Annotated in this window: 105 protein-coding genes (2 of these 105 cut by a window edge); 52 read left to right on the forward strand and 53 right to left on the reverse strand. The window is 71.8% G+C overall.

Features of this window, described 5'->3' with window-relative positions:
* A protein-coding gene (gene aroA, locus ACTXG6_RS13985; RefSeq protein WP_445188223.1) for a 3-phosphoshikimate 1-carboxyvinyltransferase crosses the window boundary here: on the reverse strand, positions 1 to 1,190 show its 5' portion. Its footprint begins 94 nt before the window's first position; the window shows 1,190 of its 1,284 coding nt (coding positions 1-1,190); it begins with the start codon at positions 1,188 to 1,190; its stop codon lies off the left edge, out of view.
* Between the two features lie 121 nt (positions 1,191 to 1,311).
* Between aroA and ACTXG6_RS13990 the strand changes: the two genes are divergently transcribed.
* Positions 1,312 to 2,223, forward strand: coding sequence for an SOS response-associated peptidase (locus tag ACTXG6_RS13990; RefSeq protein ID WP_445188224.1), 912 nt, complete (start codon positions 1,312 to 1,314; stop codon positions 2,221 to 2,223).
* A 2-nt stretch (positions 2,224 to 2,225) separates the two neighbouring features.
* Positions 2,226 to 2,831, forward strand: a complete 606-nt coding sequence (locus ACTXG6_RS13995; RefSeq protein ID WP_445188225.1) for an alpha/beta hydrolase family protein — start codon at positions 2,226 to 2,228, stop codon at positions 2,829 to 2,831.
* A 767-nt stretch (positions 2,832 to 3,598) separates the two neighbouring features.
* Here the strand turns inward: ACTXG6_RS13995 and ACTXG6_RS14000 are convergent.
* From ACTXG6_RS14000 to ybaK, 3 genes are all read right to left on the reverse strand, one after another.
* On the reverse strand, positions 3,599 to 4,111 hold the full coding sequence (locus ACTXG6_RS14000; RefSeq protein ID WP_445188226.1) for a hypothetical protein: 513 nt from the start codon (positions 4,109 to 4,111) through the stop codon (positions 3,599 to 3,601).
* A 63-nt stretch (positions 4,112 to 4,174) separates the two neighbouring features.
* Entirely contained in the window at positions 4,175 to 5,377 is a 1,203-nt protein-coding gene (locus tag ACTXG6_RS14005; RefSeq protein WP_445188227.1) for a hypothetical protein, read from the reverse strand.
* A gap of 100 nt (positions 5,378 to 5,477) precedes the next feature.
* Positions 5,478 to 5,948, reverse strand: coding sequence for a Cys-tRNA(Pro) deacylase (gene ybaK, locus ACTXG6_RS14010; protein WP_445188228.1), 471 nt, complete (start codon positions 5,946 to 5,948; stop codon positions 5,478 to 5,480).
* A 274-nt stretch (positions 5,949 to 6,222) separates the two neighbouring features.
* Between ybaK and ACTXG6_RS14015 the strand changes: the two genes are divergently transcribed.
* Both ACTXG6_RS14015 and rsrA read left to right on the forward strand, forming a co-directional pair.
* Positions 6,223 to 7,014 (forward strand): sigma-70 family RNA polymerase sigma factor, encoded by a 792-nt coding sequence (locus tag ACTXG6_RS14015; protein ID WP_445188229.1) that lies wholly within the window; start codon positions 6,223 to 6,225, stop codon positions 7,012 to 7,014.
* On the forward strand, positions 7,011 to 7,349 hold the full coding sequence (gene rsrA, locus ACTXG6_RS14020; protein ID WP_445188230.1) for a mycothiol system anti-sigma-R factor: 339 nt from the start codon (positions 7,011 to 7,013) through the stop codon (positions 7,347 to 7,349). Before ACTXG6_RS14015 ends, rsrA begins: the two co-directional genes overlap by 4 nt.
* 128 nt (positions 7,350 to 7,477) lie before the next feature.
* Here the strand turns inward: rsrA and ACTXG6_RS14025 are convergent, their stop codons facing one another.
* A complete protein-coding gene (locus ACTXG6_RS14025; RefSeq protein WP_414710562.1) occupies positions 7,478 to 7,552 on the reverse strand; it encodes a 50S ribosomal protein bL37 in 75 nt (24 codons plus the stop codon).
* Positions 7,553 to 7,671: 119 nt separating this feature from the next.
* Here ACTXG6_RS14025 and ACTXG6_RS14030 point away from each other — a divergent pair, with 119 nt between their 5' ends.
* A complete protein-coding gene (locus ACTXG6_RS14030; RefSeq protein ID WP_445188231.1) occupies positions 7,672 to 7,887 on the forward strand; it encodes a biotin/lipoyl-binding carrier protein in 216 nt (71 codons plus the stop codon).
* A gap of 361 nt (positions 7,888 to 8,248) precedes the next feature.
* Entirely contained in the window at positions 8,249 to 9,772 is a 1,524-nt protein-coding gene (locus tag ACTXG6_RS14035) for a sensor histidine kinase (protein WP_445188232.1), read from the forward strand.
* A 300-nt stretch (positions 9,773 to 10,072) separates the two neighbouring features.
* Here the strand turns inward: ACTXG6_RS14035 and ACTXG6_RS14040 are convergent, their stop codons facing one another.
* Together ACTXG6_RS14040 and ACTXG6_RS14045 are read right to left on the reverse strand one after the other, a co-directional pair.
* Positions 10,073 to 10,327, reverse strand: coding sequence for a WhiB family transcriptional regulator (locus ACTXG6_RS14040; RefSeq protein WP_185064401.1), 255 nt, complete (start codon positions 10,325 to 10,327; stop codon positions 10,073 to 10,075).
* A 428-nt stretch (positions 10,328 to 10,755) separates the two neighbouring features.
* Positions 10,756 to 11,694, reverse strand: coding sequence for a diacylglycerol/lipid kinase family protein (locus tag ACTXG6_RS14045; protein ID WP_445188233.1), 939 nt, complete (start codon positions 11,692 to 11,694; stop codon positions 10,756 to 10,758).
* 84 nt (positions 11,695 to 11,778) lie between these two features.
* On the opposite strand from ACTXG6_RS14045, the gene ACTXG6_RS14050 reads away from it, so the two are divergent.
* Positions 11,779 to 12,222 (forward strand): hypothetical protein, encoded by a 444-nt coding sequence (locus ACTXG6_RS14050; RefSeq protein ID WP_445188234.1) that lies wholly within the window; start codon positions 11,779 to 11,781, stop codon positions 12,220 to 12,222.
* Between the two features lie 15 nt (positions 12,223 to 12,237).
* On the opposite strand, the gene ACTXG6_RS14055 is transcribed toward ACTXG6_RS14050, so the two are convergent.
* The 3 genes from ACTXG6_RS14055 to ACTXG6_RS14065 form a co-directional block, all read right to left on the reverse strand.
* Positions 12,238 to 12,882: a histidine phosphatase family protein gene (locus ACTXG6_RS14055; protein ID WP_445188235.1), complete on the reverse strand. Its 645-nt coding sequence runs from the start codon at positions 12,880 to 12,882 to the stop codon at positions 12,238 to 12,240.
* A 91-nt stretch (positions 12,883 to 12,973) separates the two neighbouring features.
* Positions 12,974 to 13,528, reverse strand: a complete 555-nt coding sequence (locus ACTXG6_RS14060) for an NUDIX hydrolase (RefSeq protein WP_445188236.1) — start codon at positions 13,526 to 13,528, stop codon at positions 12,974 to 12,976.
* 8 nt (positions 13,529 to 13,536) lie between these two features.
* The gene (locus ACTXG6_RS14065) at positions 13,537 to 13,950 is read right to left on the reverse strand and encodes a CGNR zinc finger domain-containing protein (protein WP_445188237.1); all 414 of its coding nucleotides are present in this window, start codon (positions 13,948 to 13,950) and stop codon (positions 13,537 to 13,539) included.
* Between ACTXG6_RS14065 and ACTXG6_RS14070 the strand changes: the two genes are divergently transcribed.
* Both ACTXG6_RS14070 and ACTXG6_RS14075 read left to right on the forward strand, forming a co-directional pair.
* Positions 13,945 to 14,523, forward strand: a complete 579-nt coding sequence (locus ACTXG6_RS14070; RefSeq protein WP_445188238.1) for an MFS transporter — start codon at positions 13,945 to 13,947, stop codon at positions 14,521 to 14,523. The genes ACTXG6_RS14065 and ACTXG6_RS14070 overlap by 6 nt on opposite strands.
* Positions 14,524 to 14,818: 295 nt before the next feature.
* Positions 14,819 to 16,123: an MFS transporter gene (locus ACTXG6_RS14075; protein ID WP_445188239.1), complete on the forward strand. Its 1,305-nt coding sequence runs from the start codon at positions 14,819 to 14,821 to the stop codon at positions 16,121 to 16,123.
* 72 nt (positions 16,124 to 16,195) lie between these two features.
* Here the strand turns inward: ACTXG6_RS14075 and ACTXG6_RS14080 are convergent, their stop codons facing one another.
* Positions 16,196 to 16,582 (reverse strand): SCO5389 family protein, encoded by a 387-nt coding sequence (locus tag ACTXG6_RS14080; protein ID WP_445188240.1) that lies wholly within the window; start codon positions 16,580 to 16,582, stop codon positions 16,196 to 16,198.
* Between the two features lie 254 nt (positions 16,583 to 16,836).
* Between ACTXG6_RS14080 and ACTXG6_RS14085 the strand changes: the two genes are divergently transcribed.
* Positions 16,837 to 17,838, forward strand: coding sequence for an esterase/lipase family protein (locus tag ACTXG6_RS14085; protein ID WP_445188241.1), 1,002 nt, complete (start codon positions 16,837 to 16,839; stop codon positions 17,836 to 17,838).
* A 13-nt stretch (positions 17,839 to 17,851) separates the two neighbouring features.
* On the opposite strand, the gene ACTXG6_RS14090 is transcribed toward ACTXG6_RS14085, so the two are convergent.
* The 6 genes from ACTXG6_RS14090 to ACTXG6_RS14115 form a co-directional block, all read right to left on the reverse strand.
* Positions 17,852 to 18,484: a LysE family translocator gene (locus ACTXG6_RS14090; protein ID WP_445188242.1), complete on the reverse strand. Its 633-nt coding sequence runs from the start codon at positions 18,482 to 18,484 to the stop codon at positions 17,852 to 17,854.
* A 62-nt stretch (positions 18,485 to 18,546) separates the two neighbouring features.
* Positions 18,547 to 19,818, reverse strand: a complete 1,272-nt coding sequence (locus tag ACTXG6_RS14095) for a serine hydrolase domain-containing protein (RefSeq protein ID WP_445188243.1) — start codon at positions 19,816 to 19,818, stop codon at positions 18,547 to 18,549.
* Positions 19,819 to 19,931: 113 nt separating this feature from the next.
* Entirely contained in the window at positions 19,932 to 20,735 is an 804-nt protein-coding gene (locus ACTXG6_RS14100; protein WP_445188244.1) for a class I SAM-dependent methyltransferase, read from the reverse strand.
* A gap of 1,070 nt (positions 20,736 to 21,805) precedes the next feature.
* A complete protein-coding gene (locus tag ACTXG6_RS14105; RefSeq protein ID WP_445188245.1) occupies positions 21,806 to 22,300 on the reverse strand; it encodes a tyrosine-type recombinase/integrase in 495 nt (164 codons plus the stop codon).
* A 282-nt stretch (positions 22,301 to 22,582) separates the two neighbouring features.
* Entirely contained in the window at positions 22,583 to 23,449 is an 867-nt protein-coding gene (locus ACTXG6_RS14110) for an alpha/beta fold hydrolase (protein ID WP_445188246.1), read from the reverse strand.
* Between the two features lie 162 nt (positions 23,450 to 23,611).
* A complete protein-coding gene (locus ACTXG6_RS14115) occupies positions 23,612 to 24,199 on the reverse strand; it encodes a TetR/AcrR family transcriptional regulator (RefSeq protein ID WP_445188247.1) in 588 nt (195 codons plus the stop codon).
* 115 nt (positions 24,200 to 24,314) lie between these two features.
* Here ACTXG6_RS14115 and ACTXG6_RS14120 point away from each other — a divergent pair, with 115 nt between their 5' ends.
* Genes ACTXG6_RS14120 through ACTXG6_RS14135 form a run of 4 tightly spaced genes read left to right on the forward strand, consistent with a single transcriptional unit; the run spans position 24,315 to position 28,080 of the window.
* Positions 24,315 to 25,112, forward strand: a complete 798-nt coding sequence (locus ACTXG6_RS14120; protein WP_445188248.1) for an oxidoreductase — start codon at positions 24,315 to 24,317, stop codon at positions 25,110 to 25,112.
* A gap of 60 nt (positions 25,113 to 25,172) precedes the next feature.
* Positions 25,173 to 26,417 (forward strand): NADH:flavin oxidoreductase/NADH oxidase family protein, encoded by a 1,245-nt coding sequence (locus tag ACTXG6_RS14125; protein ID WP_445188249.1) that lies wholly within the window; start codon positions 25,173 to 25,175, stop codon positions 26,415 to 26,417.
* 12 nt (positions 26,418 to 26,429) lie between these two features.
* Positions 26,430 to 27,242, forward strand: coding sequence for a hypothetical protein (locus ACTXG6_RS14130; RefSeq protein WP_445188250.1), 813 nt, complete (start codon positions 26,430 to 26,432; stop codon positions 27,240 to 27,242).
* Position 27,243: 1 nt separating this feature from the next.
* Positions 27,244 to 28,080, forward strand: coding sequence for an SDR family NAD(P)-dependent oxidoreductase (locus tag ACTXG6_RS14135; RefSeq protein WP_445188251.1), 837 nt, complete (start codon positions 27,244 to 27,246; stop codon positions 28,078 to 28,080).
* Positions 28,081 to 28,502: 422 nt separating this feature from the next.
* Here the strand turns inward: ACTXG6_RS14135 and sodN are convergent, their stop codons facing one another.
* Positions 28,503 to 28,913 carry a superoxide dismutase, Ni gene (gene sodN, locus ACTXG6_RS14140; protein ID WP_445188252.1) on the reverse strand — a complete coding sequence of 137 codons (411 nt, stop codon included), beginning with the start codon at positions 28,911 to 28,913 and terminating at the stop codon, positions 28,503 to 28,505.
* 24 nt (positions 28,914 to 28,937) lie between these two features.
* On the opposite strand from sodN, the gene ACTXG6_RS14145 reads away from it, so the two are divergent.
* Positions 28,938 to 29,417 carry a S26 family signal peptidase gene (locus ACTXG6_RS14145; RefSeq protein WP_445188253.1) on the forward strand — a complete coding sequence of 160 codons (480 nt, stop codon included), beginning with the start codon at positions 28,938 to 28,940 and terminating at the stop codon, positions 29,415 to 29,417.
* Positions 29,418 to 29,419: 2 nt separating this feature from the next.
* On the opposite strand, the gene ACTXG6_RS14150 is transcribed toward ACTXG6_RS14145, so the two are convergent.
* Positions 29,420 to 29,989, reverse strand: a complete 570-nt coding sequence (locus ACTXG6_RS14150) for a dTDP-4-dehydrorhamnose 3,5-epimerase family protein (RefSeq protein WP_445188254.1) — start codon at positions 29,987 to 29,989, stop codon at positions 29,420 to 29,422.
* A gap of 310 nt (positions 29,990 to 30,299) precedes the next feature.
* On the opposite strand from ACTXG6_RS14150, the gene ACTXG6_RS14155 reads away from it, so the two are divergent.
* The 6 genes from ACTXG6_RS14155 (at position 30,300) to ACTXG6_RS14180 (ending at position 38,752) form a co-directional block, all read left to right on the forward strand.
* Positions 30,300 to 31,481 carry an NAD(P)-dependent malic enzyme gene (locus ACTXG6_RS14155; RefSeq protein ID WP_445190000.1) on the forward strand — a complete coding sequence of 394 codons (1,182 nt, stop codon included), beginning with the start codon at positions 30,300 to 30,302 and terminating at the stop codon, positions 31,479 to 31,481.
* A gap of 537 nt (positions 31,482 to 32,018) precedes the next feature.
* Positions 32,019 to 35,195: an EAL domain-containing protein gene (locus ACTXG6_RS14160; protein ID WP_445188255.1), complete on the forward strand. Its 3,177-nt coding sequence runs from the start codon at positions 32,019 to 32,021 to the stop codon at positions 35,193 to 35,195.
* A 119-nt stretch (positions 35,196 to 35,314) separates the two neighbouring features.
* Positions 35,315 to 36,430 carry an ABC transporter ATP-binding protein gene (locus ACTXG6_RS14165; RefSeq protein ID WP_445188256.1) on the forward strand — a complete coding sequence of 372 codons (1,116 nt, stop codon included), beginning with the start codon at positions 35,315 to 35,317 and terminating at the stop codon, positions 36,428 to 36,430.
* Positions 36,427 to 37,089 (forward strand): ABC transporter permease, encoded by a 663-nt coding sequence (locus ACTXG6_RS14170; protein ID WP_445188257.1) that lies wholly within the window; start codon positions 36,427 to 36,429, stop codon positions 37,087 to 37,089. The genes ACTXG6_RS14165 and ACTXG6_RS14170 overlap by 4 nt, the downstream gene beginning before the upstream one ends.
* A complete protein-coding gene (locus ACTXG6_RS14175; protein WP_445188258.1) occupies positions 37,086 to 37,832 on the forward strand; it encodes an ABC transporter permease in 747 nt (248 codons plus the stop codon). The genes ACTXG6_RS14170 and ACTXG6_RS14175 overlap by 4 nt, the downstream gene beginning before the upstream one ends.
* A complete protein-coding gene (locus tag ACTXG6_RS14180; protein ID WP_445188259.1) occupies positions 37,832 to 38,752 on the forward strand; it encodes an ABC transporter substrate-binding protein in 921 nt (306 codons plus the stop codon). Before ACTXG6_RS14175 ends, ACTXG6_RS14180 begins: the two co-directional genes overlap by 1 nt.
* 10 nt (positions 38,753 to 38,762) lie before the next feature.
* Here ACTXG6_RS14180 and hrpB read toward each other — a convergent pair whose 3' ends face one another.
* Both hrpB and ACTXG6_RS14190 read right to left on the reverse strand, forming a co-directional pair.
* Entirely contained in the window at positions 38,763 to 41,333 is a 2,571-nt protein-coding gene (hrpB, locus tag ACTXG6_RS14185) for an ATP-dependent helicase HrpB (protein ID WP_445188260.1), read from the reverse strand.
* Between the two features lie 47 nt (positions 41,334 to 41,380).
* Positions 41,381 to 42,094 carry an ArsR/SmtB family transcription factor gene (locus ACTXG6_RS14190; RefSeq protein ID WP_445188261.1) on the reverse strand — a complete coding sequence of 238 codons (714 nt, stop codon included), beginning with the start codon at positions 42,092 to 42,094 and terminating at the stop codon, positions 41,381 to 41,383.
* A 191-nt stretch (positions 42,095 to 42,285) separates the two neighbouring features.
* On the opposite strand from ACTXG6_RS14190, the gene ACTXG6_RS14195 reads away from it, so the two are divergent.
* From ACTXG6_RS14195 to hypF, 9 genes are all read left to right on the forward strand, one after another.
* Positions 42,286 to 42,675: a hypothetical protein gene (locus ACTXG6_RS14195; RefSeq protein WP_445188262.1), complete on the forward strand. Its 390-nt coding sequence runs from the start codon at positions 42,286 to 42,288 to the stop codon at positions 42,673 to 42,675.
* A gap of 103 nt (positions 42,676 to 42,778) precedes the next feature.
* Positions 42,779 to 43,900: a right-handed parallel beta-helix repeat-containing protein gene (locus ACTXG6_RS14200; protein WP_445188263.1), complete on the forward strand. Its 1,122-nt coding sequence runs from the start codon at positions 42,779 to 42,781 to the stop codon at positions 43,898 to 43,900.
* 75 nt (positions 43,901 to 43,975) lie between these two features.
* On the forward strand, positions 43,976 to 45,499 hold the full coding sequence (locus ACTXG6_RS14205) for an amidase (protein WP_445188264.1): 1,524 nt from the start codon (positions 43,976 to 43,978) through the stop codon (positions 45,497 to 45,499).
* Complete coding sequence (locus ACTXG6_RS14210; protein WP_445183406.1) at positions 45,457 to 46,485, forward strand: IS110 family transposase; 1,029 nt, start codon at positions 45,457 to 45,459, stop codon at positions 46,483 to 46,485. Before ACTXG6_RS14205 ends, ACTXG6_RS14210 begins: the two co-directional genes overlap by 43 nt.
* Positions 46,486 to 47,095: 610 nt before the next feature.
* Positions 47,096 to 47,626 carry a helix-turn-helix transcriptional regulator gene (locus ACTXG6_RS14215; protein ID WP_445188265.1) on the forward strand — a complete coding sequence of 177 codons (531 nt, stop codon included), beginning with the start codon at positions 47,096 to 47,098 and terminating at the stop codon, positions 47,624 to 47,626.
* Entirely contained in the window at positions 47,535 to 48,101 is a 567-nt protein-coding gene (locus tag ACTXG6_RS14220) for a phosphoheptose isomerase (protein ID WP_445188266.1), read from the forward strand. Before ACTXG6_RS14215 ends, ACTXG6_RS14220 begins: the two co-directional genes overlap by 92 nt.
* A gap of 128 nt (positions 48,102 to 48,229) precedes the next feature.
* The gene (locus tag ACTXG6_RS14225) at positions 48,230 to 48,517 is read left to right on the forward strand and encodes a HypC/HybG/HupF family hydrogenase formation chaperone (protein WP_445188267.1); all 288 of its coding nucleotides are present in this window, start codon (positions 48,230 to 48,232) and stop codon (positions 48,515 to 48,517) included.
* On the forward strand, positions 48,514 to 49,194 hold the full coding sequence (locus tag ACTXG6_RS14230; protein WP_445188268.1) for a D-sedoheptulose-7-phosphate isomerase: 681 nt from the start codon (positions 48,514 to 48,516) through the stop codon (positions 49,192 to 49,194). The genes ACTXG6_RS14225 and ACTXG6_RS14230 overlap by 4 nt, the downstream gene beginning before the upstream one ends.
* A gap of 8 nt (positions 49,195 to 49,202) precedes the next feature.
* Positions 49,203 to 51,707: a carbamoyltransferase HypF gene (hypF, locus tag ACTXG6_RS14235; protein WP_445188269.1), complete on the forward strand. Its 2,505-nt coding sequence runs from the start codon at positions 49,203 to 49,205 to the stop codon at positions 51,705 to 51,707.
* A 794-nt stretch (positions 51,708 to 52,501) separates the two neighbouring features.
* Here the strand turns inward: hypF and ACTXG6_RS14240 are convergent.
* Genes ACTXG6_RS14240 through ACTXG6_RS14255 form a run of 4 tightly spaced genes read right to left on the reverse strand, consistent with a single transcriptional unit; the run spans position 52,502 to position 57,816 of the window.
* Positions 52,502 to 54,172 carry a GntP family permease gene (locus tag ACTXG6_RS14240; RefSeq protein ID WP_445188270.1) on the reverse strand — a complete coding sequence of 557 codons (1,671 nt, stop codon included), beginning with the start codon at positions 54,170 to 54,172 and terminating at the stop codon, positions 52,502 to 52,504.
* Positions 54,172 to 54,843 (reverse strand): bifunctional 4-hydroxy-2-oxoglutarate aldolase/2-dehydro-3-deoxy-phosphogluconate aldolase, encoded by a 672-nt coding sequence (locus tag ACTXG6_RS14245; RefSeq protein ID WP_445188271.1) that lies wholly within the window; start codon positions 54,841 to 54,843, stop codon positions 54,172 to 54,174. Before ACTXG6_RS14245 ends, ACTXG6_RS14240 begins: the two co-directional genes overlap by 1 nt.
* Positions 54,840 to 56,468: an N-acyl-D-amino-acid deacylase family protein gene (locus ACTXG6_RS14250; protein ID WP_445188272.1), complete on the reverse strand. Its 1,629-nt coding sequence runs from the start codon at positions 56,466 to 56,468 to the stop codon at positions 54,840 to 54,842. Before ACTXG6_RS14250 ends, ACTXG6_RS14245 begins: the two co-directional genes overlap by 4 nt.
* A 10-nt stretch (positions 56,469 to 56,478) precedes the next feature.
* A complete protein-coding gene (locus ACTXG6_RS14255) occupies positions 56,479 to 57,816 on the reverse strand; it encodes an amino acid deaminase (protein ID WP_445188273.1) in 1,338 nt (445 codons plus the stop codon).
* 202 nt (positions 57,817 to 58,018) lie between these two features.
* On the opposite strand from ACTXG6_RS14255, the gene ACTXG6_RS14260 reads away from it, so the two are divergent.
* Both ACTXG6_RS14260 and ACTXG6_RS14265 read left to right on the forward strand, forming a co-directional pair.
* The gene (locus tag ACTXG6_RS14260; RefSeq protein WP_445188274.1) at positions 58,019 to 58,792 is read left to right on the forward strand and encodes an IclR family transcriptional regulator; all 774 of its coding nucleotides are present in this window, start codon (positions 58,019 to 58,021) and stop codon (positions 58,790 to 58,792) included.
* Positions 58,789 to 59,208: a RidA family protein gene (locus tag ACTXG6_RS14265; RefSeq protein WP_445188275.1), complete on the forward strand. Its 420-nt coding sequence runs from the start codon at positions 58,789 to 58,791 to the stop codon at positions 59,206 to 59,208. The genes ACTXG6_RS14260 and ACTXG6_RS14265 overlap by 4 nt, the downstream gene beginning before the upstream one ends.
* Here the strand turns inward: ACTXG6_RS14265 and ACTXG6_RS14270 are convergent.
* The 14 genes from ACTXG6_RS14270 to ACTXG6_RS14335 form a co-directional block, all read right to left on the reverse strand.
* A complete protein-coding gene (locus tag ACTXG6_RS14270) occupies positions 59,195 to 59,464 on the reverse strand; it encodes a hypothetical protein (protein ID WP_445188276.1) in 270 nt (89 codons plus the stop codon). The two genes, ACTXG6_RS14265 and ACTXG6_RS14270, sit on opposite strands and share 14 nt — an antisense overlap.
* A 123-nt stretch (positions 59,465 to 59,587) precedes the next feature.
* Complete coding sequence (locus ACTXG6_RS14275; RefSeq protein ID WP_445188277.1) at positions 59,588 to 60,109, reverse strand: YceI family protein; 522 nt, start codon at positions 60,107 to 60,109, stop codon at positions 59,588 to 59,590.
* A 29-nt stretch (positions 60,110 to 60,138) separates the two neighbouring features.
* A complete protein-coding gene (gene hypB, locus ACTXG6_RS14280; protein ID WP_445188278.1) occupies positions 60,139 to 60,978 on the reverse strand; it encodes a hydrogenase nickel incorporation protein HypB in 840 nt (279 codons plus the stop codon).
* 2 nt (positions 60,979 to 60,980) lie between these two features.
* A complete protein-coding gene (locus ACTXG6_RS14285) occupies positions 60,981 to 61,310 on the reverse strand; it encodes a hydrogenase maturation nickel metallochaperone HypA/HybF (protein WP_445188279.1) in 330 nt (109 codons plus the stop codon).
* 40 nt (positions 61,311 to 61,350) lie between these two features.
* On the reverse strand, positions 61,351 to 62,412 hold the full coding sequence (gene hypE, locus ACTXG6_RS14290; protein ID WP_445190001.1) for a hydrogenase expression/formation protein HypE: 1,062 nt from the start codon (positions 62,410 to 62,412) through the stop codon (positions 61,351 to 61,353).
* Between the two features lie 161 nt (positions 62,413 to 62,573).
* Positions 62,574 to 63,701, reverse strand: a complete 1,128-nt coding sequence (hypD, locus tag ACTXG6_RS14295) for a hydrogenase formation protein HypD (RefSeq protein WP_445188280.1) — start codon at positions 63,699 to 63,701, stop codon at positions 62,574 to 62,576.
* Positions 63,702 to 63,711: 10 nt separating this feature from the next.
* Entirely contained in the window at positions 63,712 to 63,987 is a 276-nt protein-coding gene (locus ACTXG6_RS14300; protein ID WP_445188281.1) for a HypC/HybG/HupF family hydrogenase formation chaperone, read from the reverse strand.
* A 125-nt stretch (positions 63,988 to 64,112) separates the two neighbouring features.
* Complete coding sequence (locus ACTXG6_RS14305) at positions 64,113 to 64,769, reverse strand: hydrogenase maturation protease (protein WP_445188282.1); 657 nt, start codon at positions 64,767 to 64,769, stop codon at positions 64,113 to 64,115.
* Positions 64,766 to 66,241 (reverse strand): hypothetical protein, encoded by a 1,476-nt coding sequence (locus ACTXG6_RS14310; RefSeq protein WP_445188283.1) that lies wholly within the window; start codon positions 66,239 to 66,241, stop codon positions 64,766 to 64,768. Before ACTXG6_RS14310 ends, ACTXG6_RS14305 begins: the two co-directional genes overlap by 4 nt.
* Complete coding sequence (locus ACTXG6_RS14315; RefSeq protein WP_445188284.1) at positions 66,238 to 66,879, reverse strand: DUF6084 family protein; 642 nt, start codon at positions 66,877 to 66,879, stop codon at positions 66,238 to 66,240. The genes ACTXG6_RS14310 and ACTXG6_RS14315 overlap by 4 nt, the downstream gene beginning before the upstream one ends.
* Before the next feature lies 1 nt (position 66,880).
* Entirely contained in the window at positions 66,881 to 67,534 is a 654-nt protein-coding gene (locus tag ACTXG6_RS14320; RefSeq protein WP_445188285.1) for a DUF5947 family protein, read from the reverse strand.
* Between the two features lie 46 nt (positions 67,535 to 67,580).
* Positions 67,581 to 68,594: a NifU family protein gene (locus ACTXG6_RS14325; RefSeq protein ID WP_445188286.1), complete on the reverse strand. Its 1,014-nt coding sequence runs from the start codon at positions 68,592 to 68,594 to the stop codon at positions 67,581 to 67,583.
* 3 nt (positions 68,595 to 68,597) lie between these two features.
* The gene (locus tag ACTXG6_RS14330) at positions 68,598 to 70,388 is read right to left on the reverse strand and encodes a nickel-dependent hydrogenase large subunit (protein ID WP_445188287.1); all 1,791 of its coding nucleotides are present in this window, start codon (positions 70,386 to 70,388) and stop codon (positions 68,598 to 68,600) included.
* A 102-nt stretch (positions 70,389 to 70,490) separates the two neighbouring features.
* On the reverse strand, positions 70,491 to 71,531 hold the full coding sequence (locus ACTXG6_RS14335) for a hydrogenase expression protein HypE (protein WP_445188288.1): 1,041 nt from the start codon (positions 71,529 to 71,531) through the stop codon (positions 70,491 to 70,493).
* Positions 71,532 to 71,786: 255 nt separating this feature from the next.
* Here ACTXG6_RS14335 and ACTXG6_RS14340 point away from each other — a divergent pair, with 255 nt between their 5' ends.
* From ACTXG6_RS14340 to ACTXG6_RS14355, 4 genes are read left to right on the forward strand one after another with little or no spacing between them, the layout of a single operon-like run.
* Positions 71,787 to 72,047 (forward strand): hypothetical protein, encoded by a 261-nt coding sequence (locus tag ACTXG6_RS14340; protein ID WP_445188289.1) that lies wholly within the window; start codon positions 71,787 to 71,789, stop codon positions 72,045 to 72,047.
* Positions 72,044 to 72,298, forward strand: a complete 255-nt coding sequence (locus ACTXG6_RS14345) for a hypothetical protein (RefSeq protein WP_445188290.1) — start codon at positions 72,044 to 72,046, stop codon at positions 72,296 to 72,298. The genes ACTXG6_RS14340 and ACTXG6_RS14345 overlap by 4 nt, the downstream gene beginning before the upstream one ends.
* Before the next feature lie 18 nt (positions 72,299 to 72,316).
* Positions 72,317 to 75,151 (forward strand): FtsK/SpoIIIE domain-containing protein, encoded by a 2,835-nt coding sequence (locus ACTXG6_RS14350; RefSeq protein WP_445188291.1) that lies wholly within the window; start codon positions 72,317 to 72,319, stop codon positions 75,149 to 75,151.
* The gene (locus tag ACTXG6_RS14355) at positions 75,148 to 75,519 is read left to right on the forward strand and encodes a hypothetical protein (RefSeq protein ID WP_445188292.1); all 372 of its coding nucleotides are present in this window, start codon (positions 75,148 to 75,150) and stop codon (positions 75,517 to 75,519) included. The genes ACTXG6_RS14350 and ACTXG6_RS14355 overlap by 4 nt, the downstream gene beginning before the upstream one ends.
* A 51-nt stretch (positions 75,520 to 75,570) precedes the next feature.
* On the opposite strand, the gene ACTXG6_RS14360 is transcribed toward ACTXG6_RS14355, so the two are convergent.
* Positions 75,571 to 75,756, reverse strand: coding sequence for a DUF6104 family protein (locus ACTXG6_RS14360; RefSeq protein ID WP_445188293.1), 186 nt, complete (start codon positions 75,754 to 75,756; stop codon positions 75,571 to 75,573).
* Between the two features lie 293 nt (positions 75,757 to 76,049).
* Here ACTXG6_RS14360 and ACTXG6_RS14365 point away from each other — a divergent pair, with 293 nt between their 5' ends.
* On the forward strand, positions 76,050 to 76,796 hold the full coding sequence (locus tag ACTXG6_RS14365; protein WP_445188294.1) for a LysM peptidoglycan-binding domain-containing protein: 747 nt from the start codon (positions 76,050 to 76,052) through the stop codon (positions 76,794 to 76,796).
* Positions 76,797 to 77,256: 460 nt separating this feature from the next.
* On the forward strand, positions 77,257 to 77,841 hold the full coding sequence (locus tag ACTXG6_RS14370; RefSeq protein ID WP_445188295.1) for a peptidase inhibitor family I36 protein: 585 nt from the start codon (positions 77,257 to 77,259) through the stop codon (positions 77,839 to 77,841).
* 88 nt (positions 77,842 to 77,929) lie between these two features.
* On the opposite strand, the gene ACTXG6_RS14375 is transcribed toward ACTXG6_RS14370, so the two are convergent.
* Positions 77,930 to 81,784: a multifunctional oxoglutarate decarboxylase/oxoglutarate dehydrogenase thiamine pyrophosphate-binding subunit/dihydrolipoyllysine-residue succinyltransferase subunit gene (locus ACTXG6_RS14375; RefSeq protein ID WP_445190002.1), complete on the reverse strand. Its 3,855-nt coding sequence runs from the start codon at positions 81,782 to 81,784 to the stop codon at positions 77,930 to 77,932.
* Between the two features lie 316 nt (positions 81,785 to 82,100).
* Between ACTXG6_RS14375 and ACTXG6_RS14380 the strand changes: the two genes are divergently transcribed.
* Entirely contained in the window at positions 82,101 to 83,516 is a 1,416-nt protein-coding gene (locus ACTXG6_RS14380; RefSeq protein WP_445188296.1) for an APC family permease, read from the forward strand.
* Between the two features lie 42 nt (positions 83,517 to 83,558).
* Here the strand turns inward: ACTXG6_RS14380 and ACTXG6_RS14385 are convergent, their stop codons facing one another.
* The 3 genes from ACTXG6_RS14385 to ACTXG6_RS14395 form a co-directional block, all read right to left on the reverse strand.
* On the reverse strand, positions 83,559 to 84,320 hold the full coding sequence (locus ACTXG6_RS14385; protein WP_445190003.1) for a DUF222 domain-containing protein: 762 nt from the start codon (positions 84,318 to 84,320) through the stop codon (positions 83,559 to 83,561).
* Positions 84,289 to 84,807: a DUF222 domain-containing protein gene (locus tag ACTXG6_RS14390; RefSeq protein WP_445188297.1), complete on the reverse strand. Its 519-nt coding sequence runs from the start codon at positions 84,805 to 84,807 to the stop codon at positions 84,289 to 84,291. Before ACTXG6_RS14390 ends, ACTXG6_RS14385 begins: the two co-directional genes overlap by 32 nt.
* Before the next feature lie 364 nt (positions 84,808 to 85,171).
* A complete protein-coding gene (locus ACTXG6_RS14395; RefSeq protein ID WP_445190004.1) occupies positions 85,172 to 88,930 on the reverse strand; it encodes an ABC transporter ATP-binding protein in 3,759 nt (1,252 codons plus the stop codon).
* Between the two features lie 260 nt (positions 88,931 to 89,190).
* Here ACTXG6_RS14395 and ACTXG6_RS14400 point away from each other — a divergent pair, with 260 nt between their 5' ends.
* Positions 89,191 to 89,499, forward strand: coding sequence for an adhesin (locus ACTXG6_RS14400; protein WP_445188298.1), 309 nt, complete (start codon positions 89,191 to 89,193; stop codon positions 89,497 to 89,499).
* A 455-nt stretch (positions 89,500 to 89,954) separates the two neighbouring features.
* Positions 89,955 to 91,613, forward strand: a complete 1,659-nt coding sequence (locus ACTXG6_RS14405) for an APC family permease (RefSeq protein WP_445188299.1) — start codon at positions 89,955 to 89,957, stop codon at positions 91,611 to 91,613.
* 90 nt (positions 91,614 to 91,703) lie between these two features.
* Here ACTXG6_RS14405 and ACTXG6_RS14410 read toward each other — a convergent pair whose 3' ends face one another.
* On the reverse strand, positions 91,704 to 92,507 hold the full coding sequence (locus ACTXG6_RS14410) for an IclR family transcriptional regulator (protein ID WP_445188300.1): 804 nt from the start codon (positions 92,505 to 92,507) through the stop codon (positions 91,704 to 91,706).
* Between the two features lie 159 nt (positions 92,508 to 92,666).
* Between ACTXG6_RS14410 and hutH the strand changes: the two genes are divergently transcribed.
* From hutH to ACTXG6_RS14445, 7 genes are all read left to right on the forward strand, one after another.
* On the forward strand, positions 92,667 to 94,172 hold the full coding sequence (gene hutH / locus ACTXG6_RS14415; RefSeq protein WP_445188301.1) for a histidine ammonia-lyase: 1,506 nt from the start codon (positions 92,667 to 92,669) through the stop codon (positions 94,170 to 94,172).
* Positions 94,172 to 95,833: a urocanate hydratase gene (gene hutU / locus ACTXG6_RS14420; protein ID WP_445188302.1), complete on the forward strand. Its 1,662-nt coding sequence runs from the start codon at positions 94,172 to 94,174 to the stop codon at positions 95,831 to 95,833. The genes hutH and hutU overlap by 1 nt, the downstream gene beginning before the upstream one ends.
* On the forward strand, positions 95,830 to 97,098 hold the full coding sequence (locus ACTXG6_RS14425; protein WP_445188303.1) for an allantoate amidohydrolase: 1,269 nt from the start codon (positions 95,830 to 95,832) through the stop codon (positions 97,096 to 97,098). The genes hutU and ACTXG6_RS14425 overlap by 4 nt, the downstream gene beginning before the upstream one ends.
* On the forward strand, positions 97,095 to 98,435 hold the full coding sequence (locus ACTXG6_RS14430) for a formimidoylglutamate deiminase (protein ID WP_445188304.1): 1,341 nt from the start codon (positions 97,095 to 97,097) through the stop codon (positions 98,433 to 98,435). The genes ACTXG6_RS14425 and ACTXG6_RS14430 overlap by 4 nt, the downstream gene beginning before the upstream one ends.
* Entirely contained in the window at positions 98,432 to 99,634 is a 1,203-nt protein-coding gene (hutI, locus tag ACTXG6_RS14435) for an imidazolonepropionase (protein ID WP_445188305.1), read from the forward strand. The genes ACTXG6_RS14430 and hutI overlap by 4 nt, the downstream gene beginning before the upstream one ends.
* Before the next feature lie 113 nt (positions 99,635 to 99,747).
* The gene (locus ACTXG6_RS14440; protein WP_445188306.1) at positions 99,748 to 100,989 is read left to right on the forward strand and encodes an aminoglycoside phosphotransferase family protein; all 1,242 of its coding nucleotides are present in this window, start codon (positions 99,748 to 99,750) and stop codon (positions 100,987 to 100,989) included.
* A gap of 30 nt (positions 100,990 to 101,019) precedes the next feature.
* Positions 101,020 to 101,799, forward strand: a complete 780-nt coding sequence (locus ACTXG6_RS14445; RefSeq protein ID WP_445188307.1) for an enoyl-CoA hydratase/isomerase family protein — start codon at positions 101,020 to 101,022, stop codon at positions 101,797 to 101,799.
* Positions 101,800 to 101,851: 52 nt separating this feature from the next.
* On the opposite strand, the gene malQ is transcribed toward ACTXG6_RS14445, so the two are convergent.
* The 7 genes from malQ to ACTXG6_RS14480 form a co-directional block, all read right to left on the reverse strand.
* Positions 101,852 to 103,936, reverse strand: a complete 2,085-nt coding sequence (gene malQ / locus ACTXG6_RS14450; protein ID WP_445188308.1) for a 4-alpha-glucanotransferase — start codon at positions 103,934 to 103,936, stop codon at positions 101,852 to 101,854.
* A gap of 16 nt (positions 103,937 to 103,952) precedes the next feature.
* On the reverse strand, positions 103,953 to 104,807 hold the full coding sequence (locus tag ACTXG6_RS14455) for a hypothetical protein (RefSeq protein ID WP_445188309.1): 855 nt from the start codon (positions 104,805 to 104,807) through the stop codon (positions 103,953 to 103,955).
* Positions 104,807 to 105,913: an ATP-binding cassette domain-containing protein gene (locus ACTXG6_RS14460; protein ID WP_445188310.1), complete on the reverse strand. Its 1,107-nt coding sequence runs from the start codon at positions 105,911 to 105,913 to the stop codon at positions 104,807 to 104,809. Before ACTXG6_RS14460 ends, ACTXG6_RS14455 begins: the two co-directional genes overlap by 1 nt.
* Before the next feature lie 76 nt (positions 105,914 to 105,989).
* On the reverse strand, positions 105,990 to 106,595 hold the full coding sequence (locus tag ACTXG6_RS14465; protein WP_445190005.1) for a response regulator transcription factor: 606 nt from the start codon (positions 106,593 to 106,595) through the stop codon (positions 105,990 to 105,992).
* A 1-nt stretch (position 106,596) separates the two neighbouring features.
* Positions 106,597 to 107,751, reverse strand: a complete 1,155-nt coding sequence (locus tag ACTXG6_RS14470; protein ID WP_445188311.1) for a sensor histidine kinase — start codon at positions 107,749 to 107,751, stop codon at positions 106,597 to 106,599.
* A 48-nt stretch (positions 107,752 to 107,799) separates the two neighbouring features.
* Complete coding sequence (locus ACTXG6_RS14475; RefSeq protein ID WP_445188312.1) at positions 107,800 to 108,525, reverse strand: VC0807 family protein; 726 nt, start codon at positions 108,523 to 108,525, stop codon at positions 107,800 to 107,802.
* 133 nt (positions 108,526 to 108,658) lie between these two features.
* Positions 108,659 to 109,636: an alpha/beta hydrolase fold domain-containing protein gene (locus tag ACTXG6_RS14480; protein ID WP_445188313.1), complete on the reverse strand. Its 978-nt coding sequence runs from the start codon at positions 109,634 to 109,636 to the stop codon at positions 108,659 to 108,661.
* Positions 109,637 to 109,957: 321 nt separating this feature from the next.
* On the opposite strand from ACTXG6_RS14480, the gene ACTXG6_RS14485 reads away from it, so the two are divergent.
* The 4 genes from ACTXG6_RS14485 (at position 109,958) to ACTXG6_RS14500 (ending at position 112,961) form a co-directional block, all read left to right on the forward strand.
* Entirely contained in the window at positions 109,958 to 110,467 is a 510-nt protein-coding gene (locus ACTXG6_RS14485) for a cysteine dioxygenase (protein WP_445188314.1), read from the forward strand.
* A complete protein-coding gene (locus tag ACTXG6_RS14490) occupies positions 110,464 to 110,850 on the forward strand; it encodes a rhodanese-like domain-containing protein (RefSeq protein WP_445188315.1) in 387 nt (128 codons plus the stop codon). Before ACTXG6_RS14485 ends, ACTXG6_RS14490 begins: the two co-directional genes overlap by 4 nt.
* Positions 110,851 to 110,931: 81 nt before the next feature.
* On the forward strand, positions 110,932 to 112,488 hold the full coding sequence (locus tag ACTXG6_RS14495) for a long-chain-fatty-acid--CoA ligase (RefSeq protein ID WP_445188316.1): 1,557 nt from the start codon (positions 110,932 to 110,934) through the stop codon (positions 112,486 to 112,488).
* Between the two features lie 143 nt (positions 112,489 to 112,631).
* On the forward strand, positions 112,632 to 112,961 hold the full coding sequence (locus ACTXG6_RS14500; RefSeq protein WP_445188317.1) for a VOC family protein: 330 nt from the start codon (positions 112,632 to 112,634) through the stop codon (positions 112,959 to 112,961).
* A 55-nt stretch (positions 112,962 to 113,016) separates the two neighbouring features.
* On the opposite strand, the gene ACTXG6_RS14505 is transcribed toward ACTXG6_RS14500, so the two are convergent.
* On the reverse strand, positions 113,017 to 113,601 hold the 3' portion of the coding sequence (locus ACTXG6_RS14505; RefSeq protein ID WP_445188318.1) for a methyltransferase. It continues 447 nt past the right edge of the window; the window shows 585 of its 1,032 coding nt (coding positions 448-1,032); its start codon lies beyond the right edge, outside the window; its stop codon occupies positions 113,017 to 113,019.

Genomic DNA, 113,601 nt, shown 5'->3' on the forward strand with positions numbered 1-113,601 from the left:
TCGTCCACCGTCACACCCGGGATGACCAGGCCGAGCAGCGCGCCGGCGGTGGCCATCCGGTGGTCCGCGTAGGCGCCCCACAGCCGGTCGGGCCGCCCGTGCAGCGGCCGGGGCCGGATCGCCAGCCCGTCCGGCGTCTCGGTGGCGTCCGCGCCGAGCGCGCTGAGCTCGGTGGCCAGCGCGGCCAGCCGGTCGGTCTCGTGGCCGCGCAGGTGGGCGATCCCGCGCAGCCGGGACGGGCCGTCGGCCAGCGCGGCCAGCGCGGCGATGGTGGGGGCCAGCTCGCCGACGTCGTGCAGGTCGACGTCCACGCCGCGCAGCCGGTCCGGCCCGGTGACCGTCATCCCGTCCGGGCCCGGTGTCACGGTGGCGCCGAACTGGTCCAGCACGCCGAGGATGGCCGCCCCCGGCTGGGTGGACGCGGTCGGCCAGCCGAGCACGGTGACCCGGCCGCCGGTGATCGCCGCCGCCGCCAGGTACACCGACGCGTTGGACAGGTCCGGCTCGACCGTCCAGTCCCGCGCGGCGATCGGGCCGGCGGACACCCGCCAGGTGTTCGGCTCGCCGTCATCCACCTCGACGCCGGCGGCGCGCAGCATCTCGACGGTCATCTCGATGTGCGGCAGCGAGGGCACCGGCCTGCCGTCGTGGTGGACCGTCAGTCCCTTGTCGTAGGCCGCCCCGGACAGCAGCAGCCCGGAGACGAACTGGGACGAGCCGGAGGCGTCCAGCACCACCTCCCCGCCGGGCAGCCCGCCGGTCCCGTGCAGGGTGAACGGCAGGTTGTCGCCGATGCCGTGCGTCTCGACCCGGGCGCCGAGCGCGCGCAGCCCGTCCAGCACCGGACCCATCGGGCGCTCCCGGGCGCGCGGGTCGCCGTCGAAGCGCACCGGCCCGGCGGCCAGCACCGCGGCCGGCGGGACGAACCGCATCACCGTGCCGGCCAGCCCGACGTCCACCTCGGTGCCGCCGCGCCAGCCGTCGTGCGCGCCGACCTCGATCAGCTCGCCGGCACCGCGGACCGGCACGCCGAGGGACCGCAGCGCGCCCACCATCAGCGCGGTGTCCCGGCTGGCCGGCGCGCCCGCGACCGTGCACTTGCCACCGGACAGCGCGGCGAGCAGCAACGCCCGGTTGGTCTGCGACTTCGAGCCCGGCGCGACGACGGCCCCGGTCACCGGAGCGGTCACGGTCGGTGCCGGCCACGGCTCCGGTCTCGGCTCCGGGCTCGACTGACTGGGCGGTGCTGGGTGCGGTGCTGACGCGTCGGGCATGTGCTCATGATTCCGCACTCGTGGGAGCATGGCGTACATGTGTGGTCGGTATGCCTCGACCAAGTCGGCGGCGGACATCGCGGACGAGTTCCGTGCGGTGGACGCCACCGGTGACGCCGCGCCCGATGCGGACTACAACGTGGCGCCCACGAAGCCGGTGCTCGCCGTGGTCCAACGCCATCCCCGCGACGCCGACGGCGCCCCGGACGGCAGCCGCACCGAGCGCAGTGTGCGGGTGCTGCGCTGGGGGTTGGTGCCGTCCTGGGCGAAGGATCCGTCGGTCGGCTCCCGCATGATCAACGCGCGCGCCGAGACGGCCGCGACGAAGCCGGCGTTCCGCAAAGCACTGGCTGCCCGCCGCTGCCTGCTGCCGGCCGACGGCTGGTACGAGTGGCGCCGGGCCGCCGCGTCCGGCGCCGCCACCAAGTCCGGCGCGGCCGGCAAGCAGCCGTTCTTCATCACCGGCTCGGCCAACGGCAAGCCGGGCGGCTCGCTGGCGCTGGCCGGGGTGTGGGAGTTCTGGCGCCCGGCGGACGGCGGCGAGCCACTGCTCACCGCCGCGGTGCTGACCACCGAGGCGGTCGGCCCGCTGGCCGAGATCCACGAGCGGATGCCACTGCTGCTCGCCCCGGCCGACTGGTCGGCCTGGCTGGACCCGGACGCCGCCCCGCCGATGGACCTGCTGGCGCCGCCGTCGGCCGAGCTGGTCGCCGGGTTGGAGCTGCGCCCGGTGTCCTCGCGGGTGAACAACGTGCGCAATGAGGGCCCGGAGCTGGTGGAACGCGTCGAAGTCGCCGAGCCCGCGCTGGCGCTGGACCTGGACACCCCCGGAAAACCCCCTGAGTCGCCCGCTGAGCCGCCAGCGGACCCGCACGCACCGTCAGCGCCAGCGGACCCGCACACACCGTCAGGGCAGCCCGCCGGCGCGCGATCCGCCGCACGCCGGTGAGCATGCTCGAGATCGAGACCCCGCACGGGCTGGCCAGGGTGGATCTGCACTGCGTCCCGGAGGGTCGGGCCGGGTTGCTGCTCGGGCACGGTGCCGGCGGCGGGATCGCGGCGCCGGACCTGGTGGCCGCGGCTCAGTCGGCGCGCCGGGCCGGGGTGCACGTCGCCCTGGTGGAGCAGCCGTACCGGGTGGCCGGGCGGCGCGCGCCGGCCCCGGCCAAGCAGCTCGACACCGCGTGGCTGGCCGTCGTGGAGTATCTCGGCGCGGGTGTGCTGGAGGGGTTGCCGCTGGTCTTCGGCGGGCGCTCCTCCGGCGCCAGGGTGGCCTGCCGTACCTCGGACGAGGGCGGCGCGGCCGCGGTGCTCTGCCTGGCGTTCCCGGTGCACCCGCCGGGCAAGCCGGAGAAGGACCGGCTGCCCGAGCTGGCCGGGGTGGACGTGCCGATCCTGGTGGTGCAGGGCGAGCGGGACCCGTTCGGCCAGCCCGCGCCGGCACCGCACCGCGACGTCGTGCTGCTGCCCGGCGACCATTCGCTGAAGGGCGACCTGGACGGCCTGTCCCGCGCCGTCGGCGAGTGGTTGGAACGGATACTCCGCCCGATCACGTAGCCCGATCACGTAGCCCGATCACGTAGCCCGATCACGTAGCCCGATCACGTAGCCCGATCACGTAGCCCGATCACGTAGCCCGATCACGTAGCCCGGCCCCCACAGGGCAGGGCCCGACCCGCACCGGGTAGCCGGGCCCGCACAGAGCAGGTGCGGCCCGCACAGACCGGCTGCAGCCCGCACAGACGTTGAACACTGTGTGCGAGGCGCACGCGGTCTGTGCGAGCGGGCTCGGTGCCGCCACCGCCCAGCGGCCGGCGCAACGCCATGGCCACGGCGCCAGCACCCTGTTACCGAGCCGCCCACGGCGCCTGCACCCTGTTACCGAGCTGCACACGGTGCAGGTCGGACGGCCGAATAACCTGCCTGGTGTGCAGCTCGGTAACGACAGGCCGGTGGCCGCACCGCGGTCGCGACGTGCTCCGAGGCATCAACCGGATCACGCTCGCGGCCGCCCACCGAGCCGAGCCCGAACTCGCACAGAGCGCGTAGGGCCCCGCGCCGTGACCACGTAGCCCGGCTCGCGTAGCCCGATCACATAGCCCGGCTCCCACAGCCCAGGTGCCGCCCGCACAGACGTTGCAGCCCCTGTGCCGCCCGCGGCCGGTCTGTGCGAGCCGGGCTCCGGCGTGCGCGGGCTCCGGCGTGCGCGGGCTCCGGCGTGCGCGGGCTCCGGCGTGCGCGGGCTCCGGCGTGCGCGGGCTCCGGCGTGCGCGGGCTCCGGCGTGCGCGGGCTCCGGCGTGCGAGCGGGCTCCCGGCGTGCGCGCTAGTGGCTTGCGGGCACCCCGGCGGTCACGGTGAACGACGAGATCATCTCGGTGAGGATGTGCTCGTCGACCTCGGCGCGCTCGGTCAGGCAGCTGCCGACCAGTGCGTACACACTGCGCACGCCGGTGGGGGACCGGTCCGGCCCCTCGGTGGTGACCGCGAGCTGGCGGACCATCCGGCCCTCCAGCATCAGGTCCGTCCGGCGAGCCGCGCTGGGCAGCTGCTCCTCGCTCTCGGCGCCGTCCATCCCGATCGCCACGATGTCGGTGGCGCCCGCGCCGAGCAGCGCCTCCTCGGCCAGCTCGCCGAGCTCCTTGTCCTCCGGAACCCGCTCACCGAAGACCACCAGGTTGACCCGGAAGTTGTCGCTCGGTGGGGCGAGGAAGGCAATCAGGCCGCCGGCTGGCTCGATCGCCGACCACTCAGCTGGCACATCGATCCGGAATGCGCCGATGCCAGGGGAGACCGAATTCGGCCACCCCACGTTCTGCATCGACCCGTTCGAACTCATCACGCTACCTTAACGTCGTCTTATTGATGATCTTAGCGGACCTGCTGATCCTGCCACAGAGCGTTATATTTTGTAATCTCCCCCGGTGACGCCTCCCCCGGGAGTGGACGGGTGCGGGCCCCCGCTGGGCGTCGGTCGAGCCTCGGTGGACCAGCGGGCAAAAGCCGGTCTACGCACGAGATGCGCCAGCCCGAGCCAGATCGCGGCGAGCCCGCCGGCCGCCCCGGCGACCGATCTGTAGTCCAGCGGCGGGGCCACCAGCAGCACGTCCTGCAACCACGCTCCGCCACTGATCGCGGCCGCCACCAGCATGGCACCGAGCAGCGGGCGGGCCGGCCAGCGCAGGCGCGCCAGCAACTCCGAGGACATCACCAGGTCCACCACCAGCGCACCGCCGAGCAGCAGGAACGGCACCGCGGAGCGGGGGAACCCGGTGCCGGCGAGCAGCACCCAGGTGACGCAGCGGTAGGTCAGGTAGGCGGCGGTGACCGCGGTCGCCGACCAGCGCCAGCCGATCATCCAGCGGGCCAGCACCAGCACCAGCACCGCGGCGGCGAGGATCCACGCCAGGTAGACCCAGGCCGGCACCGGCAGCGCGAAGTGGATCAGTGAGGCCCGGTCGACGGGGCGGCCGATCTGGTCGGCGGCGAACTGCAGCAGGCTCGGTTCGGCCTCCGGGCGGCCGGCGTCCCAGGCGGCGACCGCGTACACGCCGTACTCCTGCTGCCCGGCCACGAACATCGTGTTCTCCAGGAAGAACACCCACAGGGCACCGAGTGTCCAGGGCCGCCACCGGTCCGCCGGCCCGTACAGACCCCAACCCCGGATCACCCCGGCGAGCATCACCGCGGTGCCCAGGTAGAGCAGTCCGTGGGTGGGGCTCCAGGTGGTGATGTCCAGGCCGTTGACCCGGTGGTTGATCACGTCCAGTGGAATGGCCAGCAGGAAGACTCCCGCGCCGACCTGCATCAGGCGCAGCGCCCGGCGGTCCACCCCGTAGCCGGTGTAGCTGTGGAAGGCGACCAGCCCGACGGCCATCGCGGTGCCCGCCGAGTTCAGCAGGTGCGGCGGTGCCAGGTCGTCGCGCAACCAGCGGAAGTGCCAGGACACGTCCCAGCCGGCACCGAGCATCTTCAGCAGCAGGGCCGCCAGCCACAGTCGGTAGACCGTCACCAGTTCGGTCTCAGGTAGCGCCCTCGGCGCCGTCCCCGGGGTCACCCAGGCGTGCCACAGCTCCCGGGCACGGACCACCGAAACCTGCGACATCCGGTCATGATGGTGGCTCTGTGGCATGGGGAGAAGACTAAAGGGCCCAGAACGCGGCCTCAGATCGCCTGGATGAGTTACATCCGCGCCGGTCGGGTTCTCAGTATGAGGTAATGGCCGCGACTGTGGCTCCGGTCAGCCGGACCAGGTCGCCCGGGGCCAGTTCCACCTCGAGGCCACGCCGCCCACCGCTGCAGAAGACCGTGTCGTAGTCGGTCGCCGAGGCGTCCAGCACGATCCGCAGCCGCTTCTTCTGGCCCAGCGGGGAGATCCCGCCGGCCACGTAGCCGGTAGCCCGCTCCGCCGCCTTGATCTCGGCCATCTTGGCCCGTTTGCCGCCCACCGCCGAAGCCAGCGCCTTCAGGTCCAGGGTGCCGGTGACCGGCAGCACGCCGACCGTCAGGCCGCCGTCGACCTCGGCGACCAGGGTCTTGAAGACGCGGGCCGGGTCCAGCCCGAGTGCCCGGGCGGCCTCCGGACCGTAGGCCTCGCCGGCCCGGTGCGGATAGCTGTGTACCTGGTAGGCCACCCGCTGGGCGTCGAGCAGCGCGGTCGCCGGGGTTCCCGCCATGGCAGGGGAGAATACGGTGCCGTCCGGGCCGGGGTGGCTCGGCACACACCCGGGGGCGGGGAATGCGCGCCCGCTCCCCGGCGTTCCAGCCAACGTGCAACATGCCGTATTGACCCCTCTGACGGGAGAGCTCTTGCCTGGTCTCTTGCCGGGTCTCTCGCACGACTCAGATGTGCGCGTCCCCACGTCAGCACCCCCCGGCCGCCACCGGCCGCGGGGCGTATCCTCAGCTTCGGTCGATATCGATATCGACATTGATATCGACGCAGCCGCCATGTCGATGGCGAGCAAGCTGGGGACGCCGCGCAAGCGGCGCGGAGGGAGCTCGGTGCCACCTGAGGGCGAGCCGGCGGAGGTGCGGGCCGTCAACCAGGCCGGCGAGGTCGAGCGGCCGGCTGATGCGGAGCTGAGCGCTGTCCCGGCTGTCGCTGTGCCGGAGGTTGCTGTTCCGGAGGTCGCTGTCCCGGACGAGGAGGAGCCGGTGGAGACCGCCGAGCTGCTCGCGTCCCGGTTCGAGCGCGACGCGATGCCGTTGCTGGATCAGCTCTACGGCGCCGCGCTGCGGATGACGCGAAACCCGGCCGACGCGGAGGACCTGGTCCAGGAGACCTACCTGAAGGCGTACGCCGCGTTCGCTTCGTTCCGCGCCGGCACCAACCTGAAGGCGTGGCTCTATCGCATCCTGACCAACACCTACATCAACGGGTACCGCAAGCGGCAGCGCCAGCCCGCGCAGCACCCGACCGACGAGATCACCGACTGGCAGCTCGCCCAGGCCGGTGAGCACAGCTCGGTCGGACTGCGTTCGGCCGAGGTGGAAGCGCTGGACCTGTTGCCGGACAGCGCGGTCAAGGCCGCACTGCAGGAGCTGCCGGAGGACTTCCGGATGGCGGTCTACCTCGCCGACGTCGAGGGATTCGCCTACAAGGAGATCGCTGACATCATGGGCACCCCGATCGGTACCGTCATGTCCCGCCTGCACCGCGGTCGGCGTCAGCTGCGCGACCTGCTGACCGACACCGCCCGTGAGCGCGGGTTCTTGCGTGGGCAGGAGGTAGCCCAGTGAGCTGCGGAGACGAGCACGAGACGGACTGCAACGAGGTCCTCGCCGAGGTGTGGTTGTTCCTGGACCAGGAGTGCAACCAGAACCGCAGGGACCTGCTGCGCCAGCACCTCGACGAGTGCCACCCGTGCCTCGCGCAGTACGGCCTCGAGGAGAAGCTCAAGGAGCTGCTGGCCCGCAAGTGTGGTGGCGAGCAGGCGCCGAACACGCTGAAGGCGCGGCTGCGGGACCAGATCCGACTGGCGGTGCTCGAGCAGGCCCAGGTCACCGTGGAGAGCGGGCCGGGCGGCACCACCAGCATCGAGGTACGCAGTACCCGGATCGAGCGCCGCGTCTGACCAGGCGTCTGACTAGGCACGGCACGCTTGACGAAGACCATGGGAAAGGGCCGGAGTGGATGTTCCACCCCGGCCCTTTTCCGCGTCGGTCGGTGCGCGTCAGGGACGCGGCGCCCGGCCGGCGGCACTCAGGCGTTTGGCCGCTTGCCGTGGTTCGCGCCGCCCTTCTTGCGGTCGCGCCTCTTGCGGGCTCGTCGGGACATGTTCTCGCCTCCCTCAGTCTCGGGTGTGTTCTGCGGTCGAGTCTGTCACGCGTGGTTGGATGACTGGTGATCGCAGGTGGTTCGCCCCCGCGTGAGCAGGGGCGAGGGGGAGGGTGGGCGTGACAGAGGAGATCCGGGCCGAGATGGTGGCCAATGTGATGAGCGTGGTCGTGGCGCCTGGCGCGCAGGTCTCCGACGGCGACACGCTGGTCATCCTGGAGTCCATGAAGATGGAGATCCCGGTGATCACCGAGGTGCCCGGCACGGTGACCACCGTCGCGGTGGCCGAGGGCGACGTGGTGCAGAGCGGCGACCTGATCGCCATCGTGGAATGACCGGAGCGCGCAGCTCCGCGAGGAGCGCACTGAACAACTCGGGCCTACTGCGCGGCGCCCAGGCGGCGCCCTCGCGGCGTTGGACGAGCGGGCCGGTACAACCCCGGTATCGGCCCGCTCGTCGGCCTTGCGATGACACCACCTGGCCACCGCTCGCTACGGCCGGAGTTGTTCAGCACCCTCCGAGGAGCGCACAGAACAACTCGGGCCTACTGCGCGGCGCCCAGGCGGCGCCCTCGCGGCGTTGGACGAGCGGGCCGGTACAACCCCGGTATCGGCCCGCTCGTCGGCCTTGCGATGACACCACCTGGCCACCGCTCGCTACGGCCGGAGTTGTTCAGCACCCTCCTAGGATCCGCCCGTGTCGACGCTGACCGAGCTGGTCGCCGAACACACCCGGCTGTCCGGCCTGGCGGTGGACCACCTGCAGCGGGTGGTCGCCGAATGGCAACTGCTGGCGGACCTGTCGTTCGCCGACTTCATGATCTGGATACCGCTGCCGGATCCGCCCGTCGACGGGGTGCCGGGCGACGCCGGACCGGGGGACGGCAGGTCCGGCCGGTTCCTGTGTGTGGCGCAGGCCCGGCCCACCACCGCGCCGACCGCGCACCCGGAGGACGCGGTGGGCAGCGTCGTGGTCGAGCCGGAGCACGCTCCGCTGCGCCGGGCGATGATCGATGCGCGGATCTGCCGCGAGGAGGACCCGCGCTGGCACCACGGGGTACCGGTGCGCCGGGAGACCATCCCGGTGAGCCGCGACGGGGTGGTGCTCGCGGTGCTCTCCCGGGACACGAACCTGGCGGTGGCCAGGGTGCCCAGCCCGCTGGAGATCGCCTACCTCGGCGCCGCCGCCGACCTCTGCCAGATGATCGCCGACGGCACCTTCCCGGCGCCGGACCCCACCGTGGACACCCAGACCAACCCCAGGGTCGGCGACGGGCTGATCCGGCTGGACACCGGCGGGCGGGTGGTGTTCGCGAGCCCGAACGCGCTGTCCGCCTACCACCGGATGGGCCACGCCTCGGACCTGGTCGGCGCGGTGCTCAGCAACGTCACCCGGCCGCTGGTCCGGGACCCGTTCGACGGCGCCGAGGCCGTCAAGCGGATCCGGTCCGCGCTGGACGGCCGCCCCTCGCTGCGGATGGAGGTGGAGGCGGGCGGTGCCGCGCTGCTGCTGCGCGCCATGCCGCTGCGCCCCCGCGGCGCGCCGGCCGGCGCGTTGGTGCTGGTCCGCGACGTCACCGAGGTCAAGCGGCGGGACCGGGCGCTGCTGACCAAGGACGCCACCATCCGGGAGATCCATCACCGGGTGAAGAACAACCTGCAGACGGTCGCCGCGCTGCTGCGGCTGCAGTCCCGGCGCACGCCCAACCTCGAGGCCCGCAAGGTGCTGGACGAGTCGGTGCGGCGGGTCACCTCGATCGCGCTGGTGCACGAGACGCTGTCCATGTCGGTCGACGAGCGGCTGAACCTGGACGAGGTGGTGGACCGGGTCATCCCGATGATGACCGACGTCGCGATCGCCGAGTCCCGGGTGACGGTCCGCCGGGAGGGCAGCTTCGGTGTGGTGCCCAGTGCGTTGGCCACCCCGCTGGTCATGGTGCTCACCGAGCTGGTGCACAACGCGCTGGCGCACGCCTACGCCCCGGGTGCCCGGGGCGAGGTGGTGCTCTCGGTGCGCCGCTCGGCCGGCTGGCTGGACGTGGTGGTCAGCGACGACGGGCGGGGCCTGCCCAAGGGGTTCTCGCTGGAGCGTTCCCGTGGCCTCGGCCTGCAGATCGTGCGGACGCTGGTGGACTCCGAGCTGGACGCCTCGCTCAGCATGCGGCCGAGGGAGCCGAAGGGCACCGACGCGGTCCTGCGGGTCCCGCTGCTGCGCGTCTGAGCGGCCGTCGGCCGTCGAACCGGGGCGATGCGGGGTGCCGCGGCTGACCGTTGGCCCGGAGACGGCCCGGCTGAATGGCGGCTGAGGCTCACCTGATACCGTTCAACGGCTGGCGTTGACCGGCTGACCGCTCACCCTCTCTCTGACCCGTTCACCTGGCCGTTCACCCGCTCGACCGCTGAACTACCGGTCGAGTTGGTCCGTTGTGCACCAGCCCCGGACAGACCGCGAGCCCGGGGCCAATGTTCTGGCGCCGGGCTCGCGGATCGGGGAGCGCGTAAAAACAGGCTCAGTGGTTGCTCAGGCTCCAGTTCGGGCCCGAGTGCGAGCGTTGCGGCGCTTGAGTGCGCGTCGCTCGTCTTCGCTCATGCCGCCCCATACACCGGCGTCTTGGCCGCTTTCCAGTGCCCACGTCAGGCACTCGGTGTTCACGGGGCAGCGCCGACAGACGGTCTTAGCCTCGGCGACCTGCAACAGTGCGGGGCCGGAAGTCCCTACCGGGAAGAAAAGCTCCGGGTCCTCGTCACGGCAGCTCGCGCGGTGGCGCCAGTCCATGATTGCTCTGCTCCTTGCTCTGCGCGCTGTGGCGCGCACCTATCTCGTCAGTACGGGCGTGTCGCTTGTGAATTCTTTCACGAGCGACGGATCAGTTCAAGGATTCTTGGGCAGTAGGGTGAGAGCTTCCTCACCCGCTCATCGCAATCAAGGCTACGGCTACTTACACCGTGTGACCGACTACGCTGAACGACTGACCCGAACCCGCCGGCCTGTCCCCGTAGCTCCTGCGAGCTCCGAGTCCGGGCCGACCGTGCCGGAGGAGATTTCTCCTCAGCGGTCGTGCTGGCTTCGAGGACAACGTTGAACGATCACGGCCAAAGGCGCGAGTCCCAACGGGATCGACGGTTCAACTCGGTCGGTGAATGGCGGAAAACGGTCTGGACACGGTCACCCGACAGGTTGGTAACTGCGGCGAGCCGCGGTTCTCACACGACGACTCGCAACGCCCTGGGTACCGCGACGAACTCGACCTCGCTGCGTTCTCCCAGGTAGTCGCCATCCACCTGGAGGGCTACGGGGGCGTCACTACTCACTCGAATGAGTGGCAATTCGTCCCGACTCAGGATGTGCGGGCCGTTTGGATCTCCTTGTTTACGCAAAATCTCGCGTATTAACGGGAGCACAGTGGCCGGCCCGAGACTGCGCAACGCGAACAGCGCCAGCCCGTCCGTCTCCCCGCAGCCGGGGTTGGTGCGCACCGGGCGGGAACCCAGGTAGGTCCACGGGTCGGTGGCACAGACCATCGCCAGCCGGAGCCCGGACACCGGTTCCTCGCCGGGCAGCTCGATCGTCAGCGACCGGGGGTTCCGCAGCTGGCGGAGGTAATGGCGCAGCGCGGTGCGGGCGTAGCGGGTCGGGCTGGCCTCATGGCCGCGTGCCCTGGCGCGCTCCACCGAGGCCACCACTTCGGCGTCCCAGCCGAGGCCGGCGTTGAAGGTGAACCACCGGTCGTCCGCCCGGCCCAGCCCCACCGTCCTGGTACGCCGGTCGGCGAGCGCGTGCAGCACCGCCGAGGTGGCCTCCAGCGGGTCCTTGGGCAGCCCGAGCGCCCGGGCGAACACGTTGGCCGAGCCGCCGGGAACCACCGCGAACAGCGGCGCCTCCGCGTCGGCCGGGCCCTCGCCGGGCGGGCGGGCCTCCAGCAGCCCGTTCACCACCTCGTTGACCGTGCCGTCGCCGCCGTGCGCGATGACCAGCTCGGTGCCGCCCCGGACGGCGGCGGCGGTCGCCTCGGCGGCGTGCCCCCGGTACTGGGTCTGCAGCACGTCCAGCTTCAGCTCACTGGCCAGGGCATGCGCCAGCACTTCTCGGCCGGCGGCGGTCGTAGAGGTCGCCTGCGGGTTGACCACGAGCAGGGCGCGCACGATGGCAGGGTAACCGCAGTGCCGCACGTCGTGGGTTGCGGTGCAGTGGGGAATTGCCCCGACGCGGGCATTACTGTTGCCGGCGTGAGCGCAGGGCCGGACTCCCCCAGGGCGGACGCCCGCGGTGCGCGCCCGCCCGGCCCGGTCCGGGCGGCGGCCGCACTGGTCGGCCTGCAGGGTCTGGTCGCGGTCGGCTTCGCCGGTTACCTCGTGGTGCGCGCCGGCACGGGGTCGCAGAGGCTGGGCGGAGTGGTGGCCGAGAGCGGCATGTTCCTGCTGATCGGGGCGGCGCTGCTGCTGGTCGCCCTCGGGTTGGCCAAGGGCCGGTTCTGGGCGCGCACCCCGGCGGTCGTGGTGCAACTGCTGCTGTTGCCGCTGGCGTACTCGTTGCTGGTGCCGTCCCACCAGGTGCTGGCCGGCGCGGTCACCGGCGCGGTGGTGCTGGCCGCGCTGTTGCTGCTGCTCAGTGCGCCGGCCCGGGCGTGGGCGCTGGACCAGGACGACGCCCGCCGAGGCCAGTCGTCCTGACCGGGCCGGCCCCGCTCAGCTCAGCCGGGCGCCGCTCAGCTCATAGGCCTCGCTCAGCTCGACCAGGTTGGTGTGGTCCAGCCGGGGTTCGCCGCGCTCGTCGCCGAGCACGGTCAGCCCGCCCGCATCCAGCTTGAAGCCCACGCCGGCGCCCGCCGCCAGGCCCAGCCAGCGTGCGGTGAGCACCCGGCTGAAGTGCCCGTGCCCGATCAGCACCACGTCACCGCGGTCCAGCACGGCGCGACACCGGCTGAGCACCGTGTCGGCCCGGGCGGCCACCTCGGTCGCGGTCTCGCCGTTGAGGCTGGGATGCGTCCACACCGTCCAGCCGGGCACCGTCTCCCGGATCTGTGGGGTGGTCAGGCCCTCGTAGTCGCCGTAGTTCCACTCCACCAGCGAGTCGTCGACCTCCGGGGAGAGCTTGGCCAGCGCGGCGGTGTCGGCCGCCCGGCGCCGGGGACTGGTCAGTTCCAGGGCGAACGGCGGCGCGTCCGGGCCGCGGACGCCGGCCAGCACCCGCCCGGCGGCGGTGGCCAGCTCCCGGCCCCGCGCGGTGAGCGGGATGTCGGTATAGCTCGTGTGCCGCCCCGTGGCGGACCACTCGGTCTCGCCGTGGCGTAGCAGGTAGATCCGGCCGTGGGTCTGCTCCGTGTCGGACACCCGATCACCGTAACGGCGCGGCGGCCGCGGGTCACCCGTCAGAACCAGGTATTCGACGGTGAGTTGCGCGCGCCGCGGCGGGGCCGACCGGTCAGATCGGGTACTCGCCGGCCAGCGCACGGGGCAGTACCGGTTCCAGGATGCGCAGCGTGAGGCCCCATACGGTGTGCCCGGCGATCCGGCGGACCGGTACCCGCAGGCGGGTGTTCCAGGCCGGGAAGTCCATGTCCTCGGAACCTTCGGCGGCCGGGTCGGCAAGCTCGTCCACCCGCACGTCCAGCACCGACGCGACCTCCCGCTCCTGCGGCCGCCACTGCTCCGGCACCCGGAGCAGCCGGCCCACGAAGGCCCACACCTCAAAACCGGTGGACCTGGTCCGCACCGGATCCAGCTCGTGCAGCACCTCGAGGTCGTCCGGCCGCAGACCCAGCTCCTCGCAGGTCTCCCGGACGGCGGTGTCGCGCATCGTCTCGTCGGTGGGCTCGCGCTTGCCGCCGGGCAGGGCGATCTGCCCGCCGTGCCGGCCGAACTGGGTGCGCTCGATGAGCACCAGCCGCAGTGCGCCGGCGGGATCCCGGTAGAACGGGATGAACACCGCCGCCGGGGTCGGGTCAGAGTCCGACTCGGTGTCCGTCTCGGCTGTCACATCGCCCATCATCGGCCGTCGGCGCCGGGCCGACCAGCTGAACCGGCGGCCCGGCGCCGCGACCGGTAGGCGGCTACGTTGATCCGGTTGCCGCAGATGTCGGGTTCGCAGTAGCGGCGCCGCCCGCCCCGGCTGGTGTCGATGTACACCCCGGCGCAGGTCGGCGAGGCGCAGCGGCGGAACCGGCCGGGTCCCAGCGCGCGCAGCACGGCCAGCGCGGCGGTTGCGGTGAGCAGCGCGAGCTCGTCGGCCAGCGGGGCACCGGGCCGGCTGGGTACCTGCCACTGCCAGTCGCCGGTGCCGTCGGACCGCAGTACCGCGCCGGCGCCCACCTCGGCCGCGAGCGCACCGGCCGCTTCGGCGAGCTCGGCGGCGTCCGGTGCAGTGATCAGCTCGCGCAACACGGACCGCAGTGCGTGCACGGCGGCGAGGTCGGCGGCGCTCGGGGTGCGGCCGGAACCTCGCTGATCGTCTACGGCTGGCTGACCTGGCTGGCCCCGTACTACCAGAGCCTGGGTTGGGCGCCCGGTTCCGCCGGCCTGCTGGTAGCGGTGTGGAGTGTGGCCCAGGTGCCGGCCGCGCTGATCGTCCCGGCGTTGGCCGAGCGACGCCGGCGTCGGCGGTTCTGGGCTTCGCTGGCACTCGGCTGCGCGGTGGCCGGGACCGTGGGCGTGCTGTTGGTCCCGCTGCCGCCGGTGCTGGGCCCGTGGCTGTGGGTGGTGCTGATCGGGTTCGGTTCCGGTGCCGGCTTCCCGCTCGGCCTGGCGGTGATCGCCTGGCGCATACCGGACGGCGCGGCGAGCGCGGCCATCAGCGGGCTGGCGATGGGTGTGGGTTACACGGTCGCGGGCCTCGGACCGCTCGTGATGGGGCTGCTGATCGACGCCACCGGTGGCTACCCGCCGGCCATCTGGGTGCTGTTGGTCGGGGCCGCCGCGCAGGGCTGGGCGATCAGCAGGATCGGTGACCGGTGCCGGACCGGCGACCGGAGCTGAGCCGCGACCGGAGCTGACCCGCGACCGGAGCTGAGCGGCAACCGGTCCGGCCCGCCCACGCGATCGGTGTTAACCGGTCGCCAATCCGCTCGAAACACCGGCGTGGATTGATACTGCTGGGAAATCGTTACCGCGGCGGCGCCGGACCGCGGGAACCGAATCGGGGGGCTCAACTGTGTCGACTCCGCACGAACCACCAGCCTCCACCGTCGATGCCGGTACAGCTCCGACCGCTGACGCTGCCGCCGCTGACGCCGCCGCCCCTTCCGCGCCCGGTGCACAGCGGATCGGGAACGTGCGCTGGGGCATCGCGGTGCTGCTGTTCTTCGGCGTCCTGATCAACTACTTCGACCGCACCAACATCTCGGTGGCCGCGGGACCGATGGGCAAGGAGTTCGGGCTCACCCCGGGCGAGGTCGGGATCGTGCTGTCCAGCTTCCTCTGGTCCTACACGCTGGCCCAGATCCCGGCCGGGCTGCTGCTGGACAAGATCGGCATGAAACGGGTCATGCGCGTCACCACCTGGGTCTGGGCGGTGGCGTGCTTCCTGACCGCGATCGCCAGCGGGACCGGCCTGGTCATCCTCTCCCGGATCCTGCTCGGGCTGGGCGAGGCGGCGGTGTTCCCCGGTGCGATGAAGGTGACCGGCTACTGGTTCCCGAGGGCCGAGCGGGGCCTGTCCACGGCGGTGTTCGACTCCGGGCAGCGGCTGTCCAACGTGATCGGCACCCCGCTCGTCGCGATCGCCGTGGTGAGCCTGGGCTGGCGTGGCGCGTTCTGGACCACCGGCATCCTGAGCGTGGTGTTCGCCGTCGTGTTCTGGGTCGCCTACCGCAACCCCAAGGAGGCGCTGCGGTCCGGGCGGCTGAGCCAGGCCGAACACGACTACATCCGGACCGGCGGAGCCCAGGACGAGGACGTCGCGCACCCCAACCCGCTGGCCAACCTGGGCTACGTGCTGCGCCGCCGCAAGGTCTGGGGGCTGGCGCTCGGGCTGGCCTGCGCCGGCTACACCACCTGGCTGCTGCTCACCTGGCTCCCCGGCTACCTGCAGACCGCGATGCACCTGAGCGTGATCAAGAGCGGCCTGTTCACCGCGATCCCGTGGCTGGTCGCGGTGGTCGTGGAGTTCCTGATCCCCGGCTGGCTGGTGGATCACCTGATCAAGCGCGGCCGTGAGGAGACCGTGGTGCGCAAGTCGGTGCTGATCGCCGGCATGGTCATCGCGCTGGGCATCGTGGGCGCCGCCTTCACCACCAGCGTGGCCGTCGCGCTGTTCTGGATCACGGTCGGCACCGTCGGCATCACACTGGCCTACTGCGTCAGCAACAGCCTGCCCGCGCTGATCGCGCCGGAGGGCAGCGTCGGGGCGGTGGCCTCGGTGATGAACTTCGTGAACACCCTGTTCGGGCTGTCCGCGCCGATCGTCACCGGGTTCCTGGTGCAGGCCACCGGCAGTTTCGGCCCGGCATTCGTGGTCGCCGGGGTAATCATGGCCGCCGGGATCTTCTTCTACACCGTGGTGCTCGGCCCGATCGAGCAAATCCCCGCCCCCGAGGCGGTGCAAGCCGCCCAAACCGCCACGGCCACCGCCGAGTAACACACGCCGAGTCGCACACGTGCGGTCGCGGCGTGATATCCGAATATCGCGCCGCGACCGCCGTGATATGTCTCAGCAGTTAATCAGTTCGGGTTTCTGGTTGAGCACCTGAGCTCTCGGGGTGACGAATTCGGCGTGCTCCTCCGTCGCCGACGGGTCGAAGAAGCCGACCTTGCAGCAGTTCTGGAACGCCATCCGCACGCCGAAGTGCCGTTCCACCGCGCCACGCATCGCATCGCTGCCGACCAGCCGGAAGAGCTGGCCCCAGCTGGCCTCGTCGGGTGGCTCGCTGTCGTTGACCGCGACCCGCCCACCGGTGCACCGCAGGTCGCCGGCCAGTCCGCTCATCACCGACCAGGCGTACGGCAGGGAGTTCTGAATGCATTCGATGAAGTCGTCGTCGGAAATGTCCCCGCGCTGCGCCTGTTCAAGCAAGTTTGCCGGAACTGTGAGCGACACCGTAATCCTCCTGAGGTCGGTAACAGACCGGCTCAACGCTACGTAGTCCGGAGTTATCGCGAAAGCCCCCGGCTAGGCGATAAAAAGGCAAATAAACAAATTCGAATATTCGACTGTGCGCATGCGACGGCCGCGCCGGGCCGGCCCCGCTGCTCACCTCGCGTTAGACCGAATGGCGTAACCAGCGCGGGGTCTGTTCGTTCCTTCCAGCAGGGACTCGTCTTACAACGGCGCTGGGCGGGGTGTGGGCACGGATGAGATTTGCCGGTAGGGCCACCGCGGTTCTCGGCGCGGTTGCGGCCGCGCTCCTCGTGGCGACCGGTGGCCCGGCGTCCGCTTCGGAGGACGGCCCGGCTTTGCGGATCCCGGCGGACGCGCCGCGGCAGAGCCTGAGCTGCCACGGCGACCTCGCGGGCGGCGCCGTCGACCCGGTGTTGTTGATCGCGGGCACCACGCTGAACCCGAAGGTCAACTTCGACTGGAACTACGAACCGGCGTTCCGGGCCCGGCACCAGTCGTACTGCGCGGTCACGCTGCCGGACAACGAGATGGCCGACATCCAGGTGGCCGCCGAGTACGTCGTTTCGGCGCTGCGCACGATGCACCGACGGGCCGACCGGCCGATCCAGATCGTCGGGTTCAGCCAGGGCGGGATGATCGGCCGCTGGGCGCTGAAGTTCTGGCCGGACACCCGCGACCTGGTGGAGTCGGTGATCGGGCTGGACCCGTCCAACCACGGGACCCTGGACGCCGACGGGGTCTGTGCACTGGCCTGCGCGCCGTCGATCTGGCAGCAGCGGCCCCACTCGAAGTTCACCACCGCGCTCAATGCCGGGCAGGAGACCTACCCGGGGATCAGCTACACCCAGATCTACTCATACCTCGACGAGGTGGTGGTCCCGAACCTGCCGCCGGCGGCCAGCTCGGAGCTGCACACCGGACCCGGGGACATCACCAACATCGCGGTGCAGCAGATCTGTCCCGGGCACGTCGCCGACCACCTGACGATGGGCAGCACGGACCCGGTGGGCTACGCACTGGTCGTCGACGCGCTGACCCACGGCGGCCGGGCGCGGGCGGACCGGATCGACCGGGCGGTGTGCCTCGCGCCGGTCATGCCGGGGGTGGACCGGGCGACCATCGCGGTGCACGAGGCCCGCTACGGCAGCCACGTGGCGACGGTGCTGGCGACCTACCCGCCGACGCTCGCCGAACCGCCGCTGCGCTCCTACGCCCGCGACGCGGCCAGCGAGTAGAGCGCGCTCCGGGTCACCGCTGTGCGGCGAGCCGCACACCCAGGCCGATGAACAGGCCGCCGGTGGCGACGTCCACCCGGCGGCGGAAGCCGTGCCGGCGGTGCAGCCAGCCGCCGAACTGCCCGCCGAGCACGCCGACCGTGCCGTCGACGAGGAACTCGAACACGATCATGACGGCGCCGAGGATCGCGAACTGCAGCCAGACCTGACCCAGCCGTGGATCGATGAACTGGGGCAGGAAGGCGATCGTAAATGTGATCATCTTCGGGTTGAGCAGGTTGGTCAGCAGTCCCCGCAGGAACGCCTGCCGGCCCGAGATCCCGTCGCCACCGACCGACGTGTCGGCCTGCCGGTCGTTGCGCCGCCGAATGAGCTGTACCCCGAGGTAGATCAGGTACGCGGCCCCGGCGACCCGCACGACGGTGAAGGCGACCGGGACCGCGGCGAACAGGGCGGTCAGCCCGGCGGCCGCCACCGCGATGTGCACGGCCTCGCTGGTGGCCACCCCGGCCGTCGCGAGCAGCCCGGCACGCGGGCCGCCGCGCATCCCGCAGCCCAGGACGAACAGCATGTCCGGCCCCGGAGCCACCATGGCGATGATCGTCGTCACTACGAAGGCCACCAGCAGGTGGTGCTCGACCGGCATTTCCGGATCGTCGCACGGCAGAACGGTCGGGCCCCACGTCATATGCGCCGAAACCCACGCTTCTACGCGTAGAGCGTGCCGATCAGTTGTTGGGCGATCGTGGCGGCGGGCGCCCTTCCGTCCGGGGCGGCCTTCAGGTTCGTCCACACCGTCAGGGTGGTCATGCGGTCGGGGTCGTGGCCGGTGAACGACTGGAATCCGGGCAGCTCGCCGGTGTGGCCGTACATCGGGCCGAACTTGCCGATGGCCAGGCCGTAGCCGGCGGCCGAGGCGGAGCCGGGGTTCGTCGACCGGACGCTGTCGAGCCGCCTGCGCTGCCAGGTCGGGTTCAGCAGCGTCCCGTCGCTGAGCGCCCGGCCCCAGGTGGCGAGATCGCCGGCGGTGGAGATCGCGCCGCCGGCGGCCCAGGTCCACGACGGGCTCGCATCGGTGACGTCGTTGGGCTTGAGCGTGCCGGCCTTGGCGGCGGCCAGCTGGTCCGGCGGCAGCGTCTCGGTGTCCAACGTGGACACGTTGGTGCCGTACATGTAGCCGCGCGGGTGCGGTGCCGGGATGGCGGCGTCAGCCGGGAACGAGGTCTCGTGCATGGCGAGTGGGGTGAACAGCCGGGTCTGGTACGCCGACCCGAGCGGCTGCTTGCCGACCTGCTCGGCGATCAGGCCGAGCAGCACGTAGTTGGTGTTCGAGTAGTGGTAGGCGGTGCCGGGCGGGAAGTCGACCGGGTGCTCGAGCCCAAGTGCGAGCAGCTCCTCCGGCTTCCAGACCTTGCCCGGGTTCTCGTCGAGGGACCTGTTGAGCTCGAACGACTCGCTGTAGTTGTACAAGCCGCTGCGCATGTCGAGTAGCTGGGTGAGGGTGATGTTCCGCCCGTTCGGAACGTCCGGGCGGTACACCGACACCGGGGCGTCGATGTCCAGCTTGCCCTCCTGGGCGAGCTGCAGGACCACCGTGCCGGTGAACGTCTTGGTGATCGAGCCGATCCGGGCGTGGTCGGCCATCGTGATCGGGTCCGACGCGGAGTCGGTGCGTGAGCCGTACGTCGCGGACAGCTCACCGGCCGCGGTGCGCACGATCAGCGCCGCGCCTGGGGTCAGCAACTCCTTCGCGGCCTGCTGGAACTGAGTGCGCAGTGCGTCCGCCTGGGGTAGCGGCGCCGGACCGGCCGGCGACGGGGCGGCGGTCGGTGGCGCCGACGGGGACGGGGACGGCGAGCACGCCGCGGCCAGCGCGCCGAGGCCCGTCGCGGCCGCGCCCACCAACAGAGCACGGCGGCGGACCCCGACGCGGCGTGCCGGCCCCGCGTTCAGTGCCGATCCCTCTCGAGGTTGCTCCATTGCACACTCCGATCCGGCGCGGCACTGAACCCGGGGTTGCCCACGTTATGCCTGGTAGGACGCGGATGCATACTCACAATTAGCTAACGGTGCCCTCGCTCCGCCCGCCGATGTCACCCCGGCGGCCGGGCCTCGACGACGTGTGCGGTCATTCGCGCGGAGACGGGCCCGACGCCGAGTCGGGCTGTCATCTCGTCCGCCACGACGCCGGTGGTGGCGGCGAGATCGGCCCGGGCCTGGATGGCCGAACGCAGCGGGGTACCCGTGCAGAACCCGAGTGCGACGTCCGCCGCCGAGTCGGCGTGCCCTTCCAGGGTCACCCTCTCGGCCGAAACCAGGTCCAGACCCCCGGCGAGCAGGTCGGCGGAGACGAGCCGCAGGTCGGTGTAGCCGTGCGGGACGGCCGACATGAACGTGGGTGGGTCGTCGGGAAAGGCCCGCTCGAGACCGGCGACCAGCGCCCGGGCGAAGCCATGGGTCTCGACCGCGTCCCAGATGTTGAACAACAGGCGGCCGCCCGGCGTCAGCACCCGCCGCGCCTCGGCAAATCCGGCGGGCCGGTCCGGGAAGAACATCACCCCGAACTGGCAGACCAGGAGATCGAACTGTCCGTCCGGGAACGGCAGGTGGAGGGCGTCGGCCTGCTCCCAGGTCGCCGCCGGTACCTGGCTCGAGCCGAACTCGACCATCGCGGTGTTCAGGTCCGTCGCGGTCACCTCCGCCGCGGGGAGCGCCGCGGCCAACTCGCGGGTCAACGCCCCGGTACCGGCGGCGAGCTCCAGTACCCGACGGGGCTCGAGGCGGGCCGCCCGGCGGGCCAGGTCAACGGCGAACGGGCGGAACACGGCGGGGCCGAGCCACCGGTCGTACGCCGCCGGCATCGAGTCGACCCATGAGCGGTCCCCGTCATCGGACACCAGGGAAAGCTACCGGGCGGCTATGGCGGTCGTCACCCACGGAATTCTTGACTAGACGGTGCAGATCCGGCGGCTGCCGGAGCTGGACGCCACGGCTTGCCCCGCTCTGAGTCAGGGGGGATTCTCCAGCGGGGCACCGGCCCCGGGCTCGAAATTGAGAATCTCTTTACTTTGGATTGCTAACCTCTGCTCTTTTCCCGCTGATGAATTGTCAGAAACTCCCCGCGAAACTGACGGCACTCTCAGAAATAGTTGTCTGAACGGGCTCTCAGAAAAGGGTGTCGAGGAATTACCGAGAAGCGACATCACCGCTACGGTACGGGCGCGGGAGTGACCGAGATGCCCTCCCGCCCACATAAGGCATGACTGGAGGGGGTGCCTTCGTAGGGCCATTCGACGCTGGAAAGACCATGAGTCCGGTCGGTCGGCCGGGTGGCTACGGTCGGGTGAAATCGTGAAAGGAGCTACCGACAATGATTCGTCGCTTTACTGCCACTGCCGTGCTCGGGACCGCCGCCGCGGCGACGTTTATCGTCGCCAGCAGCGCAGGCGGACAACCGGCACTGACCAGCATGACTACCCCACTCGCTGCCTCGAGCTACTCCGCGCCACCCCCGGCACAGAAGTGCCCAGCCAACTTCACCTCCGGGGTGATCGGCGGGCAGTCCAAATGCCTTGCGCAGGGTCAGCAGTGTCAGCAACCGAATACCGGCGACTACACCCACTACGGGTTCGACTGCGTCAAGGCGGGTAACCGCTACCAGCTCAGGAGCAGAACGAAGCCCGCCCCCGCACGGCCCGCTGTCGCGAAGCCCGCCCCCGCGAAGCCGGCTCCCGCACGGCCCGCTGTCGCGAAGCCCGCTCCCGCGAAGCCCGCTCCCGCGAAGGCGCACAACTAGGGTCCCACCCCAGTGCGGAAGTGACCCGACAACGAGAAACGGCGCTGCCCAACGGAGGTTGTTCCCGCTGGTCAGCGCCGCTTCCGGGGCCTAGGTCAGGCAGCCTGCTTGGTCCCCCAGAAGATCTTGTCGATCTGGGCGAACAAGCGCGCTGACCTGCACCGATACGTCTCATTCCGCGGTCTGGGCCGTCGCTGGGCCGGCCGGGCCGCTGTGGGTGTCCCTTCGTCCGTAGAGCCCTTCGATCACAGTCTTGGTCCTCGCGGTGCCGTTGGGCATCAGGTGGGCGTAGGTCGCGAGCGTGAACGAGGGGTCGGTGTGCCCCAGCCATTCCGCGACCGCCTTGATCGACTCACCTTGGTCGATCAGCGTCGACGCGAAGAAGTGCCGCAGCTCGTGCATCCCGTTCTCGTATCGCCCGCGGGGCACCTTCCGGTGCTTAAGGGCGGTCTTCCAGTAGTTGCGATTGCAGTCGTTCGCCGCGATGGCGTGCCCCCACATCGAGGTCACTACGCGCCGCACGGTCGTCGGTTTCCCGGTCGGGACATCCCACGGAAGAGTGATGTCGACGGCCGGGAATCTCCTCAGGTGGGCAGCCAGTGCGAGCTTGACTGGCTCGGAGAGCGGGATCTCACGCGCTTTGTCGTACTTTGCCAGCGCGAACACTCGCTTGTGCCGGACGGTCTTGGATCTGTGCGGTGATGTTGATGTCGAGTTGGCGTGACAAGTCGTCGAGAGACAAGCCCTCCACTGGTCCGTTCACGATGATGCGCCGGTTACCAGTACAGACGGCATGTGTTCTCTTCTTTCCTCGCCGACAGGCCATGCGCCTGGCTCGATGATGTTCGTTTCCAGATTTCTTGGTTCCCGGCGGCCACGGCGTGGCGTCGGGGCCCGTCGGACCGCGAGTTCGTGCTCTCTGTTCGACGGGTGTCGCGGGCGGCGTGGTCAGCGCTTGAGGAACTCCAGGACTTTGGGCACGAACTGCTGGTGGTACTGGAAGACACCGCCGTGCCCGGAGTTCTCATAGATGACCAGCTCAGAGCCGGGGATGCGGCGGGCCAAGTCGTGTGAGTGCTCGCTGGCGACCATGAGGTCGTTGTCGCCGTTGGCCACCAGGACGGGCTGGTGGATCTTGCTGAGGTCGTGGGGCGCCTGGCGACCGGCGGCCTTGATCGCCTTCAGCTGCGCACGCCTGGCCTGGAGCGAGATGCCCTTGTCCCGGTCGTGGGTGCGTTCCTTCAGCCGCGCCATGTAGCCCGTGGCGGCTTGCTTGCCTTCGGTCGTGCGAGGGAAGAAGAGGAAGTGCCGGGGGTCACGCAGGGTCAGCGCTGCCTTGAGGTACGCACTCACCGCGATTCCCGTGATCTTGTCGATGCCGCCCCCGCCCGCGGGGCCGGTACCGGTGAAGATTGCGCGGCGGACCAGGTCGGGATTGGTGAGAGTGAGGATCTGTGCCACTCCGCCGCCGAGTGAGAAGCCGAGCAGGTCGACCTGTTCGTGGCCGAGCGCCCGGATGAATGTGACGGCGTCGGCGGCCATCTCGTCGATCGTGTGGGGCACCGATCCGCTCGAGGCGCCGACACCGCGGTTGTCGAAGGTGATCACGTGGCGCTGTGTGGCGATGCCGTCGATGACGCGGGGGTCCCAGTCGTCCAGGACAGCTGTCAGGTGGTGCAGGAAAACCAGCGGGACGCCGCCGCTGGGGCCAAGCTCGCGGTAGGCGAACCGGATGCCCCCGGCCTCGATCATGCGAGTCGGGGTGTGCTTCCACAACGTGTGGTTCGTGCGCTCGGGCTCGGTAGCTTTCGTCATGACCATCCTTTGTCGTACGATCATAATATTATGATCGTACGACGACCATCAATGGAGGTCAAGGCGGCGCGACGAGCACGCTTCAAGACTCGCCCCCACCAGCAGGCCCCGCGGGCTGAACCTGCTCAGCGAAGAACTCGGCGACAGGCTCGGAGATGCCTGTCAGGTCCGGGACTCGAGTCCGAGCAGTATCAGCGTGTTCTGGATGCCTTGGTTGAGGATGTCATCGGAGAGCCGCCGGTCGGTGACGGCGCGGGAGAGCTGCAACGTCCCGATCATGGAAGCGAAGAGGCCAAGCGTCCTCACTCGCACAGAATCCGGGTCGGTCGGCGCCAGTCGAGTGGCTATGTCGCCGGCGAGGGCCAGCACGCCGTCGGTGTAGGCTTGTTTCGCCGCGTCGGGGCAGCGGCCGATCTCGTCGAGCAGCGCCGCGGACGGGCAGCCGTCCCCGGGGTTGTCGCGGTGCTCGGCCGAGAAGTACTCGCGGACGATCCGTTCGAGTCCGGCGTGGTTGGGTGCCTGCGCCTCGAAGCCGGCTGCCTGTTCGCGAAGTTGTTCCGTGAGCACGGTGGCGACGAGGTCGTCCTTTGAGATGAAGTGGGCGTAGAAGGCGCCGTTGGTCAGGTCCGCGTCCTTCATGACCGTGGCGATTCCCGAGCCGTCGATGCCGTCCTGCTTGAACCGGCGTCCGGCCGCGTCGATGATCCGGCGCCTCGTCGCCTGCTTGTGCTCTGTGCCGTACCGCACCACACACTCCTCACTCGCCGCCGGACCGACTTGCCCTCGGGCGGCTTTCATCTTATGGTAATAATATTATGATCGTAATTTCAACAATCGGGAGGTAGCCATGGCGACGGACAGGCCGGTGGTGCTCGTAACGGGTGCGTCCTCGGGCATCGGGAAAGCCGCCGCGGTGGCGCTGGCCTCGGCGGGGTTCGAGGTCGTCGGCACGAGCCGGAAGACATCGGGGGTCCCCCCGATCGACGGCGTGACGTTCCTGGACCTCGACGTCGTCAGTGCCGAGTCGGTCAGCGACGTGGTCGGGCGGGTGATCGAGCGGTTCGGCCGCATCGACGTCCTGGTCAACAACGCCGGGATCGGCTCGGCGGGCGCCGACGAGGAACGCTCACTCGCCCAGGACCAGCGGGTCTTCGACATCAACTTCTTCGGCACGCTGCGTATGACGAAGGCCGTGCTGCCGCACATGCGCGCTCAGGGCGGTGGGCGCATCATCAACATCTCGTCCGTGCTCGGCATCATTCCGGCGCCGTACGGGGCCATCTACGCGGCGTCGAAGCACGCACTCGAGGGCTACTCCGAGTCGGTGGACCACGAGGTGCGCGAGCACGGCGTGCGGGTGCTGCTCGTCGAACCCTCCTACACCAGGACCGGGTTCGACACGAACGTCGCCCAACCCGACACCCCGGTGCGGGTCTACGCCGCGCAGCGGCGCACCGCTGACGACGTGCTGGCGGCGGGGATCAGGCAGGGTGACGATCCCGCCATCGTGGCCAGGGCGATCGTCGCGGCGGCCACCGACCCGAAGCCGAGGCCGCGCTACGCCGCCGGCCCCTCGGCCAGGCGCGTGAGCACGCTGCGCCGGCTAGCGCCCCGGCGGGCCTTCGACAAGCAGCTCCGCAAGCTCAACCGCCTGGCCGGCTGACGCTCCGTCGCCTTGTCAGGACCGCCGATCCCCGACCCACCGACGACAGGAGGAATCCCGATGACCGCGCTGCGTGACCCGCTGACCTTGCCCTGCGGCCAGGTGCTGCCCAACCGGATCATGAAGGCCGCAATGAGCGAGGCGCTCGGCGACCGACGTCATGCTCCGGACGCCCGCCTCGAGCGTCTCTACACGACGTGGAGCCAGGGCGGGTACGGGCTGCTGGTCACCGGAAATGTGATGGTCGATCGCGCGCAGCTCGGCGAGCCGGGCAACGTCGTCATCGAGGACGAGCGCGACCTCGACGGGCTGACCCGGTGGGCCAAGTCGGCGCAGGACGGGGGCGTCCCGATCTGGGTGCAGCTCAACCATCCGGGGCGCCAGTCGAACCCGCTCGCGCTCGGGCACACCCCGGTCGCACCGAGCGCGGTCCCGCTCGACCTGCCCGGCGCGGCCACGCCCCGAGAGCTGACGTCCGCCGAGATCGAGGACATCATTGAGCGGTTCGCGACCGCGGCGGCGGTGTGCGAGACGGCCGGGTTCGACGGCGTACAGGTGCACGGCGCGCACGGCTACCTCGTCGCGCAGTTCCTGTCACCGCGGTCGAACCGGCGCGACGACGAGTGGGGCGGTGACCCCGAGCGGCGGATGCGCTTCCTGCTGCAGGTGGTGCGCCGCATCCGGGCGCGGGTGTCGCCCGGGTTCGCTGTGGGGATCAAGCTCAACTCGGCCGACTTCCAGCGCGGCGGGTTCACCGAGGAGGAGTCGCGCGCCGTGGTGGGGGCGCTCGCGCGGGAGCGGCTCGACCTGATCGAGATCAGCGGCGGCAGCTACGAGCAGCCGGCCATGATGGGCACGGCCGCGGCCAGCACCCGGGCCCGAGAGGCCTACTTCCTGGAGTACGCCCGCACCGTGCGCGACCTGGCAGGCGAGATCCCACTGGCGGTCACCGGCGGCTTCCGCACCCGCAGCGCCATGCACACGGCGGTCGAGGCGGGCGAGTGCGACGTCGTGGGCATCGGCCGGCCGACGGCGACCACGACCGACGCCGCCGACGTAATCCTCTCCAGGCGCGCGGACGCGCTCACCGCCCACCAGCTGCGCTACGGGATGCGCCGCGTGCTGGGCAAGGTCACCGACCTCAAGACGCTCGACGGGTTGCTCGACCTCGGCTGGCACGCCGACCAACTGCACCGCATCGGCGCGGGTCTCGAACCCGACGTCGATCGGGGGCGCCTCGCCGCCACGCTCGCCCTGCTGCGCCGCAACGGCCGGGCGTCCTTCCGCTCCAAGCGCGGCGGCTGAGGAGGCGGAGCCATGACCCACACCGAGGACCGCAACCCCGACTTCGTGACCATCGACGCCTTCGAGCGCCCGGCGGGCGGCGTTATCCGGTGGAGACGTTCGGTCACCGCCGCACTGGCCGGCGGGGTCGAGGGACTTCGAGCGGCCAGTGTGAACCACGCCAACAACGGGACCCACGCGATCGTGCCCCGGCTGATTCCCGGCGGAGTCGCCCTCGTCGCGGCGTGGGAGTCACCCGAGGCCGCCGCCTCGGCCTGGGGCGGGCCGCTGCGTCCGGCCCTCGCCGGACGCGGCCACTTCAGCCTCGACGGCGAGGTCGTCCGGGTCCGGGTCAACAACGAGGGCGACAACTGGCACGGCTGGACACCGTGCGCCGCCGGAGCAGCCCCGCCTGCCCCTGACGAGCCCGTGGTAGTGGTCGTGCACGGCATCCTGCGGCCCCGCTACCTGGCCAACTTTGTACACAACAACATGCACGCCGCCAGCCGCGCCGCCCACCACCCCGGCCACCAGGGCAGCATCGACGTGTCGTCCAAGCTGCCGTTCGAACACACCTCGATCAGCCTCTGGAAAACCCTCACCCTGGCCCAGGACTACGCCTACGCGCCGGGCGGCCATGCCCACGCGATGAAGCACGCGCTGAAGACCGACACCCACAAGGTCGGGGTCTTCCTGCGGATACGACCGCTGGCCAGTACCGGGAACCTCGGAATCGGCGCTCCCGCCTTCCCCAACCTCCCGCCAGCCGACCGCGGCCACACACGACACGGCCACACACGACACGGCCACACACGACACGGCCACGCACAACGCGAGGACAGCTGAGATGCCGCGCTACTCGCTCACCGACAAGGTTGTCCTGATCACCGGCGCCGGGCGCGGGCTCGGTGCGGCCACCGCGGCGACACTGACCCGGCGCGGGGCACACGTGGTGCTGGCCGACATCGACCTGCCCTCGGCGGAACGCGGCGCGGCGAGCCTCCCGAACGGCCGAGGGCTGGCGCTGGCCTGCGACGTCACCCGGCTCGACTCCGTCGAGGGCGCGGTGCGGCGGACGCTGGACGAGTTCGGCCGACTCGACGTCGTCGTCGCCAACGCCGGTGTACTGGGCCGCAACACCACCTTCCGCGCGCTCACCCCCGACCAAGTGGGCAGCGTGCTCTCGGTCAACGTGGCCGGCGTCGTCAACACCGTCTCGGCCGCGCTGGAACCGGTACTCCGGAGCCGAGGCCAAATCGTGCTGATCAGCTCAGTGTTCGCCTACATCAACGGCGCGGGTGCCATCCCGTACGCAATGAGCAAGGCCGCCGTCGAACAGCTCGGCCGCGGCCTGCGCGTCGAGCTAGCCGGCCACGGCGCCTCAACCATGACGGCGTACTTCTCGATCATCGAGACCGACATGACCAGGCAGAGCCTGGACGCCGACCCGCACCTGCAGTCCCTGCTGTCCGCCTCGCCCGACTTCCTGCTCACCCGGATCCAGCCCGAGGCGGCGGCCTCCGCGATCGCGGACGGGCTGCAACGCCGACGGACCTCCATCACCGTGCCCGGACGATGGCGGCCCCTCGCCGCGCTGCGGGGAGTCGCCGGACCGCTCTTCGACCGAAAGCTCGCCCGCGACGCGGTAGTGCGCGACGCGCTCGCTCATCTCGAGAACCGATAGCGACCACAAGTCCGATCTAGGAGCTGGTGGACGGTACGTATTCAAACCCTGCGGGTCGTGTTCCGCCGGTCGACCAGCGGGGTCCCCGTATCCAGCGCCAGCCGCTCGAACTCGGTCTCCTCAGTCAACCCGTGAGATCCATAGTCCATCCTCTCACCGAGGACGGTTACGGTAAGTCACGGGGTCGGCGCGGACCTTAGAGGGCGTTGTCCAAGGGGAGTGTGCGCTCGAAGACGCCTGGTCAGCGCGATGACCCGACCTTGGCCCTGTGAGGATCGGCGGGACGGGTGGTGGACGCCCATCTGGGCCATCTCTGGGCCGGCTGGGCCGTTTCCAGGCCGTGAAAGGTCACCCAGCAACGAAAAACGACGCCAACCGACGGGAGGTGTTCCCGCTGGTCAGCGCCGCTTTCGGACCTTCGGTCAGGCAGCCTGCTTGGTCTCCCAGAAGATCTTGTCGATCTGGGCGATGTAGTCCAGCAGCTCCTGGCCGGTGGCCGGGTCGTTCGAGCCCTTGGTGCCACTCGCGCCGGCGGCCTTGGTGGCCTTGTTGAACAGCTCGTGCAGCTCCGGGTACTTCTCGAAGTGCGGCGGCTTGAAGTAGTCAGTCCACAACACCCAGAGGTGGTGCTTGACCAGGTCGGAGCGCTGCTCCTTGATCTCGATGGCGCGCGCGCGGAAAGCGGCGTCATCGTTGCCCTGGTACTTCTCCTGGATGGCCTTCACCGACTCGGCCTCGATCCGGGCCTGCGCGGGGTCGTACACGCCGCAGGGGAGGTCGCAGTGCGCGGTGGCCTCTAGCCGAGGACGGAGAACGCGAGACAGCAGTCCCATTGTTGCTCCCTAATGTTGTGCTTGGTGATCGTTCCGACTCCGGCGACACTACTCCGCGACCGCGCGGCCGGCAGGTTCGCGCGGGAGCTGTGGACGGGTGTGAGGCGGGTGTGGATGCGCTGGCGGCGAGTGGCGGTGCGGGGGCCCTCGATGTCGCCCGCGCTGACCGACGGTGATGTGGTGCTGGTCACCCTCGGGGTCCGGCCCCGGCCCGGTGACGTGGTGTTGGTGCGCTGGCCGGCCCGGCCCGGTCAGCTCTCGGTCAAGCGGGCGGGCCGCCCGGACGGCGGCGGGACCGCCGGTGCCGGGGACGGCCCGCACGGCGGCGGGACCGTCGGTGCGGGGGACGGCCCGTACTGGCGGGTGCGCGGGGACAACCCGTTCGGCAGCACCGACTCCCGCGAGCTCGGGCCGGCGGCGGTGCTCGGCGTGGTCCGGTTCCGGCTGTGGCCCCGGCCGGGGCGCCTAGCCCGCAAGCCGGTCGTGGACGGAGACGCGCTCTAGGTCTAGCCGGCGTACCGGGGGAGCAGGCCGGCCTCGGCGGCCTCGGCCAGGCTCGGCGCCGCCGCGTCCCGCTCGGACAGGATCGGGGTGATCTCGGCCGGCCAGGGCAGGCCGAGCGCGGGGTCCATCGCGGCCACGGTGCGCTCGATGGCCGGCGCGTACGCGGTGGAGCACAGATAGCTGGCCACCGTGTTGTCGGCCAGCGCGCAGAACGCGTGCCCGAGCCCCTCCGACAGGTACACCGCCCGGTACGACGTCGAGTCCAGCACGACCGCCTCGTGCGCGCCGAAGGTCGGCGAGCCGACCCGCAGGTCGACCACGACGTCGAGCAGTGCGCCGCTCGGGCAGTACACGTATTTGGCCTGGCCAGGTGGCACGTCGGCGAAGTGCACGCCGCGGATCACGCCGCGCCGCGACACGCTGTGGTTGGACTGCGCCACCCGCATCGGCGAGCCGACCGCCTCGGTGAACGCGGCCTCCTGGTACGGCGCCACGAACAGGCCGCGATCGTCGTCGAACCGGGACGGCTCGAACACCCAGGCGCCCGCGATGGACAATTCTTTGCTCTGCACGGTCGACACGCTACCGAGATCGGGCCCATCTGATCAGGGGTCGAGACGATCACCTCGTGTGATTTGCGTTGGGGGTGGGCAGACATCTGACGCCGGAGATGACACACTGGACATCTACCTGACACACGCGCCCCGCCGGTTGCCGCGCCATCCCGCGGTGTTCTCGGGGCGCTGTCGGGCACCGTGGCAGTAGCGACACCTCCGCGAACACCGGTGCACGGCTCGGGCCGGCGACCCTTCCCGGTCGACGCCCGAACTCACGAACGCACCGGTTCTTAAGGGGATAGTTGTGACCATCGTGCCTGAGCGCATGACGTTGACCAGGGCCGATTCGAGCGGGAACGCCGATCAGGAGCTCTGTCGGGACGAGATTCTGACCGCCCACCACGGCGGCAAGCTCAACATCACGCCGTCGGTTCCGCTGGGTGGCGCCCGCGACCTTTCCATCGCCTACAGCCCCGGGGTGGCCGAGGTCAGCCGGGTGATCGCCGCCGACTCGAAGCTCACCGCGAACTACACCTGGGCGGACCGGCTGGTCGCGGTGGTCAGCGACGGCACCGCCGTGCTGGGGCTCGGCGACATCGGCCCCCGCGCCGCGCTGCCGGTCATGGAGGGCAAGGCGGCGCTGTTCAAGACATTCGGCGGGCTGAACTCGATCCCGCTCGTGCTGGACACCACCGATGTCGACGAGATCGTGCAGACCCTCGTCCGGCTGCGGCCCAGCTTCGGCGCGGTCAACCTGGAGGACATCTCCGCGCCGCGCTGCTTCGAGCTGGAGCGACGGCTCATCGAGGCGCTGGACTGCCCGGTCATGCACGACGACCAGCACGGCACCGCGATCGTGGTGCTGGCCGCACTGCGCGGCGCCTGCGCCGTCCAGACCCGCCGGCTGGAGCCGCTCAAGGTGGTCATCACCGGCGCCGGCGCGGCCGGGGTGGCCTGCGCGGAGATCCTGATGGCGGCGGGCGTCGCCGACGTGACGGTGCTCGACTCGAAGGGCATCCTGGTGCCGGGGCGGGCCGGCATGAACCCGGTCAAGGCCGACCTGGCGGACCGCACCAACCCGCGCCGGCTGGCCGGCGACGTGACCGAGGCGCTGGCCGGGGCGGACGTGTTCATCGGGCTGTCCTGCGCCACCCTGCCGGAGCGGCTGCTGGCCACGATGGCACCGGAACCGATGGTCTTCGCGCTGTCCAACCCGGACCCGGAGGTGCACCCCGAGGTGGCCGCCCGGTACGCGCCGATCGTGGCCACCGGGCGCAGCGACTTCCCGAACCAGATCAACAACGTGCTGGCCTTCCCCGGAGTGTTCCGGGGCGCCCTGGACGCGGGCGCGACCCGGATCACCGAGCGGATGAAGCTCGCCGCCGCCGATGCGATCTTCGCGGTGGCCAGCGACGACCTCGCGGCGGACCGGATCGTGCCCAGCCCGTTCGACCCGAGGGTTGCCGCTACGGTGGCCAGCGCGGTGGCTCAGGCGGCCGGCGAGTAGGCGCCCCGCCGACCGGCGATCCCGAGGGCGGTGCCGCCTGATCGGACCAGTCGGTTAGGCCAACCGTCACTTGGGCGGACAACAGGACACAGACAGTCACCAGAGATGGCCCCGCCGCGACCCGTCGCCGGCGGGGCCATCATTTTTCTTGCCGGTGAGGCCCCTGATCGGCCACTCTGGGCGGTGCAGCGCAGCGGTGGGCTGGCATTCGGGTGGTGCCGATGTGACTGGTGAGAGTTGCCGATTATCACTTACGGTAGTTGCCCGAAAGCCTTCTACCTGGGCTTTTCCGAAGAGCCTCACAGAATGTGACCCTTCGTGTTGGAGGGTGACGGGATGCGGCTAATTGATAGTCCCCCACAAGGGTGACAATGCCGGATCGTCTTCGCGGATCGCTCGTTGGTCCGCATGACAACGCCCACGGCGGCGTGAATTCGGATCGTGAGGGGACTGCGGGTGACCGACCTCGGACAGTGGCTCGATCCCCGTCGGGGCGTCGGGCCGGCGGGACGGGGTAGCTCGGCGAGGCTGGCACCGATGGCCGGCCGCCGGTTCGAGGGAAGCCACTCCGGGCTGGTGCCGAGCCAGGTCGCCGACTCGCTGCCGAACGCGATCGCGGGCCCGTGGCGGTCCTCGGTGCCGGACTCGCCGGCGGGTCTGAGCGGGACCTTCGGATCGGTCGGAGTGGGCGGGACCGCCGGCACGCCCGGCGTCGGCTCGGGACTCGGCACTTCAGGACTCGGCACTTCAGGACTCGGCACTTCAGGACTCGGCACTTCAGGACTCGGCACTTCAGGACCCGGCGCTTCAGGACCCGGCGCTTCCGGACCGGCCTCGGGCGGTACCGGGCCGTCGGAGTCCGGTCCGGCGCGGCCGGGCAACCCCGCGGCCGGGATCGAGTCGCTGCCCCTGCCCTCCGCCCCCACGCTGCTGTGCGACGGCTCGGACCGGGTGCTGCGGGTCAACGCGGCCCTGCTGCGGATGGCCGGCCGGGACCCCCGCCAGCCGGCCGCCGCCGACGGAATCCTCGGGCGTCCGCTGGCCCAGCTGGTGGTCGGCCCGGACAATGACGCCCGCCTGGTCCGCCCGGACGGCGCGCTGGCCAGGGTCCGGGTGGTCCGCTGGGTGCTGCCGGAGCTCGGCGCGCTGGGTGGACTGCGCGCCGTCATGTTGGTGGACACCACCGACGCGGCGCCGCCGGTCACCAGCCGCGACGACCACGAGCGGCAGCTCGCCGAGCTGCGCAAGCTGGCCAGGGTCGGCAACTGGAGCTACGACCTGCGCACCGGTTCGCTGCACCGGGGGCCGGCGCTGCTCGACCTGTACCGCGAGGTCGGCATCGCACCGGACGCCCAGCCCAGCGGCCCGATCGAGCTGGAGCAGGTCGCGCTGCTGTGCGCCACGCTGCGGGACAAGACCCAGCGGGCCGCCGGCGAGGGCACCAAGGTGCCCCGCGGCGACACCCACCACGTCGAGCACCGCACCGCGCCGCCGGCCGAGCGGGTGCTCAGCTGCCGGGCCAGCGTGGAGCGCAATGCCGAGGGATCGCCGATCCGGCTGGTCGGCACCGTGCAGGACGTCACCGACCTGCGCGAGGCTGAGCAGCGGATGGGCCGGGCCACCCAGCGCTACCTGGACCTGGTGTCCATCTCGCCGGTCGGGGTCGGCGTGTTCAACCGCTCCGGTCTCCTGGTCGACGCCAACGGCGCGCTCTGCTCGCTGCTCGGCATCTCCGGGGAGAAGCTGCGCGGGGTGTCCGCCCGTGGCCTGTCGGTGGACCCGGCGGTAGGCCCGTCCGGCAGCCCCGAGCTGGCCTTCCTGCGGGTGGTCCGCCCCGGCGCCCAGAACGGCTACCGGGTGCCGCAGTACGCCATCCGGCGCGCCGACGGCACCTCGGTGTGGTGCGAGCTCTCGGTCACCGTGTCCATCGGTGACGACGGCCGGCCGTTCTGGCTGGTGATGTTCACCGACATCTCGGAACGGCGCCGGGCGGCGGACGTGCTGCGCATCGCCGGTACCCACGACGAGCTGACCCGACTGCCCAACCGGTCCTCGGTGACCGCGCGGATCGGGCGCCTGCTGGCCGGCCCGGACCGCAACAAGCTGGCCGTGCTGTGCTGCGACCTGGACGACTTCAAGCGGGTCAACACGGCGCTCGGGCACGCCGCCGGCGACCAGGTCCTGATCATGCTGGCGGCCCGGCTGCAGCGCGAGCTGCCCATCGGGTGCTCGCCGGCCCGGCTGTCCGGCGACGAGTTCGTGGTGGTCTGCGACGACGTGGCCGCGGTCGGCGGGGTGCCCAGGCTGGCCGAGTCGGTGGCCGCCGTGCTGCGCGGCCCGGTCGAGGTGGACGGCCAGCCGGTGCGGGTGTCCGCCGCGATCGGCGTGGCCACCCCGGCGGACGGCGACGGTCTCGGCGGGGTGAGCAGCGCGGAGGACCTGCTGCGGTTCGCCGACGCCGCGATGTACGACGCCAAGGAGCGCGGCTCCGGCCAGCTCGGCTTCGTCACCGCCGACACCGCGACCAAGGCGAACCACCAGCTGCGGCTGGAGGACGAGCTGCGTGAGGCGATCCTCAACGACCAGCTGGTGCTGCACTACCAGCCGGTGGTCGGCCCGGACGGCGCGGTCCGCTCGGCGGAGGCACTGGTCCGGTGGCCGCACCCGGAGCGCGGCATGCTCTTCCCCGGCGACTTCATCCCGGTGGCCGAGCGCGGCGGGTTGATGCGCGAGCTGGACCACTGGGTGCTGCGCACCGCCACCACGGAGGCGGCGACCTGGCCGGTGCACCAGCGCCGCCCGGTGGGTGTGGCGGTCAACCTGGCCGGCCTGCTGCCGGGTGACCCGGACTTCGTACCGACCGTGCGCGCCGCGCTGGCCAGCAGTGGCCTTGCCGGTGACCGGCTGGTGCTCGAGCTGGTGGAGACCAGCCTGGTCGCGCTGCCGCAACGCACCCTGGCCGCGATGAGCGAACTGGCCGGGCGGGGTGTCCGGTTCGCGGTGGACGACTTCGGCACCGGCTACTCCTCGCTGTCCCGGATCAAGGAACTGCCGGCGCAGATCGTCAAGGTGGACCGCACGTTCGTGCAGGGCATCAGCTCCGACCCGGCCGACTTCGCGGTGGCCAGGGCCGTCGTGCAGATGGCGGCCGCGATGGGCCGGTACTGCGTCGCCGAGGGTGTGGAGACCGCCGACCAGTTCCACGCGCTGCGCGGCCTCGGGGTGGACGCCTACCAGGGCTGGCTGTTCGCCAAGGCGATGGAGCCGACCGCGTTCCGCGCGATGCTGGTCGGGCCGCCGCTGCCGGTCCCGGCGGGCCAACCCACGCCGGCACCGGACGGTCTGGCCACCATGGCTCTGCCCACCGAGTCGGTCCGGGCCTCGCGGCTCGGCACGGCGGACTCGCCCCCGGTGAGCACGGCGCAGGCGCCGGCGTCCACGGGGCCCGGTTCGGCTGGGCCCGGTTCGATGGCGCCCGGTGCGGGCCCGGTCGGCTCCGCACCGGCGAGCCCGGGGCCGCTGGGCGGGTTCGACACGACCCCGGATGCCTTCGCCACGCCGATCGCCGACCTGCTGGCCAGCCTGCTGGCCCGGGTGGAGGCCGACGAGAGCGAGCGGCCGGAGCCGTCCGCGAACACCGATCCGGCCGATGGCCTGGGCTTCGGGATGGGTGCGGACCCGCTGGGCAGGCCGTCCGGCCGACCCGGTGAGTGATCAACCGATCGCGACCCAGGTGTGCCCCGCGCGGTACTCGCCCTGCTGACTCGATCGGGTTAGCCTGTGGCATCCCGGCGGCCGGCAAGGCGCTGTCGGCGAGCACTGGGGGCGTCCGGGTGATCGAGTTCCGGGGAGTGACCAAGCGCTTTCCTGACGGCACCGTCGCGGTCGACAACCTGGACCTGCAGGTGGAGTCGGGTGGCATCACGGTGTTCGTCGGCCCGTCCGGCTGCGGCAAGACGACCTCACTGCGGATGATCAACCGCATGATCGAGCCGACCTCGGGCACCATCCTGGTGCACGGCGACGACATCATGGCCGGCGACCCGGCGCAGCTGCGCCGGGGTATCGGCTACGTGATCCAGCAGGCCGGGCTCTTCCCGCACCGGACGATCCTGGACAACGTGGCCACCGTCCCGGTGCTGCTCGGCTGGGACAAGAAGCGGGCCAGGGACCGCGCCGCCGAGCTGATGGAGCTGGTCGGGCTCGCGCCGGAGATGGCCAAGCGCTACCCCTCGCAGCTCTCCGGCGGGCAGCAGCAGCGGGTCGGGGTGGCCCGTGCGCTGGCCGCCGACCCGCCGGTTCTGCTGATGGACGAGCCGTTCAGCGCGGTCGACCCGGTGGTCAGGGAGAGCCTGCAGGACGAGCTGCTGCGGCTGCAGGCCGAGCTGGGCAAGACGATCGTGTTCGTCACCCACGACATCGACGAGGCGATCAAGCTCGGCGACAAGGTCGCGGTGTTCCGGGTCGGCGGCATCCTGGCCCAGTACGACGAGCCGGGTGCGCTGCTGGCCCGCCCGGCGGACGACTTCGTGGACAACTTCGTGGGCCGCGACCGGGGCTACCGGGGGCTGGGCTTCCGGTCCGGTGACGGGCTGCCGGTCGGCGAGCTGCACACCGTGGCGGTCGGCAGCTCCAGCGCCGCCGTCCGGGCCGAGGTGGGCCACGGCTGGGCGCTGGTGCTGGACGCCGCCAAGCGCCCGCAGGGCTGGCTGCGCGTCGCCGACCTGCCCGCCGGCGACGGCCCGATCAGCGCCGACGGCCTGGTCGCCGGCGGCTCGCTGTACAGCACCGAGTCGGACACGCTGCGCGGCGCGCTGGACGCGGCGCTGAGCTCGCCGTCCGGCCTCGGTGTCGCCGTGGACGCCGCCGGCGCGGTGGTCGGCTCGGTCACCGCCGACGACGTGCTCAGCGCGCTGGCCGCGGCCCGGGACGGCGAGGACGCCGCGTGATCTGGGCCTGGATCCCGCGAAACGGGTCCTTGATCCTCGGCCTGTTGGGCGAGCACCTGATCCTCTCGCTGGTGCCGGTGCTCATCGGGCTGGTGCTCGCGGTTCCACTGGGCTGGTTGGCGAGCCGGTCGAGGGTCGCCCGCGCGGTACTCATCCCGTCTGCCGGCGTGCTGTACACCGTCCCGTCGCTCGTGTTGTTCATCGTGCTGCCGGTCATTCTCGGCACCCGCATCCTGGACCCGATCAACGTGGTCGTCGCGCTGGCGATCTACACGGTCGCGCTGCTGGTCCGCTCGGTCGCTGACGCGCTCGCCGCCGTGCCCGCCATGGTGGTGGCCGCCGCCACCGCGATGGGCTTCCGGCCGACGCGCCGCTTCGTAGCGGTGGAGTTCCCCCTCGCGGTGCCGGTGCTCATCGCCGGTCTGCGGGTGGCAACGGTGTCCAACATCAGCCTGGTCAGCGTGGGCGCGGCCATCGGCGTGGGTGGCCTCGGCCAGCTGTTCACCGACGGTTTCGACCGCAGCTTCCCGACCGAGATCATCACCGGCATCGTGCTGTCCATGCTGCTGGCACTGGTCGCCGACGCGCTGCTGGTCGGTCTCGGCCGGTACGCGACCCCGTGGAGCCGGGTCGGCCCCCGCGCCGGGAGGACCGCATGAACATCATCGGCTGGTTCACCGACCCGGCGCACTGGTCCGGGCCGGACGGCATCCCGGTGCGCGTCCTGGAACAGCTCTACTACAGCGCACTGGCACTGGTCCTCGCTGTGGTGATCGCGGTGCCGATCGGTGCCCTGGTCGGTCACACCGGGCGCGGCGGCTTCCTCATCGTGGGCCTGGCCAACTGGCTGCGCTCGCTCCCGGACTTCGGTCTGCTCATCCTGCTGGTGCTGCTGGCCGGCGTGCACCTGATCCCGGTGATGGTCGCGCTGCTGGTGCTGGCCATCCCACCGCTGCTCGCCGGCACCTACGCCGGGGTCAGCAACGTGGACAGCGCGGTGGTCGACGCGGCGCGCGGTGTCGGCATGCGCGAGCGGGAGGTGCTCCTGCAGGTGGAGCTGCCGAACTCGCTGCCGCTGCTGCTCGGCGGGCTGCGAGCCGCCACGCTGCAGGTCATCGCCACCACCGCGATCGCGGCGTACGTCGGCTACGGCGGGCTGGGTCGCTACCTGATCGACGGGCTGCACCGGCACATCTACGTCGAGATGGCCGCCGGCGCGGTCCTCGTCGCGGTGCTGGCCCTGGTGGTCGAGGGTGTGCTGGCCGCCGTGCAACACGCGGTCGTGTCGCCGGGTCTGCGCGCCGTCAGCACCCGCACCCGCCCGCCGACCGATCCCAAGAACGAGCCGCCGCGTGCCGCCGCGCCGGACCGACCAACCCCCGACATGGCCGGAGTGACCTGATGAGACGCACCCTGTTGACCCTCACCGCCGCCGCCGCGACGCTGACTCTCGCGGCCTGCGGTGGTGGCGGCTCCGGGCCGTTGGACAACGGCCCGTCCGCCGGGGCACCGGCGCCCGGCGACACCATCAAGATCGGCTCCGCGAACTTCTCCGAGAGCACCCTGCTGGCCACGATCTACGCCGACGCGCTGCAGGCCAAGGGCGTCAAGGTCGACCAGACGCCGCCGCTGGGCAGCCGGGAGACCTACATCCCGGCGCTGAAGGACGGCTCGATCGACCTGATCCCGGAGTACACCGGGACTCTGCTGCAGTACCTGAACCCGCAGGCGACGGAGTCCTCCGCCGACGAGGTCTACGCGGCGTTGAAGAAGACCGTGCCGGCTCCGCTGACCGTGCTGGACCGCTCCGCGGCCGAGGACAAGGACGCCGTGGTGGTGTCCAAGGCCGTCGCGGACCGCTACAAGGCGAAGACGATCGCCGACCTGGCACCGCACTGCGGCGAGCTGGTGTTCGGCGGGCCGTCGGAGTTCGAGACGCGCCCGGACGGCATCCCCGGTATCAAGAAGACCTACAACTGCGCGTTCAAGTCCTACCTGTCGCTGGACACCGGCCCGGTGACCGTCAAGGCCGTCACGGACAACACCGTGCAGGCAGCTGACATCTTCACCACGAACCCGGCCATCGAGGAGAACAACCTGGTCGCGCTGGAGGACCCGAAGAACAACTTCGCGGCCCAGAACGTGGTGCCGCTGATCAATTCGGCGAAGGCGAGCGACCAGGTCAAGCAGATCCTGAACGCGATCTCGGCGAAGTTGACCACGGCGGCCCTCGTCGACCTCAACCGCCAGCTCAACGCCCCGGACAAGCCCGACTCGAGCACCGTGGCCAAGGCCTGGCTGAGCCAGAACGGGCTCGGCTGAGCCGAGTCGTTCAGCGCCGGCGCGGGTTGGGGCGGCTGGGCCTTCCTCGGGAGGGGACCGCGGCCATCGGGTCCTCGGGCCAGTCGTGTTTCGGGTAGCGGCCGCGAAGCTCGGCGCGCACCTGGGGATAGCCGCTGACCCAGAATGACGCGAGGTCGGCGGTGACGGCGGCCGGGCGCCCCGCCGGAGAGAGCAGGTGCAGCACCACCGGCAGCCGGCCGGCCGCGACCGTCGGGGTGGCCGTCCAGCCGAACACCTCCTGGACCTTGACGGCGAGGACCGGCTGGTCGCCGGAGTAGTCGAGCGCGATCCGGGAGCCGGTGGGTACCGCCATCCGCTCGGGCGCCAGCTCGTCCAGGGCCGCGGCCTGTTTCCAGTCGAGCATCGCGCGCAGTACCGGCCCGGCGTCGATGCGCGCCAGGTCGGCCCGGGTGCGGGCGGTGTTGAACGGGCCGGACCACCAGCGGTCGGGATCGGCCAGCAGCGCCTCGCCGGACACGTCCGGCCACGGCGGGCCGAGCACCCGGTGCAGGGTGGCCAGCCGGTCGGCGAGCCGGCGGGCACCGTCGGTCCAGCGCAGCAGCCCGGTGCCCTCCGTGCGCAGGCCGTCGAGCAGCGCCTCGCGCAGGGCCGCCCGGTCCGGGGAGGTGAGCCGGCGCTCGGCGAGCACGATCGCGCCCAGTCGCCGCACGTGCCGGGCGACGACGTCCCCACCGGTCCGGCCGCTCGCCTGCCAGCGCACCTCGTCGCCCTCGTGCAACAGTGCCGGGGCGGCCAGCTCGGCCAGCTCCTGGTCGGCCGCGGCGGCGAGGCGGGCCCGGGCGTTCTCCGCGCCGGGCGTCCGGTCCGCCACCGCCACCGCGATCCACTCCGCCGCCCCGAGCGGGCTGCCGGCCGGGAGCTCGACCCCGGTGCCGCCGGCCATCAGGTAGAGCGGCGAACCGGCCGCCCGGCGCCGCGCCAGCCGTTCCGGGTAGGCCAGCGCCACCACGAGCGCACCGGCCCCCCGAACCCCCTCGGGAGCCCGTGCGCCGCCGTCCGCCGGCCCGCCCGGTGCGCCGCCGCGTGCCCTGTCACCGGTCCGCGCCGCGCCGCCGCGTGCCCCACCGGAGCGCAGCAGGCCGGCCAACCGGGAGACCTCGCCCCGCCACCGACCCGCACCCGGCGCCGCCCCGGACCGCAGCCGCCCCAGCTCGACGTCGACCTCGACACCGGCCGCGAGCGTGTCGTCGTCCAGCAGCGCCACCACCTCGGCCGCCGCCCGGGACCCGACCAGCGCCGAGCCGTCGAGCAGCGCCCTGGCCAGCCGGGGGTGCAGGCCGAGGCCGGCCATCCGCAGCCCCCGGTCGGTCGCGCCACCGGCGTCGTTGATCGCACCGAGCGCCCGCAGCACCTCCTGGCCGGCCCGCAGCGGCCCCTCCGGCGGCGCGTCCCACCAGCGCAGACCAGCGCCGTCGGGGGTACCCCAGCAGGCCAGGTCGAGCGCCAGCCGGGTCAGGTCGGCGGTACGGATCTCGGGCTCCGGGTAGCGGGGGAGCAGCTCGCTCTCCGGCCAGCAGCGGTACACCCGCCCCGGCGCCTCCCGCCCGGCCCGGCCCGCCCGCTGCTCGGCGACCGCCGTGGACACCCGCACCGTGACCAGCCCCGCGAGCCCCCGGCGGTGGTCCACCCGGGGCATCCGGGCCAGCCCGGCGTCCACCACGGCGCGCACCCCGGGCACCGTCAGGCTCGACTCGGCCACGGCGGTGGAGAGCACCACCCGCCGCCGGGGGCCCGGCCGCAGCGCCGCGTCCTGCTCGCCGCTGGGCAGCCGCCCGTGCAGTGCCAGCACGTCGGCGTCCACCCCGGACAGGGCGGCGGCGGTGCGCCGGATCTCCGCGACACCGGGCAGGAAGGCCAGCACGTCACCGGCGCCCCCGGCGAGCGCCGCGCGGACGGCCCTGGCCACGCACGCCTCGATCTTCTCGCCGCGGGCCGGCGGCAGGTGCGCCACGGTCACCGGGAACATCCGGGCGGCGACCTCCAGCACCGGCGCGGGGTGCTCGGGCGACGAGCCGAGGACGGCGGCCAGGCGGCCGGTGGCGACGGTGGCCGACGTCGCGAGCAGCCGCAGGTCCGGGCGCAGTCCGGCGCGGGCGTCGAGCAGCAGCGCGAGCAGCAGGTCGGCGTCGAGGTGACGTTCGTGGCACTCGTCCAGCAGCACGGCGCCCACCCCGGTGAGCTCGGGGTCGCCCGCCAGCCGGCGCAGCAGCAGCCCTGAGGTCACCACCTCGATCCGGGTGCGCGCCGAGGTCTTCGAGTCACCCCGCACCGAGTACCCGACCGTCTCCCCGACCGGCTCCCCGAGCAGCGCGGCCATCCGGGCGGCCGCGGCGCGCGCGGCGAGCCTGCGCGGCTCGGCGACGAGGACCTTCCCTGGGCCGGCGCCGTTCTCCGCCCCGAGGGCGAGCGGGACCAGCGTGGTCTTCCCGGTGCCCGGCGGGGCGACGAGCACCGCGGTGCCGTGTTCGGCGAGTGCGCCGGTGACCGTGTCGAGGGCACCTCGCACGGGTAGGTCGGGCAGGTCCGGCGGCAGGCGCATCACCCAGCAGTCTGCCCTCGCCACCGAGCGCCCGCCCCGGGGCGGGGTCAGTCCGCGGTGATGCCGAAGGTGTCGCGCAGTCCGGCTTCGCCGTAGTCGGTGACGTGTACGACGCGGCGCGAGTGGCCGCGGCGGATCCAGTCGAGCTCGAACAGCCGGGCGGCCAGCGCGCCGCCGAGCGGGCCGGCCAGGTGTGGTCGCTGCTCGGCCCAGTCCAGGCAGTAGCGCACGGTCGGGCGGCGCCGGGCCAGCGAGGACAGGTCCACGCCGAACCCGGCCAGTTCGACCTGCCCGGCCGGTGTCACCAGGTAGCGCACCACGTCGTCGGAGTCGGCGAGCTCGGCGGTCAGTACCTCGCGGTCCAGCAGCGCCGCCATCACCGCGACGCCCAGCCGGCCGGCCAGGTGGTCGTAGCAGAACCGGGCGCGCAGCAGCGCGGCGGCGCGGGTCGACTGGCGCAGTGAGCGGACCGGCAGCGGCTGCGCGATGCGGGACAGCCACTCCAGCGCTGTGGCGACCTCCGGGGTGGCCAGCCGGTAGTAGCGGTGCCGGCCGTCGCGCTCCACGGTGAGGAGCTTGGCGGCCAGCAGCCTGCTCAGGTGCCCGGAGACGGTGGAGGCGCTCACCCCCGCCTCGGCGGCGAGCGCGCTGGCCGGCAGTGCGCTCCCGCCGGCGAGCGCGAGCAGCACCCGCGCCCGGGACGGGTCACCGATCGCGGCGGCCACCCCGGCGATGTCGGCGACCTCTGTCGCACCAGTCATGACGAACCAGGCTACCCAGCAATTGCTTCGGCGCACGCCGAACCGTCCCCGGTGCCGAGCCCGGCGGTGAGTTGTCGGCACCGTGGGCCAGAATGGCGGGCCACTGAACGCTGCAGTGTCGATGCGCTGCAGTGTCGATGGGACGGGTCTGGGGATGCGACGAGCTTGGACGCAACGGTGGGGATGACCCGGTGAGCGAACCTGACGGCATAGCGGTCCCTTCGTCGCGCGAGCTGCTCGACGACTGGCTCGCGGTGCTGACCCTGATGGGCGAGCGCGGCCAGAGCGCGGCCGGCGCGGCCGAGGCGTTCACCAGGTCCATCGGCCGGCACAGCTTCGACATCCAGCTGGAGACCCGGGTGTCGCGGCGGGACCAGGAGCAGCTGGCCGCCTTCACCGGCGCGATCGCCGAGATGTTCAGCCGGCAGGCCACCGTGCACTGGATCGTGGAGGAGCGGTTGATGACCGTGCTGGGCAACGTGACCGGCGAGTCGCGTGCCGAGATCATCCAGCAGCTCGCGCTGGACTTCAGCGATTCGGACGGCGGTTTCATCGACGGCGGTCCGGAGTGTCCCGGCTGAGTGCTGCCCGAGGGGCACAACGGTTCCACAGCGACCCCACAGCGGCGGCGGCGCCCGACACCCTGTCGAACCTCGGGGGTCGGCCCGTTCGTAGGATTCCGGCGTGAAGAGCTTTCTAGGACCTCGGCGGAGCACCCGCGCTCACTGGTCCCGCCTGCTGGTCCTGGGTTGCCTCGCGGTAGCGGCCGCCCTACTGGCCGGTGCCTGCAGCGCGGCGCCGATCCCGAAAGCCGCCCCACCCCCGCCGCCCGGCTCGGTGCCGCGCGCGGTCCCCAAGCCGGACAACTGCACCAAGTCGCTGACCGACAGCACCAGCGCGCAGCAGGCCCTGGACGCGGCCGTCCCCGGGCAGCGCCTGTGCATCTTCGGCTCCTACGTGCAGGGCGCCTCGCTGCGGCTGACCAAGTCGGGCACCCCGGGTTCGCCGATCGCCCTGGAATCGGACGGCTCCACCCTGACCACCATCCGTGTCCAGGCGGACAACGTGCTGGTCGAGGGCTTCAACACCAACGGCGGCAACGGCATCAAGGCGCGCGGCACCAACATCACCATCCGCAACAACGACGTCCGGGGTGCCGCTGACGACGGCATCCGGTGCTCGCCGTGCACCAACTCGATGGTCGACAACAACACGGTCAAGGGCACGGACGGCACCGGTGTGCTGATCGACGGCCAGGGCGTCACCGCGCAGAACAACGACGTCAGCGGGTCGATCCGGCGCACCGCCACGGACGCGGACGGCATGCGGTTCTTCGGCATCAACATGAAGTTGATCAACAACATGGTGCACGACATCAGCCAGGCGGGCTACCCGGCCGGCACCGAGCCGCACACGGACTGCTTCCAGACCTTCGACAGCGACAGCCCGCTGACCTACGGCGTGGTCATCCAGAACAACAAGTGCGTGAACGTCGACGCGCAGTGCCTGATCGCCAGCGGTACCGAGCGGCACAACGCCGGGGTGCCCGCCGGCCAGGTGGCCATCCAGTTCCTGGACAACTACTGCCAGAGCGGCGCCGACCAGGCGGTGTACCTGGAGGGCTACCCGAATGTCGTGATCAGGGGCAACACGTTCTCCTCGCAGTACACGACCGCGGTGCTGGCGGTGGAGGGCGCCACCGACACCAAGATCAATGACAACACGATCGTCGGCAAGTTCGAGCCCTACCAGGTGGACGACGCGTCCCGAGCGGGCTTCGACGAGTCCAACAACGTCACCAAGTAGTCCCGCCGCCCGGCGGGGCACCGGTCCCCGCCGTTCGGCGAGCCGGCGCGCGGTGGGCCGGGTAGCGTCGGCCCGGTGATCGAACTGCACTGGGCCGGCGCCGGCGAGCTGGCCCGGCTGATCCGGGCGGGCGAAGTGTCCGCCGTCGAGGTCGTGACCGCGCACCTGCGGCGCATCGAGCAGGTCAACCCGGCGGTGAACGCGGTGGTGACGCTCGTCGCCGAGCGGGCGCTGGACGAGGCCGCCGCGGCGGACCGGCACTGGGTGGCCTGGTCGAGGCACCGGGTGCCGGCGGAGCTGGGCGCACTGCACGGTCTGCCGATCGCGCACAAGGACACCCACAACACCGCCGGGATCCGCACCACCTACGGCTCCACGCTGCTCGCGGACAACGTGCCGGACACCGACGAGCTGGTGATCGAGCGGCTGCGCGGGGCCGGCGCGATCACCATCGGCAAGACCAACGTGCCGGTGTTCGCCGCCGGCAGCCACACCGTCAACCCGCTCTTCGGCGCCACCCGCAACCCCTACGACCTGGGGCGTTCCGCGGGCGGCAGCAGTGGCGGCGCGGCCGCCGCACTGGCCACCGGGATGCACCCGCTGGCCGACGGCAGCGATGTCGGCGGCTCGCTGCGCAACCCGGCGTCGTTCTGCAACGTGGTGGGCCTGCGCCCCTCGCCCGGCCGGGTGCCCAGCTGGCCGGACCCGCTGCCCTGGTCGCCGCTCGGGGTGCAGGGGCCGATGGCCCGCACCGTGGGTGACGTCGCGCTGGCGCTGTCCGTGCTGGCCGGCCCGGACCCGAGGGCGCCGTCGTCCCTGGAACACCCCGGTCCGGAGCTTGCCGAGCTCGGCCGGCCCGGCCGCCAGCCCACCGACCTGACCGGGCTGCGGGTGGCCTGGGCGCCGGACCTCGGCGGCCGGGTGCAGGTGGAGCCGGAGGTGAGCGCCGCCCTGGCCCCGGCACCCGAGGTGTTCGCCGGCCTGGGGGCCCGGGTGGAGCTGGCCTGCCCGGACCTGACCGGCGCGGACGAGGTGTTCCGCACCCTGCGGGCCTGGCGGTTCGCGATGGCCTTCGGCCCGCTGGCCACCGCGCAGCCGGAAGGGTTCAGCCCGCAGCTGCTGGACAACATCGACGAGGGCCGCCGGTTGTCCGGCGCCGACGTGGCCCGTGCCGAGGCCAAGCACACCGAGCTCTACCACCGGGTCCGCGAGTTCTTCGCCGACTACGACCTGCTGCTCGCCCCGGTCAGCCAGGTGGCGCCGTTCCCGGTGGAGTGGCGCTACCCCACCGAGGTCGCCGGCCGGGCGATGGAGGACTACCTGGGCTGGATGGCCTCGGCGTACCTCATCTCGGTCACCGGGTGCCCGGCGCTGTCGGTACCGGGCGGCTTCACCCCGGCGGGTCTGCCGATCGGGTTGCAGATCGTCGGGCCGCATCGGGGTGATCTTGCGGTGCTCCGGGCCGGCCAGGCGTTTGAGCAGGTCACCAAGATGGAATGTGGCGGCCGCCGCCGGCGGCCTGTTCGTCCAACGGTGAGCCGGTTGGGGAGGTTGTCATGTCGGTGGTGGGCGGGATCGACATTCATCGATCGCAGTTGACGTTCGACTATGTAGATCTCGATTCGGGGGAGGTGCTCCGGGGCAAGATCGCGCCGGGAGACCGGGAAACCTTGAGGCGATGGTTAGGCCGGTTCAGCGGCCGTGCCGGCGTGGCGTTCGCTCTGGAAGGTTGCACGGGCTGGCGCTACGTCGTCGAGGAACTTCAGCGGGCCGGCATCGAGGCCCATATGGCGGAGCCGGCCGAGACCGCGGCGCGTCGGGGCCCGAAACGGCGCGCCAAGACCGACCGTACCGACGCCCAGCTGCTGCGGGACCTGCTGTTGGAAGGCCGGATTCCGGAGTCGTGGATCCCACCGGAGCCGGTGCTGGAGGCTCGCGCACTGGTCCGCCTCTATAAGGACCTGCTCGATGAGCGCACCGGCTGGTTGCAGCGGGTACAAGCCGGTCTCTATCACATGGGCGTCGTAGACCTCGACGTCAAAGCGATGTCGGCGGCCGGACGGGAACGCATCGCCGCGGCGCACTTATCCCCGGCGACCCGCATCGCAATCGACACCGGTATGCGACAGGTCGATCGGCTCTCCGAGGAGTTGGGCAACGCGCGTGAACAGATCCACTGGATCGCCCGGCGGCAGCCCGCGTGCAAGGCGTTGCAGGCCGCACACTACGGCGTTGGGCCGCTGACCTCGGTGGCGATCTGGGCTGAGATGGGAGACACTCGCCGGTTCCGCAGCTCCGATGACGCTGTGCGCCACGCCGGGCTGGATGTCACTGTCTACTCTTCCGCCGGCCGTCGCACCGCTGGGCATCTGGCCCGACAAGGCCCGGTTCTGCTGCGCTGGGCACTGTATGAGTCCGCCGTGTACGCCGGACGCCCCAGCTCGCCCGATCATGCCTACTTCCAGCAGGTCAAGGCCCGCCTGGATGGCCAGTTGGCGCTGTTGTCGGTCGCCCGCAAGCTCGCCCGCCGCTGCCACCACACCCTGCGCAACCTGGGCGACCAGGTTCTCGCACCCGCCGCCTGATCCGCCCAACACCCCGGGCAAGTCGCCGCGCCCGACCAACCGATGAACCCGCGGTCAGCTCCCAGCAACCCTGTAGCTGCCGGTTCCTCACCGGACAGCCGACCAAGAGTGAGCGGCCGCAACCCGAGTTGAGTCACCCCAATCGCCATCTTGTCGCCGACCCCAAGTGGTCGAGGACCTAGATAAGCAGGGGCGCCCGACACACACCGGGGTAGACGAGCCAGGCCCGACTCGAGGGAGCCGACGATGCCTACCAGCTGAAGCAACAACCCACGAAGATCTTCTTCGCCGGCGGCCAGGGTGCGCCGCTCGGTCTCGCTGTCAAGGCCCTGCGGCCGCTGCGCGGTCGGGCGCTGCCCGAGCCTGGACAGCCGCCACCGAGCTAAACGCGCGCCCCACGGCCATCGAAGAAGATCCAAAAACAAGTGAGTCAACGAGGGGTCGCGCGGCCTTGACACCACGGTGGCCACAGATAAGCATGGTGCCCACCGGCCGCAGCTCGTGGGGGCCCGCTGAGCGGCGGTTCGGCCACCGTTCGCCCCAGCCCTTGTGACCCGTCACACATGATGAGACGCTCGGGTCTCATGATTCCGTCGCAACGGGGCGCGATATGGGCGAGTGTGAGCCGAGGAACTTTCTGCAGCCCTGCCTGTTGCTGCTGCTGCGTGAGCGGTCGGACCACGGTTATGACCTGGTCAACAGGCTGCGCGAACTCCACGTAGTGGACGGCGACGCGGGCGCGGTCTACCGCTCGCTGCGTGGCCTCGAGCGCAACGGGCTGGTGCGGTCCAGCTGGCAGACCTCGGACTCGGGCCCGGCCCGGCGCACCTATCAGGTGACAGCGGCGGGTGTGGCCGACCTGAATCGCCAGGCGGTACTGCTGGAGGCCACCCACCAGACGCTGCACGTGTTCCGCGGCCGCTACCAGAAGCTGACCGGCGTCAGCGCGGAGTCCGGGGACCACCAGGAGCACAGTCCGGACAGCCATGGCGGTGCGTGCAACGGAGCCGGCGGAATCGGTTGCCCGGATCCGCGGGAGGGAGTCGGCCATGCCCACGGCGAAGGTCGCCACGGTCACGGCGAGCCGGACCATCGAGGCGTTCAGCCGTCGATCGGTGCCGGCGAACGCGCTCGCGGGTGACGCGGAGGCGATCGCGGCGGCCTGCCATGCAATGGCCCGGCGGTTCCATCGCGGCGGGCGGCTGGTGGTGTTCGGTGCCGGCGGTGCGGACAGCGACGCGGCACACGTGGTGGTGGAGTTCGTCCACCCGGTGATCGTGGGCAAGAGGGCGCTGCCGGCCTTCGCGCTCACCGGGCGCAACATGGCCGGGCAGCTGGCGTTGTTGGGCGAGCCCGGGGACATCGCGCTGGGCATCGCGGCGGACGGCGGCGACGAGGTCGCGGACGCGATGGCGGTGGCCCGCCAGGCCGGGCTGTTGACCGTGGCGCTGCTCGGCGGTGACGGCGGGCGGATCGTCCGCGACGGCCTCGCGGAGCACACCCTGGTGGTGCACTCGACCGATCCGCTGGTGGTCAAGGAGGTGCAGGTGACGACCTATCACGTGCTGTGGGAGCTGGTGCACGTGTTCGCCGAGCAGCCCGGCGTCCTGTCATGACCGAGCCTGTCACGAGCGAGCCTGTCACGAGCGGGCCTGTCACGAGCGGGCCTGTCACGAGCGGGCCTGTCACGAGCGGGCCTGTCACGAGCGGGCCTGTCACGAGCGGGCCTGTCACGACCGAGCCTGTGCTGCTCGGGCCCATCGGGATCAGGCCCACCGCCGGTGTGCCGGCGCACTGCGAGGGTGACGTCTGCATCACCTGTTCCGACGAGGCCGTGCCGGTCCGGATCACCGAGCTGCGCCCGGACGAGATCGCGCTGGTGGAAACCGAGGCCGGCACCTTCGAGGAGGTCAGCATCGCGCTGGTCGATGCCGGGCTCGGCGACGTGGTGCTGGTGCACGCCAAGGAGGCGATCGTGTGGGTGGACACCTCGGCGTTCCAGCCGGCCGGTAGCGCTGGCGGTTCACGGTGACCGGCGTCGAGTCGCTGTACCCGTTCCTCTACGCCGCCGACGAGCCGGGCACCGAGGGGACATCGGCCGCGCTGAGCTCGGTGCTGGCCGAGGTGGCGCGGTCCACCCGGGACAAGGTCGGTGAGATCGAGCGGGTCCGCGCCGAGCTGCTGACGGCGGAGGCGGAGCGGATCGCCGCCTGCGCGACCGCGATGGCCGAGCGGTTCGCCGCCGGCGGCCGGTTGTTCAGCTTCGGCAACGGGGGCAGCAGTACAGACGCCGACGCGGTCGCCGGGCAGTTCCTCACCCCGTCCGGCCCCGGCCGCCCACTGCCCGCCAGGTCGCTGACCAGGGATGTCGCCACCCTGACCGCGCTGGCCAACGACGTGTCGTTCGACGTGGTCTTCGCCCGCCCGCTGGCCGCGTCCGGGCGGGCCGCCGACATCGCGGTCGGGCTGTCCACCAGCGGCGGCTCGCGCAACGTGCTGCGTGCGTTCGTCGAGGCGCGCCGGCTCGGCATGCTGACCGTCGGGCTGGCCGGCTACTCCGGGGGCCCGATGGCGGAGGCGGCCGAGCGCGGCGAGATCGACTACCTGTTCGTCATGCCGTCCGACTCGGTGCACCGCATCCAGGAGGCGCAGACCACCACGTACCACGTGCTGTGGGAGCTCACCCAACTCGCGCTCGCCGGCTCCTGAGCCCGCGGATGCCTGACACTCGGGTGTCCGACCCGCGGTTGCCCGATGCGGGGTTGCCCGATGCTGGATCGCCCGATGCGGGGTCGCCCGAGCGGGTGCGGGTCCGGGTGCGGGTGGCCGGCATCGTGCAGGGTGTCGGGTTCCGCCCGTTCGTGCACGGGCTGGCCGGTTCGCTCGGGCTGTCCGGCCACGTCGGCAACGACGAGTCCGGCGTGCTGTTGGAGGCCGAGGGTGACCCCGCCTCGGTGCGCAGGTTCCTCGCCGAGCTGGCTGAGCACCCGCCGGCGTTGGCCGTGGTGGAGCGGGTGGAGGCCACCGAGATCCCGGTGACCGGCGGTGCTGCCGGCGGCGCTGCCGGTGGTGCTGCCGGCGAGAGTGGGGCCGCCGCCGGGTTCGCCATCGTCGCCAGCAGCGCCGCCGGCCGGCGCGCCACCCTGATCTCCCCGGACACCGCCACCTGCGCGGACTGCCTCGCCGAGCTCGTCGACCCGGCCGACCGCCGCTACCGGTACCCGTTCCTGAACTGCACGAACTGCGGGCCCCGGTTCACCATCGTCACCGGGGTGCCCTACGACCGCGCCGCCACCACGATGGCCGGCTTCCCGATGTGCCCGGCCTGCGCGGCGGAGTACCACGACCCGGCCGACCGGCGGTTCCACGCGCAGCCGGTGTGCTGCCCGGACTGCGGCCCGACCCTTCGGCTGGTCGGCGCGGACGGGGCGCCCTACCGGGCGGCCGACGGTGCGACCCCGCCGGACCGGGAACCGGGCGCCGACCCGATCACCGACCTGATCAGCGAGGCCGCGGCCGCGCTGCGGGCCGGCGCGATCCTGGCGATCAAGGGGCTCGGCGGTTTCCACCTGGCCACGCTGGCCCTCGGCGCGGTGGGGGAGACGGCGGTGGCCAGGCTGCGCGCCCGCAAACACCGAGAGGACAAGCCGTTCGCGCTGCTGGTCGCCGACCTAGCCGCGGCGCGCGCGATCGTCGAGGTCGACGACACGGCCGCCGAGCTGCTCACCTCGCGGCGCCGCCCGATCGTCCTGCTACCGAGGGCCGCTGAGCCGGCCGCCGACGGGCTGGCGAGCCAGGTCGCGCCGGGCAACGGGTACCTCGGCGTGCTGCTGCCCTACACCCCGCTGCACCACCTGCTGGCCGCCGAGCTCGCCGAGCCGATTGTGCTGACCAGCGGCAACATCTCCGACGAGCCGATCGCGTTCCAGGACGAGGACGCCGAGGCGCGCCTCGCCCCGATCGCCGACGCGTTCCTCACCCACGACCGCCCCATCCACGTCCGGGCCGACGACTCGGTGCTGCGGGTGGTCGACGGCCGCGCGATGCCGATCCGCCGCTCCCGGGGCTACGCGCCGGAACCGCTGTCGCTAGCCTGGCCGGCGCCGCGCCCGGTACTCGGCTGCGGCGCCGAGCTGAAGAGCACCTTCTGCCTGGCCAGGGGACTGCACGCCATGCTGTCGCACCACATCGGCGACCTGGAGAACTACGAGACACTGCGCTCCTACACCACCGGCGTGGCGCACTTCCAGGAGCTGTTCGACGTCCACCCGGCGGTGCTGGCGCACGACCTGCACCCGGAGTACCTGTCGACCAAGTTCGCCCTGGACCGGGCGGAGGACGCGGCCGAGGACGGGGGCGAGCCGGTGGAGCTGCTCGGTGTGCAGCACCACCACGCCCACCTGGCGTCCTGCCTGGCCGACAACGGGGTGGCCGGGCCGGTGCTCGGGGTGGCCTGTGACGGGTTGGGCTACGGCACCGACGGCACGCTGTGGGGCGGCGAGGTGATGGTGGCCTCGCTGCTCGGGTTCCGCCGGCTGGCGCACCTGGAGCCGGTGCCGCTGCCGGGTGGTGCCGCCGCGATCCGGGAACCGTGGCGGATGGCGGCCGCGTACCTGCGGGTCGGCTTCGGCGCCGGGGTGCTGCCACCGGGCGCCGCCGCGCTGGCCGGCCGCCAGGGTGCGCGCTGGGAACAGCTCGGCGCACTGCTGGACGCCGCCCCGACCGGCGCGGTGAACGCCCCGCTGACCAGCAGCGCCGGCCGGCTGTTCGACGCGGTGGCCGCGCTGGTCGGCCTGCGGGACCGGGTGAACTACGAGGGCCAGGCGGCGATCGAGCTGGAGCAGCGGGTGGACCCCGCCGAGCGCGGCGGATACCCGGCGCGGCTGGACGGCCCGCTGATCCGCGGCGCCGACCTGGTCGCCGCGGTGGCCGGTGACCTGGCCGCCGGGGTGGCGGTCGGCACCATCGCGGCCCGGTTCCACAACGGCGTCGTGGACGTGCTGGCCCGGGCCTGCGCCGCCGGTCGGAACGAGACCGGGCTGGGCACCGTTGCGCTGTCCGGTGGGGTGTTCCAGAACGTGGTGCTGACCAGCCGACTGGCCGCCCGGCTGCGCGCCGACGGTTTTGCGGTGCTCACCCACCACCGGGTGCCGCCCAACGACGCCGGCATCAGCCTCGGCCAGGTCGCGATCGCCGCCGCCCGGGACCGCAACCCGAGCTGAACCCCGGCGTGCGGCCGAGGCGCAGACTCCGCCCCCCTTCGGCGGCCGGCCGCACCCGGTTACTCGACCGGGCGGCTTGGTGCCCCGCCCCGGGAGCGCGCCCGACCCCGTTGTTACCGAGCTGCACAGCAGGCAGGTTCCGCGGCCGAATTTCCGGCCTGGTGTGCAGTTCGGTAACAACAGGCCGGTGGTGGCTCGTTTGCGCGGCCTTCGGGCCGGCTCGGCCAGTCGGCTCACCGCGCCCGGCGCTGACAAGTACACCCCGCGCCCCGGAAAGCGCGCCCGACCCCGTTGTTACCGAGCTGCACAGCAGGCAGGTTCCGCGGCCGAATTTCCGGCCTGGTGTGCAGTTCGGTAACAACAGGCCGGTGGTGGCTCGTTTGCGCGGCCTTCGGGCCGGCTCGGCCAGTCGGCTCACCGCGCCCGGCGCTGATAAGCACACCCCGCGCCCCGGAAAGCGCGCCCGACCCCGTTGTTACCGAGCTGCACAGCAGGCAGGTTCCGCGGCCGAACTTCCGGCCTGGTGTGCAGCTCGGTAACAACAGGCCGGTGGTGGCTCGGTTTGCGCGGCCTCCGGGCCGGCTCGGCCAGTCGGCTCACCGCGCCCGGCGCTGATAAGCACACCCCGCGCTCCGGGAGCGCGCCCGACCCCGTTGTTACCGAGCTGCACAGCAGGCAGGTTCCGCGGCCGAATTTCCGGCCTGGTGTGCAGCTCGGTAACAACAGGCCGGTTGGGAGCGCGGCCGGTCGCCCCCCTTCGGCGGCCGGCCGCACTCGGTTACTCGACCGGGCGGCTACACCAGGGCGAAGATCAGTCCGGCCGCCGCGAACCCGACCACGGACAGGATCGTCTCCAGCACGGTCCAGGTCTTGAGGGTGTCCTTGACCGACATGTTGAAGTACCGCGCGACGATCCAGAACCCGCCGTCGTTCACGTGGCTGGCGATGATCGACCCGGCGGACACCGCGATCACGATCAGCGCGATCTGTGCCTGCGAGTAGCTCCCGGCGGACACCAGCGGCTCGATGATGCCGGCCGTGGTCACGATGGCGACGGTCGCCGAGCCCTGCGCCAGCCGCAGCGCGCAGCTGATCAGGTACGCCGCGACGATCACCGGCATGCCGCCGGCGGTCAGCGAGTGGGACAGTGCGTCGCCCACCCCGGTGGCCCGCAGCACCGCGCCGAAGAACGAGCCGGCGCCGACCACCAGCAGGATCATGCCGATGGGCTTGAGCGACTCGCCGGTGATCTGGCCGAGCTCGGTGACTGTCATGCCGCGCCGGATGCCGAGCAGGTACATCGCCAGCAGCACCGCGATGGTCAGCGCGATCGCGGGCGTACCGAGGAACAGCAGCGCGGGCCGGAGCGCTGAGGTGGCCGGCAGTGCGATCCCGCCGACCGTGGCGCCCAGGATCAGCAACATCGGTACCAGGATGATGAAGTTGATCAACCCCAGGGACGGTGGCCGGGGGCGGACCAATGTCGCGGTGCCGCCCGAGCTGCTCCCGATCGAACTGCTGCCCGACCCACCGCTGCCCGACCCGCCGCTGCCCGACCCACCGCTGCCCGACCCACCGCTGCCCGAACCGCCGTTGCCCGAACCGCCGCTGCCCGAACCGCCGTTGCCCGACCCACCGTTGCCCGAACCGCCGCTGCCCGAACCGCCGTTGCCCGACCCACCGTTGCCCGAACCGCCGCTGCCCGAACCGCCGGGGCTGACGCCACCCGTGGGCAGGTCGCCGTCGGGGTCGACCCCGCCACGATCCGGCTCGGCCGCCAGCATCTCGGCGGGCACCTCGATGTGGATCCGCCGGCCGATGAACGAGCCCCACCACACGCCGGCCACCAGCCAGGCCGGAATGCCGCAGGCCAGGCCCATGATGATCAGCCAGCCGAGGCTGACGTGCAGCAGCCCGGCGGCGGCGACCGGCCCGGGGTGCGGCGGCAGGAACGCGTGCGTCATGGACAGCCCGGCGAGCATCGGCATCGCGTAGAGCACCAGCGAGCGGCCGCCGCGCTTGGCTGCCACCCAGACCAGCGGCGCGACCACGAAGATCCCGATGTCGAAGAACACCGGGATACCCAGGATCAACCCGGTCAGCCCCATCGCCAGCGGCGCGCCCTTCGGCCCGAACAGGGCGAGCAGCCGGGTGGTGAGCACGTCGGCGCCGCCCGAGCGCTCCATCACCGCGCCCAGCACGGTACCCAGCCCGATGATCGGCGCGATGTGTCCGAGGATGCTGCCGAACCCGGTCTCCAGCAGCGACGCCGAGGATTTGATCGGGGTACCGACCAGGTCCGCCACGGACACCCCGCCGGCCAGCGCGACCAGCACGCTCACCACGATCAGCGCGATGAACGGCTCCACCTTGTACTTGATGATCAGGAGCAGCAGTACCGCGACGCTCAGCACGGCGAGCGTGAGCAGACCGGGCGTCGAGTGGTGCAGCCAGTTGACGAACATCAGCGCTCCCCGGGTGTCGTCAGGGCGGCCGCGAAGGTGCGGGCGCGCTCGGTGATCTCGGACCAGTTGCCGGCCGAGACCACGGCCGGTGGAACCACGCTGGTGCCGGCGCAGACCGCCAGTGCGCCCGCGTCCAGGAACGCACTGGCGTTGTCCGCCGAGACACCGCCGGAGGGCAGCAGCGCCACCCCGGGGTACGGCCCGCGCAGGTCTTTCAGGTAGCCGGGGCCCAGCCTGCCGGCCGGGAAGATCTTCACCGCCGCCGAGCCCAGGTCCAGTGCCTGCGCCACCTCGGTCGGGGTGAACGCGCCGAGGAACACCGGTACACCGGCGGCGACGGCCACCTCGGCAACCGGGGCGCGCAGACCTGGGGTGACCAGGAACTTCGCGCCGGCGTCGATCGCGCCGCGGGCCTGGTCGGCGGTCAGTACGGTGCCGGCGCCGAGCAGCACGCCGGGCACCCGCGCGGCCTTGGCCAGGTGCTCGAGCACGCCGGGGGTGGTGAAGGTCAGCTCCACGGTGCGCAGCCAGCCTTCGGCGAGCGCGTGGCACAGCGCCACCACGTCCGGGATCGTGTCGGCACGGACCACGGTGAGCGCGCGGTCGGCCCGCAGCACGTCGAGCACGTCGAGCACGCCCGGTTCAGCCCGGGTCGCGGCCGTGCTGCTCATCGCACGTCCCCGGTGCCGCGGCGGCGCAGCGCCCGCCCCGAGATGGCCGCGGTCCTGTGGCTGTCGTCCATGACGAGCTCTCCGTTCACCAGCACGTAGGGAATGCCGGCGGCGGGGCTGCGCGGCCGGTCGTAGGTGGCGGTGTCGATGACCGCATCCGGGTCGAACAACACCAGGTCGGCGGCGTAGCCGGTACGGACCAGGCCGCGGTCGCGCAGCCGCAACCGGGCCGCCGCCCGGCCGGTGAGGTGCCCGACGCACTCCTCCAGGGAGAACAGGCCCAGCTCACGGCAGTAGTGCCCGAGGTAGCGCGGGAAGGTGCCCCAGGCCCGGGGGTGTGGCTTGGCGCCGACCAGCAGGCCGTCGCTGCCGGCGGTGTGCCGGGGATGGCGCATGATCGTCCGCACGTTCTCCTCGTGCCCGACGTGCTGCAGGATGCCGGTGCCGAGGTCGTCGCGGACCAGCACGTCGACGAACACGTCGAACGGGTCCTGGCGCCGGGTGTCGGCGAGCTGCGCGACGGTGCGGCCGACCACGCCGTCCAGCTCGGCGCGGGTCACGCCGCTGATCTCGATGGTGTCCCACTCGGCGACGACACCGTGGCAGCCGTCCGAGCCGTGCACCTCAAGGTCCGCCCTGATCCGGGCCAGCGCCGACGGGTCGTGCAGCCGGCGCAGCGTCTCGTCCGGCCCGCCCGAGGTCGCCCAGCTGGGCAGCACCGCCGACAGCGTGGTGGCGCCGGGCAGGTAAGGGTAGGTGTCCAGGGTGATGTCGGCGCCGCCGGCGATCGCCTCATCGAGCAGGTCCACCAGGTCGGCGCCGCGTCCCTTGTTCGGCCCGAAGTTCATGCACGCGTGGGCCAGGTGCAGCGGGCAGCGCGCCCGGCCGGTCAGCTCGACCATCTCGGCGTAGGCCTCGAGCGCGCCCTTGCCGTACGAGCGGTGGTGCGGTGCGAAGAAGCCGCCGAGCTCGCCGACCACCGTGCACAGCGCCAGCAGCTCGGCCGACTCGGCGTACATACCCGGGGTGTAGGTCAACCCGGCGGACAGGCCCACCGCGCCCTCGCCCATCGCGGTCCGCAGCAGCGCGCTCATGCCGGCGATGTCGGCCTCGGTGGCCGGCACGTCGTCCCAGCCGCAGACCAGCGCGCGCAGCACCCCGTGCGGCACCAGGTACGCGGCGTTGCCGGCCGCCCCCGCGTCGATCCGGTCCAGGTACTCGGCGACGCTGCGCCAGGTGAACGCCGCCGCGCCGGGGTCGGAGTTCCACCCGGCGATCTTGCGGCGCAGGATGGCCAGCGACGCGTCGTCGACCGGGGCGTAGGACAGCCCGTCCTGGCCGAGCAGCTCGGTGGTGACGCCCTGGCTGAGCTTCGCCAGGTGCGCCGGGTCCAGTACCAGTGCCAGGTCGGAGTGGGCGTGCATGTCGATGAAGCCGGGGGCGAGCACCAGCCCGTCCGCGTCGATCACCCGGTCGGCGTCGGCGGCACCCGGGGCCAGCGCGGGGGCGATGGTGTCGATCCGGCCGCCCGCGACCAGCACGTCGGCGGTGTAGCGCGCGGTCTCGGTGCCGTCGATGACGCTGGCCCGGCGGATCAGCGTGCGGCTGTGCACAGGGTTCGGCATGGCCGGCCCGTCAGAAGAAGGTGCGGAGGAGGTCGACGACCACCGGGTCCGGATCGGGGTCGCCGGAGCCGTCCGGACCGCCGCCGAGCACCGGGACCCACTGCCACTTGTCGAACGCGGTGCACGGGTGCGACAGCCCCAGCCGCACCACCTGCCCGACCCGCAGCGGCGTGGCCGGGTCCAGCCGCAGGAAGGCGTGCTGGTCGTTGACCGCGGAGATCTCGCCGGTGATCGGGTGCGCCGGCGCACCCAGCTGGTCGGCCGCCAGCTGCGGCTCGGGCAGCCCCTCGTCGTAGGGGACGTCGCGCTTGCCGGCGTCCAGGAGCGCCAGCCCCGGCTCGGGGCGGGAGACCACCCGGGCCCAGGCGTGCATCGCCGAGTGCAGAGCCGTCCCGCCGGTAGCCCCGGCGTTGTTGGCCGGCGCGAGCGGGGAGATGCCGCGGTAGAAGCCGTCGTCGTGGATCAGGTACGCGCCGGAGCGCAGCAGGACCCGGGTGTCCGGCCCGGCCAGCGGCGCGAGCACATCGGTGACCTCGTCGAAGTAGGCACTGCCACCGGCGGTGACCACCGCCTCGCCGGCCGGGTACGCGCCGGCGGCCCGCAGCGCGAGGTGCAGCTCACCGAGCTCGCGCAGGTAGCGCCGCACCGCGTCCAACCCCGCCGGTGTGCGGTCGTGGGCCAGCGCGCCCTCGTAGCCGCAGACACCGCCCAGCACCAGGTACGGGCTCGCGGAGACCGCCGAGGCGACCGCGCGGGCGGTCGGCAGGTCCCGGGCGCCGGTCCGCCCGCCCGGGGCGCCGAGCTCGACCAGCACGGTGAGCGGCCGTACCGGGTGCACCGGGCCCAGTGCTGAATTCATGGCGGCGACCGTGTCCACCGAGTCGGCCCAGCTGTGCACCTGCAGCTCCGGGTCGGCGCCGAGCGCATCGGCCAGCTCGGCCAGCGCCGCCGGGTCGACCAGCGCGTTGGCCAGCTGCACCCGGGGCACGCCGAACCGGATCGCCACCCGCAGCTGCGCCGGGTTGGCCACCGTAATGCCCCACGCGCCGGCCCGCAGCTGCCGCTCCCACAGCGCCGGCGCCATGGTCGTCTTGCCGTGCGGCGCCAGGTCCACCCCGCGCTCGGCGCACCACGTCGCCATCCGCGCCAGGTTGTGCTCCAGCGCGCCGTCGTCGAGGACCAGCAGCGGGGTCCGGAACGCCGACAGCCGCGGCCGGGTGGCCAGGAACTCCGCGACGGTGAGCCCCGCGGCCGCCGCCGGCAGTGATTTCTCCAGCCCCGTCAGCGGGTACTCCGCGAGAGCCGCCAGAGCGTCGCCGCGGCTGGTCGAGGTGGTCGTGGGGCTCATGTAGCGCCCTTCCAGATGGCTCAGCACCATCCCATATGGCCTTGAACAGCGATATTGCGTACCTTGCAACGTGCATTGCGCCACGTGCTCATGGAGTTGTAGCATCGGCGCCGCAGGTCGTCAACGGGCAGCACGCCGAACGGACCAGGGCTTTTGCGCTACTAGTTTCGCCACAGGACGTTGATCTCGGGAGGGGGCGGTGATGAGCCAGAGCGTGGGCAAGGCACTGCAGATCCTCGGTCGGCTCGGCGACGGGCCGGCCACCCTCGACGAGCTGGCCGGCGCGCTCGGCGTGCACAAGACCACCGTGCTGCGGCTGCTGCGCACGCTGGCCGACGAGCACTTCGTGTTCCGCGACTCGGGTCACCGCTACCACCTGGGCGCCCGCATCCACGAGCTGTCCTCGCGGGGGCTGGACCAGCGTGAGGTCCGGAGCATCGCGGCCCCGCACCTGGCCGCGTTCAACCGCGAGCACCGGCACACCACACACCTGTCCGAGCTGATCGGCCCCGAGATCGTCTACATCGACAAGCTCGAGTCGCACGACAACGTCCGGATGGCGTCGCGGATCGGGCTGCGCGCCCCGGTGCACTCCACCGCCGCCGGCAAGGTGCTGGTGGCCGACCTGCCGGCGGCCGAGCTGGCCGGGGTGCTCGCCTCGGTGAGCTTCGCGCCGGCCACCGCCAACACGATCACCGACGCGGACGCGTTCCACGCCGAGCTCGGCAGGGTCCGGGCGCAGGGCTGGGGGCACGACCGGGAGGAGAACGAGCGGTCGGTGAACTGCATCGCCGCTCCGGTGCGGGATGCCTCGGGCCGCGCGGTCGCCGCCGTCTCGGTGTCGGTGCCCAATATCGTGCTGACCGACGAGCGGCTGCTCGAGCTGCTGCCGTCACTGCTGGCCGTCACCGAGCGGGTCTCCCGTGAGTGCGGCTGGCGACCCATCATCGACTCTTCGAGAGGACGCCCCGCATGACCGGCAACCAGACCGGCAAGACCGCCATCAGCACCCCCGCCGCCCCGCCGCCGCTGCCGGTGTTCGGCCAGGGGGTGCGCAAGGGTGGGCTGCTGCAGGTCTCCGGGCAGGGCGCGTTCGACCCCGAGACGGGCAAGCTGGTCGGCGAGGGTGACGTGGCCGCGCAGACCCGGCGGACACTCGAGAACGTGGTCGCGATCCTCGAGGCGGGCGGTTCGAGCCTGGAGGACGTGATCATGCTCCGGGTGTACCTGACCCGCCGGGAGAACTTCGCCGCGATGAACGAGGTGTACGCGGAGGTCGTCGCGAAGCACGTGCCCAGCGGCGTGCTGCCCAGCCGTACCACGGTGTTCGTGGAGCTGCCGGTGGAGCAGATGCTGGTGGAGATCGACGCCCTGGCGGTTACCGGTCCGTGAGCGCGCTGCTGAACGTGCCGTCCGCACCGGCGGTCACCCGGACCGCGGTGCGCTGGCCCTGGCAGCCGTAGTAGTACTCGCCCCCGGGGTGCCCGGCGGCGCCCAGGTGCTCCTGCAGGGTGCGCTGGGAGTCGGGCTGGCGGTCGGTCACGCCGTACTCCCCGCAGTCGCACATCCAGGCGTGCAGGGATACCGGCGTGGTCGACGGCCAGCGGCGGATCCGGCCCGCGGCGGCGGCGATCGAGGACACGTGCATGGTCCGGCTCCTGAGTTCGGCGTTTTAGCTAAGTTAGGATAACCATACTTTTCGCTCGAACCGATATGGCTCGGGACACATCCGCCCTGATGGCCGTGCGGTCGGGCGGCCCAGCCGGCGGGCTCAGCCGACCGGTACCGCGACGATGCGCAGCTCGACGTCGACCTCCGGCCGGACCCGCAGCCCGAGCATCGACGGCGGCCGCAGCCCGAAGTCCCGGATGTCCAGGCGCACCCGCCCGGTCACGTGCAGCTCACCGGCGTCACCCACCCGCAGCGTCGCGGTGCCGCCCACCGGGTGCCGCACACCGTGCAGGGTGAGCTGCCCGTTCGCCCGGTAGCGGCCCGGGCCCGTGTCGGCCGCGCCGCCGGACACCCGGTCCACCTCGGCGACGACCAGCGGGTGCCGCTTGACCTCGAGTCGCCGCTCCACCTCGCGGCCGAACAGCGGGTTGTCCACCCGCAGCGCGGACAGTGGCAGCTCGAACCGCGCGGTCACCGGGGCGTCCGGGTGCAGCGCGCCGTCGAGGGAGGTGGCCTCGATCCAGCCGGTGAGCTCCGTGGCCTCCGCCCGGATCGGGTGCAGGGTCGACTTCGCCGTCGCGGTCAGCTCGCAGCGCTCACCGACCAGCAGGAACTTGGTCACACGGCCTCCAGCACGGCTCGTGCCGAAGCTTAACGACCGACGCGGTCCCGCAACCAGTCGTACCAGGCCGGCAGACCCTCGCCGCGGGTGGCGGACACTTGCAGGACCGCCGCCCTCGGGTTGACCCGCCGGATCGCGGCCAGGCATTTCGCCACGTCGAAGTCCAGGTACGGCAGCAGGTCGACCTTGTTCAGCAGCACCAGGTCGGCGGCCGCGAACATCTGCGGGTACTTGAGCGGCTTGTCCTCGCCCTCGGTCGTCGAGGTGATCACGATCTTGGCGGCCTCGCCGAGGTCGAACAGCGCGGGGCAGACCAGGTTGCCGACGTTCTCGATGAACACCACCGACCGCTCCGGCGGTGCCAGGGTGCGCAGCCCCCGGTCCACCATCTCGGCGTCCAGGTGGCAGCCCGAACCGGTGTTGATCTGCACGACCCGGCAGCCGGTGACGGTGATCCGGTCGGCATCCAGCAGGGTCTCCTGGTCGCCCTCCACCACCGACACGCCCAGCTCGCCGGCCAGGTCGACGATGGTGCGCTCCAGCAGCGTGGTCTTGCCGGCGCCCGGTGAGCTCATCAGGTTCACCGCGAGGATGCCCCGCTCGGTCAGCCAGCGCCGGTTCCGCTCGGCCAGCTCGTCGTTGCGGGCCAGCACCCGCTGTTCCAGCGCGATGGTGTGGCCGCGGTCCGGGTCCGGTGCGGCGGCGGGTGCGGGTTCGTGTTCGTGGTCAGGTCCGTGCTGGTGGTCGTGCGGGTGCGGGTGGTCGTGCGCGTGCCCAGGTCCGTGCTCGTGCCCGTGGTCCTGGCGCCGCGCCGGGTCGATCACCCGCACCCCCGCCGCGCCCTCGGAGCACCCGCAGGTTGCGCACATGGTCAGACCACCTCTACCTCTCGGATCCGCAGCTCCCGGCCGCCGAGCACCTCGACGTCGGCGCTGCCGCAGTCGCACAGCGTCAGGAAGTTGTCGGTGTCGAACTCCGCCGCGCAGTCCCGGCAGCGCGCCCGGCCGGGCTGCCCGACGATGTCCAGCTCGGCGCCGTCCAGCGAGGTGCCGGCGGTGGCCACCTCGAAGCAGAACCGCAGCGCGTCCGGCACCACCCCGGACAGCCGCCCCACCTCCACACACACCCGGCGGACCGGGGCGCCGCCCAGCTTCTCCTTCACCGCCGCGACGATGCTCTCGGTGATCGCCAGTTCGTGCACGCGGCTACCCCCGGCCCTCGGCCAGCTCGACGGACACGGCTCAGCAGATCCGCGGCAGCGGGTCGCCGACCAGCATGTCCACGATCCGGGTGCCGCCGAACGTGGTCTTCAGCAGCACCAGTCCCGGCGGGTCCTCGACCACCCGGCCGATCACCGCGGCTCCCTCGCCGAGCGGGTGCCCGTGCAACGCGGCCAGCGCGGCGTCCGCCTGCTCCGGCGGCACCACCGCCACCAGGCGGCCCTCGCAGGCCACGTACAGCGGGTCGATGCCGAGCAGCTCACTGGCACCGCGCACCTCGGGCCGGACCGGGACCGCGTTCTCGTCCACCACGATCGCCGTCTTCGAGGCCGCCGCGACCTCGTTCAGGATGGTGGCCACGCCGCCCCGGGTGGCGTCGCGCAGCATCCGGGTGGCCGGCGCGGCGTCCAGCAGCGCGGCGGTCAGCCCGTGCAGCGGGGCGGTGTCGGAGACGATGTCGGCGGAGATGTCCAGCTCGCCGCGCGCCAGCATCACGGTGATCCCGTGGTCGCCGATCGGCCCGGACACCAGGATCACGTCACCCGGGGTGGCGTTCGCCGCGTTGAGCTCGACCGGCCGCTCCCGCACGCCGATGCCGGCGGTGTTGATGTAGCAGCCGTCGCCCTTGCCGCGCTGGACGACCTTGGTATCGCCGGTGACGATCTGCACCCCGGCTGCCTTGGCGGCGGCCGCCATCGAGGCCACCACCCGGCGCAGGTCATCGGTCGGGAACCCCTCCTCCAGGATGAACCCGGCGGAGATCACCAGCGGCCGGGCGCCGGCCATCGCCAGGTCGTTGACGGTGCCGTTGATCGCCAGCTCGCCGATGTCGCCGCCCGGGAAGAACAGCGGCGAGACGACGTAGGAGTCCGTGGTGAACGCCAGCCGTACCTGGTTCGATCCCGAGCCGACCTGCACCGACGCCGCGTCCGAGAGCTGCTCCAGCTCGGGGTTGCGGAAGGCGTCGAGGAAGATCGCGTCGATCAGGTTGTGCGTGGCCTTGCCGCCGGCGCCGTGCGACAGTGTGATCCGGGGCTCCTTGACCCTGGCCTTGCGCGCCCGCGCCCGGTCGATCCGCTCCATGACCTGCTGCTCGCGGGACAGGTGCTCGCTGCCGATGCTCGACCCTGCAAGCAGGTCTTCGGCTCCGATCCGCCCACCCGCGTGCGGACCCTCCCGCTCCGCCTCGGCGACGGCCTCCTCGGCCCAGTTCGCCCGGGTCGGCATGCCCAGATCCGAGGTGCTCATGCTCTGGTCGCCTCCTTGACCCGTTCCCGGGTGAACCGGCCGAAGTTGTAGTACGCCGCGCAGGCGCCCTCGGACGACACCATGCAGGTGCCGATCGGCGTCTCCGGTGTGCACGCGGTGCCGAAGACCTTGCACTCCCACGGCTTGAGCACGCCCTTGAGCACCTCGCCGCACTGGCAGGCCTTCGGATCGGCCACCCGCACCCCGGGCACCGAGAAGATCCGCTCCGCGTCGTGCACCGCGTACTTCTCCCGCACCTGCAGTGCCGACTGCGAGATGAAGCCCAGCCCGCGCCACTCGAAGTAGGGCCGCAGCTCCATGGTCTCGCCGATCACCCGCAGCGCCTTCGGGTTGCCGTCCCAGGGCACCACCCGGGCGTACTGGTTCTCCACCTCGCAGCGGCCCTCGCGCAGCTGCAGCAACAGCATGTACACCGACTGCAGGATGTCCAGCGGCTCGAACCCCGCGCAGACCAGCGGCTTTCCGTGCTCACGCGCGATGAACTCGTAGGGTCGGCAGCCGATCACGGTGGACACGTGGCCCGGCCCGATGAACCCGTCCAGGCGCAGGTCGGGGGAGTCCAGGATGGCCTTGATCGCCGGGATGATCGTGACGTGGTTGCAGAAGATGGAGAAGTTGTCGAGCCCCTCGGCCGCCGCGCGCAGCACGGTCATCGCGGTGGACGGCGCGGTGGTCTCGAAGCCGATCGCCATGAACACCACGCGCTTGTCCGGGTTCTGGCGGGCGATCTTGAGCGAGTCCAGCGGCGAGTACACCATCCGGATATCGGCACCGGCGGCGTTCGAGTCGAAGAACGAGCCGCGCCCGCCGGGTACCCGCATCATGTCGCCGAACGACGTCATGATCACGCCCGGTTCCTCGGCGATCGCGATGGCGTCGTCCAGGCGCCCCATCGGGATCACGCAGACCGGGCAGCCGGGCCCGTGCACCAGCGACACGGTCTCCGGCAGGTAGTCCTCGAGGCCGTGCTTGTAGATGGTGTGGGTGTGCCCGCCGCACACCTCCATGAACTTGTACTGCCGGCCCGGCTCGCACAGTTCGGCGATCCGGGCGGACAGCACCCGGGCCTTCTCGGCGTCCCGGAACTCGTCCACGAACCTCATCGACCGCTCCTCACTCGCTCAGGTCGGACTTGGCGAGCGCGATGAGCTCGTCGGTATAGGCCTGGCCCATGCCCTCGAGCATCCGGATCGCATGGGTCGCCTCCGCCTCGTCGATCTTGGACAGGGCGAACCCGACGTGGATCAGGATCCAGTCGCCGGCCTTCAGCTCCTCGTCCTCCAGCAGGCCGATGTTGACCACGCGTTTGACGCCGGCAACGCTGACCATCGCGAAGTCCTCGCGGTCGGCCAGCAGCTCGACGATCTCACCCGGTATGCCGAGGCACATGGCGTGTTCCCTTCGCTTCCGGCCGACTCACATCTCGCTGATCGCGCGGTACCTGCGTACCGGGGGTGACTTGCTCAGTGCGAACAGTGCGGCGGCGAGCAACAGCACGACGATGACTACGCGTTTCATCCGCTCAGTTCCTTTCCTGCCTCGGTGGCTCGGCCCTCGATGGCTCGGCCCTCGGTGTTGTCTCTGGTGTCGTCTTTGGTCTCGTTCTCGGTGTCGTCCTGAGTGAGCTGGGCGAGCACCTGGTGGACCGCGCGCGCGGCCCGGTCCACCGAGGCGGCGACCGGCTCGCTGAGCCCGATGCCGTCCTCGGTGGTGGCCGGCTCGCAGCCCAGCACCAGCACCCGGCGCAGCCCGGCGGTCGGCTCCTGGCCACTGGCCGTGGCCAGCGAGCTCAGCAGCGCGAGCACCGCGTCCGGGGTCATGCCGTGCGCGTCCGGAATGCCCACCGGCGGTGCATCCGGATCGGGTGTGCCGGACAGGTCGTGCTCCAGCAGGTAGAGCTCGCCCGGGGTGCCGCCGCGAGCGGTCGCGTCGACGATCAGCAGTGCCCGGTAGCCGTCCAGCAGCTGGTAGGCCAGGTGCATGCCCCTGATGCCGATGTCGACGATCTCGACGTCCGCCGGCAGCTGCTGGTCGGCGAGCCGGCGGATCACCTCGACCCCGAAGCCGTCGTCCGACATCAGCACGTTGCCGACGCCCGCCACCAGCACGTTGCCCCGGTGCGCCTGCGCCCCGGGATCGACGGCGGTCACGGTGCCGGCTTCGCGGTTCATCCGGCGACCTCGACCTCTTCGGGGCTGAAGTAGCGGAACCGCCCGTGCGAGGCCTGGAACTCCGAGGCCGGGTCGTCGAGCAGGCTGACCGCCAGGTGCACGTGGCCGTCGACGTCGTTCAGCACCGCCTCGACCAACGCCGGCATCCCGTCCAGGAACAGGTCCTGGGCGTCGGCGTGGCCGCTCGGCCGCAGCACCACCCGGCTGCCCTTCGCCACCGGCTGGCCGCCGATCAGCACCGAGTCGGTGTCCGGGTCGACCGAGGCGTCCTGGGCCGGGTCCCACCAGGGTTTGCCGCCGGTCTCCATGGAGTAGGTGGGTATCTCGTCCGCCGTGCTGAACGGCGTCGGCCCGGCGCCGGCGATTCCCTGCGCCGGAATCGACATCGACCGGATCACCCCGTGCAGCCGCTCGAAGATCTCCGGCGGCATCGAGTCCACCGCGTCGACCAGCGCCGCCGCCCTCGGGTCGGTCGCCCTGGCCTCCCGCTTCTCCGCGTCGGTCAGCACCATGGTGCGCAGCGTGAGGATCTCGTCGTTCTCGGTGCCGTCGAACATCTCGTTGGGGCTCTCCGGGGCGATCTCCGGGAAGTCGGCCAGGATGATCGGCGAGGACAGCACCAGCCGGGGCCGTTCGGGCGGCCCCGCCAGTACCGGCCAGGTGTGCTCGTTGGCGCACGCCGCGGACGCGGGGCGGGCCCACTCCGGCGGGTCGGTCATGGACAGGAACTGGCCGTCGGACAGCGCCAGGATGCTGTGCGCGCCGATCAGCGAGGACTGCAGGGCGGTGTCCCGGTCCGGCTGGGCCCCGTCGGTGCCGGCATCAGTGCCGGCGCCGTGCTCATCGGCGGCGTCGCCGAGGTTCGTCACCCGCAGCCGCAGCTGGACCGCGCCGTACGGCCCGGGCACCGGTTCGGCCGATGCGGTGATCGCGGCCCGGATCGGCCAGCTCTCCCGCAGCACCCGGCCGGCGACCCGGCCGGTGCCGTTGGTCAGAGCTTCCTCGGTCGTCTCGGCGGGCAGCTCCACAGGCACCGTCACCTCGCCGGCCAGCAGGTCGGCGACCGGCAGCACCGTGTCCACCACCGCCGGGATGCCCTCGTCCCACGCCAGGTACAGGTCGTCGCCGACGGTCAGTTCGGTGACGTCCACGAAGCGGTCCGGCCCGTCCGCGCGCTGTACCCGGCGGCGCCGCAACCGCAGGAACCGCAGCCGTACCCGCAGCACCGTCCGGACCGTGTCGTCCGGGCCGCGGTCGGGCTCCAGCAGGCACTCGGTGTGCGAGTACCAGGTCTCGCTGTGCCGCTGCGCCCAGTCCTGGGGGGTCAGCACACCGAACTGCCAACGCAGCTGGTTCTTCTGCGCGGAGGCCCGGTACGGGTAGAGCAGATAACCCTCGAACAGGACCGTGTCGGCGACCTTGGCGACCTGATCCATGATCTCGGCGAGGGGCGCGGTCGGCGGGTGGGTCATGACGGCGCCCCGCTCACTCGCTTCAGCAGGTCCGCGACGGTGTCGTCCCAGTTCAGGGTGCCGCGTTCGGCCCGGTATCGCTGCAGCGCGGTGTGCGTCTCGGTGCGTACCGAGAGCCAGGTGGAGTTCGGGAAGTGCTGGTCCATGATCTCCCGCCACACGGTCACCGGGAGCCGGTAGCTGACCTCCAGGTGCCAGGGCACCAGCTCGACCTGGATACCCGCCTCGGTGTGGTAGAACGCGGTGCCGCTGAACAGCATCAACAGTGGGATGTCGCCGTCGTCGAGGCCGTGGAAGTACTTCCCGGTGGCCACCTCGGTGTCCGCCGACAGCGGTACCGAGAGCGGGACGTCGATGGAGTCGGTGAAGCCCTGCACCATGACCCCGATGGTGGCCAGCTGCATCGGCTTGAGCGTCTCGCCCCACCGCGACGGCTCGCCGAACAGGTCACTGAGCCGGGACGCCTCGTTGGCGGAGTAGCGGCGCTTGTGCGGTTCGATGCGCAGCTGACAGCGCAGCGCGACCGTGTGCATCCGCACCCCGGTGCTCTCGGTGACCCGCAGCGTCGCCAGCAGGCTGGGGCTCGCCGCGTACGGCTCGGCCACCGCGGTGGTGCAGGCGAATCCGAGCTGGGGCATCTCAGCCTTCCTGTTCTGGGGGTGGCAGCTCGCGGGCCCGGTCGCCGATGTCGGCGAAGAAGGCGTCGATCCGCTCCCAGGCCTCGCTGCCGCCGTCGAAGCCCTTCCAGTGCACCCGGACCAGCCCGACCAGCTCGTAGCAGATGTCGATCGGCACCAGCAGGCAGTCCGACACCCCGCCGACCTGGCGCAGCAGCAACGCCTCGACGTCGAACTCCATCTCGGCCGCCAGCCGGGTGCCGCCAAGGCCCTCTTTCCAGGCGTCCATCGGCAGCAGGCTCTCGGTCGCCCCCGCCGGGCTGGGGTAGAACGCCAGCGGGCGCTCCAGGTCGGAGTTGTGGAAGAAGAACGCCATCCGCACCGGGATCTGCAGTGCGTCCCACTCCGTCTCGGCCATGGTGAAGCTCGGGTCGCGCAGATACCTGGTCGGTACCGCGCGGTACCGACCACGCCCGGCGCCGCGCTCGGTGAACAGCAGCGCGCACGGCCGGCAGGTGCACAGCAGGGAGCGGTTCTCCAGGTGCACCACGTGGGAGTGCACGTCGGGGATCCGCTCGGAGCACATCTCGCAGTGCTCCTCCCGCTGCTGCGCCGGCACCGGCGGGGCGACCGGTTTCGGCCGCAGCAGCCGGCGCAGCGCCAGCCCGTCGGTCATAACGCCGCCTCCGCGTTGAGGAGTGCCCCGGTGGCCGCGCGGTCGGTCATGCCCCGACCCCCACGGCTGTCCGCGGCAGCGCCAGTCGCAACCCTCCAGCCCTGGTGACCAGTGGCAGCGGCTCCAGGTGCAGGCTGCCGGTCATCGCGCGGCCGGCCCTGCGGACGTCGAACGTGGCCTGACAGGACGGACAGGTCAGCTGGTCCCCGGCAAGCACGGCCCCGTCCAGCTCGCCCCGGCACGCGGGGCAGCTGTCCCGGTAGGCCACCAGCCCACCCGCGGTCGTGTTGTCGAAGTGGCTGCCCGCCGGCAGCGCCAGCAGCACCGGGTAGCCGGCGACCTCGAGCGTCGCGCACTGCCCGGGCCGCAGCGCGGGCGCGTCGAGGACCACCCAGGAGACCGGTACGTCCTCGACCGGCGGCCCGAGCTGGATCTGCAGCAGCGGCAGTTCCTTGACGGTCGGCTCCGACCCGGCTGGTGGGGCCGGCCCCACCAGCGGCGCGGCGGCCGCTGTCGATCCGGCTGTCATGCCCGCTGTCATGCCTTCGACATCCACCCGGATCACCTCCGGGCAGGCCTCCACGATGGCCTTCTCGATCGCTGTCTTGACGGTCATCGCGGAGGACGGACAGCCGTCGCAGCTGCCCTTCAGCCGCAGGTTGACCACCGCGCCGGCCGGGTCGGAGGGGTCGTTGAACTCCACCCCGAGCAGCTCGACCCCGCCGGCGTGGGACCCGAGGTAGGGGCGGACCGTCTCCAGCGCCCGGGTGACCCTGGCCAGGGTGTCCTCCGGGTGCAGGTCGTGCAGGACCAGCAGGCTCGACACCAGGTCGTCGCCGACCAGCTCGTCGAGCAGCGACTGGCCCCGACGGCCGACCGCGTTGGCCGGGTCGGCCAGCAGCGCGACGATGCGCTCCAGGCCGGCGCCGTACATACCCATCAGCAGCCGAACCAGCTCCTCGGCCGTCTCCGTCACGGCCGGCTCGGCGTGCGCACTCAGCTCACCGAGCAGCTGCTCGATCTGCTCGCCTACTTCTCTGGGGTCGGTATCGGTGTCCATTCCTCAGCCGAGGTTGAGCATGGCCGGGGACGTGGTCTTGTTCAGTGTCTTGCCGTTGCCCAGGTACATGTGCACGCCGCAGGGCAGGCACGGGTCGAAGCTGCGGACCGCGCGCATGATGTCGATGCCCTTGAAGGACTCCGGCGGGTTCTCCTCGAAGATCGGCGTGTTCTGCACCGCGTCCTCGTAGGGGCCGGGCGTGCCGTAGGTGTCGCGGACGCTGCCGTTCCACGGCGTCGGCGGGTACGGGTGGTAGTTGGCGATCTTGCCGCCCTTGATCACCATGTGGTGGCTGAGCACACCGCGGACCGCCTCGGTGAACCCGACGCTGACCGCCTCGTCCGGGACCTTGAACGGCTCCCAGGTCTTGGTGTGGCCGGCGCGCACCTCGGCCATGGCCTTCTCCGCGAAGTACAGCGCCTGCGCTGCGGCGTAGGCCTGGAAGTAGGTACGGGCCCGGTTGCGCTCGATGGCGTTGGACCACTTCGGGATCTTCCACTCGAAGTGGGCCTCGGGCTTCAGTGCGGTCCGGGGCAGGTTGATCTTGACGCTGTGCCCGGTCGACTGCACGTACCCGGTGTCGACGAGGCCGGCCAGCGCGGTGACCCACAGCCGGGGCAGCGGGCCGCCGCCGGTGTCCAGCGCCAGGTGGTCCGTGCCGTCGAACCAGCGCGGCGACATCGTCCAGCTGTACTTGTCGTCGAAGTTGCGCTTCTGCGGCGCCGGGATGGTGTGCTGGTTCCACGGGTGGTTGCGGTCCACCGGATTGCCCAGCGGGTCCTTGGTGACGAACATTTCCTGGTCTTCCCAGCTGCGGTAGAACGAGCTGCCGAGCAGGATGCGGATGCCCAGGTTGATGTCGACCAGGCTGGTGGTGACGAGCTTGCCGTCCACCACGATGCCCGGCGTGACGAACATCTTGCGGCCCCAGTCGGCCATGTTCCGGTAGCTGAAGTCGCAGTGGTCCGGGTCGTTGAACGCGCCCCAGGACCCCATCAGGATCCGGCGCCGGCCGACCTCTTCGTAGCCGGGCAGCGCCTCGTAGAAGAAGTCGAACAGGTCGTCGTGCAGCGGCACCACGCGCTTCATGAACTCGCAGTAGCGCATCAGGCGGGTCAGGTAGTCGGTGAACAGCTGGATGGTGGCCACCGTGCCGACGCCGCCCGGGTACAGCGTGGAGGGGTGCACGTGGCGACCCTCCATCAGGCAGAACATCTCCCGGGTGTACCGGCTGACCTGCAGCGCCTCCCGGTAGAACTCCCCGCTGAACGGGTTGAGCGACCGCATGATGTCGCCGATGTACTTGTAGCCGTGGTCGGCCGCGTGCGGTGCCTCGGTGCGGTTGGCGAGCTCGAGGACGCCGGGGTTGGTCTCGGCGACCATCTTCTCGCAGTAGTCCACCCCGACCAGGTTCTCCTGGAAGATGTTGTGGTCGAACATGTACTCGGCGGCCTCACCGAGGTTGATGATCCACTCGGCGAGGTGCGGCGGGCGGACCCCGTAGGCCATGTTCTGGTTGTAGACCGAGCAGGTCGCGTGGTTGTCGCCGCAGATGCCGCAGATGCGGCTGGTGATGAAGTGGGCGTCCCTCGGGTCCTTGCCCTTCATGAAGATGGAGTAGCCGCGGAAGATCGACGAGGTGCTATGACACTCGGCGACCTTCTTGTTCGCAAAGTCGATCTTCGTGTAGATGCCGAGGCTACCGACGATCCGGGTGATCGGATCCCAGGCCATCTCGACGAGGCCGTTCTTGTCGGTCTTGAAAGAACCCATCCGGTCCTGTGTGGCGGTCATGGCTGGCGCCTTCTTTTCTGCGCTGAGGCAAGCTGGAGAGTGGGAGGGAGAACGGAACGCGCGTGGACCGGGCGGGTTCCACCAGAGGTCAGGACGCGCGGGCTACCAGACCTTGCGGTAGCCGGTACTCAGTTCGCGGCCCTTGGCGCGCCACTTGGGTTCCTTGTCCAGCTTCTTCGCGGTGATGTTCCGAAGTCCTCGGATCACGCCGCCGTAGGCACCGCTCGCGGCGCCGGAGACCTTGCTGCCGGGTGGGGCGTCCATGAACGGCATGAACTTGTCCGGGAAGCCGGGCATGGTGCAGCCGATGCAGATGCCGCCCACGTTCGGGCAGCCGCCGACGCCGTTGATCCAGCCGCGCTTCGGCACGTTGCACTTGACCACGGGCCCCCAGCAACCCAGCTTGACCAGGCACTTCGGCGAGCCGTACTCCTTGGCGAACTGGCCCTGCTCGTAGTAGCCGCCGCGGTCACAGCCCTCGTGCACGGTGGCCTCGAACAGCCACTTCGGCCGCAGCTCATCGTCCAGCGGGATCATCGGCGCGGCGCCGGTTGCCTGGTAGAGCAGGTACAGGATCGTTTCGGACAGGTTGTCCGGGTGGGTCGGGCAGCCGGGTACGCAGACGATCGGGATGCCGGCCTTGGACTTCCAGTTCCAGCCCAGGTAGTCGGGAACGCCCATGGCGCCGGTCGGGTTGCCCGCCATGGCGTGGATGCCGCCGTAGGTGGCGCAGGTACCGACGGCGAGGATTGCCAGCGCCTTCGGTGCGAGCCGGTCGATCCACTCGCTCGTGGTCATCGGCTGCCCGGTGGCCGGGTCGTTACCGAAGCCGCACCAGTAGCCCTCTTCCTTGATCGCCTCGTTCGGGATCGAGCCCTCGATGACGAGTACGAACGGCTCGAGCTCGCCGCGGTCGGCCTTGAAGAACCACTCGATGAAGTCATTGACCCCGCCGACAGGGCCGTTGTCGAAGTCGATCAGCGGCCAGTGCACCGCGACCTTCGGCAGGCCGGGCAGAGCGCCCAGCGCGATCTCCTCGATGCTCGGTTGGGTGGCGGCGGTCAGGGCGACGGAATCCCCGTCACAGCTCAACCCCGCGTTGATCCACAAGATATGTACGGTCGGATCTTCGGTGGTCGACATCTTCGTCGCCCCTTACGGCGTCATGGCGCCCAAGGTGTTCGGGCGCCTGGCCTGCGTGGTGGGAGAACCGTTGGTCTACCAGCCGTGGACCGTCCGGAGTAAGTGGTCCAGGTCACTAGGGGCGGACTACACGGACCGGTTGGAGTGAGGGCCCGCTATGGGCATGTCCTGCGAGGCCAGGGCCCTCTCAACTACTACATTCGAATAGCGCGAGCGTCGCGCGGGCGCGGGCGGAATTACTGGAGGAATGCGGTCATGGCGAGCATCGAGGAGGTGCGGTCCGGCATCGCGCTGGCCAACCAGAAAGCCTCGGAGAGCCTCGGTGCACTGCAGCAGGCGCACTCCCAGCTGGAGGAGGCGCAGCAGTCGCTGACCCGGGTCACCGAGGGCAGCGCGCAGGCCGACGTGCATGACGCCAACGGGCAGCTGCAACAGGCGGTGCAGAGCATCTCCGAGGTCCAGCAGCTGGTCCGTTCGGCGATCAGTACCGCCGAGGGCATCTCGCAACGGCTGTGACCGAGTCACTCGGTGAGATCAGGGCCGCACTGGAAGAGGTGTCGGCATGCCTCCATTCGGCCTATCGTAGTGCGCAATCGGCCGAGCAGCGGCTCACCGAAGCGGTCGCGCTGTTGACCGAGCTGGACCAGACGCATCACGACGCACTGGTGCCGCCCGAGCTGCCGGAAGCGGAGCAGGAGTTGACGCGAGGGCTGGGGTTGATCAGCGGTGGAGCTGACTCGGTGGCGGCGATTGAAGCCAGGCTCTGAGCCTGTGCGCGGGCCGCGATGGTGACCCGGCGCCAGGACCGCCGCGAGCGGATCGCGGCGGCCTTCGACGACTTCCGGCATGCCGTGGGTGCGGCACTGGGTGCGGCGGCCGCGCACCGGGAGGCCGCGGTGCTGCGGCACGCCAGCACGCTTTTCGAGATGTGGCTGCGCGCCGACGGGTTGGACGCCGCGCGGCGGAAGCCGTGGCTGGCCAGGGCGATGGCGAGCCCCCGGCTGGCCGACCCGGTGCGCCGGGTGCTCGCCGACCAGCGGGCCGTCTTCGGTGACTGGGTGGCCACCGAGCCGGAGCGGCTGACCCAGCTGGTCACCGACGCGGCGCCGGGGTCGGCCGGCGAGCCGGCGGACCGGTGGCTCGGCGAGCCCGGCAAGGCGGACGGCGTCGGCCCGGTACCCGAGCTCTGGCGGATCGGGACAGCGGTGGTCGACGGCGCCCCGCCGCACTCGCCGTTCCCGGTGGCGGTGCCCCTGCTGGACGAGGCGCACCTGGAGATCAGATCCACCCCGCGCACCCGCACCGCGGCCGAGTCACTGGTCGAGGCGCTGCTGCTGCGGGTGGTCAGCTACTTCCGCCCGGGGCTGGTCGCGCTGCACGTGTGGGACGTCGGCCAGCTCACCGGAGCGGTGCCCGGGCTCTACCCACTGACCCGAACCGGGCTGCTCACCGTGCACGACCCGGGGCGGCTGGAGGAGCTGCTCGAGGAGCTGTCCGACCACATCCGGCGGGTACACACCCGGGTGCTGGTCGACGGCCACCCGTCGCTGCGCGCGCTGGCCGCGACCACCAAGGGGCGGTCCGAGCCGTGGCAGATCGCGGTGCTGGTCGGCAACAATGCGCAGCTGCGCGACGAGGACCGCCGCGCGCTGCAGCGGGTGGCCCGCAACGGGTTGGCCTGCGGCATCCAGCTGGTGCTGGTGGACGTGCCGGTGACGATCAGCGCCCCGATGGAGACGGTGGTGCTGCGCGAGCCCGCCGACCTGGCCGAGCCGGTCACCGGTACCGCCACGATGACCGGGCCGTACGCCACGGTCACCCTGGACGAACCGCTGCCGCGCGAGCAGGTCAGCGCCGCGTGCCACGCCATCTCCGACGACCTGGAGCAGCTGCGCAGTCGGGTCGGCTCGTTCGGTGACCTGTTGCCGACGGACTTCTGGTGGTCGGAGAACTCCACCGCGGGGGTGCGCGCCCCGGTCGGGTTCCGGGACGGCCTGCCGGTGGAGCTGGTGCTGGACGACTCCTCACCGCACGCCCTGATCGGCGGGCCCAGCGGCTCCGGCAAGACCAACTTCCTGCTCGCCATGCTCGGCTCGATGGCGGCCCGCTACTCGCCGGACGAGCTGGAGCTCTACCTGCTGGACTTCAAGGAAGGCGTGTCGTTCGCGCAGTTCACCCCCGGCCGTCGGGACCCGTCCTGGCTGCCGCACGCGCGCCTGGTCGGGGTCAACATCAACACCGATCGGGAGTTCGGACTCGCGCTGCTGCGCTTCCTCGCCGACGAGATGCGCCGGCGCGCGGAGGCGGCCAAGGCGCACGAGGTCACCAAGCTGGAGGAGCTGCGGGCGGCCGACCCGGAGGGCCGCTGGCCGAGGGTGGTGGCGGTGATCGATGAGTTCCAGTTCCTGTTCGCCGAGCGGGATGCGGTCACCAGGGAGGCCGTGACACTGCTCGAGGACGTTGCCCGGCGCGGCCGTTCGCAGGGCATCCACCTCGTGCTGTCCAGCCAGGACGTGTCCGGCATCGAGGCGTTCTGGGGTCGGCCGGCGATCTTCGAGCAGTTCGTGCTGCGGGTCGCGCTGCCCCGGTCGCGCCGGGTGCTCGCCGACCTCAACGACGTGGCACTCTCGCTGCCCCGCTGGCACGCGGTGCTCAACCACGAGTCCGGCATCAAACACGGCAACGAGATGGTCCGGATCCCGGATGCCACCGCCAAGGGCACCCTGGACGCGCTGCAGAACGAGCTGTGGCAGCGCCGCTCGGACGAGCTCGGCGAGCCCCGGCTGTTCGACGCCAGCCGGACGCCGAGGCTGGCCGACCTGCTGGCCGCCGGTGGTGTGGAGGTGGGCAGTCGCGCCGTTCCGGTGGCCCTGCTCGGGCAGATGATCGACGTGGCCGGCAGTGCGGCATCAGTTCCGATGAGCGCCACCCCCGGTCGCAACCTGGCGGTGATCTCCTCGGGGGTGGCCGACGCGGCCTCGGTACTCGGCGCGGCGGCGCTGTCGCTGGCCCGCCAGCACACTCCCGACGGCAGCCACGCCGCCCGGTTCACCCTCGCCGTGCTGGTGCCCGAGGCCGCCGATCCGGCCGCCGAGCTGGCGGAGCGGCTGCGCGCGGACGGGCACCGGGTGGACACCCTCGGACTGGACGGGATCGGGGCACTGGTCGCCGAGCTGGCCGCCGACGTGGCCGGCCGGCTGACCGGCGGGCAGGCCCGCACCGAGCCGCACTACCTACTGCTCTACGGGGTGGACGGGGCAAGCGGGGTGCTCGAGCAGAAGGACCCGAACACCTTCAAGACCGGGTTGGACGGCCTGCGCCAGGTACTCAAGGGCGGCCCGGAGACCGGGCTGCACCTGCTCGGCTGGTGGCGCAGTGTCCAGCGGCTGCGCGCCGTGCTCTCGATGGGTGCCGGGGTGGACGACATCGGCTGCTGGGTGGCGTTCGACGTACAGGGCTCCGAGCTGGGGCCGCTGGCCCCGGGGTTGGTGAGCTGGTCGCCCCGGCCGGCCCGCGGCCTGGTCTTCGACCGCTACACCCAGCAACGCCCGGAGGTCATGATCGTGCCGGACATCGGGCCGGTGCCGGACGTCGAGCCGCGAGGGGGGACCGGCGGATGACCCCGACCGGACCGGGCGCGGCGCGGCGCTACAAGGACATCACCGGCGGGATGACCGATGCGGTGGACCGGATGCGCCGGGCGGATGCCGAGCGGGCCCGGCAGCTGGGTGGTGAGCTGACCGCACTGCACGAGGAGATGTCGGCCGCCACCGACCGGGAGGCACTCACCGTGCTCGGCGTCGCGCTGCAGTGGGAGTCGGCGGTGGAGACGCTGTGGCACGAAGCGTGGATGACGCTCAGCCCGCTGCCGAAGGCTGACCCGAGCGCATCCGCCCGGGATCTCGACTACCTGGACGCGGTCGTGGCACAGCGCTACGAGACACTGCGCGAGGCGATCCGCCGCCGGGGCCTGCTCGGTCGGCGCTGAGGGTGTGTCGGTCGGCGGCAGCCGGGGTCGGTCTGGGGGGTCGCGGTGTGGCTAGTCGTCGACTTCGTCGTCGGAGTCGTCGCGGGCCAGGAAGGTGGCCAGCCGGTCCACCGCCACCTCGAAGTCGGGGTTCCGGTCGACGAACGCGCGCAGCCGCTCGGCCAGCCAGTCCAAGGTGACCTGCTCGCTGCCCCGGCGCTCCTCGAGCTCCTCGATTCCCCGATCGGTGAAGTACACGCGGTCACTCTATCCGGCGGTGCCGAGGGGGTAGAGCGGCCCGATCGTCGGGCGGCCTTGACGACGTTGAAGGCGGCGCACTACCGTCCAGTAAGTCGATCAACCTGGTCCGATGCCTACCCGGCGTACCCGGAGCAAGGTGGCGGCGTAGGGGTGTCGGCGTGCTGGCGACCGTCGAGGGGGGAGACTCACGGACGCCGCGATGCACCGGTCGTTGCGATCGTCCAGCCGCGGGTGACCACCTGTGGTGACCTCCGTCGGCCACCGCTGAAGAGAGATCCCGGAGCAGGACGATGCCGCTTCCCAGCCGGGATGAGTTACGGGAGAGGCTGGCCGCCGTCTACGAGGCCGCCGGAGTCACCGCCGGGGATGCGATATCGAAGATCCGGCGAACCTTCGAGGAACGGCCGCAACTGGGCCGCGCGTTCGGAATCGGGGCCGCGGTGGTGGTCTTCGCCGGTGTTGTCATCGGCGTCGTGGTCGGCCAGCGAGGTGGACCGCAGCCGGCCAGCGGTGGTCAGCTACTGGTTCCGGCGGTGACCTCGACGCCGCGCGCCGAGGAGCAGGACGGCACTCCGACCGTAGGCTCGCCACCGCACCCCGGTGCCCCGCCCGACCCCGGTACGCCCGCCGAGCAACCGTCCAGGAAGCCGCGAGCGGCCCCGCCCGCCAGTGCCGCCGCCTCGCCCACCGGAACCGCCGCCCGCAACGCCGCCGCGCCGGGTGTGCTGCCGGACCCGGCCATAGCGGGAGAGCACCGGGTGGCCAGCGGGGAGACCCTCGCCCAGATCGCGCTGCGTTACGACGTGCCGTTCGAGCAGATCGCCGCCGACAGCGGGATCGGCGAACCCAGCCGGGTCCGGCCCGGGCAGCGACTGGTGATCAGGGCCAAACCGGCCGGTGTCGAGGTGATCCAGCCGGGTCGTACGCTGGGTGACTATGCACGCAGCTCTGGCCGTCGGGTGGATGAGTTGATGCGGCTGAACCCGCAACTCACCGACCCCGACCGAATCCTCGCCGGCGGCCGGCTCAATGTCTGACCCGCGTCCGGTGCCGGTGCCGCCCCCCGGCCGGCCGCAGCCGCCCCGCCCCGTGCCGCCCGGTCCCGTGCCACCGCCCGGTCGAGGCGGTCCGCCGCCCCGCCCGCCCCGGGGCCGCCCCGGCCCACCGCCGGGTAACCCCCCGCCCGGCATGACTACGCCGCCACCGGGGACACCGATACCGGGCCCACCGCCGTCCGGACCCAAGCCGGGCCCCCCGCCAGGACGGCCGTATCAGGGCCGCCCCAGCCCGGACCAGCTCCGTGCCCCGGTCCGCCAACCCGCACCGGGCCAGCAACCCGGACCGGGCCAGCAACCGGGACAGCAACCCGGACCGGGTCAGCAACCTGGGCAGTGGCCCCGGGGCGGCCCGCCACGCACCCGGCAGCTCGAGCCACCGGTCGGACCCGGCGGCAGTTCCAGGCCTGGCAGGTCGGCCGGCGGCCCGCGACCGGGCAACGTGTCCCCTGGCGGCCCGGCCCAGCGCAACACCTCCCCGGGCGGCGCGGCACGGCGCGGCACCGGTTCGGACGGCTACCCCGGCCCGGGTTACGGCCGAGCCAGCGAGCCGTCGCGTTCCCGGTGGGACGGCGCGCAGCGGACCCTGGACGTCGCCTCGCGGCTGCTCAGCCCCCGGGTGCGCGCGGCGGTCGGGGTGGCCAGCCTGCTCACCGTGGCCATCGTCCCGGGCGCCGCGATGGCCGCCGGCGCGATCACCGTCGCCGCCGACGCCTACTGCACGTTCGGCTCGTTCTGCCTGTACTCGGGTCCCAACTTCGACGGTCAGAAGGTGGAGTACAGCGGCCAGGAGTTGTTCTGCCAGGACAGCCGGCCCGCGCTGAACGTGCGCAGCGTGCTGCCGAGCGGGGCCCGCTCAGTGGTCAACAACACCCGCAACGGGACCACCGGCCTCGGCGTCAAGATCTACAGCGCGCCCGAGCACCTGGTTCTGACCACGATCAGCCCCGGCGGCCAGGTGAGCGAGCTGGACGGTAAGACGGCCCAGTCCATGCAGTCGCTGTGCGCCTACCCCCGCGGCAACTGAGCCCGAACCGGCAGAGCCCCGCCGCAGTGTTGTCACACCGCACCGGGGCCCCGTCGGACAGACAGTCGACTCAGGAACTTGTCGGGAACTAGTCGCCCAGCGCGGACTCGACCAGCTGGGCCTGCTCGACCTCGTGCACCTTGCCGGACCCGGCCGCCGGCGCCGCCATCCGCCGCCGGGAGACCCGCTTGATGCCGGCGAACCCGTTGGGGAAGTACTCCGGCAGTGCCAGCCCGAAGTACGGCCACGCGCCTTGGTTGGCCGGCTCCTCCTGGACCCAGCGGATGTCGTTGGCGGCGTTCGGGTACCGGTCCAGCGCCGCCTGCAGCTTGTTCTTGGGCAGCGGGTAAAGCTGCTCGACGCGGACGATGGCGACGTCCGAGCGCTCCGCCTTGTCCCGGGCCGCGGCCAGGTCGTAGTAGACCTTGCCGCTGCACAGCAACAGCCGGCGCACCTGCTCCTGCGGCCCGCGCCGGTCGGCGAGGTTCGGGTCGTCGAGCACCGAGTGGAACTTGCCGTCGGTGAACTCCGACACCGGGCTCACCACGCGCTTGTTCCGCAGCATCGACTTCGGGGTGAACACGATCAGCGGGCGGCGTACCCCGTCCATCGCGTGCCGGCGCAGGAGGTGGAAGTAGTTCGCCGGGGTGCTCGGCACGGCCACCGTCATGGACCACTCGGCGCACAGCTGGAGGAACCGCTCGATCCGGCCGGAGGTGTGGTCCGGTCCCTGGCCCTCGTGGCCGTGCGGCAGCAGCAGCACCACGTCCGAGGTCTGGCCCCACTTGGCCTCGCCGGACGAGATGAACTCATCGATGATCGACTGCGCGCCGTTGGTGAAGTCGCCGAACTGGGCCTCCCAGGCCACGAAGGCGTCCTGGTTGGCCACCGAGTAGCCGTACTCGAAGCCGACCGCGGCGAACTCCGACAGCGCCGAGTCGTACGGCAGGAACCGGCCCTGCTCCTGGGCGAGGTTGCGCAGCGGGTAGTACTCCTCGCCGGTCTTGCGGTCGATCACCACCGAGTGCCGCTGCACGAAGGTGCCCCGCCGGGTGTCCTGCCCGGACAGCCGCACCAGCTTGCCGTCGATCACCAGCGAGCCGAGCGCGAGTAGCTCGCCGAACGCCCAGTCCACGTTGCCCTCGCGGGACATCGTGTAGCGCTTCTCCAGCACCGGCTTGACCCGGGAGTGGACCGAGAAGCCCTCCGGCAGGTTCACGTGCGCATCGCCGATGCGGTGAACGACCTCGAGTGGCACCGCGGTGTCCAGCTTCGCCGGCAGTGCCTGCTCGGTCTCCACCGAGGGGCTGGGCGACACCAGGCCGCGCTCGAGCTCACGGACCTCGTTGAAGACGTGCTCGAGCTGGCTGGAGAAGTCCTTGAGCGCGTGCTCGGCCTCCTCCATCGAGATGTCGCCACGGCCGATCAGCGACTCGGTGTAGGTCTTACGCACGCTGCGCTTGCCGTCGATGATGTCGTACATGGCCGGCTGGGTCATCGAGGGATCGTCGCCCTCGTTGTGGCCGCGGCGCCGGTAGCAGATCATGTCGATCACGACGTCGTTGTGCCAGCGCTGCCGGTACTCCACCGCCAGCTTGGCCACCCAGACGCAGGCCTCCGGGTCGTCGCCGTTCACGTGGAACACCGGTGCGGCGATCATCTTGGCTACGTCGGTGCAGTACTGGCTGGAGCGGGAGTTCTCCGGGGCGGTGGTGAAGCCGACCTGGTTGTTCACCACGATGTGCACGGTGCCGCCGGTGCGGTAGCCGCGCAGCAGCGCCAGGTTCAGCGTCTCGGCCACCACACCCTGGCCGGCGAACGCGGCGTCGCCGTGCATCATCACCGGCAGCACGGTGAAGCCGGCCGGGCCCTGGTCGAGGATGTCCTGCTTGGCCCGGACGATGCCCTCGAGCACCGGGTCGACCGCCTCCAGGTGCGACGGGTTGGCGGTCAGCGACACCACGGTCTCGCCGTCGCCGAACATCCGGAAGTACTTGCCCTCGGCGCCGAGGTGGTACTTCACGTCGCCGGAGCCGTGCGCCTGCCCGGGGTCGAGGTTGCCCTCGAACTCGCGGAAGATCTGGCTGATCGGCTTGCCCACGATGTTGGCCAGCACGTTCAGCCGGCCGCGGTGCGGCATGCCGATGACGACCTCGTCCATCTCGTCGGCCGCCGCCGAGTCCAAGACCGCGTCGAGCAACGGGATGACGGTCTCGCCGCCCTCCAGCGAGAAGCGCTTCTGCCCGACGTACTTGGTCTGCAGGAACGTCTCGAACGCCTCGGCCGCGTTGAGCTTGGACAGGATGTACTTCTGCTCGGCAACCGCCGGCTTCTGGTGCGGCACCTCGATCCGGTCCTGCAGCCAGGCGCGCTGCTCGGGGTCGGAGATGTGCATGTACTCGGTGCCCACGGTGCGGCAGTAGGCGTCGCGCAGCACACCGAGCACGTCGCGCAGCTTCATCCGGGACTTGCCGGCGAACCCACCGGTGGCGAACTCCCGGTCCAGGTCCCACAGGGTGAGGCCGTGCGAGAGCACATCGAGGTCGGGGTGGCGGCGCTGCCGGTAGTTGAGCGGGTCGGTGTCGGCCATCAGGTGGCCTCGGGTGCGGTATGACTCGATCAGCTCGAGCACCCGGGCGGTCTTGTCGACCGCGCCCTCCGGGAAGTCCTGCACCCAGCGGACCGGCTCGTAGGGCACCCGCAGCGAGGTGAAGATCTCGTCGTAGAAGTCGTCCTCGCCCAGCAGCAGCTGGTGAACCCGGCGCAGGAAGTCGCCGGACTCGGCGCCCTGGATGATCCGGTGGTCGTAGGTCGAGGTCAGCGTGATGATCTTGCTGACGCCGAACTCGGCGAGCCGCTCGTCACTGGCTCCCTGGAACGACGCCGGGTACTCCATCGCGCCGACGCCGACGATGGTGCCCTGCCCGGCCATCAGCCGAGGCACGCTGTGGTTGGTGCCCAGGGTGCCCGGGTTGGTCAGGCTGATCGTGGTGCCGGCGAAGTCCTCCGCCTTCAGCGAGCCGGTGCGGGCCTTGCGGATCATGTCTTCGTAGGCAGACCAGAACTGCGCGAAGTTCATCGCCTCGCAGCCCTTGATGGACGCCACCACCAGCGAGCGCTGGCCGTCCTTGCCGGGCAGGTCGATGGCGAGCCCGAGGTTGACGTGGCTGGGTGACACCGCGGTGGGCTTGCCGTCGGTCTCGACGAAGTGCTTGTTCATGCCCGGGAAGTCGGCCAGCGCCTTGACCACGGCGTAGCCGATGAGGTGGGTGAAGGAGAGCTTCCCGCCCCGGGTCCGCTTGAGCTGGTTGTTGATGACGATCCGGTTGTCCGCGAGCAACTTGGCCGGTACCGCGCGCACGCTCGTCGCGGTGGGCACCGAGAGCGACGCGTTCATGTTCTTGACCACGGCGTTGGCCGCCCCGCGCAGCGGGATGACCTCGCCGTCGATGCCGACCGAGACGGCCGGCTTGGCGGCCCGGGAGGTGGTGCCGGCGGCCGGCTTGGCCTCGGTGCCCACGACTGTTCCGGACGTCTTGGTGGGGCTCGCCGGCTGGCTGGCGGGGGCCGGGCGGGTCGAGGCCGGTGCGGGTCCGGGCTTCGCGGGAGCAGAGTTCGCGGGAGCAGAGTTCGCGGGAGCAGAGTTCGCGGGCGCCGAGCTGGTCGGGGCGGGCTTCGCGGGGGCGCTGTTGGTTGCCGTGCTGTTGGTTGCCGTGCTGTTGGTCGGTTGGGCGGCCCGGTCGGTGCCGGGGCGTCCGGTGGGTGCGCTGGCCGGAGCAGTGCTCGCCGTGGTGTCCACCTGCCCGTTTGATCCGTTGTCGATGGTTGGCTTGGTTGCCGATGGCTGACTGGCGGAGTCGTCGGCGCTTGGGCGGTAGTCAGCGAAGAAGTCATGCCACGCTGGGTCGACCGACGTGGGGTCATCGAGGAAGCGCTGGTACATCTCCTCGACGAGCCACTCGTTCGTGCCGAACTGGGCGGTCGGGAACGGCGGGACCGACGCGGCTGACGAGCTGCTGGTGGACACGGTTGTAAATCGCCTCGCTTGAATTGATCGGGTTGCCTGGCCAGCGTCCCTCAGGCTAGTCCCTTCGGGGACGTGCGCGTAGCTCAGCGCGCTCGTGGCGGGCGCCACGTTGGTCCCGTATCACCTGGAGAGGGCGGCAAACCCGGTCCCCGATTAACAGAAATATTTCGTCAAGAACAGTTTACCCTCGTAGCTTTCGCCGGGTCGGCGTTGCCGAGGTGAAGGAGCACACGTGGACGAGCGCCCCACCGCGGACGACGATCTCGCGCGGTACGGCTACCGCCAAGAGCTCAAGCGCTCGCTGCGATTCGGCGACCTGCTTGTCTATGGATTGATCTTCATGGTGCCCATCGCGCCGTTCGGCATCTTCGGCAGCGTCTACCAGGGCTCCGGCGGCATGGTCGCGCTCGCCTACCTGGTCGGCATGGTCGCGATGATGTTCACGGCGAGCTCGTACACGCAGATGTCGCGGGCGTTCCCGATGGCCGGTTCGGTGTACACCTACGCGGGCCGGGGGATCAGTCCACCGGTCGGTTTCCTAGCCGGCTGGGTGATCATCCTCGACTACGTACTGGTTCCCGCCCTGCTCTACCTGGTGGCCGGGGTGGCGATGAACTCGCTGCTGCCGGCGATCCCGGTATGGCTGTGGCTGGTCGCCTTCGTTCTGCTCAACACGGCGGTCAACTACCTCGGCATCGAGATGACCGCGCGTGTGAACAAGGTCATGTTGGTCGGTGAGCTGCTGGTGCTGCTGATCTTCCTGGTGGTCGGGGTGGTCGCCCTCGCGCAGGGCAGGGGGCACGGGTTCAGCTGGGAGCCGCTGTACAACAGCGCGACGTTCTCCTGGCCGGTGGTGTTCGGGGCGGTGTCGATCGCAGTGCTGTCGTTCCTGGGCTTCGACGGCATCTCGATGCTCGCCGAGGAGAACCGGGAGTCGGCCCGGTCCATCGGCAGGGCGATGTTCGCCGCGCTGCTGCTGGCCGGCGTCCTGTTCCTGGTGCAGACCTGGGTGGCCGCGCTGCTGGTGCCCGACCCCGCTTCGCTGCTGGCCAACGGCGACCCCGGCGGTACCGCGTTCTACGACTCGGCCCGAGTCGCCGGCGGCGGCTGGTTGGCCGGGCTGACCGCGTTGACAACGGCGATCGCCTGGGGCTTCGCCAACTCGCTGGTCGCCCAGGCGGCCACCTCCCGCCTGCTGTACGCAATGGCGCGGGACCGCCAGCTGCCGGCGTTCCTGGCGAGGATCCATCCCGTCCGGAAGGTGCCGGTGAACGCGACGCTCCTGGTCGCGGGTGTGTCGCTGGTGCTCGGCGTGTACCTGACTTCCCGCGACGACGGCATCACGCTGATGAGCACGCTGGTCAACTTCGGCGCGATGACCGCGTTCCTGGTGCTGCACGTCTCCGTGGTGGTGCACTTCGCGATCCGGCAGCGCAGCCGGGACTGGTTGCGGCACCTCGTGTTCCCGATACTCGGGTTCGCCATCCTGCTCTACGTGGTGATCAATGCAAAGGTCGCCGCGCAGGTGCTGGGCTTCGTCTGGCTGGGCATCGGCGTACTGGTGCTGATCGGTTTCACCGTGGCCGGGCGCCGCCCGGCGTTGGCCGGTATCGCGGATGGCGAGAGCGCGGACAGCACGAACGCGTAAGCGAGGGTGCGCCGGCCGCGAACGCACAGGCCGACCACACGCTCAGGGGTGACCGCTACCGGCGGTTGCCAGTGTCAGTAGCGGTTTTCTTCGGGGTGTCTGCGAGTAGTCAATCCATTTAGGCGGGATGAACTCGGGGAGTCCGTCGCGCATGCGAACTTCCCAGTCGGACTGGTGCACCATCCGGTGATGCGTCCAGCACAACATCACCAAATTGTCGAGTTTTGTTTCACCGTGATGGACCCAGTGCACAATATGGTGCACCTCGCAGGAACTCGGTGGCCGGTCACACCCCGGATGGGCACACCCGCCGTCCCGAACCGCGACCGCCCGCCGCTGCGCTAACGTGGCGCACCGTTTCTCTCGCCCCACATCCAACGGTTCACTGTTCGCACCGAGCACGATCGGGGTGATCTGGGCGTCGCAGCTGAGCCGGCGTACCTCACCCGGGCCGATGTGTCCGCCCAGTTCCAGGTTCGCCCCACGCAATCCGGCCTTCAGCGCTTCCAAGCCCATGGTGATCGCCACGTGCGGGCGCTCGCCACCTTGTGCGGGTAGGTGGCCCTCGTTGAGGGTGTGCGCGCAGATCTCCCCGAGCGCATCAGCTTGCCGTTGCCCGAGGGACTTGTTCTCGTCGGCGGCCGGTTTGAGGATGGCCCCGATTGCCCGGGCCACCGTCTCGAATGTCGCCGAGTCGAGCTGGCCTTTGATCTTCCCGCCGACCCCGTGGCGGGACTTGGCCAGGTGCAGCTCGTTGACCTGCGGATCGTCCTCACCGGGAGGCGCGCCGTCCTGATCGAGCAGGTCGAGCTCCTCGGCGGGCTTTGCGGGCCAACAACTCCGGGCTGTACTGCCGGGCCCAGTCGGCGAACAACACCTCCGCCGCCACCCACTGCTCCACCGTGATCCGCCGGGCGGCGTCCGTGGCCAACACCGACTCGATCACTTCGGCGTGCGCGAGATCGATCTCCAGCGCGCCCAACGCCATCGCCGTCGCCGGCAGTTTCGGCTCCAACACCTCACCCACCAACGACCGGGTGGGGAACACACTGGCGGCCACCGCCACCATCCGCCGCCCATCCCGCGAACTCACCCCGAGCAGATCGCTGACCGCATTCGCCGAATGCATCCCACGCTCGACGAACTCCCCGTCCCGATCCAACCCGGCAACCAGCATCAACGAGTCGTACTCACATTGGCGCCGCAAAACCTGGTAACTCTTCAACCCATCAATCCGACACTCCGCATCACCGGTGCGCTCGAGTGCGCGCAACGCGGCCATGGAATCCATGACCACCCGCCGCGCCGCAACAACCGAACCCTCCGACATACCCAAAATTATGTCGAAGGGGTACGACAATTCCCGGACCGATACCGCCGCCCCCGAAAAAAGATTTCATGATTTTTTGCGAACCCCGCCGGACGTCCCCGACAAGCGTCCCCGACCCAAGCAAAAAAGTTCAGGCCCCCGACACCCTAACTGACCGCTGTCCCGTCCAAAGCTTCGGTAAAACGCGCCCGGCCCCACAAGGCGACGAAGTCAATCGAGCCCGGAAGGCTCCCGACGAACCACGTACGGCAGCCACCCCACACCCCGTACCTCCACAACGCTTTGCTCTGCGCCATCACCCAGCAGGCAGGCCAACACCCCAGCACTAACCAGCCGCCGACCCGACCTCCTCCGCCTCCGCCGCCGGCGGAACCTCGGCGAGATCGCCCGACCCGGCCCGCCAGAACGCCGCGTACCGCCCATCCGAGGCGAGCAGTTCGTCGTGGCTGCCCTGCTCCACGATCTGGCCGCCGCTGAGCACCATGATCCGGTCGGCCCGGGCGGCCGTGGCCAGTCGGTGCGCCACCAGCACGGTGGTGCGGCGCCGCCGAGGTACGTCGGCCCCACCGGCCCGGCCGGCCAACCGATCGCCGGCGGCGAGCACCGCCGCCTCGGTGGCCGGGTCGAGCGCGGCGGTCGCCTCGTCCAGCAGCAGCAGGTCGGGGTCGACGAGCTCGGCCCTGGCGAGCGCGACCAGTTGGCGCTGACCGGCCGACAGCCCCTGGCCGCGCTCGCCGACAGGCTGGCGGAACCCGGCCGGCAGGCTGGCCACCATGTCGAGCGCGCCGACCGCCCTGGCCGCCGCCTCGATCTCGGCGGGCAGTGCAGCGGGGCGGCCGTAGGCGATGTTGGAGGCCACATCGCCGGTGAACAGGTGCGCCTCCTGCGGCACAACGCCGAGCCGCTGCCGGAACCTGTCCAACGGATAGCGGCGCAGGTCCACACCGTCCACCCTGACCTGCCCGGAGGTGGCGTCGTAGAACCGGGCGAGCAGCTTCACCACGGTGGACTTGCCGGCGCCGGTCGCGCCCACCAGCGCCACCGTCTCCCCGGGCTCGATCCGCAGCGAAACGTCGGTCAGCGCGTCCTGGTCGGCGTTCGGGTACCGGAAACCGACCTTGTCCAACACCACGTCGCCGTCCAGCCGCGCAGGCACCGGGACGATTCCGTCGAGCGCGTCCGGCACCGACGTCGGGGTGCGCAGCAGGTCGCCGATCCGCGACAGTCCGACCCGGGCCTGCTGGTAGCCGTCGAACACCTGGGACAGCTGCTGCACCGGGGTGAAGAACATGCTCAGGTAGAGCAGGAACGCGGTGAGCACGCCGGGGGTCAGGTCACCGCCCGCGACCCGGACGGCGCCCACCGCGAGCACGGCCGCCTGGGCGAGCTCGGAGAGCAGCGTGACGAACGGGAAGTAGGTGGCGATGTAGCGCTGCGCTTTGAGCCGGGACACCCGGTAGGCGTCGCTGCGGGCGCCGAACTCCGCCGCGCTGTACTCCTCGCGGACGAACGCCTGCGCCACCCGCAGCCCGGACACATTCTCCTGCAGGTCGGCGTTGACCACGCTGACCCGCTCCCGGGCGTCCGCGTAGGCCACCGACGCACGTCGCCGGAACAGCACGGTGGCCACGATCAGTATCGGCAGCGCGGCGAGCGCGACCAGGCCCAACCGGAGGTCGGTGAGCAGCAGCGCGACCGCGACGCCGAACACGGTGAGCAGGCTGACCACCGCCTGCACCAGCCCGGTCTGCAGGAACGTGGACAGCGCATCCACGTCGGTGGTCATCCGGGTCATGATCCGCCCGGCCAGCTCGCGCTCGTAGTAGTCCAGACCGAGCCGCTGCAGGTGTGCGTAGCTGCGCACCCGCAGCAGATAGAGCACGCTCTCGCCGGCGCGCGCGGTCACCAGGGTCTGCAACCAGGTGGCCAGCCAGTCCACCGCGACGACGATCAGCCCCAGGCCGGCGGCGAGCGCGAGCACCTTCGGTGCCTGCCCGACGATGCCGCCGTCGACCGCGAGCCGGGCCAGCGACGGGTACGCGACGGTTGCGAGCGCGTCGACGCCGACCAGCAGCACGCTCAGCGCGAGCAGCAGGCGCACCGGCCGGAGCAGGCGGCGCAGCGCAAACCCGGGGTCCGGCGCGGTCGGGTCGACCCGCTCTCCGCCGCGGCCCAGCTCCGGGACGTCGGTGGGCACGGGGAGTGCCTCGACGGCTGCCATCTGCTCCGGAGTCGGCGGGACGTTGCCGGCCATCCACCCGCCGGGGCCGGGCCCGCCGCTGACGCCGCCGGCCGCGCTGGACGCGGCCGACCTGGCGGTGGACTCCGGTGCCGCCTCCGGCCAGAGCCGATCCGGGCCCGGGCCTGCGCAGCCCGCGGAGCACTCGCCGCCGAGCAGCGCCAGCGTGCCCCGCTCCTCCAGCTCACGCTCGGTACCGACGTCCAGCACCCTGCCGCCGTCCAGCACCACGATCCGGTCGGCCAGCGCGAGGGTCGAGCGGCGGTGCGCGATCAGGAGCGTGGTGCGGCTCGCGGTGACCTCCCGCAGAGTGGCATGGATGGCCGCCTCGGTGGTCGCGTCCACCGCCGAGGTGGCGTCGTCCAGCAGCAGGATCCTCGGGTTCGACATGAGTGCCCTGGCCAGTGCGATGCGTTGGCGCTGACCGCCGGACAGGGTCAGGCCGCGCTCGCCGACCAGCGTGTCGTAACCGGCCGGCAGCCGTTCGACGAACTCCTCGACCTGGGCGGCCCTGGCGGCGGTGCGGACCTCGTCCTCGGTGGCGTCCGGACGCCCGTAGGCGATGTTGGCGCGGATGGTGTCGGAGAACAGGAACGCCTCCTCGAACACCACGCCCAGCTCGCGGCGCAGGGTGGCCAGCCGAAGGCGCGGCAGCGGCACCATGTCCTCGCCGGAGCCGATCAGGATCTCGCCGGCCTGCGGGTCGTAGAACCGGGGCAGCAGCAGCGCGACGGTGGACTTGCCGGAGCCGGCCGAGCCGACCAGCGCCACCGTCTCCCCGGGGGCCACGGTCAGCGAGATGTCCTCCAGTACCGGATCGTCGCGGGTGTAGCCGAAGCGCACCCCGTCCAGCCGCACCGAGAGCGGTCCGGCGGGCAGCTCGGCGGGGTCGGCCGGGTCGGCGACCTCCGGCTGCGACTCGATCAGCTCGTAGACCCGTTCGACGCCGGCCCTGGCGAGCTGCCCGGCGACCACCATGCTGCCGATCAGCCGGGCCGGTCCGACCAGGTTGCCGACGTAGGTGGAGAACGCCAGGAAGGTGCCGATGGTGATCTCGCCGCGCAGCGCGAGCGCACCGCCGAACCCGAAGACCGCGATCAGGCCCAGCGCCGGCAGCGCGGCGAGCGGCGGGGACAGCCGCGCGGTCAGTCGGGCCGCCCGCAGCCGTTCCCCGTAGAGCCGCAGCGCGCGGCGCTCCAGGGTGGCGACCTCGCGGCTCTCCTGGCCGAAGCCCTTGACCACCCGCACCCCGGTGACCGTCTCTTCGACGTGCTGGGCGATGTCGGCCGCGCGTTGCTGGGCCGACCAGGTGGCCGGGAAGAGGGTCCGCCGGGTCCGGGCGGTGATCAGCACCGCCGCCGGCACCACTACCAGGGATATCACCGTGAGCAGCGGGGACAGCCACAGCATCGCCGCGATGGAGGCGAGCACCAGGACCACCGTCCCGGCCGCCAGCGGCACGATGGAGAGTAGGCCCTGGACCAGCTGCAGGTCGCTGATCGCCCGGGACACCACCTGCCCGGTCCGCAGGCTGTCCTGTTTGGGCCCGTCCAGGCGCTGTACCGCGCCGAACACCGCGCGGCGCAGGTCGTGCTGCACGTCCAGGGACAGCCGCCCGCCCAGGTACCGGCGGAAGAACGCGGCCACGAAGCGCACCACGGCCAGCGCGGCGAGGGCGACCACCAGCGTGGTCAGCCCGGTGGTGAGCCCGCGTACCGAGTTGTCCACCGCGACCCTCGTCAGCAGCGGCCCGACCGCTTCCAGGCCCACCCCCAGGGTGGACGCCAGCAGCGCCGACACGGTGATACCGGGGTGCTGCCAGCAGGCGCTGAGGAGCTGCTTCATCCAGCCGGGGGGTGGCATATCGGGGTCGGTCGGGGTGCTGGTCGGGGTACTGGCGTGCGCGTTCGTCGGGTGCTCCGTTCGAGAGTCCGGGTGCTGATCTGTCGGCGACGCGCTCGGTGCGTCGGCCGGTCGTTCCCCGCCCATGCACGCCAGGCTATGTCAGCCCGAAGGGTGCGGCCCGCCGCCCGGGACCGACCGCCGGTCCATCGGATCCCGCTCCATGCTGCGAACAGGACCGGCTCCGCCTACGGTCGGGCGCCATGTTGGCAATCACCGAGAACGCAGCAGAGGCCATCAACGCCCTCGTGTCGCGGGGCGAAATGCCAGAGGGGTCGGGGGCACGGATCGCCGCCGACGGCGCGGGGCAGGGCCTCGAGCTCGCCCTGGTGCCCGGTCCAGGGCAGGACGACACGGTCGTCGAGGGCCGTGGCGCGAAGGTCTACCTGGAGCAGAACGCGGCCGAAGTCCTCGGCGACAAGACGCTCGACGTGGAGCAGTACACCGAGGAGAGCGGGGAGCCGCAGCTGCGGTTCGCCATCGTGCCGCAGGCCACACCAGCCTCGGACTAGAGCATCCGGACCAATCCCCGCCGACGTGGATTCGACCGACCACTGAACATAACCATTGGTGCCCCGGATCGTGCTCCGATCCGGGGCACCGTACCGTTCAGACGCCGTTAAACCGGCAACTGTCAATAGCGCCGGAAAAACCGCGAAAACTGAGAATAGACTGATAGTGAATTGAGGCGCGTGATCACAGCGCCTGGCCGGATCACAGGGCTCTGAGCTGGGATTTTCGCGCGCAAATGCTACACCGGATCCGTGTCGGTCGGGCACGGCGGACGAGCCGACATCAATACTCCCATCACGTTGTTCGCGCAAGAGCTGGTCGTGTCGCCGGCGTGCTTTACCTGATCGTTGCAAAGCATTAAGGCCGTATGTTGCAAGATTCGTCCACTACGCGAATGGGTGACGCTGAGTCGGCTCGTCATGGCTTGGCCACCCCTGGGGAGGGGAGGCACCTCATGGCCACACCTACCGTCAGTACCGGCACCGATACGCCTGCGCTGAAACGTTCGATCGGCTTCTGGGGTCTCACGTTCATCTCGCTCGGCTCGATCATCGGTTCCGGCTGGCTGCTGGGGGCGCTGACCGCGGCCAAGACCGCCGGGCCCGCGTCGTTGGTCTCCTGGGTGCTCGCCGCGGTCATGCTGGCCGTGCTGGCGTTGATCCACGCGGAGCTCGGCGGTGCCTACCCGGCCTCCGGTGGCACGGCGCGCTTCCCGCTCTTCGCGTTCGGCACCCTGGCCGGCTTCACCGCCGGGTGGGCCACCTGGCTGCAGGCGGTGGCGATCGCGCCGATCGAGGTCGAGGCCAGCCTCGCCTACCTGGACAACATCGGCTGGGTCAAGGACCACCTCGCCCTGCTCAAGGACGACGGCACCCTGACCGGCAGCGGCATCTTCTGGGCCAGCCTGTTGATGATCCTGTTCACGGTGATCAACATCATCGGCGTGAAGCTGCTGTCCGACAGCAACACCGTGACGGTGATCTGGAAGACAGCCGTGCCGGTGCTGACCGTGGTCGTGCTGGTCTCACTGACCTTCCACGCCAGCAACTTCACCGCAGGCGGCGGCTTCGCCCCACACGGCGCCCACGGGATCTTCGCGGCGCTGCCGGCGGGGGTGGTGTTCGCCCTACAGGGCTTCGAGCAGGCCATCCAGGTCAGCGGCGAGGCCCGCGACCCCGAGAAGGACCTCTCCCGCGCGATCATCGTGGCGATGATGATCGGCGCGGCCGTGTACATCCTGCTGGAGATCGCGTTCATCGGCGCCCTCGATCCGGCGGCCATCGCGCAGAACTGGGACAACCCCATCGGCAAGGGTGACTTCGGGCCGTACGCCTCGCTGGCCGCCGGCGCCGGCGCCGCCTGGTTGGCCTACGTGCTCTACGCCGACGCGTTCGTTTCGCCGGCCGGCACGGGGCTGATCTACGTGGCGACCTCGGCGCGGGCCACCTATGCGATGGGGCGCACCGGTGTGCTCCCGGCCGTCCTCGGCAAGCTCACCGTGCGCGGCGTGCCGCTGGTGTCCATCCTGCTCGCTTTCGTGGTCGGCGAGCTCATGTTCCTGCCGTTCCCGAGCTGGCAGGCGCTGGTCGGCGTGGTCACCTCGGCCACCGCGATCATGTACGCCTTCGCCCCGGTCTCGCTGGCCGCGCTGCGGCTGCGCGACCCGGACCGACACCGGCCCTACCACCTGCCGTTCCCGAAGGTGCTCGCGCCGCTGGGCTTCATCTTCGCCAACCTGATCATCTACTGGGGCGGCTTCGACGTCACGCTCAAGCTGCTGGTCGCCATCTTCCTCGGCCGGGTGCTGTTCGAGGTGACGCTGGCGCTGACCAAGCCGGCGGAGCGCCCGGACATCGACTGGCGCGCCGCCTCCTGGATCTGGCCGTGGCTGGGTGGCTGCCTGATCATCGGCCTTCTCGGCCAGTACGGCTCCTGGGGCGACCTCAAGGTGATCGGCGACGGCTGGGACGCGGTCGTGGTCGCGGCGTTCAGCCTGGTCATCTTCTACTTCGCGGTGAGCGTGGCGATGGAGGCCGAGAAGGTGGGCGTCGTCGTCGACGCGCAGCGCGCCGAGATGGAGGCCATCGAGGCCGAGGTCAAGCTCGCCGACTGAGCGGCCTGTTGTTGCCGAACTGCACAGGAGGCAGGTTTTTCGCGCTCAGAACCTGCCTGTTGTGCAGTTCGGTAACGGCGGGCTCAGGGGTCAGCGCGGCGGCTGGGGGCGGCCGCCGATGCGGGTGCTCAGGTCAGCCGCGGCCCGCCGCGCCTCGCCGGCCAGCACCGGCCAGTCCCGACCGCACTCGCGGGGGCCGGGGCACTCGTGCCGGAAGGTCACGCTGATCGCGGCCACCGGTCGGTCACCGTGGTCCAGCACGGCCGCCGCGACCGAGGCGAACCCGGCCGTGACGTACCCGTCCTCCACCGCCCAGCCCCGGCGGCGCTCGGCCGCGAGCTGGCGGCGCAGCGCGGGCAGGTCACCCGGACCTCGGCCGGTGCGGTTCACGAAGCTCGCCGCGGACGGGAACAGGGCCCGCACCTGCGCGGCCGGCAGCAGCCCGAGCATGGCCCGCCCGGACGCCGGCAGCGCCGCGGGCAGCCGGACGCCGACGTCGGTGATGGTGACATTCGGCGCCTGCGGTCGTTCCGGCTGCTCACGCACCAGGTAGAGGGTCTCCGGGCCGTGCAGCACGCCGAGGTGCGCGGTCCGCCCGACCCGCTCGACCAGGGTGCGTAGCAACGGGCGGGCCAGCGCCTCGAGCGGGTCGTGCCGCAGGTACGCCGAGCCCACCTCGAACGCGGCGACGCCGAGCCCGTAGCGGCGGTCCTCCGGCAGGTGGGTGACGAAGCCGGCGCCGGCCAGCTCGGCCAGCAGGTGGTAGGCGGTCGACCGGGGCAGGCCGAGCTCGCCGGCCACCGCGGTTGCCGTCATCGGCCCGGCGTGGCTGGCCAGCAGCCGAAGGATCGCCAACCCCCGGCGCAGTGCCGGCACATCGGTGCTCTGGCCCAACCCGGTGTCCTGTCTCCGTGTCCCGACCCGGCGTCCTGTGCCGGGGGCAACCCCGCTCCGGCGCCGCTCGGCGCCTCCCTCTCGACAGTCTGACATACCAGACACAGTCCGACGGGCGGCCCTCGCGCGCCCGGCCCTCGGCGGGCTGTGATGGGAGGCATGCCTGAACCCGTCCTATTGGATGCCGCCGCGCTGAGCCGTGACCAGGTGGTCTCGGTGGCCCGGTACGACGCTCCCGTCCAGCTCACCGACCCGGCCCGGGCCGCCGTACTGGACGCGCGCGAGCACATCGAACGACTGGCCGACGCGACCCTCCCCACCTATGGCGTGTCCACCGGCTTCGGCGCGCTGGCGACCCGGCACATCCGCACCGACCGGCGCGCCGCCCTGCAGCGCTCACTGATCCGTTCGCACGCGGCCGGCGCCGGGCCCGAGGTGGAGCGCGAGGTGATCCGGGCGCTGATGCTGCTGCGGCTGCGCACCCTGGCCAGCGGGCACACCGGGGTCCGGGCCAGCACCGTGGACGCGCTGGCCGGCCTGCTCAACGCCGGGATCGTGCCGGTGGTGCAGGAGTACGGCTCGCTGGGTTGCTCCGGCGACCTGGCCCCGCTGTCCTCGGTGGCGCTGGCGCTGATCGGCGAGGGTGAGGTGCACGACCGGCACGGGGTGCGCCGCGCGGCCGCCGAGGCGATGGGGGAGGCGGACATCAAGCCGGTGCGCCTCGCCGAGAAGGAGGGCCTGGCGCTGATCAACGGCACCGACGGCATGCTCGGCATGCTGGTGCTCGCGACGGCCGACCTCGGCCGGCTGCTGGACATGGCGGACCTCACCGCCGCGATGAGCGTGGAGGCGCTGCTGGGCACCGACCGGGTGTTCGCCGCGGACCTGCAGGCGCTGCGCCCGCACCCCGGCCAGGCCACCTCGGCGGCCCGGATGACTGCGCTGCTACACGGCTCGGCGATCATGGAGAGCCACCGGGGGCCGGACTGCAACCGGGTGCAGGATGCCTACTCGCTGCGCTGCGCGCCCCAGGTGCACGGCGCGGCCCGCGACACCCTGACCCACGCCGAGCTGGTCGCCGACCGCGAGCTGGCCTCGGTGATCGACAACCCGGTGGTGCTGGCCGACGGCCGGGTGGAGTCCAACGGCAACTTCCACGGCGCCCCGGTGGCCTACGTGCTGGACTTCCTGGCCATCTGTGTGGCGGACGTGGCGAGCATCGCCGAGCGGCGCACCGACCGGATGTTGGACGTGTCCCGCAGTCACGGGCTGCCACCGTTCCTGGCCGACGACCCCGGCGTCGACTCCGGCCACATGATCGCGCAGTACACGCAGGCAGCCGTGGTGTCCGAGCTCAAGCGGCTCGCCGTGCCGGCCTCGGTGGACTCCATCCCGAGCAGCGCCATGCAGGAGGACCACGTGTCCATGGGCTGGTCGGCGGCCCGCAAGCTGCGCCGTTCGCTGGACGGGCTGACCACCGTGCTGGCCATCGAACTGCTCACCGCCGCCCGCGCGCTGGACCTGCGTGCCCCGCTCACCCCCGCGCCGGCCACCGCCGCCGCCGTCGCCCGGCTGCGCGAGCACGTCGCCGGCCCGGGCCCCGACCGCCACCTGGCCCCGGAGATCGCGGCCGCCGAACAACTGATCAGGGATTGGGACAACTGATGACGACCACAACACCGCCGGTGATCCGGGCCGCCCGGGGCACCACGCTGACCGCCAAGAGCTGGTCGACCGAGGCGCCGCTGCGGATGCTGCACAACAACCTGGACCCCGAAGTCGCCGAGCGGCCGTCCGACCTGGTCGTCTACGGCGGCACCGGCAAGGCCGCCCGGGACTGGCCCAGCTTCCACGCGATCACCCGCGAGCTGACCGAGCTGAACGTCGACGAGACGCTGCTGGTGCAGTCCGGCCGCCCGGTCGGCGTGCTGCGCACCCACGAGTGGGCGCCCCGGGTACTGATCGCCAACTCCAACCTGGTGCCGGACTGGGCGACCTGGCCGGAGTTCCGCCGGCTGGAGTCGCTCGGCCTGACCATGTACGGGCAGATGACCGCCGGTTCGTGGATCTACATCGGCACCCAGGGCATCGTGCAGGGCACCTACGAGACGTTCGCCGCGATTGCCAACAAGCGGTATGGCGGCTCGCTCGCCGGGACACTGACGCTGACCGCGGGGCTGGGCGGGATGGGCGGCGCGCAACCGCTTGCGGTGACCCTGAACGGCGGCGTCGCGCTGGTCGTCGAGTGTGACCCGTGGCGGGCGAAGCGCCGGGTAGAGCACCGCTACCTGGACGAGGTCGCGGACGACATCGACGACGCCGTGCGCCGGGTCGAGGCGGCCAAGCGGGACCGGAAGGCGCTGTCCGTCGGCCTGATCGGCAACGCCGCCGAGGTACTGCCCGAGCTGCTGCGCCGGGGGGTCGAGGTGGACATCGTGACCGACCAGACCAGTGCGCACGACCCGCTGGCCTACCTGCCCCGGGGCGTGGACCTCGCCGACTGGCACGACTACGCGGAGAAGAAGCCGGACGAGTTCACCGACCGCTCCCGGGAGTCGATGGCCGAGCACGTGGACGCCATGCTCGGCTTCCTGGACGCCGGCGCGGAGGTGTTCGACTACGGCAACTCGCTGCGCGGAGAGGCGAAGCTGGGCGGCTGCGAGCGGGCCTTCGACTTCCCGGGGTTCGTACCGGCGTACATCCGGCCGCTGTTCTGCGAGGGCAAGGGCCCGTTCCGCTGGGTGGCGCTGTCCGGCGACCCGGCCGACATCGCCGCCACCGACCGGGCGATGCTGGAGCTGTTCCCGGAGCACGAGTCGCTGGCCCGGTGGATGAAGCTGGCCGGTGAGAAGGTCTCCTTCCAGGGCCTGCCGGCCCGGATCTGCTGGCTGGGTTACGGCGAGCGGCACCTGGCCGGGCTGCGGTTCAACGAGATGGTGGCCAGCGGTGAGCTGTCCGCGCCGGTGGTGATCGGCCGCGACCACCTGGACTGCGGCTCGGTGGCCTCGCCGTACCGGGAGACCGAGGCGATGGCCGACGGGTCCGACGCGATCGCGGACTGGCCGCTGCTCAACGCGCTGGTCAACACGGCGTCCGGGGCGACCTGGGTGTCCATCCACCACGGCGGCGGGGTCGGCATCGGCCGGTCCATCCACGCCGGCCAGGTCACCGTCGCCGACGGCACCGCGCTGGCCGGGCAGAAGATCGAGCGGGTGCTCACCAACGACCCGGGGATGGGCGTGCTGCGCCACGTCGACGCCGGTTACCCGGAGGCCTCGGCGGTCGCCGACGAGCGCGGGGTGCACATCCCGATGGCGGGCGCATGACGGCGACCGGGCCGGGCACGGCGACCGGGCCGGGCACGGCGTCGGTGACCGGGCTGCTCGGGGAGATCGCCGACGTCGGCCGGGACGCGCGGCGCGGCGGCTACTCCCGGCACGGGTTCTCCCCGGTCGAGGGTGAGCTGCGCACCTGGTTCGCCGAGCAGGCCCAGCGCCGGGGCCTGGACGTGACCACCGACCGCAACGGCAACCAGTGGGCCTGGTGGGGCCGACCGGGCCGCGGCGCCGTGCTCACCGGCAGCCACCTGGACTCGGTGCCCGGTGGCGGGGCGTTCGACGGCCCGCTCGGGGTGGCGGCCGCGCTGGCCGCGGTGGACCAGCTGCGGGCCGGCGGCTTCACCCCGCGCCGGCCGCTGGCGCTGCTGGTGTTCACCGAGGAGGAGGGCGGCCGGTTCGGGGTGCCCTGCCTCGGCTCCCGGTTGATGTCCGGCTCGCTGGGTGCGGACGCGGCGCGGCGGCTGACCGACCGCGACGGCGTCACGCTGGCCGAGGCGGCTCTCGACGCGGGGCTGGACCCGGCCCGGTTCGGCCGCGACGACGCCGCGCTGGCGCAGGTGGGGTGTTTCGTCGAGCTGCACGTGGAGCAGGGCCGGCTGCTGGACCGGCTGCCCGGGACGCCGCCGGTCGCGGTCGCGTCGTCGATCCTGGCGCACGGGCGGTGGCGGTTCACCCTGACCGGCACCGGCAACCACGCCGGCACCACCGAGGTCGCCGACCGGCGCGACCCGATGTTGCCGGCGGCCGCCGCGGTGCTGGCCACCCGGCGTGCTCTCGGTAGCCGTCCCGAGGCACGGGCCACGGTCGGGCGGCTGGAACCCACCCCCGGCGGCACCAACGTGATCGCCTCCTCGGTGGACTTCTGGCTGGACGCCAGGGCGCCCGCCGACGCGGAGGTGCACGCGGTGGTCGAGGAGATCACCGAGGCGGCCCGGGAGGCGGCGGCCGAGGAGGGCTGCGAGCTGACCGTGCGCCAGGAGTCCTTCGGCGACACCGTGCTGTTCGACCCGGGCCTGCGCGACCGGTTGGCCGCGGAGCTCGGCGGGCCCGGCGCCCCGGTGCCGGTGCTGCCCACCGGGGCCGGGCACGACGCCGGCATCCTGGCCGCCCGGGTGCCGACCGCGATGCTCTTCGTGCGCAACCCGACCGGGATCAGCCACGCCCCCGCCGAGCACGCCGAGCCGGCGGACTGCGAGGCCGGCGGGCGGGCGCTGGCCGCCGTGCTGGAGTCGCTGGCCGGAGGGGGCTCGTGACTTTCTGGTGCGAGCGTGCCTGGCTGCCCGGCGGCATCGCCGAACGGGTGTCGGTGGTCTGCGACGATGCCGGCGTGATCACCTCGGTGACGGCCGGTACCGACCCGCCGCCAGGTGCGCACCGACTGGGCGGGGTGGTGTTGCCCGGGTTCGCCAACGGCCACTCGCACGCCTTCCACCGGGCGCTGCGCGGGCGTACCCACGCCGACGGCGGCACCTTCTGGACCTGGCGCGAGGCGATGTACCGGCTGGCCGCCCGGTTGGACCCGGACCGGTACTACCGACTGGCCCGGCTGGTCTACGCGGAGATGGTGGTGGCCGGGTTCACCGCCGTCGGTGAGTTCCACTACCTGCACCACCCGGTCGGCGGCGGTCGCTACGCCGACCCGAACGCGATGGGAACCGCGCTGATCGAGGCCGCCCGGGACGCCGGTATCCGGATCACCCTGCTGGACACCTGCTACCTGGCCGGTGGCCTGGACAGCACCGGGTACCTCCCGCTGTCCGCCCAGCAGGCCCGGTTCGGCGACGGTGACGTGGTCGGCTGGCTGGACCGGCTGGGCGGCCTGCGCGACACCGCCGGCGCGCGGGTCGGCGCCGCGCTGCACTCGGTCCGCGCGGTGCCGGCCGATGCGCTGCCCGAGGTCGCCGCCGCGCTCTGCTCCACCAGTGCCGCCCGGCCGCTGCACGTGCACCTTTCCGAGCAGCCGGCCGAGAACGAGGCCTGCCAGGCGTGGCACGGCTGCTCACCGACCGAGCTGCTGGCCGGCGCCGGGCTGCTCGGCCCGAACACCACCGCGGTGCACGCCACCCACCTGTCCGAGAAGGACATCGGGCTGCTCGGCTCGGCCGGGGTGACCGCCTGCTTCTGCCCGACCACCGAGGCCGACCTGGCCGACGGCATCGGCCCCGCGCGCGAACTGGCCGACGCGGGCTGCCCGGTCAGCCTGGGCAGCGACCAGCACGCGGTGATCGATCCGCTGCTCGAGGCCCGCGCGCTGGAGCACGGCGAGCGGCTGCGCACCGGTCGGCGCGGCCGGTTCGCCCCGGACGAGCTGATCCGCTGCGCCACCGCGGCCGGCCACCGCAGCCTGGGCTGGCCGGACGCCGGCGAGATCGCACCGGGCGCACCGGGCGACCTGGTGGCCCTCCGCCCGGACACCCCGCGCACCGCCGGCGCGGCACCCGGGCAGCTGCTGCTCGCCGCGTCCGCCGCCGACGTGCACGCCGTGGTGGTGGGCGGCCGGGTGGTCGTCTCCGACGGGGTGCACCTGGCGGTCGGGGCGGTCGGGCCGTCGTTGGCGCGCGAGATCGGGGAACTGTGGGACCTCCCGTGAGCCCGAGCACGCTGATCACCGGGATCGGCGAGCTGACCACGAACGACGACGAGCTGGGCCAGCTGGGTGCCGGCGGCCCGGTTGCGTTGGTGCTGGCGCACGGCCTGGTCGCCTGGCTCGGGCCGGCCGGTGCCGCGCCGGCGGCCGACGTCGCCGTGGACGTCGCCGGGCGGGCCGTACTGCCGGGTTGGGTGGACAGCCACACGCACCTGGTGTTCGCCGGTGACCGCACCGCGGAGTTCGGCGCCCGGATGGCCGGCGAGCCGTACCGGGCCGGCGGCATCGCGGTCACCGTCGAGGCGACCAGGGCGGCCAGCGACGAGCAGCTGACCGCCACCCTGCGCCGGCACGTGGCCGAGGCCGCCGCCCAGGGCACCACGTGCCTGGAGACGAAGACCGGCTACGGGTTGACGGTCGCCGACGAGGCGCGCGCCGCCCGGTTGGCCGCCGCCGAGGTCGACGAGGTCACGTTCCTGGGCGCGCACCTGGTGCCGCCGGGGGCCGACGCCGACGAGTACGTCGAGCTGGTGTGCGGGCCGATGCTGGAGGCGGTGGCCCCGTACGTGCGCTGGGCGGACGTGTTCTGCGAGACAGGGGCGTTCGACGCCGACCAGTCCCGCGCCGTGCTCACCGCCGCCGCGAAGCACGGGCTCGGTCTGCGGGTGCACGGCAACCAGCTCGGCACCGGGCCCGGGGTGGCGCTGGCCGTCGAGCTGGGCGCCGCGAGTGTCGACCACTGCACCTACCTGAGCGACGCCGACGTGGCCGCGCTGGCCGGTTCGGACACGGTGGCCACCCTGCTGCCGGCCTGCGACCTGTCCACCCGCCAGCCGCTGCCGGACGCGCGGCGGTTGCTGGACGCGGGCGCCACGGTCGCGCTGGCGTCCAACTGCAACCCCGGGTCGTCGTACACCTCGTCGATGGCGTTCTGCGTGGCCACCGCGGTGCTGCAGATGCGGATGAGCGTGGCCGAGGCGGTGCGGGCCGCGACCTGGGGCGGCGCCCGTGCCCTGCGCCGCGAGCTGGGCGCGAGTGCCGGCTCGGGTGACGGCGGGGGCGACGGCGCGGTCGGCGTACTGCGCCCCGGTGCCCGCGCCGACGTGCACGTGCTGGACGCCCCGTCGGTCACCCACCTCGCCTACCGCCCGGGCGTGCCGCTCACCCACGCCGTGTGGCGCGCCGGCCGCCGCCTGCATTAGCCCAGGTCAGGACCCGTGAGTGGCGGGTGGTCCCCTGGGACCACTTGCCACTCACGGGTGTCTAGCTGGGGAAACGGGTGTCGGGGAGGTGCGGGGGTGACCAGACTGGGCGGATGGCTCGTACGGTCAGTGCGCTGGTCACCTCGGGGCCGGAGTATCTGGGCGCCGTCGGGCCGTTCGCGGTCGGGGTGGCCTGGTGGTCGGAGGTCGAGCAGGTCGTCGCGGTGCTGACCGAGGTGCTCGGTGTGCGGGTGCTGGTACTGCGGCTGGTGCGGGTGGACGGCGGCGCCGGCGCCCGCGACGGTCACGTGACCTACCACGTCGAGGCGCTGGACCGCCCGGCACCGGGGCTGCTCGACCGACGGCCGGTGGATCCCGCGGCGCTCACCGGCTCCGACGGACCGCGCGCGGGGTGGGCCACCGCCGCCGGGGTGCGGGAGCTGTTGTGCTGGGCCACCGAGGAGCTGGCCGCACGGGGGCGACCGCTGACCGGCCCGATCGGACAACGCCGGACCTGGAACCTGGCCGGCCTGTTCCGGCTGCCGACCGACGGAGGGCCCGTCTGGCTGAAGGCCACCCCGAGCTTCGCCGCCGACGAGGCAGCCGCGATCACCGCGCTGGCCGGTGTCGACCCGAGCCTGGTACCGGGGATCGTCGCGGCCGGCGAACACCGGATCCTGCTGGAGCACCTGCCCGGCGCGGACTGCTGGAACGTCGCCCCGGAGATCATCGACAGCGCGGTGCACCGCTTCGTCGCCGCACAGGCCACCCTCGCCGGTCAGCTCGAGGCAGTCCCGGCCGACCGTTTCCGGGACCGCCGCGACCCCGTGCTGGCCGAGCAGATCGGTGCCCTGCTGGACGGCCCACTCGCCAGCACCGCGCACGGAGGTCTGACCGTCGAGGAATGGCGGTCCGCGCACCGGGTGCTGGCGCGATGGCGGAAACTGGCGGACTGCGGCCTGCCGGACACGCTCGTGCACGGCGACTTCCACTCCGGCAACTGGCGCAGCACACCGGCCGGCCCGCCCGCTGTGCTGGACTTCGCCGACTCCCATCTGGGCAACCCGGTGCTGGACGGCCTGCGGCTCTGCGAGTTCCTGCCCGAGGCGAGGCGCACCGCGACCGCCGTGAGCTGGGTGCGGGCCTGGCGGTCCCGGGTACCCGACGCCGACCCGGGCCGCGCACTGCTCCTCGCCGAGCCGCTGGCGCATCTGGCGTACGCGGTCCGCTACCAGGAGTTCCTCGACGGCATCGAGGCCACCGAGCGGATCTACCACCACGACGACCCGGTGGAGAGCGTCCGCGCCGCGCTGCGCTGTGCCCGGTCACCCGGTCGGCACCTGCTGGACGGGTGAGCGGGCGCGCACTTGGTTACGGTCCATCCCATGACTGAGTTCGTGAGCCTCGAGGTCGACAACGGCGTGGGCACCATCCGGCTGAACCGCCCGCCGATGAACGCACTGAGCCGCCAGGTGCAGGAGGAGCTGCTCGCCGTGTCCGGCGAGGCGACGGCGCGCGACGACGTGCGTGCGGTCGTCGTCTACGGCGGGGAGAAGACGTTCGCCGCCGGCGCGGACGTCAAGGAGATGGCGAAGATGTCCTACTCCGACATGGCCCCGGTGGCGCGTCGGTTGTCCGCCGGGCTCGGCGCCATCTCCACCATCACCAAACCGACCGTCGCCGCCGTCACCGGCTACGCCCTGGGCGGGGGGCTTGAGGTGGTGCTCGGCGCGGACCGGCGGATCGCCGGGGACAACGTCAAGCTCGGCTTCCCGGAGATCCTGCTCGGCATCTTCCCCGGCGGCGGCGGCACCCAGCGCCTCGCCCGGCTGGTCGGGCCGTCCCGGGCCAAGGACCTGATCTACACCGGGCGCTTCGTGAACGCGGAGGAGGCGCTCGCCATCGGGCTGGTCGACGAGGTCGTGCCGGCCGACGAGGTTTACTCCCGGTCCGTCGAGTACGCGTCGCAGTTCGCGAAGGGTCCGGCGCTGGCCTACGCGGCCGCGAAGAAGGCCATCGACGGCGGCCTGGACACCGACCTGCGCACCGGGCTGGACATCGAGTCGGAGCTGTTCGCGGGCCTGTTCGCCAGCGACGACCGGGCCACCGGCATGGCGTCGTTCATCGAGAGCGGCCCCGGCAAGGCCACCTTCACCGGCCGCTGAACGCGGTGCTATTTGCCGCTGAACGCGGCGCTACCGGCCGCTGAACGCGGTGCTATTTGCCGCTGAACGCGGTGCTATTTGCCGCTGAACGCGGTGCTATTTTGCCGCTGAACGCGGAGGTGATCTCAGCCACCCGGGGGTCGGCGCGCAGCTCGTCGAGGGTGGCCGGCAGCGGTAGCCGCCAGTTCGGGTACTCGTCCACGGTGCCGGGCAGGTTGGGCTGGCGGGGGTCGGCGAGCACGTCGTAGGGCGAGATCAGTTTCAGCCGGCACGGCGTCCGGGCGAGCAGCTGGTGCATGGCCAGGATGATCTGCCGCTCGTCCGGCTCCGGGTCGCCCTCGGCCGGCAGCAGGCCCTCGCCGCGCAGCAGCGCCAGCCAGTCGCCGCGCTCCCGCGCGGCGGCGGCCCACTCTTCCGGTACGTCGTCCAGCAGCCCCAGCTCGGCACGCACCCGCACGTGCTCGCCGCGCAGGAAGCCGGCGGCGGTCGGCAGGTCGTGCGTGGACAGGCTGGCCGCCGCCCGCTCCGGCCAGCGCGACGGCGCCAGCAGCGGGGTGCCGGGCGCCGACTCGTCGCGGGCGAACCAGGCGACCGCGCAGCCCAGCATCTCCTGCTCGGCCAGCGCGTCGGTCACCTCCGGCTCCACCGTGCCCAGGTCCTCGCCGACGACCACCGCGCCGGCCCGGTGCGCCTCCAGTGCCAGCACCGCGGTCATCACCTCTGCGTCGTAGTGCACGTAGGTGCCCCGGTCCGGCGAGTCACCCGGCGGCACCCACCACAGCCGCCAGAGCCCGGCCACGTGGTCGATGCGCAGCCCGTCGGCGTGCGCGAGGACCGCGCGCAGCATGTCCCGGAAGGCGGCGTACCCGGTGGCGGCGAGTCGGTCCGGGCGCCACGGCGGCAGCCCCCAGTTCTGCCCGCGCGGGGTGAAGTCGTCCGGTGGGGCGCCGACGGACACCCCGGTGGCCAGCGCGTCGGCCAGCGCCCAGGCGTCCGCGCCCTCCGGGTCCACCCCGACGGCGAGGTCGTGCAGCACGCCCAGCGCCATGCCGGACTCCTTGGCGGTGGCGCGCACGGCGGCCAACTGCTCGGCGCAGCGCTCCTGCACCCAGGCGTGGAACGTCACCCGGGGCGCGAGCTCCTCGCGGGCGGCGGCCACCGCCGAGCCGGCCGGGTCGCGCAGCGGCGCCGGCCAGCGGGTCCACCGGCCGCCGTACCGCTCGGCCAGCGCGCACCAGGTGGCGAAGTCGCGCAGCCCGTCCGGCAGCTCGCGGGGTGCCGGTCGCCCGGCCGACCGCCACAGCAGCTCCAGCGCCGCCCGCTTGGCCGCCCAGACCAGGTCGTGGTTGACCCGGGCCGCACTGTCCGAGCCGGGCGCGGCGACCCGCAGCGCGTCCACCTCGGCGCGGGTGGCCGGATCGGCCAGGCGGTAGGCGTCCAGCGCCTCGATGTTCAGCGCCAGCGGGTTGGCGAACCGCCGGCTGGACGGGGTGTACGGGGAGGGTTGGACCGGGTGCGTCGGGCTCGGCGCGTGCAGCGGGTTCAGCAGCAGTGCGCCGGCGCCGTGCTCGGCGGCCGTCCACCGGACGAACTCGCGAAGGTCACCGAGGTCACCGATGCCCCAGGAGCCCGCCGAGTGCAACGCGTACAGCTGTAGCTGCCAGCCCCAGGTCGGTGGCGCCTTGGGGAGCTGGGCCGGGGCCACCACCAGGGTGCTCTCGACCTCGCTCGCACCGGACCCCGAGACGGCGCCGGGGATGGTACTGAGCAGCCGGTACCAGCCCGGTTCGAGGTCTCCTGGCAGCTCGTCGCACACCTCCCGGGCCACCCCGTCGGTGTCGTTGATCGGGATCAGCCGCCGCGCGCCCGGAAGCGCCCGGGCCGGCCCGCCGACCCGCATCGCCACGGTTCCCGGCGGCACCCCGGCCCGGTCCCGCTCGGCGACGGCGGCCAGCTCGCGGCGCCGGCCGGCCGGTGTGGCGGCGTCCACCTCGAGCAGCCCGAGCACCCGCACCACCACGTCCGGGTCCACCTGTACCGGCCGGCGGCGGCCGTCCCGGTAGTGGGTGGCCACGCCGTGCGCGGCGGCGAGCCGGGCCAGGTCGTCGGGCAGGGGTGATGGCTCCGGCACGCTCACAGCTCCGCTCGGTGGCTCAGGTGACATCGCGGCGCTGCGCGGCGGCTGCTCCGGCCAGCACCGCCACCACGGCGTAACCGAAGAAGATCAGCAACGCCAGCCACCATGGCAGGCCAAGGCCGCTGAAGGAGCCGCCGAACGGTTCGGACCCGGCGAGCCCGGTCAGGCTGGCGCTCGCGGAACCACCGGGCAGGTAGTCGTCGATCCGACCGAAGTTGCTCAGGCTGGCCAGACCACTGATGATCTGCTCGACCAGCAGCAGGTACACCAGCACGCCCACGATCGCGGCCAGCTGGTTGTTGATCAGGGTGCCCAGCCCGACGCCGAGGACCGCCCACAGCGCGAACACCAGCACCGACACCGCGCTCACGGCGAGCACCGAACCGAACTCGGTGCCGCTCACCGCGCCGCCACCGCCGCCGATGAGCATGCCGAGCAGCCCGAAGAGCGCGGAGAACACCGCGCAGGCGGCACCGAACAGCGCCCCGACCACGATCTTGGCCAGCAGCAGCTGGGGCCGGCCGGGAGCGGTGAGGTAGCTGGTGGTGAGCGTGCGGTGGCGGTTCTCCGAGGTGGCACAGACCAGCCCGAGCACCACGGCGAACTTCGCGGCGAACGAGCCGAGCGCGAGCGCCTGCGCCAGTGAGGGGGTGAACGCCAGGCCGGCGGCCGCCGCGGTGACCCAGGTGACCAGCAGCGCGATCAGCGCGGCCGGGAGCATCAGGGCCCACCAGGCGGCGGTGGACATCATCTTGCGGAACTCGGCGACCAGCAGGCCGAGCAGTGCCGGCGCCGACCAGGCGCCGCCGAGGGCGGCCCCGCCGGAGTCGGAGCCGGCCGGGGCGGAGCCGCCGGGAGCGGGAGCCGACATCAGCGGGGTCCTTCCTGGTTCGGGAGCTGCGCCGGCGGGCCATAGGCACCGGGTTGCTGGGCGGGCGGGCCGAAGGCACCGGGCGGCTGGGCGGGTGGACCGTACGCACCGGGTGGCTGGGCCGGCGGGCCGAAGGCACCGGGTTGCGCCGGCAGGTAGCCGGGCTGGGCGTACGGCCCGCGCGGTTGGTACTGGGCCGTGGTCAGCTGCAGGAACTGCTGCTCCAGGTCGGTGCGTTCCTGCGCCATCCGGTAGATCGCCACGCCGGCCGCCAGCGCCACGTCGCCAACCGTGACACTCGTCGCGCCGATGATGGTCAGGCCGTCGTCCGGGGAGGACTGGATGTCGGTGACGCCGTGCTCGGCCAGTGCGGTGGCCAGCCTGGTCGGGTCGGAGCAGCGCACGTGGACCCGCTCCTGGGCATCCCCGCGCAGCTGGTCCAGCTTGCCCTCGAACACCCGGGCGCCCTGACTGATGATCACCACCTGGTCCACCGTCTGGGCGACCTCGGCGAGCTGGTGGCTGGATACCAGCACGGTGCGCCCGGAGCCGGCGAACGAGCGCATGAACCCGCGCAGCCAGGCCACCCCCTCCGGATCCAGCCCGGAGCCGGGCTCGTCCAGGATCAGGATCCGTGGGTCGCCGAGCAGCGCGGTGGCCAGGGCGAGGCGCTGGCGCATGCCCAGGGAGAAGCCGCCGATCTTGCGGTTCGCCGCGTCGGTCAGCCCGACCAGGGCGAGCACCTCGTCCGCCCGCTGGTCCGGCACGCCGATCGCGGCGGTGTAGATGCGCAGGTGGGCGCGAGCGCGGCGGGAGTGGTGGAAGGCGTTGGAGTCGAGCACCGCACCGACCACCTTGGCCGGACTGCCCAGTTGCTCGTAGCGGACACCGTTGACGGTGACCTCGCCGTCGGTGGGCGTCAGCAGGCCGAGTGCGGCCCGCAGGGTGGTGGTCTTGCCGGCTCCGTTGGGCCCGAGGAAGCCGGTGACCTGGCCTGGTTCGACGGTGAAGCTGAGGTCGCGCACTGCTTCGACCGGGCCGAACCGCTTGGTCAGGTTCCGCACCACGATGCGTCCACTGCCGTCATTGTTACCGCGGCCGTTCATTACACACATCCTGCCCGATGCGCTTTCGGTCGCGCGCCCACCCTCTCAGCGAGCCTGTGAGCAGCGGGCCTGTCAGCTAGAGCCAGCCGTTGTTGTCCGCGATGCGGGCGGCGTCCGCGCCGTTCACCGCGTTGGTCTTGCCGATCGCCGAGGACAGGTGGTTGCGCACGGTCCCGTTGGACAGGTGCAGCACCTTGGCGATCTCGGTGGCGGTGCGGCCCTGTCGGGCGGTGCGCAGCACGTCCCGCTCCCGCTCGGTGAGCGGGCTGAACCCGGTGGCCAGCGACTCGGCGGCCAGATCGGGGTCCACCACCCGCAGCCCGGCGTGCACCCGCCGGATGGCCTCCACCAGGTGCTCGGGCGGCGCGTCCTTGAGCACGAAACCGGTCGCGCCGGCGGCCATCGCCCTGGCGAAGTAGCCGGGCCGGCCGAACGTGGTGCAGATGATGACCCGGCAGCCGGGCAGCCCGGCGCGCAGCTCGGCGGCGGCGGTCAGCCCGTCCTTGCCGGGCATCTGCACGTCCAGCAGGGCGACGTCGGCGTGGGCGTCGGTCGCCGCCGCGAGCACCTCGTCACCGGAGGACACCTCGGCGACGACCCGCAGGTCGGTCTCCAGGTTGAGCATCGCGACCAGCCCGCCCCGGACCAGTGCCTGGTCGTCGGCCACCAGCACCTTGATCACGTCAGTCATCCTCGAGCACCTCCGCGCGGAGTTGGTAGCCGCCGGTTGCCAGCGGCCCGGCGGTGAGGGTGCCGTGCACGGCGACCAGCCGCTCGCCGAGCCCGGACAGGCCGTTGCCGGCGGCGCCGGGCGGTGCCGAGCCGTCGTCGCGCACCTCCAGCCAGCGCGCGCCGAGGCGCACCGTGCACCGGGTGGCACCGCTGTGCCGGACGACATTGGTGACACCCTCGCGCAGTACGTACGCCAGCGGTTCCTCGAGCGGGGCCAGCACGTCGTCGACGGCGTGCGGCAGGTCGGCCTCGATGCCGGCGGCACGCAGCACGGCCCTGGCCGACACCAGCTCGGCGGCCAGCGACATCCGCCGCGCCCCGGACACGGTGGCCCGGATGTCGGCGAGCGCGCGGCGGGACAGCTCCTCGGCGTCCCGGATCTCCTCCATGGCCCTGGCCGTCGGCGCGTTGCTCTCCAGCAACCGCCGGGCCAGCGAGGTCTTCACCGTGATCGTGGTCAGGCTGTGCCCGAGCACGTCGTGCAGGTCCCTGGCCAGCCGGGCGCGTTCGCCGGCCACCGCAAGCACCCGGATCTCGGACTGGGCCACCTGCAGCTTGCCGACCAGGCGGGCCGACCGGCTCAGGCTCAGCGTGATGACCGCGATGAGCGCCAGGATCAGGGTGTTCGTGGTGTCGACGGCACCGGCGGCCAGCCAGCTGACCACCGCGCTGCCCAGGACACAGGCGAGCGCGATCCACTGTGCCCACATCAGTGGCAGCAGCATGATGGTGGCGCTCAGCGCGTAGCCGAGCACACCGGTCGAACCGGCCGGGCCGCAGGCCACCGCGTAGCCGATGCCCACCGCGAACAGCAGGCACACCAGGGCGATCCGGGCCGGTGGGTCCCAGTTCGCCGCGTACCACCAGACGCTGAGGTAGGCCACCGCGTAGAGCACGGTCAGCGTGATCACCAGGGCGGCCGGCTGCCCCAGCCGCAGCGCCGGCACGGTGGTCGGCACCAGCCAGAGCAGGAACAGCGAGGCGCCGATCCGGTCCCGGCGCCGCTCCCAGGAGCCGTTGTTTCTGATCTCCGGCCACTCGCGCGGATCGACGAGGGGGTCCCGGTCGTCGGCGGTGCCGTCCCCGAGGGCATTACCGCTGTTCACGAGGCTCACCATACGGTCGATCAGGAGCCAGTCGGGGGTCCGGCGGGGTCATGACCGGCCGGTGCGCTTCGTCGAGCGGATGGTCCAGGTGATCAGGGCGGTGTAGGCGAGCGCCATCAGCACGTTGGAGGCCCCGACCGCGACGTCCAACGGCAGCAGGTAGACCAGCGGGATGCGCAGCACTGCCTCGGCGAGCAGCCCGGCGCCCCAGCCGGCGGACATGACCGTGAAGTGCCGGAGCATCGCGGGTTCGGCGGCGACCTTGGCGCGCAGCTCGGCGGCACCGGCCGGGCCGGCGAACCGCTGGGCGGCGTAGTAGGTCAGCGGCCGGCCGATCGCGGCGCTGGCCAGGAAGATCAGTCCGGCGATCCCGGTGGTCGCCGAGTCCTTGGCCAGCACGAACCGGACGTCGCCGGTCAGGAAGGTGAGCCCGAGTCCAACACCGAACAGCACCAGCAGGAACACCGCGAAGGCGTCGAGGCGGCGGTCGCGCACCGCGACCCAGGCGATCCGGCCGGCCGAGGCGATGGTGCCGGCCAGCAGCGAGACGTAGTCGCTGCAGCCCAGCGCGCGGGCACCGTAGTAGGCGGCCACCGCGAGCCCGACGTCCCAGATCAGCGAGCGCACCATCCGGTGCAGACCGGCGGTCTTCGCGGCCGCCCCGGAACCAGCGTCCCCGGTCGGTGCGCCGGCGGCGTGCTTGACGGCGGCAGAGTTCACGGCGGTGTGCATGGCGTCCCCCAGGTGGTTCGCGGCGATCTCGTTCGTGGTCACCGGACAAGCGTCGCGCCGAGTGCCCTCCCGGCCCCCGGACAACCGTCACGAGATGGGCATGACAGATGTCATCGGCCGCCCGGGGGTGCGTCGACCGGCTCGGATCGCGGCCAGTGCGGCAGTCCGGCCGGACTCAGCGAGTCGCGCTGACGGCGGCGGCGAACACCTCACGGGCCCGGTCGCCGATCGCGGTGAGCACCGTGGCGGCGTGGTCCACCGCGCCGGCCATCGCGAGGAACCCGTGCGCCATGGTCTCGTTGCGGCAGTCCAGCACCGGGACGCCGGCCCTGCTCAGCGCGACCGCGTACGCCTGGCCCTCGTCGCGCAGCGGGTCGTGCCCGGCGGTGACCACGATCGCCGGGGGCAGCCCGGTCAGGTCCCCGGCCCGCAGCGGGGACAGCCGGGGGTCGGCGAGGTCGCACTGCCCCGGCAGGTAGTGCCGGGTGAACCAGGCCAGGTCGGCCGAGCTGAGCGGGCCGCCGGCGAGGTACTCGGCCCGGGAGCGCCACTGCCCGGCGAAGTCCACCGCCGGGCAGATCAGCAGCTGCAGCGCGAGCACCGGGTCGCCGCACTCCCTGGCCCGCTGCGTGACCACGGCTGCCAGGGTGGCGCCGGTGCCGTCCCCGGCCACGCCGATCCGGGTCGGGTCGCCGCCCAGCTCGTCGGCGTGTTCGGCGAACCAGCTCGCGGCGGCCTGCGCGTCCAGCACCGCCGCCGGGAACGGGGCCTCCTGCGCCTTGCGGTAGCGCACCGAGGCGACCACCGCGCCGGTGGCGTTGGCCAGCGCGCGGCACGGGCGGTCCGCCAGGTCCAGGTCGCCGAGCACGAACCCGCCGCCGTGGAAGTACACCAGCACCGGCAGCGCCGCCCGGTCCGCCGGGCCGGGCCCGTCGACGCCGACCGCCGGGCGGTAGGTCCGCGCCGGCAGCGGGCCGCCGGGGCCGGGCACCGTCAGCTCGTGCACCTCGGCCACCGGTTCCGGCTCACCCTGCAGCGCGATGCCGGCCGCCACCGCCGCCCGGGCCCGTGCCGCGGTCAGGTCCGCGAAGCCGGTCAGCCCGCGCTCCGGAAGCGACTCGATGATGTGGCGGACCTGTGGGTCGAGCGCCATGGTGCTCCCCCCGGCAATGACTGGTGGGCGGGGACGGAAACACGCCCTGAGCTGGCCGGTCAACCGCCTCTCACCCGTTCGGGCACCCGGTGGCGGCAAAGAGCATCCGGCCGGGCGACGGCACGGGCCGACCGACCGGGTGACCAGGCGGTAAGGGGTGGGTAACAAAGTTGACCGAAGTTGTGGTGAAATAGAGCCATGCGTGACGCCGAGCAGCTCGACCCGTTCTGGGTCGGCCGCCGCGCGCACCTGTTCGACCAGTGCTGTCGCAGGGGCTGAGTTCTCCGCCCCAATCCGTGCCGCGACACCCTGGAGCTCCGCGTGATCACCCGGTCTAACCGGGCCGCCCTCGGCCCGACGCCGCTCGCCCTTCCCGAACTCCGCCAGCTGACCCAGCGCATCGCCGCCGAGGTCCGGGCCGGCGTGCACGACGTGACCGTCGACCCGGACCGCCGGTGGTACCGGTTGCTGTCCAGCGACGGCTACGTGGACGTCTGGCTGATCAGCTGGGCGCGGGAGCAGGGCGCCGAACTGCACGACCACGCCGGTTCGCTGGGCGCGCTGACCGTGGTGCGCGGTGCGCTCACCGAACACCGCTGGGCGCCGAGCAAGGGCACTCTGCGCACCCGCGCGCTGCGTACCGGGGCCAGCGTCGCCTTCGGGCGGGGCCACGTGCACGACGTGATGAACACGGCCGAGGCGCCGGCGGTGAGTGTGCACGCGTACTCGCCGCCGCTGACCGCGATGTCGTACTACCAGGTGGAGCCGGGCGGACTGCTGCGCAGGACCCGCAGCGAGCTGACCACCGAGCCGGAGAAGGCGACCGCATGACCGCGCACCTGACCGTCGACCAGATGCTGGCGAACGCCCGTGCCCGGCTGCACCGACTCGAGGCAGCCGAGGCCGCCGAGGCGGTGGCCGACGGCGCGCTGCTGGTGGACATCCGGCCGCAGTGGCAGCGGGACACCGAGGGCGCCATCCCCGGCGCGCTGCTGATCGAGCGCAACCACCTGGAGTGGCGGCTGGACCCGAGCAGCGGCGCCCGCATCCCCGAGGCGGTGGACCACGACGTGGCCGTGGTGGTGGTCTGCTCGGAGGGCTACACGTCCAGCCTGGCCGCCGCTTCGCTGCAGGACCTGGGCCTGCACCGGGCCACCGACCTGGTCGGCGGCTTCCAGGCCTGGAAGGCCGCCAGGCTGCCCACCAGCGCGTAGCGCCCCCTGGATCATTGCGTTGTGCCCGGGCTGCGGCGAAGATCGGCGAGCCACGATGCCGACCAGTTCCGGGGAGCGCCGATGTCCGACCGTCCGACCCACATCCATGCCCTGCTCACGCGGTGGGCTGTCGAACAGCCTGACCGCGAGGCGCTGAAGTACGGCGAGCAGACCTGGACCTGGGCCGAGCTGGCCGAGCGGGTCGCCCGAAACGCCGCCGCACAGCGGGCCGCCGGGCTCCGACCGGGCGGCCGGGTGGCGGTGCTGGACCTCAACCACCCGTCCTGCCTGGAGACCACCCTGGCCTGCGCCCAGGTCGGCACCGCGAACGTGGTGGTGAACTTCCGGCTGACCCCGTCCGAGATCGAGTACGTGATCAACGACTCGGGCGCCGAGCTGCTGTTCGTCGGCCCGGAGTTCGCCGAGGCGGTGGCCGGGCTGCGGGACAAGCTGCCGAACGTGCGCGAGGTGGTGCCCGTCGGCGGGGCGAGCGACGGCTACGAGGCGTGGCTCGGCGCCGAACCGGACCACGAGGTGTACCCGGCCGGCCCGGACCACTGCTTCCTGCAGCTCTACACGTCCGGGACCACCGGGTTCCCGAAGGGCGCGATGCTCACCCACCGGGGGATGATCGCGCACTCGGCGGGCGTGGCGGCCGAGATCGGAGCCGGTCCGGACGCCACCTTCATGGTGGCGATGCCGCTGTTCCACGTCGGCGGCTCCAGCTACGCGATGGCCGCGCTGTACGCCGGCGGCCGGATGGTGATGGTGCGGGTGCCCGATCCCGCGACGCTGCTGCGGCTGCTGGAATCCGAACGGGTCACGCACTCGTTCTTCGTGCCGGCGTTGCTGGCGTTGATGGCCAAGGTGCCGGACGCGGCGGCGCACGACTACTCCGCGCTGCGGGTGCTCTGCTATGGCGCCTCGCCCATGCCGCTGCCGGTGCTCCGCGCCAGCATGAAGGTCTTCCCCAACGTGTTCATGCAGGTCTACGGCATGACCGAGGCGTGCGGCGTGGTCACCGTACTGGGCCCGGCGGACCACGCGGACGGCGTGGCCGAGCACCGGCTGATCTCGGCCGGCAAACCGATCACCGGGGTGGAGATCGAGGTCAGGGAACCGAGCACCGGGGACTCGGTGCCGACCGGGGAGCAGGGCGAGATCTGGGTTCGGACCGACCAGCTGATGGGCGGCTACTGGAACAAGCCGGAGGCGACCGCGGCGGCGATCGGCGCGGACGGCTGGTACCACTCCGGCGACGCCGGGCACTACGACGCCGACGGCTACCTCTACATCACCGACCGGATCAAGGACATGATCATCAGTGGCGGTGAGAACATCTACCCCGCCGAGATCGAGCGGGTACTCGCCGAGCACCCGTCGGTGGCTGACCTGACCGTGGTCGGGGTGCCGGACGAGAAGTGGGGCGAGGTGCCCAAGGCGGTCGTGGTGGCGGCCGAGGGTCACGTCGTGGACGAGGCGGAGCTGCTGGCCTACTGCCGCGCGCAGCTCGCGTCCTACAAGTGCCCGAAGTCGGTGGATGTGGTCGACGAGCTGCCCCGCAACCCGACCGGCAAGATCCTGAAGAAGGACGTCAGGGCCCGCTACTGGGAGGGCCGCGAGCGCAGCACCGTCTGACCGGACCAGCGGTTTGGTATCTCTGACCTGCATCTGCAATGCGCCCGATCGGACCGGTTCGCTGTGAGCATGAGGGGATCGGGCGCACTGGCCCGGCGGGAGTGAGTAGCGTAAAACCCATGCTCACTGGCCTGCACGCGGTCGTGTTCACCTCGGAGGCGGACAAGGTTCGGGCGTTCTTTCGGGACACCCTCGGGCTGGGCTCGGTCGACGCAGGGAACGGTTGGCCGATCTTTGCGATGCCGCCGGCTGAGCTGGCGGTGCACCCGTCCGACGATGAGCCCCACCACGCGCTGTACCTAATGTGTGACGACATCGAACAGACCCTGACCGAGTTGCGTGGCAAGGGCGTCGAGATAGTCGGTGAGATTAGGGATGTGAGGTGGGGTCTGCTGAGCGCCATCAGACTGCCCGACGGCAGCGAGATGCCCATCTACGAACCTCGCCACCCCTCCCCGCACTCAAACGCCTGACCGCTCGCGGTCGTCCCAGGGGACGCGGCACGACGGACCCTTCGGAGGCCCGGAACTACTTGAGACCGACCACCATTGAGTCCGGTCCGACGAGGTGCTGGACGTAGCTCTCCCGGAACCCTGCCTCGGCCATCCAGCCTCGGCAGTCCGCCCCGGTGTAGTCGAATCCGTCGGGGCCCTCGATAAGCATGTTCAGGCTCATCAACAGGCCGAATGCGTTGGCCCGCCGCTCGTCGTCGATCAGCGCTTCGTACACGATCAACGCACCGCCTTCAGGCAGCGCATCGTAGGTTCGGCGCAGCAGCGAGCGCTTCGCCTCCAGGCCCCAGTCGTGCAGGATGTGGCCCATCACGTACACCTCGGCTGAGGGGAGCGGATCGGTGAAAAAGTCACCGCTGTGGAAGGCCACCCGCGAGCTGAGTCCGTACCCGGCGATGAACTTCTCGAAGATCGGCCCCACCTGCGGCAGGTCGAACCCGGTCCCGCACAGGTGCTGATGCCGCAGCGCGAGTTGCGCGGGCACCATGCCCTGGGCGGCGCCCAAGTCGCAGAAGGTCTTGTACCGCTCCCAAGGGAAGGTGTTAGCGATCGCGATCGCGGCACCCGCGCTGACCCCGCTCATCGCGGCAAGGAATCCAGC

Source organism: Pseudonocardia sp. Cha107L01 (genome assembly GCF_052566575.1).

Excerpts from the sequence above, each read along its gene's own strand:
- ACTXG6_RS13990 (WP_445188224.1), top strand. The coding sequence starts at position 1,312 with ATGTGTGGTCGGTATGCCTCGACCAAGTCGGCGGCGGACATCGCGGAC.
- ACTXG6_RS13995 (WP_445188225.1), top strand. The coding sequence starts at position 2,226 with ATGCTCGAGATCGAGACCCCGCACGGGCTGGCCAGGGTGGATCTGCAC.
- ACTXG6_RS14000 (WP_445188226.1), bottom strand. The coding sequence starts at position 4,111 with ATGAGTTCGAACGGGTCGATGCAGAACGTGGGGTGGCCGAATTCGGTC.
- ACTXG6_RS14005 (WP_445188227.1), bottom strand. The coding sequence starts at position 5,377 with ATGTCGCAGGTTTCGGTGGTCCGTGCCCGGGAGCTGTGGCACGCCTGG.
- ybaK (WP_445188228.1), bottom strand. The coding sequence starts at position 5,948 with ATGGCGGGAACCCCGGCGACCGCGCTGCTCGACGCCCAGCGGGTGGCC.
- ACTXG6_RS14015 (WP_445188229.1), top strand. The coding sequence starts at position 6,223 with ATGTCGATGGCGAGCAAGCTGGGGACGCCGCGCAAGCGGCGCGGAGGG.
- ACTXG6_RS14040 (WP_185064401.1), bottom strand. The coding sequence starts at position 10,327 with ATGGACTGGCGCCACCGCGCGAGCTGCCGTGACGAGGACCCGGAGCTT.
- ACTXG6_RS14085 (WP_445188241.1), top strand. The coding sequence starts at position 16,837 with ATGAGATTTGCCGGTAGGGCCACCGCGGTTCTCGGCGCGGTTGCGGCC.
- ACTXG6_RS14090 (WP_445188242.1), bottom strand. The coding sequence starts at position 18,484 with ATGCCGGTCGAGCACCACCTGCTGGTGGCCTTCGTAGTGACGACGATC.
- ACTXG6_RS14095 (WP_445188243.1), bottom strand. The coding sequence starts at position 19,818 with ATGGAGCAACCTCGAGAGGGATCGGCACTGAACGCGGGGCCGGCACGC.
- ACTXG6_RS14110 (WP_445188246.1), bottom strand. The coding sequence starts at position 23,449 with ATGACGAAAGCTACCGAGCCCGAGCGCACGAACCACACGTTGTGGAAG.
- ACTXG6_RS14125 (WP_445188249.1), top strand. The coding sequence starts at position 25,173 with ATGACCGCGCTGCGTGACCCGCTGACCTTGCCCTGCGGCCAGGTGCTG.
- ACTXG6_RS14130 (WP_445188250.1), top strand. The coding sequence starts at position 26,430 with ATGACCCACACCGAGGACCGCAACCCCGACTTCGTGACCATCGACGCC.
- ACTXG6_RS14135 (WP_445188251.1), top strand. The coding sequence starts at position 27,244 with ATGCCGCGCTACTCGCTCACCGACAAGGTTGTCCTGATCACCGGCGCC.
- sodN (WP_445188252.1), bottom strand. The coding sequence starts at position 28,913 with ATGGGACTGCTGTCTCGCGTTCTCCGTCCTCGGCTAGAGGCCACCGCG.
- ACTXG6_RS14155 (WP_445190000.1), top strand. The coding sequence starts at position 30,300 with ATGACGTTGACCAGGGCCGATTCGAGCGGGAACGCCGATCAGGAGCTC.
- ACTXG6_RS14160 (WP_445188255.1), top strand. The coding sequence starts at position 32,019 with ATGGCCGGCCGCCGGTTCGAGGGAAGCCACTCCGGGCTGGTGCCGAGC.
- ACTXG6_RS14175 (WP_445188258.1), top strand. The coding sequence starts at position 37,086 with ATGAACATCATCGGCTGGTTCACCGACCCGGCGCACTGGTCCGGGCCG.
- ACTXG6_RS14180 (WP_445188259.1), top strand. The coding sequence starts at position 37,832 with ATGAGACGCACCCTGTTGACCCTCACCGCCGCCGCCGCGACGCTGACT.
- hrpB (WP_445188260.1), bottom strand. The coding sequence starts at position 41,333 with ATGCGCCTGCCGCCGGACCTGCCCGACCTACCCGTGCGAGGTGCCCTC.
- ACTXG6_RS14190 (WP_445188261.1), bottom strand. The coding sequence starts at position 42,094 with ATGACTGGTGCGACAGAGGTCGCCGACATCGCCGGGGTGGCCGCCGCG.
- ACTXG6_RS14210 (WP_445183406.1), top strand. The coding sequence starts at position 45,457 with ATGTCGGTGGTGGGCGGGATCGACATTCATCGATCGCAGTTGACGTTC.
- ACTXG6_RS14215 (WP_445188265.1), top strand. The coding sequence starts at position 47,096 with ATGGGCGAGTGTGAGCCGAGGAACTTTCTGCAGCCCTGCCTGTTGCTG.
- ACTXG6_RS14220 (WP_445188266.1), top strand. The coding sequence starts at position 47,535 with ATGCCCACGGCGAAGGTCGCCACGGTCACGGCGAGCCGGACCATCGAG.
- hypF (WP_445188269.1), top strand. The coding sequence starts at position 49,203 with ATGCCTGACACTCGGGTGTCCGACCCGCGGTTGCCCGATGCGGGGTTG.
- ACTXG6_RS14240 (WP_445188270.1), bottom strand. The coding sequence starts at position 54,172 with ATGTTCGTCAACTGGCTGCACCACTCGACGCCCGGTCTGCTCACGCTC.
- ACTXG6_RS14245 (WP_445188271.1), bottom strand. The coding sequence starts at position 54,843 with ATGAGCAGCACGGCCGCGACCCGGGCTGAACCGGGCGTGCTCGACGTG.
- ACTXG6_RS14250 (WP_445188272.1), bottom strand. The coding sequence starts at position 56,468 with ATGCCGAACCCTGTGCACAGCCGCACGCTGATCCGCCGGGCCAGCGTC.
- ACTXG6_RS14255 (WP_445188273.1), bottom strand. The coding sequence starts at position 57,816 with ATGAGCCCCACGACCACCTCGACCAGCCGCGGCGACGCTCTGGCGGCT.
- ACTXG6_RS14260 (WP_445188274.1), top strand. The coding sequence starts at position 58,019 with ATGAGCCAGAGCGTGGGCAAGGCACTGCAGATCCTCGGTCGGCTCGGC.
- ACTXG6_RS14265 (WP_445188275.1), top strand. The coding sequence starts at position 58,789 with ATGACCGGCAACCAGACCGGCAAGACCGCCATCAGCACCCCCGCCGCC.
- ACTXG6_RS14270 (WP_445188276.1), bottom strand. The coding sequence starts at position 59,464 with ATGCACGTGTCCTCGATCGCCGCCGCCGCGGGCCGGATCCGCCGCTGG.
- hypB (WP_445188278.1), bottom strand. The coding sequence starts at position 60,978 with ATGTGCGCAACCTGCGGGTGCTCCGAGGGCGCGGCGGGGGTGCGGGTG.
- hypE (WP_445190001.1), bottom strand. The coding sequence starts at position 62,412 with ATGGAGCGGATCGACCGGGCGCGGGCGCGCAAGGCCAGGGTCAAGGAG.
- hypD (WP_445188280.1), bottom strand. The coding sequence starts at position 63,701 with ATGAGGTTCGTGGACGAGTTCCGGGACGCCGAGAAGGCCCGGGTGCTG.
- ACTXG6_RS14300 (WP_445188281.1), bottom strand. The coding sequence starts at position 63,987 with ATGTGCCTCGGCATACCGGGTGAGATCGTCGAGCTGCTGGCCGACCGC.
- ACTXG6_RS14305 (WP_445188282.1), bottom strand. The coding sequence starts at position 64,769 with ATGAACCGCGAAGCCGGCACCGTGACCGCCGTCGATCCCGGGGCGCAG.
- ACTXG6_RS14310 (WP_445188283.1), bottom strand. The coding sequence starts at position 66,241 with ATGACCCACCCGCCGACCGCGCCCCTCGCCGAGATCATGGATCAGGTC.
- ACTXG6_RS14315 (WP_445188284.1), bottom strand. The coding sequence starts at position 66,879 with ATGCCCCAGCTCGGATTCGCCTGCACCACCGCGGTGGCCGAGCCGTAC.
- ACTXG6_RS14320 (WP_445188285.1), bottom strand. The coding sequence starts at position 67,534 with ATGACCGACGGGCTGGCGCTGCGCCGGCTGCTGCGGCCGAAACCGGTC.
- ACTXG6_RS14325 (WP_445188286.1), bottom strand. The coding sequence starts at position 68,594 with ATGGACACCGATACCGACCCCAGAGAAGTAGGCGAGCAGATCGAGCAG.
- ACTXG6_RS14330 (WP_445188287.1), bottom strand. The coding sequence starts at position 70,388 with ATGACCGCCACACAGGACCGGATGGGTTCTTTCAAGACCGACAAGAAC.
- ACTXG6_RS14335 (WP_445188288.1), bottom strand. The coding sequence starts at position 71,531 with ATGTCGACCACCGAAGATCCGACCGTACATATCTTGTGGATCAACGCG.
- ACTXG6_RS14340 (WP_445188289.1), top strand. The coding sequence starts at position 71,787 with ATGGCGAGCATCGAGGAGGTGCGGTCCGGCATCGCGCTGGCCAACCAG.
- ACTXG6_RS14350 (WP_445188291.1), top strand. The coding sequence starts at position 72,317 with ATGGTGACCCGGCGCCAGGACCGCCGCGAGCGGATCGCGGCGGCCTTC.
- ACTXG6_RS14355 (WP_445188292.1), top strand. The coding sequence starts at position 75,148 with ATGACCCCGACCGGACCGGGCGCGGCGCGGCGCTACAAGGACATCACC.
- ACTXG6_RS14365 (WP_445188294.1), top strand. The coding sequence starts at position 76,050 with ATGCCGCTTCCCAGCCGGGATGAGTTACGGGAGAGGCTGGCCGCCGTC.
- ACTXG6_RS14375 (WP_445190002.1), bottom strand. The coding sequence starts at position 81,784 with ATGTACCAGCGCTTCCTCGATGACCCCACGTCGGTCGACCCAGCGTGG.
- ACTXG6_RS14390 (WP_445188297.1), bottom strand. The coding sequence starts at position 84,807 with ATGGATTCCATGGCCGCGTTGCGCGCACTCGAGCGCACCGGTGATGCG.
- ACTXG6_RS14395 (WP_445190004.1), bottom strand. The coding sequence starts at position 88,930 with ATGAAGCAGCTCCTCAGCGCCTGCTGGCAGCACCCCGGTATCACCGTG.
- ACTXG6_RS14400 (WP_445188298.1), top strand. The coding sequence starts at position 89,191 with ATGTTGGCAATCACCGAGAACGCAGCAGAGGCCATCAACGCCCTCGTG.
- ACTXG6_RS14405 (WP_445188299.1), top strand. The coding sequence starts at position 89,955 with ATGGCCACACCTACCGTCAGTACCGGCACCGATACGCCTGCGCTGAAA.
- hutH (WP_445188301.1), top strand. The coding sequence starts at position 92,667 with ATGCCTGAACCCGTCCTATTGGATGCCGCCGCGCTGAGCCGTGACCAG.
- hutU (WP_445188302.1), top strand. The coding sequence starts at position 94,172 with ATGACGACCACAACACCGCCGGTGATCCGGGCCGCCCGGGGCACCACG.
- ACTXG6_RS14425 (WP_445188303.1), top strand. The coding sequence starts at position 95,830 with ATGACGGCGACCGGGCCGGGCACGGCGACCGGGCCGGGCACGGCGTCG.
- ACTXG6_RS14440 (WP_445188306.1), top strand. The coding sequence starts at position 99,748 with ATGGCTCGTACGGTCAGTGCGCTGGTCACCTCGGGGCCGGAGTATCTG.
- ACTXG6_RS14445 (WP_445188307.1), top strand. The coding sequence starts at position 101,020 with ATGACTGAGTTCGTGAGCCTCGAGGTCGACAACGGCGTGGGCACCATC.
- ACTXG6_RS14455 (WP_445188309.1), bottom strand. The coding sequence starts at position 104,807 with ATGTCGGCTCCCGCTCCCGGCGGCTCCGCCCCGGCCGGCTCCGACTCC.
- ACTXG6_RS14460 (WP_445188310.1), bottom strand. The coding sequence starts at position 105,913 with ATGAACGGCCGCGGTAACAATGACGGCAGTGGACGCATCGTGGTGCGG.
- ACTXG6_RS14480 (WP_445188313.1), bottom strand. The coding sequence starts at position 109,636 with ATGGCGCTCGACCCACAGGTCCGCCACATCATCGAGTCGCTTCCGGAG.
- ACTXG6_RS14490 (WP_445188315.1), top strand. The coding sequence starts at position 110,464 with ATGACCGCGCACCTGACCGTCGACCAGATGCTGGCGAACGCCCGTGCC.
- ACTXG6_RS14495 (WP_445188316.1), top strand. The coding sequence starts at position 110,932 with ATGTCCGACCGTCCGACCCACATCCATGCCCTGCTCACGCGGTGGGCT.